The following is a 115,110-nucleotide window of genomic DNA, read 5'->3' as shown; positions in this document are numbered from 1 at the left end:
CTGGCCCTGGGTCAAAGGCGCAGCAGTGATCGGCATGACATGGTTTCACCATTGGCTTATGGCTCGGCGCAAGGACTTTGCTGAGGGGCGAAATAAGCTGACTGGGCGGCAGTACCGCATGATGAATGAGGTTCCGACCGTTTTAATGGTTGTTATCGTTCTAGCGGTCGTTGTGAAGTTCTGAGGGCCTGTTTGACTCTTCTTAGGTAAGCGCTTATCTAACGCGTAACGCGCCCGTCCGGGCGAGGTATCTTCCGTTCTGAAATTCCACTCTGGTGCCGCGATCCAAGCGGCCGAGGTTCGTATCATCATGACAACTGAATCCCTGAATCTGGCCGATCTGAAGGCCAAAAGCCCCAAAGACCTTCTGGCCATGGCCGAGGAGCTTGAGGTCGAAAACGCCTCAACCATGCGCAAGGGCGAGATGATGTTTCAGATTCTGCGCGAACGTGCGGATGAGGGCTGGACCATCGGCGGCGACGGCGTGTTAGAGGTTCTACAAGACGGCTTCGGTTTCCTGCGCTCGCCCGAGGCGAACTATCTTCCCGGACCGGATGACATCTATGTTTCGCCTGACATGATCCGCAAGCATTCGCTGCGCACCGGAGATACGGTTGAAGGTGAGATCAAAGCGCCCGATGAAAACGAGCGTTACTTTGCGCTGACCAACGTCACCAAGATCAACTTTGAAAATCCGGACAAGGCCAAACACAAGATTCTGTTCGACAACCTGACGCCTCTGTATCCGGATGAGCGTCTGAAGATGGAAATCGAAGATCCGACCATCAAGGACAAGTCTGCTCGCGTGATCGATTTGGTTTCGCCGATTGGTAAAGGTCAGCGATCGCTGATCGTGGCACCGCCGCGGACTGGTAAGACGGTGATCCTGCAGAACATCGCGCATTCCATCGAACAGAACCACCCGGAATGTTATCTGATCGTCCTGCTGATCGACGAACGCCCGGAAGAGGTGACTGACATGCAACGCTCGGTGAAGGGTGAAGTTGTGTCTTCAACCTTCGATGAGCCCGCGACCCGCCACGTGGCCGTATCCGAGATGGTGATCGAAAAAGCCAAGCGTTTGGTTGAGCATAAACGAGATGTTGTTATTCTTCTCGACTCGATCACAAGACTTGGTAGGGCATTCAACACTGTAGTGCCATCTTCGGGTAAGGTTCTGACCGGTGGTGTAGATGCAAATGCCCTGCAACGGCCCAAGCGCTTCTTTGGTGCTGCGCGGAACATCGAAGAAGGTGGTTCGCTGACCATCATCGCCACCGCCCTGATCGATACCGGCAGCCGCATGGACGAAGTGATCTTCGAAGAATTCAAAGGCACTGGTAACTCGGAAATCGTACTGGATCGTAAGATTGCAGACAAACGCGTGTTCCCGGCAATCGACATCCTCAAATCCGGCACCCGGAAAGAGGATCTGCTGGTCGACAAGGGTGATCTGGCTAAGACATTCGTTCTGCGCCGCATCCTCAATCCGATGGGCACAACAGATGCAATCGAGTTCCTGTTGTCGAAGTTGAAACAAACCAAGACGAACGGCGAGTTCTTCGATTCAATGAACACCTGACAAGGTTCTGGCACTGACGCGGGGGCTATCAATGGATACGATATTCGCCCTGGCCAGCGCCCAGGGCAAAGCAGGCGTGGCTGTGATCAGGCTTTCTGGTCCGCAGGCATATGCCTCCGCCAATGAGTTGTCTGGCGGGGGCCTGCCAAGGCGTGGATTGAGAGTACGAACACTCAGCGCGTCGGATGGATCGCGGTTGGATGAGGGCTTGGTTCTGACGTTTCAGGCCCCGTCCAGCTTTACCGGCGAAGACGTGGTCGAGCTTCAGATTCACGGAAGTATGGCGTCTGTCAACGCTGTGCTGACCTCTCTTTCGGATATGGACGATCTTCGGCTGGCCGAACCTGGTGAGTTCACGCGTCGTGCACTGGAAAACGGCAAGATGGATCTGGCGCAGGTCGAAGGTCTTGCTGATCTGATTGATGCAGAAACCGAAGCACAACGGAAACAAGCACAGACGATTTTGGCTGGTGCTTTGGGCACATTGGCAGAAAGTTGGCGGCGTGATCTGATCCGCGCGGCTTCCCTGTTGGAAGCCGTGATTGATTTTGCTGATGAAGAGGTGCCGATCGACGTAACCCCTGAGGTTCGAACGTTAATCTCTGGTGTTATGGAGGACCTGAGGCAAGAAGCGAAAGGCGTTCGGATCGCAGAACGCATTCGCACCGGCTTTGAGGTCGCCATTGTTGGCCTTCCGAACGCAGGGAAATCGACCTTGCTGAACGCGTTGGCAGGTCGGGAAGCCGCTATTACCTCGGAATATGCCGGGACAACCCGTGATGTGATTGAAGTTCGTATGGACTTGGACGGATTGCCTGTCACGCTGCTGGACACGGCCGGTTTGAGGCAAACCGATGATCACGTTGAAAACCTGGGAATTGAATTGGCGCGCAAACGGGCAGAGGCCGCTGATTTGCGGGTGTTTCTGACGGATGACCCTGATCACTTAGGTGTACCGAGGCAGGCGGAAGACATTCATGTTCTGCCAAAATCTGACCTACGTGGGCCTTCTGCCGGCGGCATATCAGGGAAAACCGGGCAGGGGATTGACCAGCTGATAGACAACATATCGCGTGTATTGATAGCCCAAACTGCTAGTCATGGTATTGCAACGCGGGAACGCCATCGCGTTGCGATGACAAAAGCAGCTGACTCTCTTGCCGCTGCGCAAGCTGTTCTGGAATCAGGCCCAGATATGTATGATATAGCTGCTGAAGAACTAAGGACGGCCATTCGGTCGCTTGAGTCTCTGGTTGGCAGGATTGATGTCGAAACCCTTTTGGATGAAATCTTCGCAAGTTTCTGTCTGGGAAAATAGGGAGTGTTTCACGTGAAACATTCGAGATTTGATGTTGTAGTCATTGGCGCTGGACATGCCGGTACCGAGGCTGCCCATGCGGCAGCACGGATGGGTGCGAACACGGCGCTGGTTACTTTGTCCGAACAGGACATCGGTGTCATGTCCTGCAATCCTGCGATCGGAGGGCTAGGGAAAGGTCATCTGGTCCGTGAAATCGATGCAATGGACGGGGTCATGGGTCGTGTGGCGGATCGTGCCGGCATTCAGTTTCGTCTATTGAACCGACGTAAAGGACCAGCTGTTCAAGGCCCAAGGGCGCAAGCGGACCGTGCGCTTTATCGGACCGCGATGAAGGAAGAAACGAAAAAACAAGACAATTTGTCGGTGATCACTGGGGAAGTGGTCGATTTCCTAATGGATGGTGACTGCGTAATCGGTGTCAAACTAGCCGACGGTTCCGAGGTCCCAGCTCAGACAGTTGTTCTGACGTCGGGTACATTTCTGCGCGGTGTAATTCACATAGGAGACGTTACAAGGCCAGGTGGACGCATGGGGGATCGTCCATCGGTTAGGTTGGCTGAGCGCCTTGACGCTTTTGAATTACCGACGGCACGGCTGAAAACAGGTACGCCACCGAGGTTGGACGGACGAACCATAAATTGGGATATACTTGAACGACAGGATGGCGATGCAGAGCCAACACTGTTTTCATTCATGTCCCAAGCGGTGACGGCGCCGCAAATCGCCTGTGGAATAACTCATACCAATGCTCAGACGCACGGAATAATCGAGAAAAATCTATCGCGATCAGCAATGTATGGAGGTCATATTGATGGTGTTGGTCCCAGATATTGCCCTTCAATCGAAGACAAAATCGTCAGATTTGCGGAAAAGGAGTCACACCAGATATTTCTGGAACCAGAAGGCGTGCGGGATCATACGGTGTACCCAAACGGGATTTCAACTTCTTTGCCCGAAGATGTACAAGTCGAATATGTCCAATCCATCGTAGGATTGGAAAGCGCGGTAATCCTACAACCCGGATACGCGATTGAATACGACTACGTTGACCCGCGCGTTCTATCTGCGTCTTTGTCTGTGCCCGATGTTCCTGGTCTATATCTTGCAGGACAGATCAATGGGACCACAGGATATGAGGAAGCGGCCGCGCAAGGCCTCGTTGCAGGTTTGAATGCAGCTCTGGAAACACAGGGGCGTGCGCCAATACATTTTACACGCTCAGACAGCTATATTGGCGTAATGATTGACGATTTGACAACACGAGGCGTTGCCGAGCCTTATCGGATGTTCACATCCCGTGCAGAGTTTCGCCTATCACTTCGCGCTGACAACGCAGATCAAAGACTGACCCCGATTGGCGAGCAGTTGGGCTGTGTGGGTGAACTCCGCCGCAAGGTTTTTGCTGAGAAATCAGAAAAACTTGTAAAGGCAAAGAACAAACTGACAGAGACCACATATACGCCAAAGCAAATTCGCGAAGCTGGTATCAGCATAAATCAGGACGGAAACCGGCGCGATGGAATGGCGGTTCTTGCTTTTCCAGAAGTATCGTTTGAAGACATGGTTTTACTCGAACCTGATCTACAGAATACAGACGATGAAATTCGCCGTCAGGTCGAGCGCGATGCGTTGTATGCAAACTATATTGCGCGCCAACAACGGGATGTCGAAGCAATGAAGCGCGATGAGGCGCATGAAATTCCTCGGGATTTCAATTATTTTGCGCTTGATGGTCTGTCGAATGAAATGAAGCAAAAGCTATCGCAGGCGAAGCCTGCGAATATTGCGCAGGCGAGTCGGGTTGAAGGTGTCACGCCTGCGGCTTTAACCCTCGTCCTGGCGAAGCTCAGGCGCGATGTGAAAGCCAGAAAAGCATGAGTTATCAGAACGCCGTTTCTGCGGAGGCTCTGGATGTTTCACGTGAAACATTCGAACGCCTGGTGATCTATGTATCTCTGCTTGAAAAATGGAACCCAAAAATCAATCTGGTTTCAAGAAATAGTCTTGAAGAGATTTGGATTCGCCATATCAAAGATTCCATTCAAGTTTTTCAGAACGCAGATCGCGTAGATCATTGGGTGGATTTAGGCAGCGGAGGCGGCTTTCCTGGCATGGTCTGCGCCATCATGGCAATTGAATTTGCGCCTGAAACGCGTTTCACATTAGTCGAAAGCGACCAACGTAAATCCGCATTTCTTCGAAGTGTGACCAGAGAGAGTGGCGCCAATTGTTCCGTGATCTCCCGTCGAATTGAAGCCATTGATCCCTTGCATGCGGACGTGCTTTCAGCTCGGGCTCTGGCTGATCTGACCTCTCTAATGTCATTTTGTGACAGGCATTTAAGTAAAAACGGTACAGCGTTGTTGCCAAAAGGCGCAACCTGGAAAAAAGAGCTGGAAGATGCGCGCAAAGAATGGAAATTCGAGGCTGAACCCATTAAGAGTTCAACAGAACCCCAAGCCGTTATCCTGAAAATCAAAGGAGTTGCACGTGGTTGATCTGTCTCGTCCTGCTGGGCCTCGGATTATCGCGGTTGCCAATCAAAAGGGCGGGGTCGGGAAAACCACTACAGCGATCAATCTGGCAGCCGGATTGGCCGAGGCCGGATGCAAGGTTCTTGTGGTCGATCTCGATCCTCAGGGAAATGCCTCTACGGGTCTAGGGGTCGAAGATCGCGACTGGACGACATATGATCTTCTTCTCGACGATGCACCATTGGAAGCTGTGGTGCAGGAGACCGAGATCGGTAATCTTTTTGTGGTTCCAGCGACCGTAGATCTCAGCTCGGCAGATATTGAGCTGATCTCGAATGAAAAGCGCAGTTATTTGCTGCATGACGCGCTTCGACAGACTGCAATTGATGCCTTCAATCTGGACTTTGTGCTGATTGATTGTCCGCCGTCCTTGAACCTGCTCACCGTAAACGCAATGGTAGCAGCGCATTCCGTCCTTGTTCCATTGCAAAGTGAGTTCTTTGCGCTGGAAGGGCTGTCACAATTGATGTTGACCATTCGCGAGGTTCGTCAGACCGCTAATCCTGACCTCAGAATCGAAGGTGTTGTGTTAACAATGTATGACAACCGCAACAACTTGTCCCGTCAGGTCGAAAAGGATGCGCGTGACAATCTGGGTGAGATGGTATTTAAAACCAAGATACCCAGAAATGTGCGGGTCAGCGAGGCACCATCTTACGCGCTTCCTGTGCTGCAATATGATTCGGGTTCGCTCGGGGCGATGGCGTACCGGTATCTCGCCCGAGAGGTTATGCACAAGAACAACAAGGTAGCCAATTAAGTGGCCGTGAGGAGGGCAACATGAATGCCAGGAAAGGAAAACCCCGAGGATTAGGTCGCGGGCTATCTGCGTTGATGGCTGATGTCGCACCAGAAGCTGACGGTCGGATCGTATCTGAACCCCGCCGTCCGGATCTCACGGTACCGATCGAAAAACTGCAGGCGAACCCAGATCAGCCGCGCCGCCGTTTCGCGCAAGAGCAATTGGATGAGCTTGCGGCCTCGGTCAAGGAAAAGGGTATTATCCAGCCGCTGATTGTCCGCAGCATCGATGGTGGCCAATACGAAATCGTTGCGGGTGAACGGCGCTGGCGTGCTGCGCAGATGGCGCAACTGCATGATATTCCAGTTATTGTTCGCGAATTTGATGACACCGAAGTGCTTGAGGTCGCGATTATCGAGAACATTCAGCGCGCAGATCTGAACGCGGTGGAAGAGGCGGCAGGCTTTAAGCAATTGATGGATCGCTTTGGTCACACGCAAGAAAAGCTGGCCGAAGCGCTTGGTAAAAGCAGAAGCCATATCGCTAATCTGCTGCGTCTTTTGTCACTCCCATTGGACGTGCAATCCCTTGTAATAGAAGGAAAATTATCCGCCGGTCATGCAAGGGCGTTAATCACGGCAGAAAACCCATCGGAGCTGGCGAAACAGGTGGTTCGTGAGGGCCTTTCGGTGCGTGCGACCGAGGCATTAGTGAAAAAGCAGCAAGGTGGGACGGATAAGCCGGCTCCGAAATCCAGAAATCTGAATGCTGGGAAGGACGCAGACACCCGAGCACTTGAAAAGGATTTGTCTGCGATTCTGGCGATGAAGGTGACGATCAACCATAAGGCCGGATCTGAATCCGGGCAGGTTGTGTTGGCTTATGAGAACCTGGATCAGTTGGATGATCTGTGCGCGAAGCTCAGCCGTTAGGTCGGGTCCAGATAAAGAGCATCACAGCGCTGAGCACAATGGCCTGAATGATCAGGACGTGAGAAGGAACCGACAGTAGAACCGATAAGCCAAATACGGCGGCAACCGAAAGGGTGGCCGCCTTTTTTGCGCCGGGTCTGATTGCGCCAGAGCTTTGCCAATCGACGATCATGGGGCCAAAGGTTCGATGGCTCAGCAACCAGTTATGCAGCCGTGACGATGAGCGGGCAAAAAAGAACGCGGCCAACAGAAGAAATGGCACCGTCGGCAGCAGCGGCAGAGCGACACCGATCATGGCAAGCGCAACGCATAATAACCCCAATCCGGCCCAGAGAAATTGCATCTGTTACTCCAACAGCTCTCGGATTACCGCGTTGAGCACGGCGCGCCCGTTTGAAGTGGCGCGCAATTGATTGCGATCAAGGGTTAGCATGCCCAGATCGATCAGCGAATCAAGTTTGTCATGCGAAAGCTCTTCACCTGCAAGCAGAGTGTATCTGTCTATATTTAGGCCCTCGACCAAACGTAGACACATCATAAGGTATTCTGAGGCTTGTTCACGTTGGCTAAGCTCGAACCGATTGCTTTCGCCGTGCCCCTTGGAGGCAGCCGTCAGCCATTTGTTTGGTGAAAGATGAGTTTCCGTCGCGAATTTCCGGCGATCCAGGGTGATCCGACCGTGTGCGCCGGGTCCAATACCGATGTAGTCACCATAGCGCCAATAGATGAGGTTATGCCGTGATTCCGCTCCGGGCCGGGCGTGGTTTGAGATCTCATAGGCAGGCAGCCCATGCGCTTCGCAGATTTCCTGCGTCGCCAGATACATATCCGCAGCGTTGTCGTCCTCGGGCAGACCGCGCAGCTTGCCCAGGGCATAGCGATCACCAAACGCTGTGCCTTCCTCAATGGTCAGTTGGTATAGGGACAGGTGATCAACTGCCATCGATAGGGCTTCGGTCAGCTCAGCACGCCAGGCGTCCAGAGTTTGATGCTGGCGGGCATAGATCAGATCAAAGCTCACACGGTCAAAGCAAGAGCGCGCGATATCGAAGGCAGCGCGAGCCTCGGCAACCGTGTGAATGCGCCCCAGACGACGCAGGTCATCGTCGTTCAAGGCCTGAACACCCATCGAGATGCGGTTCACGCCCGCATCATGATAGGCCGCGAACCGCCCGGCCTCGACCGAGCCTGGATTGGCCTCAAGCGTGATTTCCATATCGTTGGCCGATCGCCAAAGGGCGCGGGCCTTGTCGATGATGGTGGCGACGGTCTCGGGGGCCATCAGTGATGGAGTTCCGCCGCCAAAGAAGATTGTGTTCAAAACCCGGTCAGGAGTTTCGATGGCCGAGCGGCTCAGTTCACTAAGATAACACTCAAGCCATTGTTTTTGATTAATAATCTTGGAAACGTGGCTGTTGAAATCGCAATAGGGGCACTTGGCCTCGCAAAAGGGCCAATGCACATAAAGGCCAAAGCCCCCGTTTCGCCAATCATCCGCCAAAGCAGCCTTTCACGAACATCTCCACCGCGCGCCCGCGATGGCTGATCTTGTTCTTTTCCCAGCGATCCATTTCGGCAAAGGTAATGTCGTGCCCCTCAGGGACAAACATCGGGTCATAGCCGAACCCGTCCTTGCCACGGATCGGCCAAGTCAGGTGACCGGTCGCGATGCCCTCGAACACTTCGTCATGCCCGTCGGGCCAGGCCAGAACCAGAGTGCAGCGAAACTGGGCCATACGCGGGTGGGGGGCGTTTTTCGCCTGTAGCTCATTATGGGCGCGAGTCATCGCCATCAGGAAATCGCGGCCACTGCCGGTTTCGGCCCAATCGGCGGTGTAAACACCGGGTGCGCCATCCAATGCATCGATGGTGATCCCGGAATCGTCCGACAAGGCAGGTAGGCCGGTCGCCTTTGCAGCTGCGTGGGCTTTGATCCGGGCGTTACCGACGAAAGTGTCCTCGGTCTCTTCCGGTTCGGGCAGGTTCATTTCGCCCGCGCCGACAACCGTTACGCCAAAGGGCTCAAGCAGATGCGCCATCTCCTCGAGCTTGCCTTTGTTGTGGGTGGCGACCAGCAGTCGATCACCTTCGAACCTACGAGTCATGCGGTTGCAGCTTTCTGGGCAGCAGCAAGTTCGCTAACGCCTTTCTCGGCAAGGTCCATCAGTTGATCCATTTGCGCGCGGCTGAAAACGGATCCTTCGGCGCTCATCTGCACTTCGATCAGCTTACCCGAGCCGGTCATGATGAAATTGCCGTCAACGCCAGCTTCGCTATCTTCGGGATAGTCCAGATCTAGCACGGGCTGACCGGCATAAATTCCGCATGAAACGGCGGCAACAGGGTCTAATAAAGGGTCAGAGATCACATCGCCTGTTTTCATCAGCTTGTTCACGGCCAGACGCAGCGCCACCCAACCGCCAGTGATCGAGGCACAGCGGGTGCCGCCGTCGGCTTGAATGACATCGCAGTCAACAGTGATCTGCCGTTCTCCCAACGCAACCCGATCCACACCGGCGCGGAGGGCGCGGCCGATCAGGCGTTGAATCTCAACCGTGCGGCCACCTTGCTTGCCGCTGGCAGCCTCGCGCCGCATCCGCGTATTGGTCGCACGGGGCAGCATGCCATATTCAGCGGTGACCCAACCCAGGCCCGAGCCTTTGATGAACGGTGGCACGCGATCCTCGATTGTGGCGGTGCATAGCACATGGGTGTCGCCCATCTTGATCAGGCAAGAGCCTTCGGCATGTTTGGTGAACCCCGTTTCAATTGAAACGGCGCGCATTTCGTTTAGATCACGTCCTGAGGGTCGCATGAGAAATCCTTTATCTGCTGGGTTGGGGATACCGTCCTGCGGCGTTACGATGCAAGCCCGATTGACCTTTCATTTGCCTGCGATTTAATGACGATCCAGCAGAGGGCCGCCGATGAGCGAAGCAAGCAAAATTCTGGACGAGATGAATGACCGGTCGCGTGAGGTGTTCCGGTTGATTGTCGAAAGCTATCTGGAAAGCGGTGAACCCGTGGGCAGCCGGACTCTGACGCGCACATTGTCCGAGAAAGTCAGTGCTGCGACCGTACGCAATGTGATGCAGGATCTTGAATTTCTGGGTTTGCTCGACAGTCCGCATGTCAGCGCTGGTCGAATTCCAACACAGCAGGGGCTGCGCATGTTCGTGGACGGATTGCTGGAAATGGGCGATCTGGGTGCGGATGATCGGCAGAAGCTGGACGAAACACTAGGCTCTAACGCAGGCGATGTGGGTGGTATGCTCGATCGCGTCGGCGCGGCGCTATCACACGTGACACAAGGGGCTTCGCTGGTTCTGACGCCAAAGCATGAGGCCGAGATCAAGCATATCGAGTTCGTCTCGCTTGGTCATGACCGGGCCTTGGTGGTTTTGGTGTTTTCGGACGGGCAGGTAGAAAACCGGCTGTTTACACCTCCGCCTGGGCAGACGCCAAGCTCGATGCGCGAGGCGGCCAATTTCCTGAATGCACTAATCGAAGGTCGAACGCTTGGCGAAGTGCGGCGGCAGATGCTGTCACAGATCGACGCGCGGAAACAGGAAATCGATGTTCTGGCGCGTGAGATGGTCGAGAGCGGCATTGCCGCTTGGGACGGGGACGGCGGCGACTCGGCCCGGCTGATCGTGCGCGGGCGGGCGAATCTGTTAAATGAGCCGGGTCAGGCAGAAGAACTTGATCGAATCCGCACCCTGTTTGACGACCTTGAACGCAAACGCGATATCGCCGAATTCCTTGAATTGACCGAAGAAGGCGAAGGTGTGCGCATTTTTATTGGCTCTGAGAACAAACTTTTCTCACTTTCGGGTTCCTCTTTGGTGGTGTCTCCATATATGAACGCTGATCGTAAGATAATCGGTGCGGTTGGGGTCATTGGACCCACACGTCTGAATTACGGGCGAATCGTACCAATCGTGGATTATACGGCGCAACTGGTCGGCAAGCTGATTTCCGACCGGAGCTAGAGGGTAAGAGATGGCAGAGCCCAAGAACGAAGATTTTCTGGACGACATCATGTCCGCCGAGGCGGAAGAGTTTGCCGAAGATTTTGCTGAGATCAGCGATGAGGCGCTTGAGGTCGATCAACTGCGTGCTGAGCGCGATGATTACAAAGACAAGTTCATGCGTGCGCTGGCCGATGCCGAAAATGCGCGCAAGCGTGGCGACAAGGCGCGTCGGGATGCGGAACAGTATGGCGGGTCAAAACTGGCCCGCGACATGCTTCCGGTTTACGACAATATGAAACGCGCGCTTGAGGCCGCGACGGATGAGCAGAAAGAGGTTGCCGCCGGCTTGCTGGAAGGTGTCGAGTTGACCATGCGCGCGCTGAAGGATGTGTTCCAGAAGCATGGGATTGAGGTGATTACGCCTCAGGTCGGGGACAGGTTCGACCCGAATGTGCATGAGGCGATGTTCGAGGCCCCGGTGCCCGGAACCAAGGCCGGCGACATCATTCAGGTGTCGGCAGAAGGCTTCATGCTGCACGACAGGTTGTTGCGTCCGGCGCAGGTTGGGGTGTCGTCAACGCCCGCAAGCTGAACAGTTCCTGGGTCAACCGGGTTCGAGGCGGTCAGGATCTGGCCGCCTCTTTCAGTTTGTAGATCAAGTCCAAGGCTTCGCGGGGGCTGAGTTCATCTGGAAGGATGGTTTCCAGCATATCAGCAACGGGCGAGGTTTTTGGCGCAGGGGGAGGCGGCGGCGCAGCTGAAAACAGGGGCAGATCGTCGATCAGTGCTTTCTGCTTACCGCCTTCACGTTCGGTTTTTTCTAATTGATCCAACACGATACGGGCGCGGTCCACGACCGATGCGGGCAAGCCAGCCAATTGTGCAACCTGGACACCGTAAGACCGATCGGCAGCGCCTTTATGTACCTCATGCAGAAAGATGACTTCACCCTTCCATTCTTTGACTGCAACGGTCGCGTTTTCTACACCGTTCAGACTTCCAGCGAGTGCAGTTAATTCGTGGTAGTGGGTGGCGAACAATGCGCGGCATTGGTTTGCCGCGTGTAGGTGTTCCAGTGTGGCCCAGGCAATGGAAAGGCCGTCGTAGGTCGCGGTGCCTCGGCCGATCTCATCAAGGATTACGAGCGCGCGGTCGTCGGCCTGATTCAGGATGGCTGCGGTTTCGACCATTTCGACCATAAAGGTCGAACGGCCGCGCGCCAGATCGTCTGACGCTCCGACGCGGCTGAACAATTGACTGACTAATCCGATTTGCGCCCGTTCCGCCGGAACATAGCTGCCCATCTGCGCCAATAGGGCGATCAGCGCATTCTGGCGCAGGAAGGTTGATTTACCGGCCATGTTTGGGCCGGTGAGCAACCAAATTGCAGCGCCTGCATCGGCGCTCAGATCGCAGTCGTTGGCGATGAAAGCATCGCCGCTTTGCTGCCTCAGGGCATGCTCGACCACCGGGTGACGGCCTCCTTTGATGTCGAATGCGCGTGACCCGTCGACCTTTGGACGGCACCAGCTTTCGCCGCGAGCCAGATCGGCGAGTGCAGTGGTCAAATCCAACTCAGCCAGTCCGCGCGCGGCTTGATTCAATCGGGCGGCAAGATCCAGAACAGCCCCAGAAAGCCTTTGATAGAGCCGCTTTTCGATCTCTAGCGCGAGATTTCCAGCATTCAGAATCCTTGTTTCGATCTCGGACAGCTCGACCGTGGTGAAGCGCACCTGATTGGCGGTGGTTTGGCGGTGGATATAAGTCTCGCTAAATGGCGGGTTCAACATTTTCTCGGCATGGGTTGCCGTGGTCTCGATGAAGTAGCCAAGCACATTGTTGTGTTTGATCTTCAGTGACGTGATGCCGGTATGCTCGGCGTATTTCTGTTGGAAACCTGCGATGACCGAACGGCCTTCGTCACGCAAGGTGCGCGCTTCGTCCAATTCGGTATCAAACCCGGGGGCGATAAAGCCGCCATCGCGGGCCAGCAAGGGTGGTTCGGCAACCAATGCTTCGTCCAGCAAAGCCAACAGATCGTCAAATCCGACAAGGTTCTGGACGGCAGTGGCCAGCAGAACAGGCAGATCCTGTGAGGCACAGGTTTCGGCGATTGTTGCGGCTTGTTCCAATCCATTGCGGATAGCGGCCAGATCACGCGGGCCGCCTCGATCCAGCGAAAGACGAGACAGAGCGCGATCCAGATCGGGTGTTTTGCGTAAAGCTTCGCGCAGATCTGAGGCGATCAGGCCATCTTCGACCGCTAAAGATACTGCGTCCAGTCGGGCGTGGATCACATCCAGATTACGCGAGGGGCTGGACAGTCGCTGTTCCAGAAGTCTTGCGCCACCTGGCGTTACTGTTCGGTCGACTACGGACAGCAGCGACCCGGCGCGCCCACCAGACAGCGACCGGGTCAGTTCCAGATTGCGTCGCGTTGCGGCGTCGATCTGAACCACGCGATCCTCGGATTCCTTCAGGGGAGTTTGCAGTAGTGGCAGTTTGCCCTTTTGCGTGATCTCCAGATAATCGATCAGCGCGCCCATGGCCGAAACCTCGGCACGCCCGAAGTTCCCGAATGCATCCAGAGCGCCCACGTGAAACAACCCGCAGATGCGTTTCTCGGCTGCAGCGCTGTCAAAACTGGCGCGTCCAACAGGGGTGAGCGATATGCCAAGGTCCATGACGGTTTCATGCAGCTTTTCCTCCGACCCATCTGCCACGATCAGCTCGGACGGGGCCAGCCGAGCGAGTTCGGGGCTCAACCGGATTGACGTCAGCGGCATCACGTGAAACGCACCGGTTGAGATATCGGCCCAGGCCAGTGCGGCTTCGTCCCGAACCTCGGCATAGGCGGCCAGAAAGTTGTGCCGCCGCGCCTCTAGCAGGGCATCTTCGGTCAGTGTGCCGGGCGTCACCAGACGCACAACACCGCGCTTTACCACCGATTTAGAGCCTCTTTTCTTGGCTTCCGCCGGGCTTTCCATCTGCTCGCAGACCGCGACGCGGAATCCTTTGCGGATCAGGGTCAGTAAGTAGCCCTCGGCAGAATGCACCGGCACGCCGCACATCGGGATATCGTCGCCATTGTGTTTGCCGCGCTTGGTCAGCGCGATATCCAACGCCTCAGCCGCGTTCACCGCATCCTCGAAGAACATCTCGTAGAAGTCGCCCATGCGATAAAACAGCAGGGCATCTGCATGAGCCTCTTTGATCTCAAGGTACTGCGCCATCATCGGCGTGACTGTGGACAAATTCGGCCCCCTTCTGGCGTGTTCCGGGCGCGACCTTACAAATCCCGCATCTTCAGTAAAAGGTGAAAACTCATTCTCGTTGAGGCGCGGCCCCGCCTGCGTTATGAGGCAAAAGCCCCAAAGTCATGGAAACGACCTGTAAGATGCCCAAAGTGAAGATCACCAAAGAAGAGGCGCTGGCCTTTCACCTAGACCCGACCCCCGGCAAGTGGGAGGTGCAGGCCACCGTACCCATGACCACGCAGCGCGATCTTTCGCTAGCTTACAGCCCTGGCGTTGCGGTTCCCTGTGAAGCCATCGCTGAAGCACCAGAGACGGCGTATGACTATACAAACAAAGGCAATCTGGTTGCCGTGATCTCGAACGGTACCGCCGTTCTGGGCCTTGGAAATCTGGGTGCGCTGGGCTCAAAACCGGTGATGGAAGGCAAATCGGTCCTGTTCAAGCGGTTCGCTGATGTGAACTCGATCGATATCGAGCTGGATACCGAAGACCCGGACGAGTTCTGTCGCGCTGTGCGCCTGATGGGCCCGACCTTTGGCGGAATTAACCTTGAGGACATCAAAGCGCCCGAGTGTTTCATCATCGAACAACGCCTGAAGGAAGAGATGGATATCCCGGTCTTCCACGATGACCAGCATGGCACAGCAGTGATTTGTGCGGCGGGCCTGCTTAACGCATTGCACATCTCGGGCAAAAAGATCGAAGATGTAAAAATCGTCCTGAACGGGGCAGGCGCTGCAGGAATTGCCTGTATCGAACTGCTCAAGGCCATGGGTGCACGGCATGAGAATTGCATCGTCTGCGACACCAAAGGCGTGATTTATCAGGGCCGGACCGAGGGTATGAACCAGTGGAAGTCGGCCCATGCCATCACGACTGATCTTCGCACTTTGGAAGAGGCCATGAAGGATGCGGATGTATTTCTGGGCGTGTCGGTCAAAGGGGCGGTGACACAAGACATGGTCGCCAGCATGGCTGACAATCCGGTGATTTTCGCCATGGCGAACCCTGACCCGGAAATCACCCCGGAAGAGGCGCACGAGGTGCGCGTTGATGCGATCGTCGCGACGGGCCGTAGCGATTATCCGAATCAGGTGAATAACGTTCTGGGTTTTCCTTACCTGTTCCGCGGTGCGCTGGATATTCATGCCCGTGCGATCAATGACGAGATGAAAATCGCCTGCGCCCACGCTCTGGCGCGATTGGCGCGTGAAGATGTTCCGGATGAGGTTGCCATGGCGTATGGCAAGTCGCTGACTTTTGGGCGCGACTACATCATCCCAACGCCTTTTGATCCGCGCCTGATCCACCGTATCCCGCCTGCGGTTGCCAAGGCTGGTATGGATACCGGCGCGGCGCGACGTCCGATCATCGATATGGACGCTTATGAGCTGAGCCTGAAATCCCGCATGGACCCGACCGCAAGCATCTTGCGCGGCTTGAACGCGCGGGCGCGTCAGGCGCAAAGCCGGATGATCTTTGCCGAGGGCGACGATCCGCGCGTATTGCGCGCGGCCGTTATGTATCAACGCTCGGGCTTTGGTAAGGCTCTGGTTGTGGGCCGGCCAGACGACGTAAAGGAAAAGCTCGAATCCGCTGGTCTTGGGGACGCGGTGCGTGAAGTTGATGTGGTGAATGCCGCCAATACCGCGCATCTCGAGGCCTATAAGGATTTTCTGTATCAGCGCCTGCAGCGTAAGGGCTTCGATCACAAAGATATTCACCGACTCGCTGCACGGGATCGGCATGTGTTTTCGTCTTTAATGCTGGCGCATGGTCATGCGGATGGTCTGGTGACAGGGGCCACTCGTAAGTCGGCGCATGTGCTGGACCGTATCAACCATGTGTTCGATGCGGATGCCGCCCATGGCGCGGCGGGGGTTACCGCATTGCTGCACAAAGGACGGATCGTTCTGATTGGCGACACGCTGGTGCATGAATGGCCGGACGAGAACGATCTGGCCAATATCGCTGAACGCGCCGCAGCCGTGGCGCGCCACATGGGGCTAGAGCCCCGGGCGGCCTTTGTCAGTTTCTCGACCTTCGGTTACCCGGTGTCTGAACGTGCTGAGAAGATGCACCGTGCCCCGGCAGTGCTGGACGAGCGCGGCGTCGATTTCGAGTACGAGGGCGAGATGACGGTTGATGTCGCCCTGAATGTTGATCAGCAGGAAGCCTATCCGTTCCAACGACTGACCGGACCAGCCAATATCCTGATTGTTCCTGCACGACACTCGGCCTCGATTTCGACCAAACTGATGCAGGAAATGGGCGGCGCCACCGTGATCGGCCCGATCCTGTCCGGCGTCGACAAGCCAATCCAGATCTGTTCGACGGTCTCGACCGCAAATGACATTCTGAACATGGCCATCCTGGCCTCCTGCGATATCGGGTAAATCATGACAATCTGGAACCTTGGCTCAATCAACGCGGATATGGTCTATGCCCTGCCGCATTTGCCCGAAGCGGGTGAGACACTGGCGGCCAGTGGGCTACAGAGGTTTCTGGGTGGCAAGGGCGCCAACATGTCTGTGGCGTCTGCACGAGCCGGATCGCGGGTATCCCATATCGGCGCGGTGGGCTCGGATGGCCTTTGGGCACGGGACCGGCTGACCGAGTATGGCGTGGACACGCGGCATATTGCCGAGGTGGATGTGCCGACCGGTCACGCCATCATCGCAGTAGATGCGCAGGGTGAAAACCTGATCGTTCTGTATCAAGGCGCCAACCATGCCATCTCGAACGACCAACTTGGGCAGGCGTTGTCTTCGGCTGTTTCTGGTGATCTGCTGGTGATGCAGAACGAAACCAATGCGCAGATTGAGGCCGCTAAACTAGGTTGTGAAATGGGGCTGACCGTCTGCTACGCCGCCGCCCCATTTCAGGCAGACGCAGTTCAAGCGGTTCTACCGTATTTGGATTTTCTGATCCTCAACGAAGTCGAGGCCGAGCAATTGCAGGATGCAACGGGTCTCGCCCCTTCAGACCTGCCGGTCGAACATGTGATCGTCACCTTTGGCTCAAAAGGTGCGCGCTACTATCAGCAAGATCATCAACCCCAAGCGTTTCAGGCCCATAAGGTCAACGCTGTGGATACCACCGGGGCAGGTGACACATTCACCGGCTATGTGTTGGCTGGAATGGACCGGGGTATGCCGATGGCGCAGGCGATTGCCCAAGCAAACCGTGCCGCGGCCCTGATGGTCACGCGGCACGGCACTGCAGATGTCATTCCTGATCTGAAAGAGGTGCGTGAAGCGCAGTTTGACTAGGACCCTGCAAAGGGCGCTTCGTTGCCCCACAATTGTTTGACCCGCGCATCGCGACCGCAGGCTTCGCGGTAGGCCTTATAGGCGTTCTTTTGGCGCTTGGGGCCAAAGCGGGTCAGTACCAGCTTGCTACCCTTGTAATAATCCTGGTGATACGCTTCGGCTGGATAAAACGTTCCAGCTTGCAGGATCGGCGTGACCACAGTCTGCCCCAGCGCGTTTTGTGCGCTGGTCTTGGCTTGCTGTGCCTGCGCCTTTTCCCCTTTATTAGAGACGAAAATTGCTGTGCGATAGCTGTCGCCGCGATCGCAGAACTGGCCACCCGCATCCGTGGGATCGACTGAGCGGAAGAACATGTTCAGCAAGGTTGCACGGGAAACGCGGGCGGGATCGAAGGTGATCTGGACCGCCTCGTAATGCCCTGTTCCGCCTTTCGAGACCTGATCATAGGTGGGACTATCCGTCTTGCCACCGGTATAGCCCGAGACCGCGCCGATCACGCCGGGCACGGACTCGAAATCGGATTCCACACACCAGAAACAGCCACCGGCGACTGTTAGCGTTTCAGTGCCAGCGGCCGGAGCAGGTAAGGCGCGCAGCATTGCTGCCAACAAGATCAGCACGAACAGAAGTGAAGGTTTCAGGCAATCAAGGTAAGTGATCCGGGTCATGGCAGGTCTCCTTCCGAAACCAAGCTGCCCGCAGATTTTTGTGCTTGCAATGCGCTGACATGATTTGTCACGCGCTGGTGAGACGAGTTTATCAGCCCAGCAGTTGCCCCAGCTTCATCGCAACACCCATGTTGCCCGAGATTTTCAGCTTGCCCAGCGCAACCCCGGTCATTGGGTTCAGCTTACCGGTCAGCAACTTATAGAGGTTCTCGCGCGAGATGCGGATGGTGCAGTCTGTGTCCCGATCCTGGGTTGAGGCAGTATTCTCCGCCAGAACGATCACGCCCTCGTCGCCACAATCGAACTTAAGCGATCCGTCAAAGTTTTTGCCGTTCAAACCCTTTTGAATTCCGTCGGCGATGTCTTGCAGCATTATCCGTCCTTCCCTGATTGACGTATGCGTAAAGTCAATCGCCTGATCCGGGCAAGCCCGACCCGACGGAAACCCGGTAAAGAAAAACCCCGGTGCCTGATCAGACACCGGGGCCAGATCTAAAATTCTAAACGCTTATTTGCTCAGCCGTTTGTCACGCGCGGCCAGAAGCTTCAGGCGCAGTGCGTTCAACTGGATGAAGCCTGCCGCATCTTTCTGGTCATATGCACCGGCGTCTTCCTCAAAGGTCACGTGCGCCTCGGAGTACAGCGAATGATCCGACCAGCGGCCCACGGTTGAGGCAAGACCTTTGTACAGTTTCACGCGAACGGTACCGGTGACATGCTCTTGCGACTTGTCGATGGCCGCCTGCAGCATCTCACGCTCGGGGCTGTACCAGAAGCCGTTATAGATCAGCTCGGCATATTGCGGCATCAATTGGTCTTTCAGGTGCATCGCGCCCCGGTCCATGGTGATGGATTCGATGCCACGATGTGCTTCCAGCAGGATGGTGCCGCCGGGAGTTTCGTAGATGCCGCGCGATTTCATGCCCACGAACCGGCCTTCAACCAGGTCCAAACGACCGATGCCGTGCTTGCCGCCATATTCGTTCAGCTTGGTCAGGATGGTCGCGGGGCTCATCGCCTCGCCATTGATGCTGACCGCGTCGCCTTTTTCAAAACCGATCTCGATAAACTCCGGCTCGTTCGGCGCCTCCTCGGGGTGGACGGTGCGCTGATAGACATAGTCGGGTGCCATATCGGCGGGGTCTTCCAGAACCTTACCCTCGGACGAGGTGTGCAGCAGGTTGGCATCGACCGAGAACGGGGCCTCACCACGCTTGTCCTTGGCGATCGGGATCTGGTTGGCCTCGGCAAATTCCAACAGCTTGGTACGACTGGTCAGGTCCCACTCACGCCACGGCGCGATCACCTTGATTTCGGGATTCAGTGCGTAAGCAGCCAGTTCAAAACGAACCTGATCGTTGCCCTTGCCAGTCGCGCCGTGGGCCACAGCGTCAGCACCGGTCGCTTCGGCGATCTCGACCAGACGTTTCGAGATCAGAGGGCGCGCAATCGACGTGCCCAGCAAATACAGGCCTTCATACTGCGCATTGGCGCGGAACATCGGGAAGACAAAGTCGCGAACGAATTCTTCTCGGATGTCTTCGATATAGATGTTCTCGGGCTTGATCCCCAGCAGTTCAGCCTTCTTGCGGGCTGGCTCAAGCTCTTCGCCCTGACCCAGATCGGCGGTGAAGGTTACGACCTCACAACCATACTCGGTCTGCAGCCATTTCAGAATGATCGAGGTATCAAGGCCACCGGAATAGGCCAGAACAACTTTCTTGGGCGCGGACATCTGACTTCCCTTTATGCGTAGAACGACTGGCCCCTAACGGGTTTTGGGCGTGGGGGCAAGCTGTGTGGATTGACGCAGCCCGGGAATTGGGGTGAAACGGGCGGATAGAGAACAAGGATTGGTTGAGAGGGCGGTACAGTTTGTTAGGCTACAGGATATTTAGACATGCGGTTCTAATGCTCTTGGACAACATATCGGTTGCGTTAAGGCTGAGCGTTTTTCCGTTTCTTGGTTTGGGCGCGGCTTTCTATTTACTGACTATATTTCCGATGGAAGGTTTGGCACAGGCAGATGATATTTCCAGTGCTACGGGACCCTTCCTATTTGGCATTTTAGCTTTGATAGCTACCTACTTGATCGTACTCGTTTGGGTTGCTGTGGGCTGGCATCGTTATGTACTTCAAAGCGTCGAACCTCATCTGGCATGGCCAGTTTGGAAAAGAGATAGGATTTGGGCCTATGCTGGCGCATTCCTAAGGATTATTCCGTTGAGCATTCTATTCTGTTTTGTCGCACTTTTGATTTTCATTATACCCGCAGCCCTCTTCAATGGAGGCAATGTGTCAACTAATGACGGAACACTTCTTGGTTTTTTGCTTGGGGTTGTCATCTCATACATCACGATGCGGCTATCGCTCGTGCTTCCGGCCGCAGCAATCGGAGAGTTTATGAGGGCTCCAGACTCTTGGAGCATAACCAAGGAATACTCGAAGCCAATCTTCGTCGCGGCACTTTGCGTTGGCGTTTTAACTGCGATTCCGAACCTGCTGCTACTAACACCCCTTGCTCCGATAGTTGGTGGTGTTGTCTATTTCCTAGTTGCTCAGTGGTTCCTGTTCATGCTGGGTATCAGTATCATGACAGCACTCTATGGTTTCGTAGTTGAAAAACGCGAACTGCGCTGACCCTCGTACACATATGTATTCCTTGCCCTTTCGACGATGATGGGGCAGGGAATCCAACATGACTGATTTCACGACCCGCGCCCGCGCTGCCGAAAAGGCAATGCGCTCAGTGTTTCCGGCAACTCCGTTGCAGCGGAACGCCCATCTGTCCGACCGTTACGGCGCGGATATCTGGCTCAAGCGCGAAGACCTCAGCCCGGTGCGGTCGTATAAAATCCGCGGTGCGTTCAATGCGATGCGCAAGCAGCAGGGGCAGGACCTTTTCGTTTGCGCCAGCGCTGGCAACCATGCGCAGGGCGTGGCCTATATGTGTAAGCATCTGGGTGTGCGGGGTGTGATCTTCATGCCGGTGACCACGCCGCAGCAGAAGATCCAGAAGACGCGCATTTTCGGCGGCGACAATATCGAGGTTCATCTAATCGGTGACTATTTCGATGACACGCTGGCTGCGGCGCAAAGCTGGTGCGCAGAACAGGGCGGGTATTTCCTGTCTCCGTTCGATGATGCGGATGTGATTGAGGGGCAGGCCTCTTTGGCGGTTGAGATCGAAGAGCAATTGGGCCAAGTGCCCAATCATGTAATTCTGCCGGTTGGCGGCGGCGGTATGTCTTCGGGGGTGGCGACCTGGTTCGGGGACCGGGCGCATTGCCTGTTCGTGGAACCGGCCGGCGGGGCGTGTTTGCGCGCGGCGCTGGCAGCGGGGCACCCGGTGGCGCTGGATCATGTGGATACATTTGTCGATGGCGCAGCAGTAGGCCGGATTGGTGAGAAACCGTTTGAATTGCTGAAATCGCGGCATCTGTCGGATGTGCTGACTTTGTCCGAAGACCGCATCTGTACCACCATGATCGAGATGCTGAATGTCGAGGGCATCGTTCTGGAACCTGCCGGTGCATTGGCGGTTGAGGCCGTGGGTGACGTGCAAAGCTTTGTGCGTGGCAAGACGGTGGTCTGTGTCACCTCGGGCGGGAACTTCGATTTCGAGCGTTTACCAGAGGTCAAAGAACGTGCGCAGCGCTATTCCGGGGTGAAGAAATACTTCATCCTGCGCCTACCGCAGCGCCCCGGTGCCCTGAAAGAATTCCTCGGCATCCTCGGCCCTGAGGATGATATCGCACGGTTCGAATACATGAAGAAATCGGCGCGCAACTTTGGCTCGGTCCTGATCGGAATCGAAACCCGCAAGCCCGAGAATTTCATGCGCCTGTTTGCGCATCTGGATGAAGCCGGGTTTACTTATACGGATATCACCGAAGACGAGACGCTGGCACAGTTTGTGATCTAGCGCAGGTTTTCGGCCAGACCGGCCTGAAACAGTTTTTTCGACTCGTCGTAGGCCGCGATAATCGCCAGCAAATCAACGGCGGCGCTTTCACCAGCGGCTGCGCGTCGCTCACCGTCCTGGCACAGTTTCGAGAAACTATCAAAGCCAAGACTCAGCGCGCTGCCCTTCAGGAAATGTAGGTTCTGTTCGATCTCGGAGCGGGTAGTGTCATCGCGTAGCTTAGTGATAACTTCCTGAACCTCGTCCAAAAAGATTTCGACAACCTCGGTGAACTCGTCTGCGCCGACTTCATCACGTAACTGTCTGACTCTGGACCACTGAATCATGCCACCCTCTTGCGGTTGCATGTTGTTAGACCGTCGCGGGTAAAGATGGGGTTAAATCGCGGCGATTTGGTTTTTCATAGGATGTTAAGCTGAGAGGCATAGCGTTGCGACAACTGGAGAGTTGAGCAAGTACAGGGACTTCATGGTGCCGGATGCCAGTCAAGTAGAGGCCCGGGTCGAGCTGGATTTTGGCGCGATCCGCAAGGTTCTTATTGTGGACGACAGCCGTCTGCAGCGGCGCATTCTGGTGGCCTCGCTAAAAAAGTGGGGATTCGAGGTTCTTGAAGCCGACAGTGGTGAAGCCGCGATAGAGCTTTGCACCTCGGACCCACCTGATCTTGTTCTAAGCGACTGGGTCATGCCAGGTATGGGCGGGCTTGAGTTTTGTCGCGCCTTCCGAGAGCTGGACAGTGAGCAATATAGCTATTTCATTCTTCTGACCTCAAAAAGCGAAAAGCAGGAGGTCGCGCGCGGTCTGGATGCTGGGGCAGACGATTTTCTGATCAAGCCGCTTGAGGCTGATGAGCTGCGTGCGCGCATATCGGCCGGGGCGCGTATTCTTGACATGCAACGCGAATTGTCCCGAAAAAACCAGTTGATCGAAACAGCGCTGAACGAACTGAAGCTTGCCCATGATGCGATCGATAAAGACCTGATGCAGGCGCGCAAAATTCAGGATTCGCTGGTGCCTGAATTGAAGGGGACCTTTGGCAACTCACAGGTCAGCCTGCTTCTGAAACCCTGTGGTCATATCGGTGGTGACCTGGTGGGGATGTTTTCGCCCGGTGTCAATCGGCTGGGGTTTTACAGCATCGATGTCTCCGGCCACGGGATCACCTCTGCGATGATGACGGCACGGCTGGGCGGGTATCTGTCCAGCACGCATTTCGATCAGAACATTGCGATGGAGCGTCGTTTCAATAAATTCTACGCCCTTCTGCCACCCGAAGAGGTCGCTTCGCTGCTCAACTCGCGTCTGATCGCCGATGCCGGGATCGAAGAGTATTTCACCATGGTCTATGCCATCATCGATCTGCGCAACGGACATCTGAAAATGGTGCAGGCCGGACACCCGCATCCGCTGTTGCTGCGCCGTGATGGCAAAACCGAGTTTCTGGGCGAAGGCGGATTGCCCATTGGTTTGCTGCCTGAGGCGCAGTTTCAGCAGACGGAATCCTATATGCAACCGGGCGACAAGCTGCTCTTGCATTCGGACGGGTTCACCGAATGCCAGCTCGCCGACGGCAGTCTGCTGGATGATGACGGGTTGAAGGCGATGGCTGTTGAATGCGCCGCCGATCACGGTGGACCGGAATTCCTGGATGACATGTTCTGGCGTCTTACACAGGTGATGTCACCGGACAGCGGAATTGCGGATGATGTCTCTGCAGTGTTTTTTGAATATAACGGACCTTAAAGCCCATGCAGGTGGCGCTGGGCGAAATGGGCGTCGCCCTCGTTGCCCAACAGATGAACGGCATCTGCGGTCTCCATCCAAATGGCCTCGTGAAGGTCTTCGGTCGGAGGGCCTAGGCGTCTGACCGGGTGGGCGCGGTAAATCAGGCAGACCTTCTCGGCCCACAGATCGTATTCCGGCATGTAGGTATATCGACGAAACGCACCCACTCTCCGGGGCGCGGCGATCAGCCAGCCGGTTTCTTCGTAAACCTCACGGTGAAGCGCTGTAATGGGTGATTCCCCCGGATCGATGCCGCCGCCCGGCAGCTGCAGATCGGGTCCGGGTTCCAGCTGACAGGTCAGCAGCAATCGGTTGCCTTGTGGCAATAGGGCATAAACGCCGACCCGCCGGGTGTATTTTCGCTCTGCCTCGGGGCTTTCACCGAACCGTCTGATCATGTAAGGCCCCTTTCAACCCAAACTGTTCAACCTATATGGTGGCGGTATGCCAACCTGTGGCGCTTAAGGAAACCCCATGTCTATTGGAACCAAAATCGCGTGGGACGATACCGTCCTGCCCTTTCAACTCGATATACCCGACATGCGAGGCCGCGTGGCCCGGCTGGACGGCGTGTTGGGCGGCATCTTGAAACAGCACGACTACCCGGAGGTGGTCGAGGCGCTGGTGGCCGAGATGGCCCTGCTGACTGCATTGATAGGGCAAACGGTATCGCTGCGCTGGAAGCTGTCTCTGCAGGTGCAATCCAAGGGCGCAGTGCGGATGATCGCAACCGATTATTATGCGCCACAGGTCGAGGGTGAACCCGCGCAGATCCGCGCCTATGCGAGCTTTGACCGCGACCGGCTGACCGATGCAGCCCCTTTCGATCAGGTGGGTGACGGGTACTTCGCCATCATGATTGACCAAGGTGAAGGTACACAGCCTTATCAGGGCATCACCCCACTGGCCGGGGGATCACTGAGCGCGTGTGCGGAAGCCTATTTCGCGCAGTCCGAACAGCTGCCGACCCGGTTTTCGCTGAGCTTTGGCAAATCGACCGAACCCGGCGTCGGTGAACACTGGCGCGCTGGCGGGATCATGCTGCAGCACATGCCCAAAGCCTCGCCCTTTGCCGCTTCCGGGGAGGGCAGCGGAGAGATCCTGTCTGCCTCGGATTTGGTGGATGGTGAAGAGGGCGAGAACTGGGATCGCGTCAACATCCTGCTCGACACCGTGGATGATCTGGAGATGATCGGGCCATCCGTCGCGCCAACCGACCTTCTGGTGCGTCTGTTTCACGAGGAACAGCCTCGCGTCTATGATGCACAGCAGGTAAAATTCGGTTGCACTTGTTCCGAAGATCGCGTGCGCCAAAGCCTGTCGATCTATTCGGCGCAGGATATTGCGACAATGACCACGGACGAAGGCACCGTCACAGCAGACTGCCAATTCTGCGGTGCGCACTATGTGCTGGACCCTGCGACCGTCGGGTTCGAGGCCGAAGGCCCGGATGGCGCGTGATCTGATCACAGACCTGACCGAGGCGCTGAGCCGTGACGGGTCCGGGTCCAGTGACTTTGATCTGAACCCGGAAACGGTGCTGCCGGCGGGGCGCAAACTGCGCCCTGCGGGCGTGTTAGTGCCTGTTTCTGTGACCGGAGACGCACCGCGATTGATCCTGACCAAACGCTCTTCGGCGTTGAAACACCATCCGGGCCAGATCGCCTTTCCGGGTGGAAAACAGGATGAGGGCGACATCGACGTTACTGCGACAGCTTTGCGCGAAGCACAGGAAGAAATTGGTCTTCCGCCAGAACTACCCAGTATTCTGGGTCATCTGCCGACTCATGAAACCGTGACGTCCTTTTCGGTCACGCCGGTTGTTGCGATCCTTGAAGCCAGTTTTGAACCAGTCGCCGAACCGGGCGAGGTGGATGAGATCTTCTTCGTTCCGCTTGCGCATGTCCTGAACCCAGAGAATTATGTCGTCGAGTCGCGCCGTTGGCGTGGCCAAAGACGGTATTACTATGCTGTGCCCTATGGCCCCTATTATATCTGGGGTGCGACGGCACGGATGCTGCGGGGATTGGCTGCGCGGATGAGTGAATGAAGCGGATCACAGAAGATTGGTTAACCGACCAAGCCACGCAGGATGTATGCACCGCCCTGACCAATGGCGGGGCGCAGGCGCTATTCGTCGGAGGTTGTGTGCGCAATGCTCTGCTGCAGGCGCCGGTTTCTGACATTGATATCGCCACAGACGCTGGGCCGGAACACGTCGTGGAACTGGCGCAGAAAGCTGGGCTGAAGCCGATACCAACAGGGATAGACCATGGCACCGTGACGATTGTCAGCAAAGGTATCCCGCACGAGGTCACGACGTTTCGCCGTGACGTCGAAACGGATGGTCGGCGTGCTGTCGTCGCTTTTTCCGACAAGGTCGAAGAAGACGCCGCGCGTCGTGATTTCACCATGAACGCGCTTTATGCCAAACCTGACGGCACAATCCTTGACCCGCTGAACGGTCTGCCGGATCTACAGGCGCGTCGCGTACGGTTCATCGGGGAGGCCAGTGATCGCATCCAAGAAGACTACCTAAGGTCGCTCAGATATTTCAGGTTTCATGCTTGGTACGGGGATGTGGATGGTGGCTTTGACCCCGCTGCACTGGATGCAATAGCTGCAAATTTGGACGGGTTAGAGACACTTTCGCGCGAACGGGTCGGGGCAGAGATGCTTAAACTGCTCGCTGCGCCTGACCCCGCGCCGTCGGTTGCCGCCATGCGCGTCACTGGCGTTTTGGCGCAGCTCTTACCCGGGGCTGATGACCGGGCACTGCCGATCCTGATTCAGCTGGAACAAGACGCCCTTGCAGCGCCCGAAGCGATTCGTCGTTTGGCCGCGATTGCGTCGCCCGAAGTGGTCAAAACCCTGCGTCTTAGCCGCGCGCAACTGCAGCGTCTGGCTCGGATGCGCGACGAAGCGATGGCGACGACCAGTGTCGCAGAATTGGGTTATCGCTATGGGTCGGAAGGCGGAATGCACGAGACACTTTTGCGTCATGCATTTCTTGAACAGCCTTGGTCCGAAGACCTGAACCGAGCTTTGCAAAAAGGGTCCACGGCCAGTTTCCCGATCAAGGCGGCGGATTTGATCCCCGCCTTCTCGGGCCCCGCGCTGGGCGCAAAACTGGCCGAGCTTGAGGCGCGTTGGATCGCGTCGGATTTCGCGCTTAGCCGCGAAGAATTGCTTGCCGACTGATTTGAAGTCTCAAAAAGGGATGACAAACCCGATTTGATTTGGCAGGGTGCGCCTGACTCATATGGAGGGAGGAATGCGAATGTATTACGGGATCTGGTTCGGCTAAAGCCCGGAACACTTTGACCCGTAGGGGTGGTGTTCTGGCGCCATCTTTCTTCGCATGACCTATTTTTTGCTCGATCGGAGCACTCTCTATGTTTCGCTACTTCGAAAATCTTATTGACCCTTTTGTTGCCTATGAACAGGTAGACAGGCCGCCGACACGGCTGTGGCCTTTCATGCTGGGCTATTCGGAGCCTTTCAAACGCGTTTTCGTACTGGCCGCCCTGATGTCCGTGATCGTTGCTGCGGTCGAGGTCGGACTGATCTTCTATATGGGCCGCGTTGTGGACCTGCTGGGAAGTTCACCTGCTGAATTCTGGCAGGCGCATGGGACCGAGCTGATCGTGGTCGCCGCGTTGATCCTGTTCATTCGTCCGATTCTGCAGCTGGTTGACGTCTTACTGCTCAACAACACGATCCTGCCGAACTTTGGCACGCTGATCCGTTGGCGGGCCCATAAACATGTGTTGCGTCAATCGGTTGGCTGGTTCGAAAATGACTTTGCCGGCCGCATCGCCAACCGGGTTGTTCAGACCCCACCCGCTGCGGGCGAGGTGGTGTTTCAGGTCTTTGACGCGATTTCATTCTCGATCGCCTACATGATCGGCGCGGCCATATTGCTGATGGCGGCTGATCCACGGCTGTTGCTGCCATTGCTGATCTGGCTGGTGTTTTACGGTGCGTTGGTGCGCTGGACCGTTAAGCGGGTCGGCCCGGCATCTCAGGCGGCATCGGATGCAAGATCTACCGTGACGGGCCGGGTGGTGGACAGCTATACCAACATCCACTCGATCAAGATGTTTGCCCATGACACTCAGGAACAGGACTATGCGCGCGAGGCGATTGCGGAAACCCGCCGCACTTTCCAGATCGAGATGCGGATTTTCACCATTATGGATGCCGCGCTGGTTGCATTGAACGGTGTGCTGATCGTGGGAGTCGTTGGTTGGGCGATCTTGCTTTGGACGCAAGGTAGCGCAACGGTCGGTGTGGTGGCCGCCGCCACAGCCTTGACGCTGCGGCTGAATGCCATGACCGGGTGGATCATGTGGGCGCTGACCAGCTTCTTTCGCGAATTGGGTATCGTTGCCGAGGGTATGCAGACCATCGCGCAGCCCATCGATCTGTTGGACGAACCTGATGCGAAACCTTTGCGGCTGGGTAATGGCCAGATCGAAATACGCGATCTGTCTCATCACTATGGACGGGAAACCGGTGGTTTGGATCACGTCAACTTGACCATCCGGCCAGGCGAAAAGATCGGCCTGATCGGTCGCTCAGGTGCCGGAAAATCGACCCTAGTAAAGCTGCTTTTGCGGTTTTACGACGTCGAGAAGGGTGCGATCCTGATCGATGGCCAGGATATCTCGAAGGTCACGCAGGACAGTTTGCGCAGCCATATTGGCATGGTTCAGCAGGACAGTGCTCTGTTGCACCGCTCGGTTCGGGCCAATATCCTCTATGGTCGGCCTGATGCGACCGAAGAACAGATGATTGCCGCTGCGAAACAGGCCGAAGCGCATGAGTTCATCCTCGATCTGCAAGACCCGGAGGGCCGCACTGGCTATGATGCGCATGTGGGCGAGCGGGGTGTGAAACTGTCCGGTGGTCAGCGGCAGCGTGTAACGCTGGCGCGGGTGATCCTGAAAGACGCGCCGATTTTGCTATTGGACGAGGCGACATCTGCCCTAGATTCCGAAGTCGAAGCCTCGATACAGGAAACACTCTACGGCATGATGCAAGGCAAGACAATGATCGCCATCGCGCACCGGCTCAGCACGATTGCTCAGATGGATCGCATCCTTGTGATGGATGGCGGCCGGATCGTTGAACAAGGTGGTCATTCCGATCTGTTGGCGCAAGGAGGGCTTTACGCTCAGTTCTGGGCGCGGCAATCTGGAGGCTTCCTAAACCCGGAGGCCGCTGAATGAGGATTGCCGACCTCATCCAACCGTTCAAAGACACAGAAACGCCCCCGCCGCAAACGCTGGGGGCGTTCATCCGTTGGAGCTTGTCCGGCGCCTGGCCGATGCTGTTCGTCGCAGCCGCCTTCTCGGCGATCGCGGGTGCGATGGAGGCTGGCACCGCCTGGGTCTTGGGCCGCGTGATTGATCTGACCACCAACAGCAGCCCCGAGGCGTTTCTGACCGGCGGCAATCTCGCGATCATTTTGGGTGCTGTCGCATTCTTCATGCTTCTACGCCCCGCACTGTTCGGACTGTCATCGGTGGCAAACAACTACATCGTCATGCCCAACATCACGCCGTTGGTTTTGGCAAAACTGAACCGCTGGACGCTGGGCCAGTCTGTGACCTATTTCGATGACGATTTCGCCGGACGTATCGCCCAAAAACAGATGCAGACATCGAACGCCATGACGCAAGTGGTGTCCGAAACAATCAGCGCTATTGTCTTCGCTATTGCCTCACTTGCAGGCTCATTGCTTTTATTAGGATCTATTCACCCGCTTGTGATGCTGCCATTTGTTGCCTGGCTTGTTGTCTATTTCCTGCTGGTGCGCTGGTATCTTCCACGCATCCGCGTACGCTCTGCCGCGCGGGCGGGGGCGCGGGCGATGGTGTCGGGGCAGGTGGTCGATACGATCACCAACATCAAGACCGTCAAGCTGTTTGCCCATTCCGAGTTCGAAGATCATACCGCCCGAAATTCCATGGTCGACCTGCGTGAACGGTCGCTGGAATTCGGCAAACTATCGGCCAGTTTCCGGTTCATCCTGATGACTCTGGCGGGGGTTCTGCCGGTCCTATTGATCGGCGCAACGCTATGGCTGTGGCGGGCGGGTGGCGCGACCGCCGGGGATATCGTAGCGGCGGGGGCCGTGGCGATCCGTATCTCACAAATGACAGGCTGGGTCAGTTTCACACTGATGGGTCTTTACGCAAATGTCGGTGAGATTGAAAACGGGATGCATACTCTGACCAAGCGCGACCGGGTCGAGGACGCGATGAACGCCTCTGAACTGATCGTCTCAGAAGGGGAGATTGCGTTTGATCATGTCAGTTTTGCTTATGGCCGCGATATTGGCGGTGTCTCCGATCTGCATTTCACCGCCGCACCGGGCGAAAAGCTGGGCATTGTCGGGGCGTCTGGTGCAGGGAAATCAACGTTGGTTTCACTGCTGCTCAGGCTCTATGACGGCGAAAAAGGCGTCATTCGCATCGACGGGCAGGATGTCAGCCAAGTCACTCAGGACAGCTTGCGCCGCCAGATCGGCATGGTCACGCAGGAAACCGCAATGTTCAATCGTTCGGCGCGCGAGAACATCCTCTATGGTCGTCCTGACGCGACTGAAGATGAGCTGATAGAGGCCGCGACCAAAGCCGAGGCGCATGAATTCATACTCGGTCTCGAGGATGCGCAAGGACGCAAGGGCTATGACGCGCATCTGGGCGAACGCGGCGTGAAGCTGAGCGGCGGGCAAAGACAGCGGATCGCCCTGGCTCGCGCTATCCTGAAAGACGCACCGATATTGGTTCTGGACGAGGCGACGTCGGCATTGGACTCCGAGGTCGAGGCAGCGATTCAGACGGCACTGCACCGGGTGATGCAGGGCAAGACCGTGCTGGCTATTGCCCACCGCCTGTCCACGCTTAGCGAGATGGATCGGATTATTGTTCTGGACCACGGTCACATCGTTGAAAGCGGGACGCACGAGGCTCTGCTGGAGCGTGGCGGGTTGTACGCCCGGTTCTGGCATCGCCAATCGGGCGGCTTCATTCAGGCCGAGGCTGCAGAATAAAGGGTTTTGTTGCGCTCAAACCCCAGTTATCAGGCCTCCATGACGCAGCAATACATAATAAACCGCCTTGGACATCAGGGCGACGGAATCGCCGATGGTCCGATCTATGCGCCACGCACTCTGCCGGGTGAAGTGGTCAGCGGTACGTTGCTGGGTCAGTTTCTGAACGATATTCGGGTCAAAACACCCTCGGATCAGCGGGTCAAGGCACCCTGCCGTCATTACAAGGCCTGCGGCGGCTGCCAGTTGCAACATGCGACCGATAATTTTGTCGCCGAGTGGAAAATTGAGGTGGTGCGCAACGCGTTGGCCGCGCAGGGGCTCAATGCCCTGATGCGGCCCATTCACACTTCGCCTGAACGATCCCGCCGTCGGGCCACCATCGCCGTACGGCGCACCAAGAAGGGTACGTTGGCCGGGTTTCATGGTCGCGCTTCTGACACGATTACCGAAATCCCGGATTGCCATTTGCTGCACCCAACCTTGATTGCGGCCATCCCGGTGGCCGAAGCCTTGGCGTTGTTGGGTGGCAGTCGGAAAGGTGTGTTGGCCGTAACGCTGACCCTGTCCGAAGGCGGTTTGGATGTTGCGGTCAAGGGCGGCAAACCGCTGGATGGACCGTTGGAGCTGGCGCTCGCGCAAGCGACCGAGCATCACGGTCTTGCCCGGCTTAGTTGGGATGATGAGGTTATCGCCATGCGTGAGCCTCCGATCCAACGCTTTGGAACCGCTGGCGTCACCCCACCGCCCGGAGCGTTTTTACAAGCCACAAAAGACGGAGAACAGGCTCTATTACAGGCTGTTTCAGATGCTACGTCGGGGGCAAAGCGGATTGTCGATCTGTTCGCCGGATGCGGGACATTCTCGCTGCCGCTGGCACAGACAGCTGAAGTTCATGCAGTCGAAGGTGAGGCCGAGATGACGAAGGCCTTGGATCAGGGCTGGCGCAAGGCGCAAGGCTTGAAACAGGTCACAGCCGAGGCCCGAGACCTGTTCCGCCGCCCGCTCATGCCCGATGAACTCAAGAAATTCGACGCCGTTGTGCTTGACCCGCCGCGTGCTGGGGCCGAGGCGCAGGTGGCCGAGCTGGCGCAGGCCATGCGCCCGGTGGTTGCTTATGTCTCGTGCAACCCGATCACCTTTGCCCGTGACGCAAAAATGCTGGTTAACGCCGGATATGCCCTTGAATGGGTACAGGTGGTTGACCAATTTCGATGGTCGTCACACACCGAACTTGCCGCTCGGTTCATTTTGAACAAATAACCCTGAGATAAGGACCGCCCGCATGGTGATCGCCCAACGACTGCTGCCCATCATCGAAGCACCGGCTTTCGGGAAATTCATCACCGGTGTGATCCTGTTCAACGCGGTGCTGCTGGGGATGGAGACATCGCCCACGCTGATGGACGCAGCGGGTCCACTGATCGTGACGTTGGACAAGCTGTGCCTTACCATATTCGTCATCGAAATCGTCATGAAACTGATCGCCACAGGGCGCCGGTTCTTCACCAGCGGCTGGAATGTGTTTGATTTCGTGATCGTGGGCGTGGCCCTAGTTCCCAGTGCAGGGGCGCTTTCAGTTCTGCGGGCACTGCGTATCCTCCGGGTCCTGCGCGTCATCTCGGTCGCGCCGCGCCTGCGCCGAGTGGTCGAAGGCTTCATCTCAGCCCTGCCGGGCATGGCCAGCGTGTTCCTGCTGATGGCGATCCTGTTTTACATCGGCGCTGTGATCTCAACCAAACTTTTCTCGGGCACGTTCCCCGATTGGTTCGGCGATCTGGGTCTGTCGGCCTATACGCTGTTCCAAATCATGACGCTGGAAAGCTGGTCCATGGGCATTGTCCGCCCTGTGATGGAGGTGTATCCCTACGCTTGGCTTTTCTTTGTTCCCTTCATCATGGTGACCACCTTTGCGGTGGTGAACTTGCTGGTCGGTCTCATCGTGAACTCGATGCAGGATGCCCACCATGCCGAGGATGAGGTCAAGACCGATGCCTATCGTGATGAGGTTCTTGAAAGGCTGGAATCGATCGAACGCCGCCTGACGGAACAGTCGAACAGCAAAAAGTGATTTAAGTTTCGCGAAAATCTGGCATAATAATTGACAAAAAAGAGCATCAGGCAGTGAAAATAATGGATCGTCGAGCATTCGGAATGGGCGCAATGGCAACGCTGAGCCTTTCAGCGTGTGCCTCAGCCAAACCCAGATTTCTTTCTTATCGCGGGCCCGAGGTGACCTCGATGGTCATCAACAAAGGTGCACGCAAGCTGTATTTGCTCCATAACGAGCAGATTTTGCGGGAGTATGATATCGATCTAGGATTTGCGCCCAACGGCACGAAAAACAAAAAAGGCGATGGTCGTACGCCCGAGGGTACCTATCTGATCGACCGCCGCAATCCGCGCAGCAGGTATCATCTATCGTTGGGTATATCGTATCCCAATTCGGAAGACTTGGCTAAAGCCAAGGCCGCAGGTGTTGATCCGGGCGGCGACATCTTCATTCACGGACAACCCAATCTGCGATCCGAGTTCAAGCGGGCTAAGAAGACCCCGGATTGGACGGCAGGTTGTATTGCGGTCAAGAATGATGAGATCGAAGAGATCTACGCCATGGTGAATGAAGGAACCGTGATTACCCTGCGCCCCTAAGCAAGGTTCAAAGCGGTTTCCAGTCACCAAATCCAAATACAGTATAGTCGCGCTGGTATGCTTCCTTCGCCAGCGCTTCAAGCTGTGCGTCGTAAATCTGATCAAGTGCAAACGGCGCGTCCGGCTTGGCCTTGTTCGGGGTTGGCGCGGCTGTGTGCCCTACTTTGTGGGCAAGATCGGGCAGGGCGGTTGCCATCTCATCCTCGCGCAGGATCAGGTCGGGCATGGTGAAACCGGCCATGCCTTCCAGCGTCTGCGCCTGTCCGCACCATTCCCCATCCACACGGATCGGGGTTTGACCCGCCAGAATACTGCGCAGCATGCCCAAAAAGGCCGCGAACGCCTCGGAATGCTGATCGCGGGTATAATTGCTGAGATCACCCTTGGCAGGCAGCGGGACCTTGTACCGTCGGCTCAGCATATTGCGAATGCTGACATATGCGCCGGGGCCTGTGTGCAGAATACGGTCGCAGAACACAGCGTGCGCGCGCGCCAGCGGATGGCGCAGCACCGTGAATTTGCGGTGACCGGGATGATCCTGCATCCATTGACGGGTCTGTTTTTGATTGCGGCCGGTGATCAGGTCGGCTTGAGACACCCCGTCCAGATCGGCAATCCACTGCACCACTTCAGCCTCGGGGCCGCCGCGCACCGGAAGGTACATCAGCGAAGTTTGCGCAGCACCCACATAGCGCGAAACAGCCGGCCCGCGGTGCGGCTCGTAACTTGGGATATGGTGTAGCTTGAAGCGGTCACGTTGCGACAGGGCCAGCTCCATATCATCCGGATTGGTCACTTTCGACAGGGCAGGCGCCGGGTTTTGGCGTTTGAGATGCTGGTTCAGTTCTTCAAGACGTGCGCTGACGCCAAGCCACGCGGCAAGGCCGTTCAGAACGTCCAAATCTGTTAGATCGTCATAGTCGATATAGAACGGTGTTTGCCCGGTGGTCTGGAGATGTTTGAGCACTGTTTGTTGAAATGCTTGCCGCTGGTCGAGCTGTTCGGCGAATTCTTCGGCATCGAAGGTGATTTGCGCCTCCCGCCGTTGCTTAATGTTCACCAACCGCCACTGCTTTGTTTCCAAAGCGATTTTCCACGATATGTAGCTATCCAGAGGGTTGCGCATCAGAATGATTTTGGCGCAGCGCGGATCATCCAGCGCCGGTGGCAGCGCCCGCGCATCGTGGTCGCTAAAAAAGCGAAAGCCGTTCATCTCGCCCGGCGCGTTTCGGATGGCGTCGATCAGCGCCATCGGGTCGCGTTCACGATCTTCCAGGGTAAAGCCCAGAACGCTGTCCAGTTTTGGCAGGCCGACGAAATAGGGGTTAAACGCTTCTCCGTGACACGTGACGCCATCCAGCGTGTTCAGCTGTAATTCAAGCAGGTTCGAACCTGTGCGCATATCGGCCAGAACGATGAAATAATCGAAGCGGCGGGTCATTTTAGATTACTGCACCAAATAGGGCTTCTTGAACGATTTGGACTGTGCGCCAAACACGTCATTCACAGGGAAATCCCCCATCAGATAGGGATGCATCCCTTGGTTCTTGAGGTTTTGCAGGAACTTTCCGAACCCGGTCAGATCGACCATCGTCGGCGCCTCGGTCAGATGCGTGGGTTTGGGCGCGCCCATGTCCTCCAGAACGGTCTGTAGTTGTTCCATGGGGGATTCCACAAACTCTGCCATTGTCCATATTCGGATGCGCGTCTTTGCCCGAGCGGCATCCAGTAGCTTGAGCTGTTTGCTTTCGATCTGTTGTAGGCGGGCAGCTTCGCACCGGATATCGGCAAAATTCAGGTTCGAACGGAACAATGGAACCGCCCAGGCCCCCGAGATGACCGCAATATGTGCATTCTGATCTTGCGTCAGGAATTCATTGATTTTCTGAATATCCGTTGGCCCGAATTGAAAGCACTGACGCTCGCCTCTTGTATTCCAGATGAGGTTCGACAGAAAGGCCGAGGGGTTATAGTCGCGTAGCGTGGCGCAATCGCTGAGCGCACCGTTGATGATCGTCTCATCTTCGGCAAATTGCGCCCGTTCGGGACCGAACAGATGCCCATGCACCCGCCCGCCGATGGCGTTTGTCAGCCAGGGTTCGAAATCTTCGAACAACTCGGTAAAGCCTTGAAACACCGAATAGGGAAAGGCTGTCAGGCTACGTTCCGTAGCCGCGCGAGGGAAGCGGCTTTGCATATAAAGACCATCACGACCGCGAACGCGCCGCTCGACCGCTTTGGAAAACACCCGATCGATCTTGCCGGGGTTGGGCTCGGCCGGGGTCAGTGCGCCTTCGTGGTCGGTCAGGAAGGTCTGATACAACCGGTTCGCGCTGTGCCAGACTTTGCGCGCCACGAAACAGTCGGACCGGCGCAGCAATTGCAGGTGATCGTCGTAGAACATGTGCGGCCGACCTTGATAGTCGAACTTCGACAGGGTCAGCGATCGGCTTTCGATATGGGTGGAATAGAGTCGTGCCAGTGTCTGAAAATAGCTTTCATCGGGAATCCAGACCTGGCGGAAATAGCGATCATATTCGGCGCGCTTGGGATCCTGAAGGATGGCCGACAAGGTTTGGCGGGTCAGACACCACCATTGACTGCCCATATGCGGTACAAGGCCTTCGGGAATTCTGCGGCGCAGACCGAGGGCGCGTTGCAACCGCACGTAATTGTCAAACAGTTTTCGTTGCCTGCGCCATGAGAAGGGGAACCTCAGGGTGAAACGTTCCAGATCCAACCCGCCAATCGTCCAGCTGACGTCGCGCGTGGTTGCGCTTTCGATGAAATCGACACGGGGCCGGTCGGCCAGATAGTCGATCAGATCAGCGACCGGACGCAGCGGCAGACACGCGCCTGAAGACAGATATACATGCCGGACATCTGGAAACCTCTCCAACATCAGCGATGCGGCAGATTGTGATGCGGCGACAATACCCCAGCCGCCCCATTCACAGACATGGCGTTTTGAAAACAGGATCAGCGGTTCATCCGAACAAGCGGCGACAAAATCGGAATAAGCCGGATCGCCGACTTTCTGATCTACATGAATGACCACAGGACAGCCCGAGGCGGCCCAATGGCGTGCCACCTGCTCAACCCGATCCAGCGCGGTGTGCACCAGCATTACGATGCCCAAGCTGCTCATGCCCAGTTCCCCTTGGACATCAGGCCGAGGATCTCAATCTGTCGCCAGTTGATGTATTTCTCGGACCATTTGTTCCAGAAAACCGGATTATCCTCTAACTGCTTGGCATAAGCCTTGTACTCGCCCGACGCAGCATAGTGCTGTCCGCGCAGCAACTCTTCTTTAGCTTTTTCCCCAAGCGTATTGATCAGCTTTGCATGCAGCAGCGCTCCGCTGGTTTTTTCACCGCCCTGCTCTTCATAGACCTGATTGAGCCCGCGCGGCAGCAAGGCGTGGGTTGAGCTGACATAGGCGTAGCGCCGGTGCCATTTCACAAGAGGTATCTTGTTCAGGGCCGGAGCCTTCAGGGGATTGTTCTGAAAGAAAACCCGTGCGCGTGCACCGCCTTGAATCCACAGATTCCCATAGGTCGGGTTGCGGGTAATCATGAAGTTGCCTGAATCGAACCAAGGCGCGACTTCAAAGGGGTTCTGGCCCTCATGATAGGGCGCATCCATGATTCCGGTTTCGGGATACATGTCGATCAGCATGGTGCCGAAACTGCGCACACCAGTATCGTCCAGCCAGTCGGTCAGGGCGCGGATCGGGCGGGTATCGCAAAAAGGATAGATAAAGAATTCATCCGGATCGACCGTCAGAACCCAGTGCTTATGCGCATAGCGGCGCAGCAGGTAGTTGGACCAATCCAGACCAAAGGTCGCATTCTTGTAACCTACATCCGTCCACCACAGCGAAACGTCCGGCTGGCTGCTCAGGTATTCGTGGGTGCCGTCATCGCTGTTGTTGTCCACGCACAGGAAGTGATTGATGCCAAGCTTTCGATAGTAGTCTAAGAAATAGGGAAGGCGGATCTTTTCGTTCCGCATCACGCTCATCAACAAGATGTCGTTTTCTTTGATCTTGTTGGTGTTATCTTGCACCGCTTTCAGATCCCGACGCCGACGTAGGCAACGCAGCAGGCGGCGCTTGCGCCGCAATCTCATGCGATAGGAATCCAAAAGGCTCACGCGGCTGCCCAACCTTTTTTGATACGCGCGTCTGCCCGGGGCCGCCTGAGGCCTGAGTGGTGCCGGACATTAACGTTTTATGACATCTCTGCACCTTGTGAGGCAACGGGTTTAAATCCGGTTTACTTCCCCCCTGTGGCAGGAAATCCGCCCGCGTTCATGAGCCCAAGGTCTTGTAACTGTTGCCAATCACCTAGTTTGACCGAGTCAGAAGTCCAAAGATCAGGCCCGCTGATGATCCCGTCATAATAGGCGCCGAACCGATCGGGGTCGTGAAAATGTTGCCGCCTCTGTTTTTCGATCCGCGATTTGTCGACAACCTCAGGCAGGAATTTCGTGTGTAACAACACGCCCGAGGCGGTCTGCCCACCCGGACCGTCATATTCAAAATTCAAGAACCGGGGCAGCGCGGAATGGCACGAATTCACATAGGCCATATGTCGTGACCACCGGGTTAGAGGGATCTTGTTAAGGGTCGGTGATTTTTGGGGCTGATCTGCAAAAAACGCCCGCTCGCGTACGCCTCCCTGAACCCAAAGGTTGCCCATCGGCCTTTGGCGCTGGGCACGATAGGGGCCGGGGTCAAACCAGTTCAGGCAATCGGTTGGATCGGAATGCGGATCATAACTCTGCTTGCCCAGCCGACCTTTGGGATAGAGGTCCAGCATCATCGCCCCAAACGTGGTTTGACCGCGCGCGTCCAGCCATGCAGTTAAATCGCGCATCGTATGGGTGTTTTGATGGGCGTAGATCAGCAACTCATCGGCGTCGACCATCAACGTCCAGTGGTCGTGCCCAAATTTCCACTGCAGCCAAGTCAGCCAATCCAATCCGAACCGAGACGCGCGATAGCTTGCCGTAGTCCGCCACAGCGACACATCCGGCTGTTTAAGCAAATACGGGACCGAGCCGTCATCGCTGCCATTATCCACCATCAGAAAATGATCAACGCCCAGCGTGCGATAATGGTGAAAGAACCACGGCAGACGGCCGATCTCATTCCGCAGCGTGGTAAAGGCCAGAATGGCGCCGGGTGTGATCTTTTGCGTGTTGTCAGTCAACGACTTCAGTTGATGGCGGCTGCGAAAGGATCGCCACAACAGCCGCTTGCGTTTCAGGCGCAGCCTGTAGCGCTGCACCCAGGTCAGCGGCTGATCCTCAAGGTTCACTTGGTATAGCCGCCATTCTGATGCCAACGCCAGGCATCCGTGATCATCGTCTCTAACGTTGATCTTTTTGGTGTCCAGCCCAGCTCTTCCTTGGCTCGGACCGAGCCTGAAACTAGACGTGTGCAATCCCCGGCCCGGCGCGGGCCGATGCTGTAGGGTACCGCGCGGTTGGTGACGGCCTTGGAATGCTCGATGACTTCCATCACCGAAAACCCCGACCCGGTGCCCAGATTGAACACGCGGCTTTCTTTGCCTTGCTCAAGCCATTTCAACCCCAGAACATGTGCATCGACCAGGTCACAAACATGTACATAATCGCGGATGCAGGTGCCGTCGGGTGTGTCGTAATCGGTGCCGAATACAGTCAAGCCACCCCGCTTGCCATCGATGGCGTCCAGCATCAGCGGCACCAGATGGGTTTCTGGTTGGTGAAACTCTCCAACTTCGGCATCCGGGTCGGCCCCGGCCACGTTGAAATAGCGGAAGATCACGTGCTTCAGGCCATATGCGGCTTGGAAATCACGTAAGATGTCCTCGATCGCTCGTTTCGAAGCACCATAGGCATTCAATGGCTGCTGCTGAGTGCTCTCGTCCAGCACAACGTTGTCATGTTCGCCATAGGTGGCGCAGGTCGACGAGAACACAAAGTTCAAACATCCCGCATCCACAGCCGCTTGTATCAGTGTCAGCGAACCGGTGACATTGTTCGACCAATACGTTCCGGGCTCAGCCATCGCTTCGCCGACCTGACTGAGGGCGGCGAAATGTATTACGGCGGCGGGTTGGTATTTGGCGAACACTTCGTCCAGCCGGGCGCGGTCCAGCAGGTCGCCCTGCTCGAATGGGCCGAATTTCACCGCGTCCTGCCATCCGGTGACAAGATTGTCATAGGTTACGGGCGTATACCCCGCCCTTGCCAGTGCCTTGCAGGCATGAGAGCCGATATAACCTGCACCACCTGTAACCAGAATATTTGTCATTCAAGCCCCATAGCGGCCATCATTTCTTCGATCTTGGCCACGTCCTGCGGGTTGTTCAGCTCCCAGAACTGACGACCTTTGGCTTCAACTTCGACACACAGAACCTTGCGGCCGTTTTCCATGAAGCGCAGCTGTTCCAACCCTTCCAGTGTCTCCAGCGGACCGCTAGTCCAGCCCGGATAAGCAGTCAGAGCGTCAGGCCGATAGGCATAAACTCCGACGTGGTGGAATACCGGTGTCGGGTCACTGCTGGCATAGGTCTCGGCTGTGAAAGGGATCACTTCTTTCGAGAAGTAAAGCGCGCTGTGGTCATTGCCGAACACCGCTGTAGTGCCCCCGACCCGGCCTTGCTTGCGATCGTTCAGTAATCCGTTCAGTGCGTCCCCGTCACAGCGCAGCACGGGGGTGGCCACACCCGCATCTGGCGCGTTGCGCAGACCCGAGATCAGGTCTTCAACAAACCAATGCGGGGTCAAAGGCGCATCCCCTTGCAGGTTGACGACGATGTCATAACCGCCACCCAGAGCCGAGTGCGCCTCGGCGCAACGTTCGGTACCGTTGCGGCAGGTGTCTGAAGTCATCACCACCTCGGCACCGAACCCCTCTGAGGCTTCGCGGATACGGTCATCGTCGGTTGCCACAACCACGCGATCTACGCCTGACACGGAAATCGCAGCGCGCCAGGATCGTTCGATCAGAGTCATGCTGGTTCCGTTTGCCCCGGTCAGCGGAACCAGAGGTTTGCCTGGATAGCGGGTCGAAGCGTAGCGCGCGGGAATGGCAATCAATACTGACATCAGGCTTCCTTCAGCTCAACGCCCGGAGCATAGGCGATGAAAAATGGATTGGCATAGCCGTCTTTGCCATAGGTCAACGGCGAATGGTCGTCTAAGCGCACCACTTGTCCGCCCGCACCGGCCAAAACCGCGTGGCCCGCAGCGGTGTCCCACTCCATGGTGCGTCCAACACGGGGGTAGAGGTCGGCCTCTCCCGTCGCCACCAGACAGAACTTCAGCGACGACCCGGCGCTTTTGCTGTCGCGCACCTGATATTTGTTGATGTAATCCTCGGTCGCCTGATCCCGATGCGATTTGGATGCAACGATCATCAGCGCCGAATTGTTCGGTTTAGAGACTGATATTGTCGTTAGCGCGCCCGGCTGATCTTTGTCCAGATCCCCGATTTCTTCAACCGATTGCCCGTCAGCTTGCGTATAGAACATCCGGCCCCGTGCAGGGGCGTAGACCACGCCACGCGTCGGTACGCCGTTTTCGACCAAAGCGATATTTACGGTAAAATCGCCGCGCCGATTTATGAATTCCTTGGTGCCGTCCAGTGGATCAACAATCAGAAAGGTCTCGCCCTTTTCGGAATGCGAAGCTGCCTGTTCCTCGGTCACCAGCAGGATATCTGGAAAAGCCTCGCGCAATCCGGCCGAGATCAAAGCATCCGCCGCCTCGTCCGCCTCGGTTACCGGGCTTGAGTCTGACTTGACCTTGACGTCGAAATCATCCGCTTCGTAGATCTGCATGATCTTGTCGCCTGCCTGCAAGGCCAGCCGCCGGATGACGGGAATAAGCGCGTCATAAGTCACAAAAAAGCTCCGTTCCTGTGGTTTGTTGATCAGGGCATCTCACGGACTTATGATGCTATGGATACGGAACAGCAAGAATTTCGTGCCAATTTGCGGCTGACACAGCAGGAAAGAGTAGTCGAGTGTTTCACTTCAAGAGAAATCAGTCATTGCTGGGCGGGGCTTTCACCACCGCCGAGCTGATATTCCATGCAGTAGTTCGCAATATCCGGTCGCAGCACTCCAACGCGGTGATGGCAATCCTGATCAACATTGTTCAGGTCGTCCTTCTGGTGACGGCGTTTTATATACTTATGACGCTAATTGGTCGAATGACTGGCATGGCCAAAATCCGGGGCGAGATGGTTTTGTTCCTGCTCTCCGGTGTTTTTTTGTTCCTGACGCATATCAAGTCTGTCACTGCAATCGCCGGGGCTGGATCCGGCAACAATCCGATGACTCTGCACTCGCCAATGACAATGATGGTGATGTTGTCAGCATCTGCCTTCGGTATACTTTATACGCAGCTTATCTCGATCCTTGTCATCCTGTTCGTCTACAGCGTAGCCGTCTCGCCTCTTGTGATCCAAGAGCCCGGCGGTGCATTTGGGATGCTTTTGCTGGCCTGGTTCACGGGATGCTCGGTCGGTTTAGTGTTGTTGGCGCTGAAACCCTGGTTTCCCAATACGGTAAGCATCCTGAAAAATGTGTACCGTCGATTGAACATGATATTTTCGGGCAAGATGTTCGTTGGCAACGCGCTAGGTGGGTTCATGCTGACCTTGTTTGCCTGGAACCCACTGTTTCACATCATCGATCAATGTCGTGGTTTTGTGTTCCGAAATTATTTTCCCCGGAACACCAGTTGGGAGTACGCGCTTTGGGTCGGAATAGTTTTAACAATGATCGGCCTGCTGGGTGAGTTCTATACCCGCAGGCAGGTCTCGAAAAGCTGGGATGCGCGACGCTGATATTTGCTGTGCGTGCTGTATTCTGAAAACCTGTTCCCGGATATTGGATCGCACTTCACATTGCGACTCTCAAAGTCAGGTTGATGCGTCCGCCCTTTGGCAAAAGTTTGGATGATCCAAACCGGATGCGATCCACCCCGTGATAGGTCAAGCGTGCCGGGCCGCCCATGATCGCCACATCGCCCGAGCTCAGCCAGATCGACTCGGTCTTGCCGCCCCGTGTGGTGTTACCGATACGGAACAGCGCGTCATCGCCCAATGAGATCGACAGCACGGGCCACGAGAAATCGGCCTCATCCTTGTCCTGATGCAGGCCCATCTTGGTGCCTTCACCGTAATAGTTGATCAGACAGCAATCGGGCCTCCGATCCGCGCCGGTCAAATCCTGCCAGATGGTCAAAATCTCATCTGGAATCGCGGGCCATGTCATGCCCTTTGGGTGCGTGTCCTGATACCGATAGCCCGCCCGGTCAGTGACCCATCCCAGCACCCCGGCCGAGGTCATGCGCACTGACATTTCCTTGCCCGAAGGTGTCACGGGCCGATAAAGCGGTGCCACTTTCAGAATCGGCCTAAGCAGGTCAACTAGATGCGACTGCGCCGCCGCATCCAAATAGCCTTTCCGAATATCAAATCCGCGCAATAACAGCCGCGCCATTCCAGAATCCCCAAACCTTGCCAAAACCTTGCCAAAAAGGCCACAGATTCCCGAAAACCTGCGTTTCTGAACGCTTGCAGGCCCCTGTTCTCGCCCTTATATACGCCTCGACGCGCGATGGTGTAGTGCTGTCGCGCACATCAATCGGGGGCAGGATGCCGCAACGGGTCCAACCCTCGGGACATCGCCTTGAATGGAAAGGGATTGAAAATATGGGAAAAGTAATCGGGATTGACCTCGGTACCACCAACTCGTGTGTGGCCATCATGGACGGCTCTCAGCCGAAGGTCATCGAAAACGCAGAAGGGGCGCGGACCACGCCCTCGATCGTCGCCTTCACCGAAGATGAGCGACTGGTCGGTCAGCCTGCAAAACGTCAGGCGGTCACCAACCCCGACAACACCATCTTTGGCGTCAAGCGTCTGATCGGTCGTCGTGTGGATGATGCAGAAGTCGAAAAAGATAAGAAAATGGTGCCGTACGCCATCGTCGATGGCGGCAATGGCGACGCGTGGGTTGAAGCCCGCGGTGAGAAATACTCCCCAAGCCAGATCTCGGCCTTCACTCTGGGTAAGATGAAGGAAACCGCCGAGAGCTATCTGGGTGAGGAAGTCACGCAAGCGGTTATCACCGTTCCGGCATACTTCAACGACGCACAGCGTCAGGCTACCAAAGACGCTGGTAAAATCGCCGGTCTGGAAGTGCTGCGGATCATCAACGAGCCGACAGCTGCTGCGCTGGCCTATGGTCTGGACAAGGAAGAAACCCAAACCATCGCGGTTTATGACCTTGGTGGTGGTACCTTCGACGTGACCATTTTGGAAATCGACGACGGCCTGTTCGAGGTTAAGTCGACCAACGGCGACACCTTCCTGGGTGGTGAAGACTTTGACATGCGCATCGTCAATTACCTGGCGGACGAGTTCAAAAAAGAACACGGTGTCGACCTGTCGCAAGACAAGATGGCCCTGCAACGTCTGAAAGAAGCCGCTGAAAAAGCCAAGATCGAGCTGTCCTCGACCTCGCAGACCGAAATCAACCAGCCGTTCATCTCGATGGGTGCAAACGGTCAGCCGCTGCACATGGTCATGAAACTGACCCGTGCCAAATTGGAATCGCTGGTTGGCGACCTGATCAAGAAGTCGATGAAGCCTTGCCAGGCTGCTCTGAAAGACGCAGGCCTGTCGGCTGGCGACGTGGACGAGGTTGTTCTGGTCGGTGGTATGACTCGCATGCCGAAAGTGATCGAAGAGGTCACCAAGTTCTTCGGTAAAGAGCCGCACAAGGGTGTGAACCCGGACGAAGTTGTTGCCATGGGCGCCGCCATTCAGGCTGGTGTTCTGCAGGGCGACGTCAAAGACGTGGTTCTGCTGGACGTGACCCCGCTGTCGCTGGGCATCGAGACGCTGGGCGGCGTGTTCACCCGCCTAATCGACCGCAACACGACGATCCCGACCAAGAAGTCTCAGGTCTTCTCGACCGCCGAGGATAACCAAAACGCCGTGACCATCCGCTGTTTCCAGGGTGAGCGCGAAATGGCTGCGGACAACAAGATCCTGGGTCAGTTCAATCTAGAAGAGATCCCGCCCGCACCGCGCGGCATGCCTCAGATCGAGGTGACTTTTGACATCGACGCCAACGGCATTGTCTCGGTTTCGGCCAAGGACAAAGGCACCGGCAAAGAGCAGAAGATCACCATTCAGGCCTCGGGCGGTCTGTCGGACGAAGATATCGACAAGATGGTCAAGGATGCCGAGGAAAACGCCGAGGCAGACAAGGCGCGCAAAGAGCTTGTCGAAGCCAAGAACCAGGCCGAAAGCCTTGTTCACGCGACCGAGAAATCGATCGAGGAACATGGCGACAAGGTCGACCCGTCGACCGTCGAAGCGATCGAGCTGGCCGTTGCCGCGCTCAAGGATGAGCTGGAAACGGACAATGCCGACAAGATCAAGTCGGGCATCCAGAACGTGACCGAAGCGGCCATGAAACTGGGTGAGGCGATCTATAAGGCACAGGCGGAAGAGGGCGAAGATGAGCCCGCAGCCGCAGATGCCGCGCCGGGTGACGATGACATTGTCGACGCCGAGTTCGAAGATCTGGACGACGACAAGCGTAACTAACGGGTAACCGGGCCAATTTGGGCCGGTCCGGTTGCCGGGCCGGCCCGATTACGTTGAGGCAGAAGGAAATACTGATGTCCAAACGCGACTATTACGAAGTGCTCGGCGTGTCCAAGGGCGCTTCTGCGGATGAGATCAAAAAAGGCTTTCGCTCGAAAGCCAAACAGCTGCATCCCGATCGCAACAAGGACAACCCCGATGCCGAAGCGCAGTTCAAAGAGGCCAACGAGGCTTACGATGTTCTGCGCGATGCTGACAAGAAAGCCGCTTATGACCGCTTTGGTCACGCCGCGTTTGAAAACGGCATGGGCGGTGGCGGCGGCCGTCCCGGTGGCGGCTTCGGTCAGGGCGATTTCTCCAGCGCGTTCTCTGACGTGTTCGACGACCTGTTCGGCGACTTCATGGGTGGCCAGCGTGGGGCAGGCGGGGGCCGTCGCGCTGCACGTGGTTCAGACCTGCGCTATAACCTGCGGGTCACGCTGGAAGAGGCTTATGCAGGCCTACAGAAAACCATAAACGTTCCTACGGCTGTGGCCTGTTCCTCTTGCGAGGGAACTGGTGCCGAAGGTGGTGTTGAACCTACTGCATGTCCGACTTGTTCCGGCATGGGCAAGGTTCGCGCGCAACAGGGCTTTTTCACGGTTGAGCGCACCTGCCCGACCTGCTCTGGTTTGGGTCAGATCATTAAGAACCCTTGTAAGTCGTGCCAAGGTGCGGGGCGCGTTGAAAAAGATCGCGCATTGTCCGTGAACATCCCTGCCGGTGTCGAGACCGGCACCCGGATTCGTCTGGCCGGTGAGGGTGAGGCCGGAATGCGTGGTGGTCCTCCGGGTGACCTCTATATTTTTGTCGAAGTTTCCGAGCACAAGCTGTTCGAACGTGACAGCGTGAACCTCTATTGCCGTGTGCCAGTCAGCATGGCCAAGGCAGCACTTGGCGGTTCGATCGAGGTGCCGACCATCGACGGTGGTCGCGGTCGTGTTCAGATTCCTGCTGGCAGCCAGTCGGGACGCCAGATGCGTCTGCGTAGCAAAGGCATGCCCGCCCTGCGCGGCGGAGGCATCGGGGATATGTTCATCGAACTTGCCGTGGAAACTCCGGTCAATCTGACCAGTCGTCAGAAAGAACTTCTGCGTGAGTTTGACGATTTGGGCGAAGATAACCACCCGGAATCTAAAAGCTTTTTCTCTTCTGTAAAGTCCTTCTGGGATGGCATGAAGGGTTAAACGGTTGAGCAGGGGGCTCTGCCCCCATCGCCCTTTGGGCGACCCCCCCCGAGATATTTATGGCCAGATGAAACAGGGGATCCGTGTGTTGCCGATCCGGCAGGCAGGGATAGGGCGCGTTAACTTTTCGGAAACCGATTCTGCGTCAGAGTGGTGTTATGACCCAAGACGCCTTTGCCGAAGCACCCATGCTGTTCGATACGGATGAAGCACCGGCGCAGCCGCTGCCCGTTGGTCGGTTACCCTCCTACATCAAAGACCATCGCAAGCGGCTGCGCGAAAGGTTCATGTCTGGCGGATCAGCAGCGATGCCGGATTATGAACTGCTGGAACTTGCTCTGTTCCGATCCATCCCGCGTCAGGATGTGAAACCGCTGGCGCGCGCGCTGATGGATGCGTTTGGTGATTTCAATCGTGTGTTGACGGCACCCGAGGAACGGCTGCGTCAGATCAAAGGCGTTGGGGACACGGTGATTACCGATCTGAAAATCCTTGAGGCCTGTGCCCACCGCATGGCGCGTGCCCGGGTGATGCAACGGCATGTGATCTCGGGATGGGATGCGCTTCTGGACTATTGTCACACCACGATGGCGCACCGCGAGATCGAGCAGTTTCGTGTGTTTTATCTAGATCGCAAGAATGTGCTGATTGCGGATGAAGAGCAGGCCAAAGGCACGGTGGATCATGTGCCGGTCTATCCGCGAGAGGTCGCGAAGCGGGCGTTGGAACTCAATGCCTCGGCTCTGATCCTGGTCCACAATCATCCATCCGGTGATCCGACGCCGTCGCAGTCGGATATCGATATGACCAACCGGATTCAGGATGCGTGTTCCGCCCTTGGGCTGACTTTGCATGATCACCTGATCATCGGGAAATCGGCTGAACTGAGTTTCCGCTCGCAAGGCTATTTGTAAGGGTTATCGGATCCAAACTTCGACCCGACGATTCACCTTGCGGCCCCATTCGGTGTCGTCGCAGGCCATCGGCATGGCCTCGCCAAAGCCCTCGACACTGATTTCGATGCTGTCGGGGAGGCTGGTTTCGACCGATGCCAGCACTGCGTTTCGGACGGTTTTGGCTCGCTGCAGGGCAATACGTGAATTGGCGACCGCCGCGCCCTCGCCGTCACTAAACCCAACAAAGATCAATTGACGCGCCTCCAACGTTCCGCTTTCCAAAGCTTGCGCAAGGTTCAAGATGTTTGACCGGGACTGAGCATCGGGTCGCGACGACCCCGGTTCGAACCGAAAGGACAAAGATAGCCGCGAAAGTGGACGGAGGGTTTCGATCATGCGCTGCAACTCTTGCAACCCGACCTCAGCTCCACCGGTGCTGATCGCATTGGCCAGCCGATCGCCTTGCAGCCCAACCTGGATTGTTTCAAGGGATTGATCGACAAATCCGGCTTGCCGGATGACCATCTGTGCGGCGCTGCTTTGGGTATAGGCCAAAAACTGTCGCGCGACTTTGGGCAATCGTCTTTGTGGCAAATAGAAAAACATGGGTGAGGTCAGCGGATAATCTTCGGTCTTGACCGATTGCCGTGTTGCCGACAGGGCATGTCCGCACCCACCGGTCAGAGGCAGGGCGCGCACAGTCCCGGCCTCGGCAAGACTGGCGACGCCGAGCGCGAACGGGTCGTTCGAGACCGTGCGCACCAGATCTCTGTTTCGATCGTGGCGCGTGATCTGAGCGGTCATATGTGCGTTGGCAGGTGCTAACAGCAAATCCTCGACCGCCTGATCCAGCCCGGAACCGACCTGTGGCAGATGCAGAGAGATCGGCGCATCAGGCCCACCGAGATCGCCCCAATTTGCGACCTCGGCGGTGAAAACCTTCACCAGATCAGCAAGCGATATCTGGCGCACGGGATTGTCGGCCGACACGATTGGCACGATTGCATCCAGAGCCAAGACGCGCGACCGGCGGGTTTGCGTCAGATCTCCGAGCCCAGCGGCTTTGGTCAACTCCAGTTCGTCTGATCGAATTTCCCGCTGCGCCAACACGACATCTGCGGTGTTCTCAACCAGATCGATAAAGCCGTCAGCCGTATCCTTTGCACGAAATATGAACCTCGCCAAAGGCGCCTGCCGATCAGGCTGATTCAGGGCGTAGATCCGCAGGTCTCCGGTGCCCTCGGGCTGTGACAGGGTTAACCCTTCCTCGATGGCAAAGCCCTGTGCAAGCGCGGGCAGCAGTGTCTCGGCGATCACTGATGAGCCAGAGAAACGAACTTCGGCCACAAAATCCGTCAGGTTGGGGCAGGCTGGGCCGTCGCAGGTGACCCCTGATCCATCGACCGTCAGCTCTCCGAACTGCGTATCGACACGGTAGAATTCACCGTCGTAACCAAGAAGGGTGCCGACCACTTCTACCTTGCCGTCATGCGAGGTCAAAGTGATGTCCTGCGCGAATACGCTTTGTGCCAAGGATAAGGCAAAAAGCGCGGCGAACGCCGCACGAAGAATGCTCATTGGAAACCGTAGATCTGCCTGCTGCTTATTTGGCAGCGATTGTCAGGTCTGAGAACAGATTATTCAACACCAGAAAATCGCCAGCTGCCTCACAACCGGGCATATCCAGCGACAGGTCACGTGAGCGTAGCCGTTCCGCGCGCCATTCCAATGATTGCACGCTTAGGGGCTTGCCGCAATTTGCTTCAGTGACCTCAGTTTCAACCGACAGAGTGATACTTCCGGCCTCGGTTGCGGTCTCAATGGGATATGAATAAACCTCGATGTTGCGCGCGACGTCCGAACCGCCCTGACCCAGATGGATCACCGAGCCCGCGCCGCCGGTCTGGGACCCGGACCAAACGTGGCCTTCTTCCCCGTAACCTGCGCCGAATTCCAGCGCATGAAGCTGCAGATCGGTTTCGCCCTGCCACTGCAAGGCAACCCGGTTGAAGCTGTTGATCTCGGGCACATGCGTCGTCGCAACGGTGCCTTTCTCATCCGGCAGCGAGATCAGGAAAATAGCGTATTCCGACAGCGCCGGGATGGTCAGGTTCAAGCCGCCAAGCGCATCGGTCTCGGTGCTGAAAACCAGCCCGTTGTGATGAACCTCAATGGTCTCATTGGCGTGGCAGGGGGCCTTGACCCGCAGCCGTACGTTGGCGCCGGGCACAGCCATGGCGCGCGCGCTCATATCGCAATTCGAAGGCAAACGGCTGGTTTCTGGCGCTGAGCGTATGGATTGAGATAGATCCTTGGGACGCGCTTCTGTCGGGGAAGAAGAGGTCAGGACAACGCTTTCCAGTCCGGTCAGGTCCGAGTCCTGTTCCGAGATCGAAGCGACGCGTTCACCGCTCGGCTCAGCATTGGGTTGCTGCGCCGATCCGCTTTGCATCAAATATCCAATGGCCAGAGCGCAGGCAACGGTTCCGCCCGTGGTCACGTAGTTCTTAATGACAAACAAGACACCCTCCCCAGTTGAAGGAGCGAGTCGCAATTTGCTTCCCAATCAAGGCCAATATGTGGCCGTGAGGCGGACTCATTGTGGTGGAAAGCAGGTGACGTTAAGTCAACCTGCCGTGGCAATGTTTGAATTTTTTCCCCGAGCCACAGGGGCAAGGATCATTGCGTGACGGGTTACCCCAAGTCGAAGGATCATCCTCAACAAAACCCGGACGACTGTCACCAGACGCTTCAGCTTCGGCGATCGCCTCAGCATTCCCGGCAGCTTGATCCACAGCTTTCTGCGCCTGTGCCTGTTGCGCCGCCATCTGTGCGAGCATTTCCTTCTGTTCTTCTTCGCTCAGCGGGCGCACGCGCGACAATTGCTGAGTGACGGTTTCGCGCAAGGAATCTAGCATCCCTTCGAAAAGCTGGAAGCTTTCGTTCTTGTACTCGTTCAGCGGATCGCGCTGTGCATAGCCACGGAAACCCACGACCGAGCGCAGATGTTCCAGTGTCAAAAGATGTTCGCGCCATTTGCCATCGATAGTCTGCAGCAGAACCTGCTTTTCGATGTTGCGCATGTTTTCCGGGCCAAAGGCCACGGCCTTCTGCGCCATCATTTCATCGGCGGCCTTGATCAGACGTTCGCGGATTTGCTCGTCATCTACGCCTTCCTCGGCGGCCCAGTCCTGAACCGGCGCATCGATGGTCAGCTTGTCTTTGACCGCTTCGTGCAGACCTTCTGTATCCCATTGATCTGCATATGATTTTGGCGGCATGAATTCGTCGATCATATCGTCGATCACCTGCTCACGCATATCGGACACAACATCCGACAGATCATCCGCTGACATGATTTCACGCCGCTGGCTGAACACGACTTTCCGCTGATCGTTCATCACGTCGTCGAATTTCAGAACGTTTTTGCGCATGTCAAAGTTGCGACCTTCGACCTTGGATTGCGCCCGTTCCAGCGATTTGTTCACCCAGGGGTGAATGATTGCCTCGCCCTCTTTCATACCCAGCGTGGTCAGGACCTTGTCCAGACGTTCCGAACCGAAGATGCGCATCAGGTCATCTTCCAGGCTCAGGTAGAACACGGTGCGGCCCGGGTCACCTTGGCGTCCCGAACGCCCGCGCAGCTGGTTGTCGATCCGGCGGCTTTCATGACGTTCGGACGCCATTACGTAAAGACCACCCGCCTGCAGCACCTTTTCCTTTTCTTCCGCGTGCTTGGCTTCTTCTGCCGCACGCAACTCGGCCGGGTCAGCCTCGGGGTTTTCCGCCAGCGCCTGCAGCACCTTCATCTCAACGTTACCGCCCAGCTGGATGTCAGTACCGCGGCCCGCCATGTTGGTGGCGATGGTCACCGCGCCAAGACGGCCTGCATCGGCCACTATCTGCGCTTCCTTTTCATGCTGGCGGGCGTTCAGAACGTTGTGCTCGATTCCCTCTTTGTCCAGCATCTGGCTGATCACTTCGGACTTTTCGATCGACGTGGTACCGACAAGAACCGGCTGACCTTTTTCACCGGCCTTTTTGACCTGTTCAATAATGGCACCGTATTTTTCGGCTGTCGTGCGATAGACTTGGTCGTCTTTGTCCTCACGCGCGATTGGTTTGTTGGTCGGAACCTCGACCACACCCAGACCATAGATTTCCTGAAATTCTTCCGCCTCGGTCAGCGCAGTGCCGGTCATGCCGGACAGCTTGTCATAGAGGCGGAAATAGTTCTGGAATGTCACGCTGGCCAGCGTCACATTCTCGGGCTGAATCTGTACGCCTTCCTTGGCTTCGATGGCTTGGTGCAGACCCTCCGACAAGCGACGGCCCGGCATCATCCGACCGGTGAATTCGTCGATCAGCACCACATTGCCATCCCGAACGATATAGTCCTTGTCACGTTGGAACAGTTTATGCGCGCGCAGGCCCTGATTGACGTGATGCACCACAGTGGTGCTTTCGGGGTCGTACAGCGAATGCCCCTCGGGCAGCAGACCCGCTGAAAGCAGTTGCTGCTCCAAAAACTCGTTGCCTTCATCGGTGAACGTCACGCTGCGGCTTTTTTCATCGAGCGAGTAATGATCGTCCTGCAGAGTCGGGATCACGGTATCGATGGCAGTATAAAGGTCCGATCGGTCTTGTGCCGGCCCCGAGATGATCAGCGGCGTCCGCGCCTCATCAATCAGGATCGAGTCGACTTCGTCGACGATCGCGAAATTGTGGTGCTTCTGATAGACCTGTTCCAGATCGGCCTTCATGTTGTCGCGCAGATAGTCAAAACCCAACTCATTATTTGTGGCATAGGTGATGTCACACTTGTACGCCGCCATCTTCTCGGCATCCGGTTGGCCCGACCAGATCACACCGGTCGTCATGCCAACGGACGCAAACACCTTGCCCATCCATTCCGAGTCGCGCTTGGCCAGGTATTCGTTCACCGTGACCACATGCACGCCCTTGCCGGTCAGAGCATTCAGATAGGCGGGGAAGGTGGCGACCAGGGTTTTGCCTTCACCCGTTTTCATTTCCGAGATATTGCCCTGGTGCAGGAACAAACCACCCATCAACTGCACATCAAAGGCCCGAAGACCCAGGGCGCGCTTGGCCCCTTCGCGGACATTGGCAAATGCTTCCGGCAGCAAGTCATCCAGCTTTTCACCGTCCAGCGCTCGTTTGCGCAGCTCAGCGGTTTTCTCGATCAGGCCATCGTCGGTCAGGATCTCGAACTCCGGCTCCAGCGCATTGATCTTTTCGACCAGCGGGCGGGCCGCCTTGATCTTGCGGTCGTTCGGTGTTCCGAACACCTTTTTGGCGAGCGTTCCGAGTCCCAGCATGTTCACTCCAGCGGATCTGTTTTTTTCTTGGTTGCGACAGGCTTGCCCACCTTGCGCGCAGCCCCTAGATACGGGGGGTGAAAGGCGGCCCTGTCCAAGGCTTCAAAGCGATGTAAGGGGCAGGTTCCACAGTGTCAACGCTGCGCCCTGTCGCGGCAAAGAAATAGGATAATTCCATGCCCAAAGGCCTCACTTTTCTGCCATCGCTTGCGCTTGCTGCCGTGATGGCGTTGCCGCTGGCCGCCCAGGACGCACCGGATGCCAACACCGTGGTTGCCCGCGTGAACGGCGACGAGATCACATTGGGTCACGTCATCGCCACCGCCTCGGCGCTGCCGGCGCAGTATCAGCAGCTTGAAGATGAGGTGCTATATGATTTCATCCTCGAGCAACTGGTCCAGCAGCACCTGCTGAGCCTTGAACAGGAAGAGCTGAATACACTCAACGCCCTTCGACTGGAAAACGAAACCCGGTCCCTGCGCGCCGTGCAAACCGTCGAAGCGCTGACAGCCGCCAGTGTCACTGATGAGGCCATACAGGCCGCCTATGACACGCAATTCGCCGAGTTTCAGGGCGAAGACGAGTTCAATGCCAGCCACATTCTGGTCGAATCCGAAGACGAAGCCAAAGCTGTCAAAGCCCAACTGGAAGAAGGTGCAGATTTCGCTGAGCTAGCGAAAGAAAAATCCACAGGACCCTCTGGCCCCAATGGCGGTGCGCTGGGCTGGTTCGGCAAAGGCCAGATGGTGCCCGAGTTTGAAGGTGCCGTGCTTGGCCTTGAAAAGGGTCAGGTCTCGGACCCGGTGCAAACCCAGTTCGGTTGGCACGTGGTCACGCTGAACGACAAGCGCAAGACCGAGGCCCCCGAATTGGCGGTCGTGCGCGATGAATTGGCTCAGACCATTCGGCAAGAAGCAATTCAGGCCAAGATTGACGAGTTGACGCAGCAAGCGCAGATCGAGCGTCCCGCGCTCGAGGGCGCCGGCCCCGAGGTCATGCGCCAGCTGGAGCTGCTGCAGGAGTAACCCCGTGGCCACGATAACCAAGGTTTCACCGCTGGCCCCGGCGGCCTTCCCCGAATTGCCCGCGATCGACGGTGTGCGCTTCGCCACTGTCGAGGCTGGTGTCCGATATCAAGGCCGCACCGATGTGATGCTGGCCGTTCTTGATCCGGGCACCTCGGTGGCCGGGGTATTCACCCGCTCGGCCACCCGTGCGGCCCCCGTTCTGGATTGTCAGGACAAGATCGGCGGGCCCGGCGACGGGCCTGCAGCGATCCTTGTGAATTCGGGCAACGCCAATGCGTTTACCGGCCATTACGGGCAGACCTCAGTGGCCGAGGTGACGCAAGCCGTCTCCAAAGCTACCGGAGTTGCGGTAGATCGGGTTTTTACCTCGTCGACCGGTGTCATCGGCGAGCCGCTGCCCCATGACCGCATCGTTGCACAGCTTGAGGCGTTGAAGGCGGGCCTCAGCCGTCACGCGATTGAGGACGCGGCGCGCGCGATCATGACCACCGACACCTTCCCGAAGGGGTCGTCGGCGCAGGTCGATATTGGCGGCCAAACAGTCTCTATTGCGGGGATTGCGAAGGGTTCCGGCATGATCGCGCCCGATATGGCGACGATGCTGGTCTATATCTTCACCGATGCTCAGATCGAGCAATCAGCGCTGCAGGCGATGCTGAGCGCGCAGACTGACCGGACCTTCAACTGCATCACCGTGGATAGCGATACCTCGACATCCGACAGCCTCTTGCTTTGCGCCACCGGGGCATCGGGCGTCGATGCCGCCGGCAATGCCGCTTTCGCGCAAGCGCTGGAAACAGTGATGTTGGACCTTGCGCAGCAAGTGGTCCGCGACGGCGAAGGGGCCACGAAATTCGTCGAAATTCGTGTGACCGGCGCCGCCACGGATGCTGATGCCAAAACTCACGGGCTGGCTATCGCCAACTCCCCGCTGGTCAAAACCGCCATCGCGGGCGAGGACCCGAATTGGGGCCGCATCGTCATGGCCATCGGCAAATCCGGTGCTGCTGCAGACCGCGACCTTTTGAGCATATCGTTCGGAGACATCCTTGTGGCTGAAAAAGGCTGGGTCAGCCCCGACTACCGCGAGGAAGACGCTGCGGCCTATATGAAAGGTCAGGATTTGGTGATCGCAGTCGATCTGGGACTGGGTCAGGGCGCTTCCACCGTCTGGACCTGCGATCTGACCCACGGATATATCGAGATCAACGCGGATTATCGCTCGTGAAGACAGTATTGGTGTCTGCTGTCGCTCTGATCGACATCGAGGGCCGCGTCCTGCTGGCCCAACGTCCCGAGGGCAAATCCATGGCCGGTCTCTGGGAATTCCCTGGCGGCAAAATCGAACCCGGCGAAACCCCCGAGGCCGCCCTGATCCGCGAGTTGCACGAGGAACTGGGCATCGACACCTGGGCCTCGTGCCTCGCCCCGCTGACCTTTGCTAGCCACAGCTATGACGATTTCCATCTGCTTATGCCGCTATTTGCCTGCCGGAAGTGGGAAGGCATCCCACAGTCCAAGGAAGGCCAGGCGTTGAAATGGGTGCGGGCAAATGACCTGCGGAACTATCCGATGCCCGCGGCGGATGTCCCGTTGATTCCGATTTTGCGGGATTGGTTGTAGTTTTTTCCATATATATCGAGAAAAAGTTGTGAAGAATATTTCTGCAGTTTTGATTTTTGTTTCTACGACTGCGTACGCGGGCGAAAAGGAAGAACTCGTCGCGGCTCTGATGCAAGGGGGAAGCCATCAATTCGAAGATGAACGCCGTGAAGTTCAGGTTGATGGGTGTCAAATGACCACCTTTAGGTGGCGCGAAATACCCAACCATGGCTGGGTTCTCTGGACTTCATTCCAATTCGATATGATTGACGCTCAACTCAATGAGGACAATCGTTTTCCTGGAACGAAGTACGCCTATGGCAAGCTTTACGACGGTACACCTGAGGTAGGTTTGGCGCTGTACGGATTCACAATGCGAGATGGCACGCTTACGAGACAAGAACGATCGGTGTTAAGAGAGCCCTCGTCGGATACGTCTCCCTCTCCTAGAGGTGACGGAAATAGCCACTACTACGAGTGGCGAGATAGCATGGTGATTTCGATGACAGGGCCCGGTGTAGAAACAAAAGCTATTACGTTTACAGAGGCTTATGACGCATACGTCAGCAAGTACTGCTCCTTCTCAAGTTAACATTCCTGTATTTCTTAGCTCGTTGGAATTATCAATTGATGTAACTGGAACCAAAGTCACTCATGCCGTTAAACGGCCACTCTTCGCCAACGCATGACAGCTGGTAAGCCTTCTTACGCGTTTCGTACAACTCGAAAGATCACCCCTCCACCCCTGTTACAATTCGTAAGAATTGAGAAAACATCAGGCAAAACTTGACGCTGATCGTTACGACGTCCCTTATCGGGGCATTGGCGTTCGGGCACCATCCCGAACCCGCCATTTTCGGCCCGGGGAGGGGTCGGATGGGGAGGAGAGAAAGATTGGCTCAGACGCAGTCGGGCGCTGAAGGGATGGACTCTCTTCCGGCGCTATTACACCGCAATGTGACCCAGTTCGGGGATGCCCCGGCCTATCGGGAAAAGGAATTCGGGATCTGGCAATGCTGGACCTGGGCGGAAGCCGCCAAAGAAATCCGTGCCATCGCGCTTGGGTTTCTAGAACTTGGCGTTGAAAAGGGTGACCATATTGCTGTGATTGGTCGGAACCGTCCCGCCCATTACTGGTCGATGGTTGCCGCTCAGATGGTAGGCGCGGTGCCGGTGCCTCTGTATCAGGACTCGGTCGCCGAAGAGATGGCCTATGTGCTGGAACATTGCGGCGCGAAATATGTGGTCTGCGGTGATCAGGAGCAGGTCGACAAAGTCATCGAGATTCAGGAAAATCTCCATCAGGTCAAACACATACTTTATACCGACAAGCGCGGGATGCGGAAGTATGACCACTCGCAGATGAACGCGCTTGAGGACATCATGGCCGAGGGCAGCGCCGGTCATGCACGGTTTGACGCCGAACTGGACAAGCGTATCGCTGCGATCACCTATGACGATACCTGCGTGATGCTCTATACCTCGGGCACCACGGGCAAGCCCAAAGGCGTGGTGCTGTCGAACCGGAATGTTATCGAAAGCGCTAAGAACTCGGCGGAATTCGATCATCTTACCCGGAACGAAGACATCCTGTCTTACTTGCCGATGGCTTGGGTTGGCGATTTCATATTCTCGATTGGTCAGGCTTATTGGTGCGGCTTCTGCGTGAACTGCCCCGAAAGCGCCGACACGATGATGACAGACCTGCGTGAAATCGGACCGACCTATTTCTTTGCTCCACCGCGGGTGTTCGAAACCCAGCTGACCAATGTGATGATCCGGATGGAGGATGCGGGCAAGCTGAAGCAGCGCATGTTCCATTATTTCATGGCCCATGCCAAGAAGGTGGGTGGCCTGTTGCTGGACGGCAAGCCGGTGGGCTTTGGCGACAAGCTGAAATACACGCTGGGCAATTTGCTGGTCTATGGCCCGCTGAAAGATACGCTTGGCTATGGCCGGTTCCGTGTGGGCTATACGGCGGGTGAAGCGATCGGGCCGGAAATCTTTGATTTCTATCGCTCTTTGGGCATCAACCTGAAGCAGCTTTACGGTCAGACCGAAGCGACCGTGTTCATCACCGTGCAGCCGGATGGCGAGGTACGGGCGGATACGGTTGGTGTTCCGGCGCCGGATGTCGAGCTGAAGATCGATGATAAGGGCGAGATTCATTACCGCTCACCTGGCGTGTTCGTCGAGTATTACAACAACCCGGATTCGACGGCTTCGACCAAGGATGCCGAAGGTTGGGTGGCGACGGGGGATGCCGGGTTCATCGAGGAGAATTCAGGCCATCTGCGGATCATTGATCGTGCCAAAGACGTGGGCAAGATGGCTGATGGTTCGATGTTTGCGCCGAAATATGTCGAGAACAAGCTAAAATTCTATCCCGATATTCTTGAAGTCGTGCTGTTCGGGAATGGCAAGGATCGATGCGTGGCTTTCATCAATATCGATTTGACAGCGGTTGGAAACTGGGCGGAACGCAACAACGTGGCCTACGCGTCCTATCAGGAACTTGCGGGACATCCTCGTGTGTTAGAGACGATTCGGAGCCACGTTGAAGAGGTAAACAAGTCGGTCGCGGCGGATGAAATGCTATCGGGCTGTCAGGTGCATCGCTTTGTGGTTCTGCACAAGGAACTGGATGCCGATGATGGCGAGATGACTCGGACCCGCAAGGTGCGGCGTGGGTTTGTCGAGGACAAATTCAGCGACATTATTGCGGCGTTGTACGACGGGTCGTCGAGCGTTTCAACCACGACTGAAGTGACCTATGAAGATGGTCGTAAGGGATCGATTTCTGCGACGTTGGAAATTGTCGATGCGCCAGTGGTTCCGGTCGCGCAGCACAAGGTGGCGGCGGAATGAGTGGGCTGAAGCGCGCCGCTCGACCTGCGGTCATCGCCCCGCCCGCCGTCCCGTTTTTGTGTCAGGGAGGTTCTGATGCTGGATAACTCCGAAGGATATGTCACCGAAGACGGCCGCAAGATCGGCGGTGTGGTGATGGAGATGAAGAACATCACCCTGCGCTTTGGCGGCGTGGTGGCGATCAAGGATATCTCGTTCGACATCCGTGAGGGTGAGATCCGTGCGATCATCGGGCCAAACGGGGCGGGTAAGTCCTCGATGCTGAATGTGATCTCGGGCTTTTATGTTCCGCAAGAGGGTGAGGTTTGGTTTCACGGTGCCAAACGCCCGCCGATGCGGCCCTTTGAAGTAGCCCAGCAAGGGATCGCGCGGACGTTCCAGAACATTGCCTTGTTTGAAGGGATGAGCGTTCTGGACAACGTCATGACCGGGCGTTTGGGTTTTATGAAGACCAATATTCTTCAGCAGGCGCTGTGGAAGGGTAAGGCCGAGGCAGAAGAGACCGAGAATCGCGAGGCGGTCGAGAAGATCATTGATTTCCTTGAGATTCAGCACATCCGCAAAACGCCGGTGTCCCGGCTGCCTTACGGGTTGAAGAAACGGGTCGAACTGGCGCGCGCGCTGGCAGCGGAACCGAAATTGCTGCTGCTGGATGAGCCGATGGCCGGGATGAACGTCGAAGAGAAAGAGGACATGAGCCGCTTTATCCTCGACGTGAATGACGAGTTTGGCACCACGATTGCGCTGATCGAGCACGATATGGGCGTGGTAATGGATCTGAGCGACCGTGTGGTTGTGATGGATTACGGCAAAAAGATTGGTGACGGCACCCCGGATGAGGTGCGCAACAACCAAGAAGTCATTGATGCCTATTTGGGGGTCAGCCATGACTGAGGTCCGGGCAGAATTGGGGAGGGGCTGGCATGCCTGAACAATTAATCTTCGCGATGGAGGTCATCCTCAACGGTCTGATGGCTGGGGTGCTGTATGCGCTGGTCGCGCTGGGCTTTGTGTTGATCTACAAGGCGTCGGGGATTTTCAATTATGCCCAAGGGGTTATGGCCCTGTTTGCGGCGATGACGCTGGTCGGAATCATGAACGGGCAGGTGCCTTTTGCGCACCTGATCAACGCGACTTTCGGCACGCACGTCTATAATTTTGGTTGGAATGTGCCCGCGTTGCTTGCGATTATTCTAACCATGGCCGTGATGGTGTTGCTGGCCTGGTGCGTGCAGCGGTTCGTGATGCGCCATCTGGTCGGACAGGAACCGATCATCCTGTTCATGGCGACCATCGGTCTGGCCTATTTCCTTGAGGGCGTCGCCGACCTGATGTGGGGGTCCGAGATCAAGACGCTGGATGTGGGTCTGCCGCAGGGTATCAACCTGTGGATTGACGAGACGACTTTTAACATCTTCGACTACGGTTTCTTCATCGACAATCTGGACATCGTGGCCACGATCATCGCAGCACTTCTGGTGGCGGCTCTGGTCGCGTTCAGCCAGTACACCAAGCAGGGTCGGGCGATGCGTGCGGTGGCGGATGACCATCAGGCGGCGCTATCGGTCGGGATTTCGCTGAACTTCATCTGGATCATGGTCTGGTCGGTCGCCGGGTTTGTGGCGCTGGTCGCGGGCATCATGTGGGGCACCAAATCGGGCGTTCAGTTCTCGCTGTCGCTGATCGCGCTGAAGGCGCTGCCGGTGCTGATGCTAGGCGGGTTCACCTCGATCCCCGGAGCCATCGTCGGTGGCCTGATCATCGGTGTGGGTGAGAAACTGTTCGAGTTCGCCATCGGCCCAATGGTTGGCGGTGCGACTGAGAACTGGTTTGCCTATGTATTGGCGCTGATATTCCTCGTGTTCCGACCTCAGGGCCTGTTCGGCGAGAAGATCATCGAGAGGGTGTAGGGCGTGACCAAGCTGATTGCCATCATCAACGTGATCGCATGGGCGGGGTTTTGGGCCTTCGGCTACATCGCCCTGACATCGAGCGATCTGACCGAGGGCCAACTTGTGATCGCTGTAATTCTGGCCTTTGCCGGGCTGGTCATGGGCATCCTGGCTTACATGAAACTGGTGCGCGCTTCCGAGGCCACCGGATATGCCAAAGGGTCCAATCAACTGGACGCCGCTGCCCGCAATCGGGCGCAGGAAGAATGGGGAAAGTAAGACATGTTCTATCGTGAGGCCGGGGATTTCAAAACCTCATATATCGCCGACAGCCAGACTTTCCCGATCAAGTTTGACCGGTATCGGTACTATGTCGTTCTGGCGGTGGCGTTTGGAATAATTCCGTTCATCATCAACGATTATTGGGCCAATGCGCTGCTTCTGCCATTCCTGATCTATGCCATCGCTGCGATCGGGCTGAACATTTTGGTGGGCTATTGCGGGCAGGTCTCGCTGGGCACCGGCGGGTTCATGGCAGTGGGGGCCTATGCCTGCTACAAGCTGATGACGGCCTTTCCCGATGTTAGCATGTTCATCCATGTGATCCTAGCCGGCGGCATCACCGCCATTGTGGGTGTCCTATTCGGCTTACCATCACTGCGGATCAAAGGCTTTTATCTGGCGGTTGCCACGCTGGCGGCGCAGTTCTTTCTTGTGTGGCTGTTTAACCGGGTGCCGTGGTTCTACAACTACTCGGCCTCGGGCCAGATCAATGCGCCGGAACGCGACGTATTTGGGATCATCATCACCGGCCCGAATGCTCCGGCATGGGCGACTTATCTGTTCTGCCTGATCTTCCTGACCGTCTGCGCGATCATCGCGCGTAACCTGACCCGCGGCACCACTGGTCGTACCTGGATGGCAATCCGCGACATGGACATCGCGGCCGAGATCATCGGGGTGAACCCGCTCAAGGCCAAGCTGACCGCCTTTGCTGTCAGTTCGTTCTTCGTGGGCGTGGCCGGCGCGCTGTTCTTTGCGGTCTATCTGGGCGCGGTCGAGGTTGGAGAAGTGTTCGGCATTCAAAAATCGTTCCTGGTGCTGTTCATGGTGATTATCGGCGGATTAGGGTCTATTTTTGGGTCCTTTGCCGGTGCCGCCTTCCTCGTGCTGCTGCCAGTCGTTTTGAAACTGCTTGGCGTCGATCTGCTGGGCTGGCCCACAGATATCGTGGCGCACCTGAACCTCGTAATCGTCGGTGCTCTGATCATCATGTTCCTGATCCTCGAACCGCACGGTCTGGCGCAGCTCTGGCGTGTGGCGAAAGAGAAACTCAGACTCTGGCCGTTCCCGCACTAAGGACCGGCCCAACGAAAAGACGGGTGTGAAACCCGAAACCCAACATCGGATCAACCAAGGGAGGAGACACCCGATGAAAAAGAAACTGGCAACCCTGGCGCTGGGCGCCGTGATGGCCGCAGGTCCGGTCATGGCCGACCTCGTATTCCCGTCGCTCAGTTACCGGACCGGGCCTTATGCGGCCGGCGGTATCCCATTTGCAGACGGATATGCCGACTACTTCACACTGCTGAACGAACGCGATGGCGGTATCGGCGGTGTTGCGGCCAACGTGATCGAATGCGAGACCGGATATAACACGGAAAAAGGCGTAGAATGTTATGAATCGACCAAGGGCGAAGGTGCTTTGGTCTATCAGCCCCTATCCACCGGCATCACCTATCAGTTGATCCCTAAAGTGACCGCAGACGGCATTCCGCTGCACACGATGGGTTATGGCCGCACCTCGGCGGCGAACGGTAAGGTGTTCAGCAACGTGTTCAACTATCCTGCCAACTACTGGAACGGGGCGTCGGGCGCGATCAACTATCTGCTGGACGAAAACGGTGGCGACTTGAGCGGCAAGAAGATCGCGCTGGTCTATCACAACTCGGCCTATGGCAAGGAACCGATCCGTACGCTGGAAACACTGGCTGAAAAACATGGCTATGACCTGACCCTGCTGCCGGTCGACCACCCCGGTCAGGAGCAGAAGTCGCAGTGGCTGCAAATCCGCCGGGAAAAGCCCGACTATGTGATCATGTGGGGCTGGGGCGTGATGAACCAGGTCGCCGTGCAAGAAGCCGCCAATATCCGCTTCCCGATGGAGAACTTCATCGGCGTCTGGTGGTCCGGGGCCGAGTTTGATGTTGAGCCTGCGGGTGATAAGGCCACCGGCTACAAAGCGCTGACCTTCACCGGTCTGGGCGACGACTATCCTGTCTATGACGACCTGAAGAAATATGTCGTCGATGCGGGCAAAGCTGCAGGCGCCGGTGATCAACTGGGTACGGTGCAGTACAACCGCGGCCTCTATGCTGCGATGCTGGCCGCAGAAGCAGTGAAAACCGCGCAAGAGATGCACGGCACTGCCGAAATCGACGCATCGATGATGCGCGATGGCATGGAGGCGCTGGAGATCACCAACGCCAAGATGGAAGCGTTGGGTATGGCCGGTTTCGGACCTGAATTCGCGGTCTCGTGCGAAAACCACGGCGGCCCAGGCCTTGTCGGCGTTGTTCAGTGGGATGCAGCGGCGGGTACCTGGAACTCGATTCAGGGCTTCGAACCGACTGACGCTGAGGTCATCAACGCACTGATCGACGAAGACTCGGGCGCATATGCTGCTGAGAACAATATTTCTCAGCGCTGCGAATAAGGTGCTCTGAACCAAACGGGGCGGCGGATCGCTGCCGCCCCGAACCCCACACTCGCACAAGGACACGCGCTGATGTTGGATGCGGCACAAACCACTGACGTGCAGGCGGAAACCCTGCTTGAGGTCAACAATATCGAGGTGATCTACAACCATGTGATCCTTGTACTGAAAGGCGTTAGCCTGACTGTGCCCAAGGGCGGCATCACAGCCCTACTGGGTGGCAATGGTGCGGGAAAGACAACCACATTGAAGGCCGTGTCGAACTTGCTGCATTCGGAACGGGGCGAGGTCACCAAAGGCTCAATTAAATATCGCGGCGAGGGCGTGCATGAAAGCGACCCGGCTGCCTTGGTTGAGAAGGGCGTCATTCAAGTCATGGAAGGCCGCCACTGTTTCGAACACCTCACAGTCGAGGAAAATCTGCTGACCGGTGCCTATACCCGGAAGGACGGGTCTGCCGCGATCCAGCAGGACCTTGAATTGGTTTACAATTACTTCCCACGCTTGAAGGAACGCCGTCGTAGTCAGGCCGGTTATACATCGGGCGGTGAGCAGCAGATGGTGGCGATGGGCAGGGCTCTGATGTCGCGCCCCGAGACCATCCTTCTTGATGAACCCTCAATGGGTCTGGCTCCGCAACTTGTCGAAGAGATTTTTGGCATCGTAAGAGACCTGAACGAGAAGGAAGGCGTGTCCTTCCTGTTGGCCGAGCAGAACACAAATGTGGCTCTAAGGTTTGCTCATTACGGTTATATTCTGGAATCTGGCCGCGTGGTGATGGACGGCCCCGCCGCGGAATTGCGCGAAAACCCGGACGTAAAGGAATTTTATCTCGGCATGTCTGACGAAGGCCGCAAGAGCTTTCGAGACGTGCGCTCATACCGCCGCCGCAAGAGATGGCTGTAAGTGGGTGGAGGATATTTCAATGACCTATTTTGATAAGCTTGAAACCCGATCCGCTGACGAGCGCACCGCTGATCACGCGCGCGCCTTGCCAGAACAGATTGCCCGCGCGCAAAAAGCGCCCGGATATGCCGGCATCCTGTCCAACGTGGACGCCGGCACAGTGACAGACATGCAGGCGCTGGCACAACTGCCGGTTCTACGAAAATCCGATCTGACAAAGGCGCAGGGCACCCGACCTCCGTTTGGAGGGTTCACCGTCAAACCAGCGCGGAATTTCCAGCATGTCTTTCAATCTCCGGGTCCGATTTACGAGCCCGGCAGCACTGATCACGACTGGTGGCGCATGGGCCGGTTCCTGAATGCAGCCGGGGTTGGTCCGGGCGATATCGTTCAGAACTGTTTTGGCTATCACCTCACCCCCGCGGGCATGATCTTTGAAAGCGGCGCGCAGGCCGTTGGCGCGTCGGTCCTGCCTGCAGGTACAGGTCAGACCGAGTTGCAGGTGACCGCTGCGCGCGATGTGGGTTGCACCGCATATGCAGGTACGCCCGACTATCTGAAAGTCATTCTTGATAAAGCCGAAGCCATGGGCGTCGCGCTGAAATTTTCCAAGGCCGTTGTGGGTGGCGGGGCGCTGTTTCCAAGCCTACGACAGGATTACGCCGATCGGGGCATCGTCTGCCTGCAATGCTACGCGACCGCTGATCTGGGCAACATAGCTTATGAAAGCCCTGCGATGGAGGGTATGATCATCGACGAACACGTGATCGTTGAGATCGTCACCCCCGGCACAGGAACCCCGGTTGCACCTGGTGAAGTAGGTGAGGTGGTTGTGACCACGCTGAACCCCGATTACCCGTTGATCCGATTTGCCACCGGTGATCTGTCGGCGATCATGCCCGGAGAGTCTCCGTGCGGGCGCACAAATATGCGTATCAAAGGCTGGATGGGTCGCGCCGATCAGACCACCAAGATCAAGGGCATGTTCGTCCGCCCCGAACAGGTGGCCGCGCTGGTCGACAAGCATGATGAAATCGTCAAGGCGCGTGTCATTGCGGCGCGACAGGGCGAGATGGATACCATGACCGTTCAGATCGAAAGCCCCTGCGAGAACGATGGTGCCTATGCAAAATCGGTGGTCGAAGTCCTGAAACTGAAAGGCGCGATTGAAGTTGTGGCGCCGGGCTCATTACCAAAAGATGGCTTGGTGATCGAGGATCAGCGCGTTTATGAATAGGCATCTGCGGCGAACATTGCCGCAGTTTTTGTTAGTCCGCCCACTGGTGTTTCTTAGAGTTTTAGTCGATTAAAGGCAGACCCTACGGGATTCTCAGTCAGACGCCATGGCCGAAGTCGAATATTCAGAACACGGAACGCATAATCGCGGCGCACTAGGCACACGCTTTGTGGGCGGCATTGCCTATGTCGTGGCAGCCGCCTGTCTGTTGCCAATGGTGGCGGTTGTTCTGGCGGCGGTGACCGGTGGCACCGACACAATTTCCCATTTGTTAGAGACTGTTTTGCCTGGCTATGCGCTGACCACGGTGATCCTGGTGGTGCTGGTCGCAGCAGGGACGTTTTCGATTGGCGTCGGCGCTGCGTGGCTGGTCACGATGACCCGCTTTCCCGGAGTGCGGTGGCTGGAAATCGCTCTGGTCCTGCCGCTGGCCTTTCCGGCTTATGTGCTGGCCTATGCCTATACCTTCATTCTGGATCACCCCGGAATCGTTCAGACCACGCTGCGGGATGTGACCGGCTGGGGCCCGCGCGACTATTGGTTCCCCGAGATTCGCTCGACCGAGGGTGCGGCGGTGATGTTGATCCTGGTGTTGTATCCCTATGTCTATTTGCTGGCGCGCGCGGCGTTTCTGCAGCAAAGCGCCACGGCCTTTCTGGCGGCCCGGGCGCTGGGCAACGGCCCTTGGCATGCCTTTTGGCGCGTATCCCTGCCGATGGCACGCCCGGCGATTGCGGGGGGCGTCTTGCTGGCGGTTATGGAAACCATCGCCGATTTCGGCACAGTCGCCTATTTCGGAGTGCAGACTTTTGCCACTGGCATCTACACAAGCTGGTTTTCCATGGCTGATCGCGCTGCTGCGGCGCAACTCGCCCTTTGTCTGTTGGGTTTTGCGCTTGTCATGGCCGTGGCCGAGCGGACACAGCGCGGCAAAGCCAAATACTATCAGGCAGGCAAGCGCCACGCAGGTCTGCCAGCGGCGCAACTCAAGGGATGGCAATCACTTGCGGCATTTCTGCTATGCGCAATTCCCGTCCTGTTCGGATTCCTTCTGCCTGTGGTTATCCTGGTGCAGATGGGGTTGGAATCCGAGCAGAACCTGCTGTCGCGCCGATATATCGGGTTCATACAGAACTCGCTGACACTGGCGGGGACTGCGGCGGTTATCACCGTCAGCGCGGCGATTTCGATAGGATTCTTCCAACGCCTGCGCCCCGGACGCGGGGCCGCAATGGCGGCTTATGTGGCGCGGTTGGGTTATGCGGTGCCGGGTGGCGTGATAGCCGTGGGGCTGATCGTCCCCTTTGCGGGATTCGACAACGCACTGGATGCGTGGATGCGCCAGACCTTTGATATCTCGACCGGATTGCTGGTCACGGGATCCATCTGGTTGCTGATCGCGGCCTATATGGTGCGCTTTCTGGCCGCCGCGCTCAGCGCCTATGAGGGTGGGCAGAGTACGGTTCACGCCAATATGGATGCCGCCGCGCGGTCGCTGGGTCAAACCCCGTTAGGAACGCTGCGCCGGGTGCATCTGCCGATCCTTACGCCTTCGCTGCTAACGGCACTGTTGATTGTCTTTGTGGATGTGATGAAAGAGCTGCCCGCGACCCTGATCATGCGGCCTTTTAACTTCGACACTCTAGCAGTGCAGGCCTATCGTCTGGCCTCGGATGAGAGGCTTGAAGGTGCAGCGGTTCCGTCGCTGGTTATTCTGGCTGTCGGGTTGCTGCCGGTGATCCTGATTTGCCGTCAGGTTGGGCGCAGATAGCGGGCGGGCGATCCAAAAATACAACACCTTGATGCCAGTGGGCTTGATTCGACGGCGATTTCCGGCAAGGCTTGTCATATGAACATGCAGCCTCCCAGCCGGTTCGGGTCCGGCTCTGCCCAGATGCCGGTCGCGTTTGACCGGCGCGAGATGTCTCAAATCCTGTCTGTTTATGGCCGAATGGTTGCTGCCGGTGAATGGCGCGACTACGGAATCTCGAACCTGCGGGATATGGCGGTGTTTTCGATCTTTCGGCGCACGGCGGAACATCCCATTTACAGGGTCGAGAAGCACCCGCGCCTGCGGCTACGTCAGGGCATGTATTCCGTGGTCGGCATGGATGGGCGTATATTGAAGCGCGGGCACGATCTGCGCGCGGTTCTGAGGGTTCTGGAACGCAAGCTTATCCGGGCCGTTGACCTAGATTAGAGCCTTTTATGCGCTGTAACCGGCCCGTCACCCTGGGCGGCGATCCGGGCAATCGCCTGATCCATCGGTTCGAGCGCAACGGCCATGTGATAGGCGTTGGCGTGAAGTAGAAGGTTTTCGGCGGCAACCCAGGCAACATGGCCTTTCCAGAACAGCAAGTCTCCGCGCCGTGCGGGATCGCCCTCGGGCACCGATCCACCAACTTCGCGTTCCTGATCGCCGCTGTCTCCGGGACAAGGAACGCCGCAGGCGAGCAGTGCGAGCTGTACGAGGCCCGAGCAATCCAGCCCGAATCGACTGTTACCACCCCAAAGATAAGGGGTGCCGAGAAAAAGTTCGGCCGCGGAAACGGGATCGGTCAGCAGGGAATAGGCGGGCACGGCATGCACCCCCGGAATGAACCCGATTGGCGTTTCCAGAAATCCGCCCTCCTCAGACAGAGCCCTGATTTTACTGCCAAAGCTAAGAGAGGTCAGATCGCGGCTTTTTATATCGGGCTTCTCATAGGCATGGGTCGAAGCGGCGACGATCCAGTGAGTCTGTGGCTCAATTGGTCCCAGATGGTCCGTCGCCACCCATCCGGTATAGCCGTCCTTGCTGGCTGAGGTCTTGCTCCAGCCGTTTTGGTCGTCCAAAACAGTGACCGTGTCGCCGAACAACAATTGCCGGTCGCGCGGACCGTCAGGGTGGCGTAGCAGGTCTATGACCGGTTGAATGATGCGCGCCTGAGTCATAGGCCAAGGATCTCTGGCAAAGCCCCCAGGAGGGCACGCGGGCCTTGGCCCAAACCACCCTTGCTGCGACCGGGTTCCTTACTGCGTTGCCACGAATAGATGTCAAAATGCATATAGCGACTTTCGGCAGCGAACCGGCGCAGGAACAGTGCCGCGGTGATAGAGCCTGCAAATCCACCAGAAGGCGCATTGTCGAGGTTAGCGATGCCGGGTTCGATCATCGCTTCATAGGGGTCATGAAAAGGCATACGCCAGACCGGATCAGCGGCAGCCCGGCCAGCACGCGCCAGCACGTCCGCGGCTTTGTCGTCATCGGTATAAAACGGGGCCAGATCAGCGCCCAATGCAACCCGGGCCGCGCCAGTCAAAGTGGCCATCGAGATGAGCAGGTTTGGTGCCCCTTCATGCGCCAGAGCAAGGGCATCGGCCAGCACCAACCGACCCTCGGCATCAGTGTTGTTGATCTCAACCGTTAGCCCATTACGCGCCGTCAGGATGTCGCCGGGGCGGAAAGCATTGCCCGCTACTGCGTTTTCGACCGCCGGGATCAGGACCCGTAATTGCACCTTCAGATCCAGCGCCATGATCATACGGGCCAGACCCAGCACATTGGCCGCTCCGCCCATATCTTTTTTCATCAACCCCATCGAAGCACCGGGTTTCAGATTCAGGCCGCCGGTATCGAAACAGACCCCTTTCCCAACTAATGTTAGTTTTGGCCCTTGATCGCCCCAGTTCATCTCGATCAGACGCGGGGCCTGTTCGGCAGCACGCCCCACCGCGTGGATCATCGGAAAATTCTGTTCCAGCAACGCATCGCCTGTGATGACCGAGATGTCTGCGCCGTGTTCCCGTGCCAGTGCCTCAACCGCGTGTTGTAATTGCACCGGGCCCATGTCCGAAGCGGGTGTGTTGACCAGATCCCGTGTCAATGCCTCGGCATTGGCCATGATTTCGATCCGCCGGGCATCTACGCCCTCGGGCGCGATCAGCGTGGCGTTAGCCGGGCTTTGCGCTGCATAGCGATCAAAGGCATATCCCGTCATCAGCCAGCCCAGGCATTCAGCCTCAAGCACATCTGCGGGAACGCCCGAGGCGATATGATAGGTGCCCTTGGGCAGCGATTCTGCGGCAGCGGCTAGCGGAAATCGCTTGCGTACCCGTTTTGCCGCGCTGCCATATCCCGCCATGGCAAACTGCGGATTACCATCTGTGCCGGGCACCAGAAGTGTTTGACCCAGAGCTCCGGAAAACCCATCGGCCGCAACCCAAGCTCGGATATGATCCGGCTGATCGGTCAGCCAGCTTTCAAAATCTGATTGCTCTAACACATGTAGTGGCAGCGATGGGTCGGAGGCAGGGGCGAAGGACAGGGTCATGCGTGTCTCGGCTGGTTGGATTTTCGCCCAGACTATCTGTCTGCGGCGCACTCGCAACCCCCTCTCAGACAGATAGATCTTGTTGGTCCCAGACGGCAGTCAGCGATCGCTCGCCCACCCGGATCAGGCGGCTCAGAGTCGCCCCTGTCGCGACCGCATCGCCAGCGTCGACAGTACAGGCTACATCGCCTGCCACACGTGCCAGTGCTGTCATGCCGATTTGCTCGGATATGGCTACGAGAGATTTTGCGCATTTGCGCAGCCCGGCCCAATCGCGTTGCCGCCAAAACCGTTCACAATTCGACAGCCGCAACGCCAGTTCTTCAACCGTGCGGCACAGCACGTCCATCGCGTTGGTGTCGCCAAGCTGATTGTACAGGCTGCTCAGGCGGTCCGGGTCCAGACGCACGGGTTCTTTCTGTTCCAGTGTGATAATCTTGTCCACCACATTCACCCCAATTGAAATGCCCCCACGGCACTGTCAGAGATTGGCGGCAAATACTTTGCAAAACCTTGCACCGGTTCAAAAGAATGGGTCGAATTTTCTGAGAATTCAGGCTTCCACGCGGTTCTGTGGGCAAAACCGGGCGAGAGTCCGGTCACACCTCTTGCGTTGACGCTCACTTGCTGCCAGTACCATAGAAACCGGACAGAGAAGGACAGGATCATGCCGATTACCACTGACGAGCTGGCCGCTGCCCGTACCGCCTGGGGCGATGGGTTGATTGCGATCTCCAAAGCTTTTGAAGACGGTGGGATCGATGCGGCCCGTTCCGTTGCCGAGGGTGTTCTGGATGCGGCATACGGCTATAATCTGGGTCCGGTCCTGTTCAAACCAACTATGGCGTCCGGAGATCAAACCTTTCGCCCGACTCGCCACGGTGCACTGGCCTATTTTGTCGGTCACGATGCCGAATTTCCGCTTGATGGCGGTTTCGGAATCAAGGGTTGGCGCGAAATGGCAAGTGAGACATCGGCCAGCTTCGTCGAAGGCGATGTCGCCATGTGGATGGGCAAGGTCATTCTGACGGATAGCCAAGGTAACATCACGCAAGTCGACAAAAGCTTCGGCTACAAAAAAGACGCTGACGGAGTGCTTCGCATCGTGCTGCACCATTCGTCGCTGCCTTACCAGCCACCGGCCTGATCCTGCGGGTCATACGATCGGGCCTCTGAAATTACGTCGATTTTTTGATATGTTTCCGATGATGTTTTCAGAATCGGATCGAGCTCATGAAGTTGATTAAACGTATTCTCGTCACCCTACTGGTGATCATTCTGGCGCTTGTCGGAGTATCATATCTTTTGCCTGGTCAGGCCGAGGTGTCCCGCAGCATCACAATCGATGCACCAGCCTCGGCGATCTTTCCCTATGTGAATTCGATGCAGGAGACCGAGAAATGGTCCCCCTGGCTGTCCCGAGACCCCGAAACCAAGCTGAGCTATAGTGGCCCGGAAGCGGGTGTCGGAAACACGCTGAACTGGGCCTCGGACAACCCGCAGGTGGGAACCGGTTCGCAGGAAATCACCGAGAGCACCCCGGATCAGTCCGTGCAAACCGCACTGGATTTTGGCCCGATGGGGACAGCCACCGCCTCGTTCCAGTTGCGGCCAGAAGGATCAGGCACACAGGTTACCTGGGGATTCGTATCCGACCTTGGTATGAACCCCATGTCCCGCTGGATGGGCCTAATGATGGACAATTGGGTCGGCGGAGATTACGAGCGCGGGTTGGAGAATTTGAAGACGCTGGTTGAGGGACAGGGGTGAAGGATCAGGCAGGAGGCATCTCTCTGATGACTGCTTTGAGGCCATACCAGAAACGATTGTTGAAATGTACGTGCGCCCATAGCAGTCCCTTTGCCGCGCAGGAGGCTGGGATCAAGCCATCGTGCAGCGCAAATAACCTCCGCTGACGCGGTGTTCAACTCGGTTCAAGCCCATACAGAACGGGGCGTGGATCGTTTGGTCCTTCGCTTCAATGCCATTTGTAGTGCCTACCATTTTGACGACAGCTTAATCGGGGCGACCACCGACAACCCGTCTGTTATTGAATATCAAATCGTGAAGACCGTAGGTTCGAATGTGCAAGTTGGTTTCTCGAAAGCCACAGATTCGATTTTGATGCTCTGAACATTTGGAAAGGTGTGTTTATGAGGCGAACGGTATTGATGTTAGCTGTTTTGGCATTAGCGGGATGCGCTTCAACCACCACTCCTCCATCAGCACCTATTCCAAACCCCGGTCGCGCGAGCGCGCCCGTCAGTTCACAACAGGCACAAATAAGGTTCCGTCAGGTCGCCTCACGAATAGAACCTGTGGCAGAACGCGAATGCCGCCGCCGCACTACGAATGTGAATTGTGATTTTTTGATCCGCATTGATCCAGACAAAAAAGCACCCTCAAACGCGTATCAGAGTTTAAGTAAGTCGGGGCGCCCCGTTATCACAATGACTCAAGCGCTGATACGGAATGTAAACAACACTGACGAACTTGCATTTGTTATGGCGCATGAGGCCGCTCACCACATTCAAGGGCATTTGGCGCGACAGGCCCAAAATGCGGCGGCTGGTGCGGTGCTTTTGGCCGGTCTAGCAACAATTGCGGGGTCAGGGCCGAATGACATTGCCGCAGCACAAGACATTGGAGCCTTTGTTGGTGGGCGCAGCTATTCAAAAAACTTTGAATTGGAAGCTGATCGACTAGGCACGGTAATAGCCTACAAAGCGGGTTATGATCCACTCAAAGGTGCGCTGTACTTCGCACGAGTTCCTGATCCTGGTGATCGCTTTCTGGGGACGCATCCCCCAAACTCTCAAAGATACTATGCGGTAAAAGCGACAATGTCCCAGATCGGTGGCTGACCAACTGGTGCTGGATAGGCAATGGCAACGCATGCACAAGGCGGCTTTGCCCCGCAATATTGCCATCTCTGCCCGTCCACAAAATAATAAACCCCACTGGCGGTGCAGCGGGGTTTAATAGAGTCACAACCAACTGGCGAAGGTTACCCCTTCTTCAGAACTTCACGGCCCAGCAATTCTGCAATTTGAACAGCGTTCAACGCCGCGCCTTTGCGCAGGTTGTCGGACACGCACCACAGGTTCAGGCCGTTCTCGATAGTCGAGTCCTGACGGATACGGCTGATGAAGGTGGCGAAGTCGCCCGCGCATTCGATGGGCGAGACGTAACCACCGGCTTCACGCTTGTCGATTACCATGATGCCCGGTGCTTCGCGCAGGATGTCGCGGGCTTCGTCTTCGTCGAGGAACTCTTCGAACTCGATATTCACCGCCTCGGAGTGGCCGACGAATACCGGAACGCGAACGCAGGTTGCGGTGACCTTGATCGACGGATCGACGATCTTTTTGGTCTCGACAACCATCTTCCACTCTTCCTTGGTCGAGCCGTCTTCCATGAAGACGTCGATTTGAGGGATGACGTTGAAGGCGATCTGTTTCTGGAACTTCTTCGGCTCAACCTCGGTCGTCGGGTTGTAGATGGCCTTGGTCTGATCCCAAAGCTCGTCCATGCCTTCCTTGCCGGCTCCCGACACCGATTGATAGGTCGAGACGACCACGCGCTTAATGCGTGCACGGTCATGCAGCGGCTTCAGCGCGACCACCATCTGCGCGGTCGAGCAGTTTGGGTTGGCAATGATGTTTTTGTTTTTATAGTCGTGGATCGCCTCGGGGTTACATTCCGGCACGATCAGCGGAATGTCCGGGTCATAGCGATAGAGCGAGCTGTTATCGATCACCACGCAGCCAGCCGCCGCCGCCTTGGGGGCGTAAACCTTTGTGGCCTCGGAACCCACGGCAAACAGCGCCATGTCCCAACCAGTGAAATCGAATGTGTCCAGATCTTTGGTAGTGAGCGTCTTGTCGCCAAAGGTCACCTCAGTACCCAGCGAACGACGGCTTGCCAGAGCAGCAAGTTCATCGACAGGGAACTGGCGTTCCGCCAGGATGTTCAGCATTTCGCGGCCCACGTTGCCCGTGGCGCCGACGACTACGACGCGATAGCCCATTTCATGTCTCCAAAGTTAAGGACGCGCGTTCATAGCCGCGTTGCGGCAAAGAAAAAAGAGGGGTTTCGGCTTATTTCACCCCGTCACACCGATTTGACACAGTTCAGTACCGTTCAGGGTTGTTTCAGCAAGGATCGATAAACCTCGACAATCGCCCTCGCTTCGCCTTCGATTCGAAAATTCTGCTCGACATGGGCGCGCGCGGCTAGTCCCGCAGCGGCCAGCGCAGCGCGGTCCTGCAGCATATCCTCCAGCGCGTCGGCCAGTGCAGGGGCATTGTCTTTCTCGACCAGTCTTCCGGTCTCACCATCCTTGATTTGCGCACTGAACGCTCCGACCCCGTGACTGGCTATGGCGGGCACGCCCGAGGCCATCGCTTCAAGCGGTGTAAGGCCGAACCCTTCGTGTCGTGCGGGCGCAACGAACAGATCGAGCGCGCGATAGGTCTCGACGATCTCATCCCAAGGGCGCTCACCCAGAAAATGAACGCGGTTGCCCAGCCCGGCTTCCTGCAGCTTTTGCTCCTGCTCAGCCTGAAACGCCTCAAATTCGTTGGTGGTACGCCCGGTGAAGATCACATGCGCATCGGGGTGATTAGGCAGCACCTTCAGGGCGGCATCGACCAACAAGTCGACCCCTTTCTGAGGGCGGATACGGCCAAAACACCCGATCAGCAGCCCGTCTGGCAGGCCAAGTTTTTGGCGCAGGGCGCTTTTGTCCTCGGCTGGGTGAAACAGCTCGGTGTTGACGCCATGCATGATGACAGTAGCGGGATGCTCCAGAAAGGAAGCGGCCTGAGGCGTCGTCGCGATCAACGCGTCCATTTTCGAAATCAGCCGCTTGGTGAACCCGGAATGATCACGTTGCGCGGCTGAGGTAAATAGCAGTTTGTAGTTGCGCCGAAGCACCGAACGCAAGACCAGACCCATCAACATCTCGGTATTCCGGCGTGCATGCCAGACGCGTTTTCGATTGGACAGAAACAAAAGTTTCCAGAGTCTGATATGGGGCAAATCTGGCGGCAGGCCGGGACCGGTGGCACGGATGCCGATCATTTTCTGCTGGATTGGCAGCAGTCGGATCACCGTCGTTGTCACGCCCGACAGAGAATGCTTCAGATTGGGTGCAATCACCTCAATGTCCTGCACGGGCGGTCTCCGGTTTCAGTCCACGCTGTCCCGACTGAATAGATAGATCACACAGCCAATGGCAAGGGTGACTGCGAAAAATCCGAAGATCGCCGTATAAGGTGCGGAAGGGCTGATCCCGGCGCTGGCCGCATGGATGCGCCCGGTGGCAAATTGCGCCAGACCGACGCCGCCGACGCCAAAAAGGTTCAGCAGGGTCACGCCCCGCCCGACCAGATGCGGCGGCACGAAGGCCCGGCCATGGGCCATGATCACCGGAAAACTGGCGCCCAGAAAGCCGATCACTGCCAACAGCAGCACCGAGACCCAAACGCCGCTGTCGACCCACAGGCACAACAGGCCGAGCGTCGTGGCCCCTAACACGTTACCGCCCAGGATCACCCATTTCCGGGTGCCCAGCATACGGTCCAGCGGCCCATAGGCGAAGGTTCCCGCGATCATCGCGGCCCCCATGATCAACGTAGCCGTCCCGATCTGAGCGGTGCTGAGCGCGAACACGTCATTCAAATACGGCCCGGCCCAAAGACCTCGGATCGCACCCGATGGCGCATAAGACACAAGCATGAGAGGCAGAATGGCCCAAAGTGCAGGTTCTTTCAGCAGGTCCAGAAGTGATCCTTTTTGCTCGGTTTTTACCTTTTCAGGGTCATGCACCGTCAGCCAGATCCCCGCAGCCACCGCAGCAGAGATAATCGCCAGACCGGCCAGCGTAGCGCGCCAGCCCATCAGCTCGACCGCCAGCGCCGTGGGGTATGAGGCGACCAGATTGCCGACAGATCCCACGCCCAGCATCACGGCGGCGAGCGTGGCGAATTTGGCAGGTGGAAACTCTCGTGCAAAGATATAGTAGGATGCCATCAGAACCGGCGAGCATCCTACCCCGATCAACGCCATGGCGAGCGCCACATGGAACGGGGTCGTTGCGACCGCGAACAAGCCAGCCCCGCCAGCCCCGCCGATCAGCAGCAGCACCGCAGAACTGCGCCGAGGACCGACGCGGTCCAGTGCCCAGCCCACCGGGATCTGCATCGCCGCAAAGATTAGAAACCAAAGACCTGAAGCAAAGGCGAGGTCTTCGGGTGTTGCGCCGATATCGCGTCCCAGATCGGTGCTCAAAACTGCCAGAAAAGCGCGGAAAAACTGGCTGAGTACATAGGCCAGACACAAGATCACCAAACCTGCCTGCATTTCTTGACCTATTGTCTAGCTGCCTCGCCCCGATGCTTGGCACGCCGCGTTGATCGGCACAAGTGCCATGATTGAATCGATTGGGGCGGACATTCTTCACAATTGAGCTATCATCACGGAAGATTTTGGATTTCCCGAGTGTGTTATGACCCCCTCAGACTCTGTATTTTATGACTCCGTCCCCATTTCGGACAATTTCCTCAGCCTCAGTGACCCCGCGCAGTTCACACCTTTGCCAGAGACATGGGTTCTGGGCGTCGCCGATATCGTAGATTCGACCGGTGAAATCGCGCGGGGCCGGTACAAGACCGTCAACATGGTGGGGGCGGCCGTGATTTCAGGCATGATCAATGCGCTGGGTGGGCGCATATTTCCGTATGTCTTCGGTGGTGATGGTGCTGGATTCGCCGTATCGGGTGAGGATGCCGAGATCGCGCGGGATACGCTGGCAACACTGCAAAGCTGGGCCGAAACGGAATTCGCCATCACTTTGCGCGCGGCGCTGGTTTCGGTGGCCGACATCCGCGCCGCTGGACGTGATCTGCGTGTTGCTCGCTTTGCGCCGTCCACCGGCGTTGACTATGCGATGTTTACCGGCGGGGGACTGGCCTGGGCCGAGGCTCAGATGAAATCCGGGCAACTTGTTGTGCAACCAGCCGGACCTGACGCGCAGCCCGATCTGACCGGCCTATCTTGTCGTTGGTCCAACAGTCCAGCGAGGGTTGGTCAGATCGTTTCACTGGTTATTCAGCCTACATCAGAGTCTAATGAGGCTGAATTCGCCGCCCTGACTCAATCCATCCTGTCCGTCGCCGAAGGGCTAGAACGCGCTGGTCACCCGGTTCCGGCCAAAGGACCTCCGATGAGTTTCCCTCCGCCCGGCGTCGATATCGATGCCCATGTCTCACGCGCGGGTCGGAATCTTCTGATGCAGAAAACACGCTTGATGATCGGGAATATGTTGATCGGCTTGTTGTTCAAAACCGGGATGCGCCTGGGTCAATTCGAACCCAAGCATTACAAAGAGATGGTCAGTCGCAACGCTGATTTCCGAAAGTTTGATGACGGTCTGAAAATGACGCTGGATTGTGACTCGAGCACGTTGGAAAAGCTCACTCAGATGCTGGAAGACGCGCAAACAAAAGGCAAAATCAGATATGGCATGCACGCCCAGCAAGAGGCGATGATGACCTGCTTTGTTCCCTCGGCCATGCGCGACGACCATGTGCACTTTGTTGACGGGGCCTCGGGGGGATACGCTCAGGCTGCAGCGTCAATGAGGGCCTAAAGCCCTCGAGCGATTTCAGTGATCACGTCATAGGCCATCATCACGTCCTGTTCTGTGGTTTCAAACTGACCGGCCTGAAAGCGGATGACCAGATCGCCATCCACGCGGGTCTGTGTCAGGTAGATCCGCCCATCATCATTGATTGCATTCACCAGCCGCAGGTTCAGATCATCCAGATCGTCGGCCCCATCCGGCTCGTATCGGAAGGTCCAAAGAGACCACATTGGAGGCGTCACGATCCGAAAATCCGGTTCTGCTGCTAGACGGTCATGCAGCGCGCGCGACCAATTGACGTGATTCCGCAGCCGTTCGCGCAGCCCCTCCAGCCCATAAGTGCGGATGACGAACCACAGTTTCAGCGCGCGGAACCGACGTCCCAATGGCACCGACCATTCCGAGTAATTGATGATCCCGTCCTTGCCGTGGGTTTTCAGATATTCCGGGCTGATCGCAAGCGTGCGGACCAGATCATCGGGGTTTTTCAGGAAATGCGCACAGCAATCGAATTGCACGCCCAGCCACTTATGGGGATTGAATACAATGCTGTCGGCCTGATCGATCCCCGGCCAGTAGTGACGATATTCGGGGCAGATCATCGCCGACCCCGCCCAGGCTGCATCGACATGGCTATAAAGGCCGTATTTCTGTGCGATCGCAAGGCAGCGATCCACTGGATCAGTTGCCCCGGTTCCGGTCCCTCCAACACAAAGGATCACGCCCGCCGAGTGGAAACCAGACTCTAAATCTGATTGTATCGCTGCTTCAAGCGCCTCGGGGTTCATTCCACGCCAATCACCTTGCACGGGGATGCGCACCAGATTGTCCTGTCCGATCCCCGCAACCCAGATTGCGCGGTCGATTGAGGTATGAACCTCGGAAGAGCAATAAATGCGCAGTGGCTTTTGACCGAACAGCCCCTGCGTGTTGCCCTGCCAGTTCATAGCCTTCTCGCGCATGGTCAGCACAGCCGCCAATGTTGCAGATGACGCCGAATCCTGAATAACCCCGGCAAACCCTTTGGGCAGGTCCAACGCTTCGCGCAGCCAGTCCATCATTCGTGTTTCCATCTCGGTTGCGGCGGGCGAGGTCTGCCACAGCATACATTGCGGCGCGATGGCGCTGGCCAGGAACTCGGCCAGAACAGACGGGGCCGAGGCGTTTGAATTGAAGTAGGCGAAGAACCGAGGGTGTTGCCAATGGGTAATGCCGGGCATCACGATTTGTTCGAAATCATGAAAGATGTCCTCGATCGGCTCGCCCTGCTCAGGGGGATGCGCGGGCAGAGCGTTCAGGATATCGCCCGGCTCGGTCCGGGCGCGCACGGGCTTGTCGCCCACCGTCAGGTGATAGTCTTGCGTCCACTCGGCAACCTTCTTGCCCCAATCGGAGAATTCATTCCATTTCATCTTATCCGCCTCGGTAGCCTTTTTGTCAGTATCATATGCTAAACAAGTTAAGTAAAGTCCAGTCAACGAAACTCAACCACAACCAACGTTCTATTGCGAAATATTTGGAATTGCGCGAAAATTCCATATGTCAAAGAACTTACCACAGACGTCCCGATCATTGCCGATAGCGCTGTTGCGCGCTCGGGAAAGGGTGATGGGGCCTATTCGTGGTGTGCTAACGGATGCTGGCGTCACCGAGCAACAATGGCGCGTTCTGCGCGTTTTACAGGAAGAAGGACCTCAGGAGCCTACTCAGATCGCCGAGCGCGCCTGCCTCTTGTTGCCCAGCCTGACGCGCATTCTGAAAAAGCTGGAAGACAGCAAGCTGATCATGAGGCGGCCGGATACCAAAGACCGCCGCCGACAGATTGTCGAAATCAGCGAGAACGGGTTGCAAATTATCGACGCAAATCTGGCGGAAATGTTGGAGCTGGCGGAACACACCCGCTCTTTGCTCGGGGCAGAGCAGCACGAGAAGTTGCTGGACCTTCTGGTAGAGCTTCACCAGCTAGAAGGCTGAGCGCAATGCTCAGAACAGGCTCTAACCAAGCTGTTTGCCGTCGTTCAGACCTCGTATAAGGCCCCAAACGATAAGCATTGTGGGCGGAGAAGGTAATATTCGTTGCCCGTAGATGGTTCGCGTCGTAGCCTCATCCTTACCTTTAACAAACGGTTCAATGCAGATGGATGGGCCCAAACCGCCAGAACCGGCACCGCCTGCACATATTGCAAAGCAGGATTTGAGCGAACGAGTGGGCGCGCGTGTACGCCGGGCGCGTCAAATGCGAGGCATCCCGCGCCGGATCCTGTCTGAGTACTCGGGCGTTTCCCCACGCTATTTGGCGCAGCTTGAGGCGGGTGAGGGCAACATCTCGATCGGCGTGTTGCACCGTGTCGCACAGGCACTGGATTACAAAGCCGAATGGTTGATTGGTGAAGATGATCCGTGGGATTCGGATGCTTTGCACATAGTTGAGCTTTTCCGACAAGCCAGCGACGACGTCAAAGAAAGCGTCAGGCGTGCATTGCAACCTCACCCAGATGAGGATGCACGTGCGCATCGGGTTTGTCTGATTGGATTACGCGGAGCGGGTAAGTCAACTCTTGGCGCTATGCTGGCCGCTGCACAAAGACTGCCGTTTGTTGAGCTCACAGCCATGATTGAAGAGATGGCCGGCATGCCCATGTCTGAAGTGATGGCGTTCTACGGGCAAGACGGATATCGCAATCTGGAAGCGCAGGCGCTGGATCGGGTGATTGCAGAGCATGATCGGGTCGTGCTGGCAGTCGCGGGCGGGATCGTATCAGAGCCTTCGACCTATGCTACCCTGCTTGGCCGGTTTCACACCATCTGGCTGCGCGCGTCACCGACCGAGCATATGGACCGCGTGCGCGCCCAAGGCGACGAACGCCCGATGGCCGGAAATCCCAAGGCGATGGAACAGCTCAAGAACATATTGGCCAGTCGCGAGGCTTTGTATGGGCGGGCAAATGCGCAGCTAGATACATCGGGCAGGGCGCCCCATGTTTCGCTGAACGAGCTGCGCCTACTGATTGAGGAACAAGGTTTCCTGATCGAAAAATTGGGTTCTATTTAGGATCTTTCAGCCAATCCTTTTCAAATTCCACCCCGTCCAGTTCCGCAAATCGCCGTACCCGGTCCAATTCGGCCTGCAGGCGGCGGGTTCTTGCGTCAGACCAACGCACCGACCGTTCTGGCCATACGGATCGGACTTGCAACAGTCCACGGTCTCGCTGGGCCTTCATGTCGATGCGTCCGATCAACCGGTGCCCTTCAAGCAACGGAAAGACATAATAGCCGTAGGTACGCTTGGGTTCGGGTACGAACACCTCGATCCGATAGTGGAATCCGAACAACCGCTCGGCCCGGTTCCGGTCACGCAACATAGGGTCAAAAGGGCTGAGAACTCTGATCCGGCCCGGCGCATCGGGCAGCTCTGTAGCGTGTTCACATAGACCGGGGCGGGCGAACACTTTTCGTTCCCGCCCGTCTGCGCATTCGACGCAGATCTCTTCGATTTCACCCTGTGTTAGAGCCTGTTGGCACCAGGATTTTGCCTCGGCAGCACTTACCGTATCCCAGAATGCGGCAAGCTCTCCCGATGTGGCGAACCCCAGCCGGTCGAGTGCGGCGTTACACAACCAATCCACAGTTTCATTTGCGTCGCAGTGCAAATTGCCGGGGCAAAGTTGAGTTTCTATAACCCGCTCTGTCAGGTCATAGCGTTTCTGAAACCCATCGCGTCCAACCACGGTCAGCGCGCCGGATCGCCAGAGATATTCCAGCGCGGTCTTGGATGGATGCCAGTCCCACCAACCGCCAGATCCCTTTTTCTCGTCTTTTCCCACATCGGACGAGCCAACCGGACCATGGTCGCGGATATGTTGTAGGACGGTTTCGAACTTTTGCTCAAACCCGTCACGCCGCCAGTTCTTCCAGCGGGCTTTCAACATGTCGGCATCGCGCAGGAACCGCAGATGCCAATGGCGATAGAATTCCATTGGGATCACCGCCGCATCGTGCGTCCAATGCTCAAACAGCGCGCGGTCGCGTTCGTAGAGCTGCTTGAGGTAGCGCGAACGATAGCTGGGCTTACGCGCATATAGGATCATGTCATGCGCGCGGGCGACGGTGTTGATACTGTCGAGCTGGACAAACCCTAAACGATGGATCAGCTGTAACAAGTCATCGCCTTTGGAACTTCCAGTAGGCTGTTCCAAAAGCGCGTGCCGATCCATGAACAGCGCCCGCGCCGCGCGGTTGTCCAGACGTTGCTGCGCCATCGGGAGTTATCGCCGTTTCAGCGTGTCGCCGTAGCTGATCTTTGGGGTTAGGGTAACGCGGGTTTCAACCTCGGAATCCGGATCGGCCAGCTTCGCCGCAATGATCTCGGCCGCGGTGCGCCCAATCTCGGTCCGGCAGGCATCCATCGTGGCCAGCTTGCGTGGTAGCCCCTGCAGCAGCTCCACATTGTTGAATCCGGCCAATCCGATCTGACCGGGCACATCAATCCCTTGATCCAGCAAATACAGCAGCCCACCTGCGCCGATCATATCGTTGGAATAATACAGAAAATCCAACTCGGGCGAGCGTTCAAGCATCGCTTGTGTCATCTCGCGCCCCTTGGCCAGCGCTGAGCCACCCGAATAAAATTCACGGTCCTCAATCTCGATCCCGTGCTTGCCCAATACTTCGGTGAAGCCTTCGAACCGTTTACGGGCACGGTGGTCCAACGGCATCTTGGTGCCCATAAACCCGATATGCTCATAGCCCGCCTTCAGGATTGCCTGCGCCATTTCGCGCCCGGCGCGGCGGTGAGAGATTCCCACCATCGCATCCACCGGTTTGCCATCGGTATCCATGATCTCGACCACTGGTATGCCAGCCGAATCCAGCATAGCGCGCGCGGCTTCGGTATGCTCAAGCCCGGCAATGATCACGCCTGAGGGCCGCCACGAGAGCATCTCGTACAGCACTTTTTCTTCTTTTTCTGGCAGATAGTCCGTGACGCCAACCACCGGCTGCAGTTCAGTATCTTCCAGCACCTGATTGATACCGGTTAGAACTTCGGGGAAGACCATATTTGACAATGACGGGATGATCACAGCGACCAGATTCACCCGGCTTGACGCCAATGCTCCCGCGATCTTGTTGGGCACATATCCCAGCTCTTTTGCGGCGGCCAAAACACGGGTACGGGTGGCATCCGACACATCCCCGCGATTACGTAGCACCCGGCTAACGGTCATTTCGGATACTCCGGACGCTTCCGAGACATCACGAAGGGTAAGCGGGCGTTTTGTTTCTGTGGTCACCGAGATACCTGCATTGTTTGTTTGGCCGATGGTAGCGTGAACAGGGCGAATTGTTCAACTGTTGTGCAAAGCCCATGACAATCTGAAAAAACCCCGCTAGAGAAAACGACGCGCGGCCCCGTGGCTCAACTGGATAGAGCAGCCCCCTCCTAAGGGGCAGGTTGCAGGTTCGAATCCTGCCGGGGTCGCCAAGCTTTTCTGAACGTACCCGATTAAATGCGTTACAGATCAAGCGTTCTAAATCTCTGCCCTTTGGGAGACGAAGGAATTATACCCTCGTCACTTCTTGCCGGGTGTGCCGTCGAATTTCTTTTCGATGTCGCTCCAACAGTCGATGTAATCGTCCTGCAGTGGTGCCTCATTGGCGGCGAACGCTGTGAGATGCTGCGGAAAGCGGGTTTCGAACATGAAGGACATGGTGTTTTCCAGCTTGTCTGGCCCTAGGTTTGAATTCGATGCTTTTTCAAAGGCTTCGCGATCTGGGCCGTGGGGCAGCATCATGTTGTGCAGGCTCATACCGCCGGGAATAAAGCCCTGCGGTTTCGCATCATATTGGCCGTAAATATTGCCCATCAGTTCGGACATGATGTTCTTGTGGTACCAGGGCGGGCGGAAGGTATCTTCCATGACCATCCAGCGCTCGCGGAACAGAACAAAGTCGATATTGGCGGTGCCGGGCTGGCCTGAAGGTGCGGTTAGAACGGTGAAAATCGACGGATCCGGATGATCGAACAGGATGGCTCCGACCGGGCAATATGTACGCAGGTCGTATTTGACGGGTGCATAGTTGCCGTGCCACGCCACCACGTCCAGCGGGCTGTGACCGATTTTGGTCTGGTGAAACTGACCGCACCATTTGACGGTCACGTTTGAGGGCACTTCGCGGTCCTCAAACGCCGCGACCGGTGCTTTGAAATCACGCGGGTTGGCCATGCAGTTGGCGCCGATCGGGCCGCGGCCAGGCAGTTCGAATTTCTGGCCGTAGTTTTCGCACACGAACCCGCGCGCAGGGCCTTCCACAACTTCGACCCGGTAGACAAGGCCGCGTGGAATGATAGCGATTTCCTTGGGTTCAAGGTCGATGATCCCTAATTCGGTGTAGAATCTCAGAACGCCCTCTTGCGGCACCACCAGCAGCTCGGAGTCAGCCGAGAAGAAGTAATCATCCTGCATCGAAGTGTTCACCATATAGATATGGCTGGCCATCCCGACCTGAGTGTTCACATCCCCGGCAGTGGTCATGGTGCGCATGCCCGTGACCCAGGTTGTCTGTTCACCGGTATGGGGCACCGGATCCCAGCGGTATTGTCCCAAGCTGACAACGTCAGGATCTACATTGGGCGCTGATTTCCAATAGGGAACATCGATTTTTTCATAGCGATGTGAATGCTTTACCGACGGGCGGATACGATAGCACCAGGTACGCTCGTTCTGGTGCGAAGGTGCCGTGAACGCAGTGCCTGAAAGCTGCTCACCATAGAGGCCGTAATTGCATTTCTGCGGGCTGTTCATACCCTGGGGCAGAGCATCAGGAAGCGCTTCGGTTTCGTAATCGTTGCCAAAGCCCGGCATGTACCCTTCGTGCGGCCCTTTCAAGGATGGGGCAACTGTCATGCGTTCATTCTTGGTCAGCTCATTCATTTTGCACGTTCCTTCCGGACAGATACGATCGAATTTAATGGGTGTGGTAATAGTTGACTTTGTAACTAACAAGCGCGACGGGAAGGTATCTTCAAAAAAGATGAGTTTGATTTGCAGGAAATTGCCATAGCCTTGCACCATGTCCTTCTTCGACTGGCAAAAGGTAGTGCAACAGAGATTGTTAATTCCGGTACCTGCGGGTCAATTTTCGGGGTCAAACAGAGAAATTGACTCAGACAGGCCAAACCAGTCTGATTGTACATCAGTCAAGTGACCGGAAATGCCAGGGGTTCAAATTTTATGGAGATTTTGGTGCCCAGGAGAGGACTCGAACCTCCACGTCCATACGGACACTAGCACCTGAAGCTAGCGCGTCTACCAATTCCGCCACCTGGGCAGGTGTCGTGGAGGGGCGTTTAAGCTGACTGGCAGTGGGCGTCAACCAGATTCGGGGGTGTTTTTGAAAGTTTTTTGATGCGTGCCCCAACTTCTGGTTAACGCGACGGATTTTCAGAGAAGCGCGGCGTTATTGCGCCTTGTTCGACGGGCTCGTGGGCGCTAGATCAATTCAGACCAAGACAGCAGGAGCGCCATCATGTCGAAACTCGTCACGATTTACGGTGGATCGGGCTTTGTCGGCCGATATATCGCGCGGCGTATGGCTGCCGAAGGCTGGCGTGTCCGCGTCGCTGTGCGGCGGCCCAATGAAGCGATGTTCGTCAGACCCTATGGCGCGGTTGGTCAGGTCGAGCCTATCTTGTGCAATATCCGTGATGACGCCTCGGTCGCTGCAGCGATGCATGGTGTGGACGCCGTGGTGAATTGCGTCGGCGTATTGAATGAGCTGGGCAAGAATGCGTTCGACGCAGTGCAGGCCGAAGGTGCCGAACGGATCGCCCGGCTGGCGGCCGCTCAGGGTATTGACCGCATGGTCCATATCTCGGCCATTGGTGCGGATCCCGAATCCGACAGCGAATATGCGCGCACCAAAGCGCAGGGCGAGGCGGGCGTTTTGCAACACATGCCGGGTGCCGTCATTCTGCGCCCATCAGTCATTTTCGGCACCGAAGACCAGTTTTTCAATCGCTTCGCAGGAATGACACGGATGAGCCCGTTCCTGCCGCTTGTTGGGGCGGAAACGAAATTTCAACCTGTCTATGTCGATGATGTTGCGCAAGCGGCAGTTCAAGGCGTTCTGGGCAAAGCGTCTGCCGGTGTTTATGAACTGGGCGGGCCAGAGGTAAAGAGTTTCCGCGCCTTGATGCAGCAGATGCTCGACGTAATTCATCGCCGCCGGATCATCATCGGGATGCCTTTCTGGGCGGCGAAAATCATGGCGGGTGTGTTGGATATCGCGAAGTTCGTCAGTTTTCAGTTGTTTCCGAACAATATCCTGACCCGTGACCAGCTTAAAAATTTGCGGCGCGATAATGTGGCGGCGGATGACGCTAAAGGTTTTTCGGACCTCGGGATCGAGCCCGCGACGTTGGAATCGGTTCTGCCAGAATATCTGTGGAAATTCCGCCCCGCGGGTCAGTATGACGATATTCAGAACTCGGCCAAGAACCTGCGCATCTGATCAGCTATAGGCAATCACCAGCAGGATTGCTCCGAGGATGACCCGGTAGATCACATAGGGTGTGAAACTGACGCTGCGCAGAAGCCGCATCATCAGGTTAAGCGCGAGCAGAGCCGAAACAAAGGCGAAGGCTGCGGCAATCGCGCCGTCCTTGGCCAGCTGTGTGTCCGCCTCACGGACGACGTCGACCGAAAGCAGGACGCCCGAAGCGACAATCGTTGGGATCGACATCAGCATGGCAATCCGCGCACCATCTTCGCGTGTATAGCCAAGCTGACGAGCGCCTGTGATCGTAATCCCCGAGCGTGAAGTCCCCGGGATTAAGGCCAACATCTGCCACAGCCCCATGATCATTGCGTCCTTTAAGCCCCAGTCCGAACTACGTTTGGTTTGTACCCCCTTTTGATCCATCCAATACAGCACTAACCCGAAGCCAAGCATCGCCCATCCGATGACGGCGACTGAACGCAGAGCCTGCTCAAGCCCCGTCAGGTACACGATCCCGCCCGCAATGACTGTCGGAATCGTGGCGATGACCAAGCCCAGTGCCAACCGCGCCTGAGGCGTCTCAATTCGTCCTCGGATAATTTGGGGTATCCCGGCTAGGGCTTGTTTCACATCTGACCAGAAATAAAGAATAACCGCGCCAAGTGTTCCTACATGGACGGCGACATCGATTGCCAGGCCTTGATCATCCGCGCCGGTCAGGCGGGGCAGCAGGATCAGGTGCCCGGATGAAGATATAGGCAAGAATTCGGTGACGCCCTGAATGATCGCCACAAGAATCAAGTGAAAAAGGCTCATCTGCTCTGCCGGTACCGTGCTCGTTTTGTTGAGAACAATGGGTATAAGCGGGCAACGGGAAAGTGAAGTGTCCAGATAGGTCCGAATCGGAACTAAAAACACGACAAATTTCTCTGAAAAAACATCGAGCGATGCAGTTTTCTCAATATAGGTCAGTACAGTTGACTTTTCATCCAGAATGACTTCACTTAAAGAACCCTGACCAAGCCAATTCATGGAGTCTGACCCGTGGCCAAGCAACCGATGCTGAAATTTGTGCAGATCGATCGTGTCATGCCTGAAAAGCGTGCCGCCAGTGACCGCAAAGAGGACTTCGATGAAATCTATGCCGAGTACGCCGCGGAGAAGGCGGCCGAACAGGCCAGCCGATGCAGCCAGTGCGGAGTGCCCTATTGCCAGTCCCATTGTCCGCTGCACAACAATATCCCTGATTGGCTGAACCTGACGGCAACCGGGCGGTTGGAAGAGGCGTATCAAACAAGCCAGGCTACCAACACTTTCCCTGAAATCTGCGGCCGCATCTGCCCGCAGGACCGTCTGTGCGAAGGCAATTGCGTGATCGAGCAATCGGGCCACGGTACGGTCACCATCGGCTCGATCGAGAAATACATTACCGATACAGCCTGGGATAAAGGCTGGGTTAAACCCGTTCAGCCCCGTGCCGAGCGCGACGAAAGCGTGGGTATCATTGGCGGTGGACCCGGTGGATTGGCAGCGGCGGATATGCTGCGCCGGGCGGGTATTCAGGTCACGGTCTATGATCGTTATGACCGTGCGGGGGGGCTGCTGATGTACGGCATTCCCGGTTTCAAGCTGGAAAAGGATATCGTCCAACGCCGAAATGACCTGCTGGCAGACGGTGGTGTTGCATTTGAGCTGAACTGCGATGTGGACGCCGCGAAATTCGCGGAAATCCACGCGAAACATGATGCGGTAATTATTGCAACGGGCGTCTACAAATCCCGTGATCTGTCCATGCCCGGCAGCGGTCTGGGTGGGATTGAAAAGGCGATCGATTTTCTGACAGCCTCGAATCGCAAAAGTTTTGGCGATGCGGTTGATGACTTCGACAATGGCCGCTTGAACGCGGAAGGTAAGAAAGTGGTCGTCATCGGCGGGGGTGATACCGCGATGGATTGCGTGCGCACGTCGATTCGTCAGGGTGCGACGTCGGTCAAATGCCTCTATCGCCGCGACCGCGCCAATATGCCGGGCTCGCAGCGCGAGACCCAGAATGCCGAGGAAGAAGGCGTGATCTTCGAATGGCTTAGCGCACCCAAAGGCTTTACCGGCGATGAGCAAGTAAACGGTGTCATGGTGCAGAAGATGCGTCTGGGCCAGCCCGATGCCTCGGGCCGTCAGGCTCCCGAAGTGATTGAGGGCGCAGACTATGTCGAAGAGGCCGATCTGGTGATCAAGGCGCTTGGATTCGAACCCGAAGACCTGCCCACGCTGTTTGGTCAACCCGATCTACCCGTGACCCGCTGGGGTACAATCAAAGCTGCGTTCCAGACCGGTGCAACCGAGATGGAGGGCGTTTATGCCATCGGCGACATCGTGCGCGGTGCTTCGCTGGTGGTCTGGGCGATCCGTGACGGGCGCGATTGCGCAGATGCCATAATTGAGCGTTTTAACGCCAAATCCGCCATCGCAGCCGAGTGAAACAAAACGCAAAAGCAATTCGAAAAATCCCAGCGGGTATGCGTTCGAAAGCGAACGCCGACAGATGAACCAAAGCCTGTGTGCCCCCTTGGGAAAAAGGAGACAGCCAATGACCAAATATGATGCCGATTGGGTGCGGGCCGAGGAAGCCAAGCGCAAATGGATGGCAGAAAACGGTCTCTATTCAGAGGAAGAAGAGCATTCCTCGTGCGGTGTGGGCCTTGTTGTGTCCGTCGATGGTAAGCCGTCACGCAAGGTGGTGGATGCCGGGATCGATGCGCTAAAGGCAATCTGGCATCGCGGCGCGGTGGATGCGGACGGTAAAACCGGGGATGGCGCAGGTATCCATGTGCAGATCCCGGTCCCATTCTTCTATGATCAGATTCGTCGCACGGGTCATGAACCAAACTTGGATGAACTGGTTGCTGTCGGTCAGGTTTTCCTGCCCCGCACGGATTTTGGCGCGCAGGAACAATGCCGGACTATAGTGGAAACCGAAGTTCTGCGCATGGGTTACTATATTTATGGCTGGCGACATGTGCCGGTTGATGTGACCTGTCTGGGCGAAAAGGCCAACGCGACCCGGCCCGAGATTGAGCAAATCCTGATCTCGAACTCCAAAGGCGTGGATGAAGAGACATTCGAGCGTGAGCTCTATGTCATTCGTCGCCGTATTGAAAAAGCGGCGCTGGCCGCAGGAATCTCGGGGCTGTATCTGGCGTCGCTGTCTTGCCGGTCGATCATCTATAAAGGCATGATGCTGGCCGAGCAGGTCGCTGTTTTCTACCCCGACCTGATGGATGAGCGGTTCGAGTCCGCTTTTGCGATTTACCACCAGCGCTATTCGACCAACACGTTCCCGCAATGGTGGCTGGCCCAGCCCTTCCGTATGTTGGCCCACAACGGTGAGATCAACACGCTGAAAGGCAACATCAACTGGATGAAAAGCCACGAGATCCGCATGACCTCGGATAGCTTTGGCGTCTATGCCGAGGATATCAAACCGATCATAGCGGGCGGATCGTCGGATTCCGCCGCATTAGACTCGGTATTCGAGGTCTTGGTGCGTGCGGGGCGCTCGGCGCCGATGGCGAAAACCATGCTGGTTCCGGAAAGCTGGTCCAAGCAAGCTATCGAGCTGCCGCAAAGCTGGCGCGACATGTATTCCTACTGCAATTCAGTGATGGAACCTTGGGATGGCCCTGCTGCGCTGGCAATGACGGATGGCCGCTGGGTATGTGCCGGTTTGGATCGGAATGGTCTGCGCCCGATGCGCTATGTGGTAACCGGCGATGGTCTGGTCATCGCGGGGTCCGAGGCGGGTATGGTGCCGATTGATGAGGCCACCGTGACCGAAAAAGGCGCGCTGGGACCGGGCCAGATGCTGGCTGTCGATATGAAAAAGGGCAAGCTGTTCCGCGACAAGCAGATCAAGGACAAACTGGCCCGAGCACTGCCGTTTGGCGACTGGGTCGGCAAGATCAACGATCTGGACGAGTCACTTGCAGGCGTTACGGAACACCCGAAATTCACCGGAGAAGAACTGCGCAAGCGTCAGATCGCGGCCGGGTATTCTGTAGAAGACCTAGAACAGATTCTTGCCCCGATGGCAGAGGACGGCAAAGAGGCGCTGGCTTCGATGGGGGATGATACGCCCTCGGCTGTTCTGTCCAAGCAATACCGCCCGCTTAGCCACTTTTTCCGGCAGAACTTCAGCCAGGTGACGAACCCTCCGATCGACAGTTTGCGTGAATACCGTGTGATGTCGCTGAAGACGCGGTTCGGCAACCTTAAGAACGTGCTGGACGAAGACAGCAGCCAGACCGAGATCATCGTTCTGGAAAGCCCCTTTGTAGGCAATGCACAATGGGACACCCTGGTCAATCAACTGGGTTCACCCCTTGCGGAGATCGATTGTAGCTTTGAACCCGGCCGAGGCGCTCTGAGCGCTGCCTTGGCACGTGTTAGAGCCGAAGCAGAAGAAGCCGTGCGCTCGGGCGCGGGTCATTTGGTTCTGTCTGACATGAATTCAGGGCAAGGTCGTGTGGCGATGCCGATGATCCTGGCCACCAGTGCTGTGCATTCGCATTTGACCCGTCAGGGTTTGCGGACCTTTTGTTCGCTGAACGTGCGGTCTGCTGAATGTGTTGATCCTCATTACTTTGCGGTTCTGATCGGCTGTGGCGCGACTGTTGTGAACGCCTATCTGGCCGAAGACTCACTGGCTGATCGCATTGACCGTGGTCTGCTGGACGGCACCCTGACCGAAAACGTTGCGCGCTATCGCGAAGCCATCGACCAGGGTCTGCTGAAGATCATGGCCAAGATGGGTATTTCGGTGATCTCGTCCTATCGCGGTGGTCTGAATTTCGAAGCCGTGGGTCTCAGCCGCGCGATGGTGGCCGAGTATTTCCCGGGTATGACCAGTCGTATCTCCGGCATCGGTGTCACCGGCATTCAGACCAAAGTCGAAGAAATTCATGCCAAGGCGTGGGACAGCGGTCTGGATGTTCTGCCCATCGGAGGTTTCTACAAAGCGCGTAAATCGGGTGAGACCCACGCGTGGGAAGCAACCTCAATGCACATGATGCAAATGGCCTGTAACCGCGCCTCATATGAGCTGTGGAAACAGTATTCGGCCAAGATGCAGTCCAATCCTCCGATTCACTTGCGCGATCTGATGGATTTCAAGCCGCTGGGCAAGCCGGTGCCGATCGAAGAGGTCGAATCGATCACTTCAATCCGCAAACGCTTTGTCACTCCAGGCATGTCGCTGGGTGCCCTCAGCCCCGAGGCGCACAAGACACTGAACGTGGCGATGAACCGGATTGGCGCGAAGTCGGATTCCGGCGAAGGTGGTGAAGACCCTGCGCATTTTGTGCCCGAGCCCAACGGTGACAACCCGTCGGCCAAGATCAAACAGGTGGCCTCGGGCCGGTTCGGCGTGACCGCCGAATACCTGAACCAGTGCGAAGAGCTTGAGATCAAGGTCGCCCAAGGCGCGAAACCGGGTGAGGGCGGTCAGCTGCCGGGTATGAAAGTCACAGACCTGATCGCGCGTCTGCGGCATTCTACCAAGGGCGTGACCTTGATCTCACCGCCGCCGCACCACGACATCTACTCGATCGAGGATTTGGCGCAGTTGATCTACGACCTGAAACAGATCAACCCGCGCTGTAAGGTGACGGTAAAGCTGGTGGCGTCTTCGGGCGTTGGAACGATTGCCGCCGGTGTGGCCAAGGCGAAAGCGGATATTATCCTGATTTCGGGTCACAATGGCGGAACGGGCGCGTCGCCCGCAACCAGTATCAAATACGCTGGACTGCCGTGGGAGATGGGCCTGACCGAGGCGCATCAGGTTCTGGCGATGAACAACCTTCGCGACCGCGTTACTCTACGGACCGATGGTGGCCTGCGCACTGGTCGCGACATCGTCATGGCCGCGATGATGGGCGCTGAGGAATACGGCATCGGTACCGCCGCCCTGATCGCAATGGGCTGTATCATGGTGCGTCAGTGCCAGTCGAACACCTGTCCGGTGGGCGTGTGTACGCAGGACGAATCGTTGCGTGCCAAGTTTACTGGTAACGCGGACAAGGTGGTGAACCTGATCACCTTCTACGCACAGGAAGTGCGAGAACTGCTGGCTAGCCTCGGCGCACGCTCGATTGACGAAATCATCGGTCGTGCTGATCTGCTAGCACAGGTCAGCCGCGGATCGGCGCATCTGGATGATCTGGACCTCAACCCGCTGTTGATCACCGTCGATGGCGCACATGATATCGTCTACAACCGCGACAAGGATCGTAATGCAGTGCCGGATACGCTGGATGCCGAGATTGTGCGCGATGCGGCGCGCTTCCTGAAAGACGGTGAGAAGATGCAACTATCTTACGCGGTGCAGAACACGCATCGGACCGTGGGTACACGTGTCTCAAGCCACATCGTCCAGAATTTCGGCATGCGGAACACGTTCCAGGACGATCACTTGCATGTGAAGCTGCAGGGTTCGGCGGGCCAGTCACTGGGGGCTTTTGCCGCTCCGGGTCTCAAGCTGGAGGTCTCGGGTGATGCCAACGACTATGTCGGCAAGGGGCTTTCGGGCGGCATGATCGTCGTACGTCCGCCGCAGGTGAGCCCGCTCAAGGCGGAATATAACACCATCATTGGCAACACCGTCCTATACGGTGCCACCGATGGCCACCTATTTGCGGCAGGCCGCGCAGGTGAGCGGTTCGCGGTGCGAAATTCAGGTGCCAGAGTGGTGATCGAAGGCTGCGGCTCGAACGGATGTGAATACATGACCGGCGGCGTTGCGGTTATTCTCGGCGATATCGGTGCCAACTTTGGTGCGGGGATGACGGGTGGTATGGCTTATCTGTACGACCCCGAAGGCAAAGCTGAGGCGCTGATGAATATGGAGACGCTTGTCACCTGTCCGGTGACAGTGGACCAATGGGAAGATCAGCTGAAAGCAATGATCGAGCGCCATGTCGCGGAGACCAACAGCCGCAAAGCCATTGATATCTTACAGCATTGGGATGTGGAAAAGACCAACTTCCTGCAGGTTTGCCCAAAAGAGATGTTGAACAAGCTCAGTCATCCTCTGACCACCGAAGTGGCGGCGGTTCCTGCAGAATAAGTCTTGAGAGATCTAAATCTTTGGCCCGGCGTGTCGTTCCCAACACGCCGGGTATTCTTTTGTCTGGCCATATTGTTTCCAATTCTTGTGTAATGCCGTGCATAACGCCTAGCTTTAGTCATAGTTTATTCGGGAAATGCAGGCATGCTGCTATCCCAATGATGTGAGTGAAGTGGAATATCGGTGTGCCCACGACGTATACAGACCAGTTTTTTGTGCTCGACCCGGCCAATCCGGGTGCGAACGGAACCGTTGTTGGATCCACGCTGAACGTCGAGTTCTTTGATATCATCGATCAGAATGACGATGATCTGATCAACCGGCTGAATGGAGACTCGGTTGACGGATCTGATATCACTGCGTCTTACTTCAATGATATGGTGACGATCGAGTTGCCGGGTGGTGCGCAGGTTACATATACCGGCGTTACCTTCTACCTTGCTGACGGGCGCGAGGTTTTTACCCCAACAGACGGATCGGTTCTGCAGCAAGGCACGTTTGTTTCTTCTTCAGTCACCGATTTTAGCGATGATGGGGCTTCGTTTGGTTCGGTCGATATCGCAAACGGTGATCTCGGTCCGCCCTGCTTTACGCCCGGCACATTGATTGAAACCCCCGATGGGCCCCGGCCGGTCGAGGACCTGAAACTTGGAGATCTGGTTACGACCGCGGATAGCGGCGCTAAACCTGTGCTCTGGATTGGTCGTACCAAGGTGGCAGCCGAGGGTAAACTGGCCCCAATTCGCTTCGAGACAGGGATGTTCGGGCTCACGCGCCCTCTGCTTGTTTCGCCGCAGCACAGGATGCTGATCGATGATTGGCGTGCACCCTACCTGTTTGGCCATGAAGAAGTTCTGATCGCTGCCCATTGTCTTGTGAACGGAACAACAGTCACGCGTGTCGAAGGGGGCGAGGTGGATTATATCCACATTCTGTTCCGGCGACATGAGATCGTGTTCGCCAATGGCGCCAAAAGTGAAAGCTACTACCCGGGACATGCACTGACCCAGGCCGAGCGTCGGACGCAAGCAGAAGTATTGGCCTTGTTCCCGGAGTTGGCGGCGCGCGGAGCAGCCTCAGTCAGAACTGCACGCCCGGTTGTGCGACCGCGCGACGGACAGATGTTGTCGAAATAATCCGTTTCAAATACGCCCTTCGCGGCGTATAGCAAGGCATGGCAAAAAAAGCAGTCCGCAAACCGCGCGGTAAGAAAAAGAGGGCGTCCAGATCAAACAAAACAACAGGCCCCATCGCTCGGATACGGCGCTGGGCCCTTGTTGTTGTTCTGGCGATGGTCGTGGCTTTTGTGTCTTTGGTTCTGATCTATTCAGTCGTGAACCCGCCGGTCACGCATACGATCTGGTCCGAGTGGCGTCGGCTTGGGAAGGTTGATCGCGAGTGGGTGCCGATCGAAGAGATTGCCCCGATCATGGCGCGGTCGGTCGTAGCAGCCGAGGATGCCAACTTCTGCCTGCATTGGGGCTTTGATGTCGAAGCGATCCGCGATGCGCTGGAAGATGGCGGCAGCCGGGGTGCATCGACCATCACGCAGCAGGTGGTCAAGAATGTATTTCTTTGGCAGGGGCGCAGCTGGGTCCGCAAGGCGCTTGAAACCTCGATGACTCCGGTTGTTGAAATCGTCTGGAGCAAGCAGCGCATTCTCGAAGTGTATCTGAACGTCGCGGAAACCGGACAAGGGATCTTTGGCGTCGAGGCCGCGGCGCAGAAGTATTATGGGGTGAGTGCGGCAAAAATGTCTCCGACACAAGCGGCGCGTGTGGCGGCGATTCTGCCATCCCCGCGCAACCGGTCGGTTACGGATCCATCGGTGCGGACCCGCAGGCGTGCCGCGTCAATTCTGGATGGAGCGGCCACCATCCGCGCAGATGGACGCGCCGCGTGTTTCGAGGATTGAAACCCAGACCCCTCAGCGGCTAAAGCTTGAAGGGTACTCTACTGGTTCGAATGGAAGTTCATGGCGCGTCTGTTTCACGTTCCCCTCTCGCCCTATTGCCGCAAGGTTCGCCTGTCTTTGGCCGAAAAGAAGATCGAGGTTGAGCTGGTCGAAGAACGATACTGGGAACAGGACCCGGATTTTTTGCGCCGCAACCCGGCGGGTAAGGTTCCTGTGCTGCGACTGGATGGTCAGATCATGGCCGAGAGCGCCGCGATCTGCGAATATATCGAAGAGACCCGACCCGAGCCACCCTTGATGCCTAAAAAAGCCGAAGCACGTTATGAGGTGCGGCGTTTGGTAGGCTGGTTTGATGACAAGTTTCACCACGAGGTGACCTCAAAGCTACTCTATGAGCGGGTGAACAAGAAAGTAACGGGGCAAGGCTATCCGGACAGCAAGAACGTCAAGGAAGGCGCGCGCGCGATCAAGTATCATCTGGATTATATGGCCTGGCTGCTGGATCACCGTCGCTGGCTGGCCGGAGATCAGATGACATTGGCCGATTTCGCCGCGGCGGCGCATCTGTCGGCGCTGGATTACATTTCGGACGTAGATTGGAACCGAAGCTCTGCCGTGAAGGACTGGTACGCCAAGATCAAATCCCGCCCGGCGTTCCGCTCGATTCTGGCGGATCAGGTTCCGGGATTCCGGCCACCGCCACATTACGCGGATCTGGATTTCTGATAGATTGAGGGGTAGGGGGCTGTCCGTCCCCTCTTGGCCATTGGGCCAATTCACCCCCGAAGGTATTTTTGGCCAGATGAAGAGCGGATCGGAGTTGAAACAGCGGTTGGTGGAGCAAGCCTTGTCTGAGGGGTTTGTCGCCTGTCGGGTTTGTCACCCTTGGGATGTGCCCCTTGTTCCCGAACGGTTGGATGCCTTTCTACAAGCCGGATATCATGGCCAGATGGGCTGGATGGCTGAGCGGGCTCATTGGCGCGGTGATCCGTCTGTGCTGTGGCCTGACGCGCGGTCGGTGATCATGCTTGCGGAGAGCTATACGCCCGAGCATGACCCGACTGCGGTGCTGGCGCATTCCAACTTGGGCGCCATTTCGGTTTATGCGCAGAACAAGGATTATCACGATCTGGTTAAGAAGCGCCTCAAACGATTGGCGCGCTGGCTGATTGCCGAGGGTGGGGGTGAAGTGAAGGTGTTTGTCGATACTGCTCCGGTGCCAGAGAAGGCGCTGGGGCAGGCCGCTGGGCTGGGGTGGCAGGGCAAGCATACCAATCTTGTCAGTCAAGATTGGGGAAATTGGGCCTTTTTAGGGTCTGTTTTCACAACTTTGGATTTGCCTGTGGATGGCGCTGAGGTCGACCATTGTGGCTCATGCCGCGCGTGTTTGACGGCCTGTCCGACCGACGCGTTTCCGGCACCGTATCAGTTGGATGCGCGGCGCTGTATTTCGTATCTGACCATCGAGCATAAGGGGCCGGTGGAGGAAGAGTTGCGCGCGCTGTTGGGCAACCGAATCTATGGCTGCGATGATTGTCTTGCGGCCTGCCCGTGGAACAAGTTTGCGGTCGCGGCCAGTGACCTTCGCTATGCGGCGCGGGAGGAGCTAAAGGCGCCTCCGTTGGCGGAACTGGCGCAGCTGGATGATACAGCATTCCGCGCGATGTTCTCGGGCTCGCCGATAAAGCGGATCGGCCGGAATCGGTTCGTGCGGAACGTGCTTTATGCGATTGGGAACTCAGCGGTGCCGGCGTTACTGCAGGTTGCACAGACGCTGACCGATGATCCGGATCCGACCGTGGCTGATGCCGCGCGCTGGGCGGCATCCCGGTTGTCGTAAACAGGCTGGACGCGCCGCAGGAAAACGCTACACCCGGTTCTGGCGAACAGATGGAGGACCCGATGGCGTTGGCTTTGGGGGTGGATACGGGCGGAACCTATACGGATGCGGTGCTGATCCGGGATGAGCGCGAGGTGATCGCGTCGGCCAAATCGCTGACCACACGAGCGGATCTAGCGATTGGTGTGGGCCGCGCGGTTTCTGCTGTGCTAGAGACGGCTGATGTGTCTCCGGATCAGATTGGGATGGCATCGTTATCGACAACGCTGGCCACCAATGCGTTGGTCGAAGGCCAGGGCGGGCGCGTGGCGTTGATCTATGTCGGGTTTCGGGAAAGCGACCTTGAGAAACACGGTCTAAGAGAGGCGTTGAAGGGCGATCCGGCTTTGGTTCTGGCCGGGGGGCACAACCATGCCGGGGGTCAGGTCGCCGAATTGGATGTTGCAGGGCTAGAGGCCTTTTTAGACTCACATTCAGGCATTTCCGGCTATGCGGTTGCGGCACAGTTCGCGACCAGGAATCCGGCGCATGAACTGGAAGTGGCGCGCGTGATTTCCGAGCGTACGGGAGCGCCGGTCACGTGCTCTCATCACCTGTCGGCCAAGCTGAATGGGCCAAAGCGTGCGGTGACCGCCGTGCTGAATGCACGATTGATCGGGATGATCGACCGCTTGATCGGGCGCGCGCAGGATCAGTTGCGCGCGCAGGGCATCACCGCCCCAATGATGGTTGTGCGCGGGGATGGCGCTTTGATGAGCGCCGAGCAGGCGCGGGAGCGTCCGATTGAAACGATCCTAAGTGGCCCTGCGGCCTCTATCGTTGGCGCGCGCTGGCTGACCGATGTTGAGAACGCGCTGGTGTCCGATATCGGCGGGACCACGACCGACGTCGCGCTGATCAGAGATGGCAAACCTGCCATCGACCCCGCAGGCGCGCAGGTTGGCGGTTTCAGGACCATGGTTGAAGCGGTTGCGATGCGGACTCATGGTTTGGGCGGTGACAGTCAGGTGCATGTGGTGACCGAAGGCCTAGGCGGCGGTGTCTTCCTTGGGCCGCGTCGGGTGCTGCCGGTGTCGCTGATCGCAGCTGAGGCCCCGGATGTGGTACATGCGGCATTGGATGAGCAATTGCGGGCGACGACTGTAGGTGAACATGACACGAGGTTTGCCCGTCGTGTGCCGGGTATCCCCGCCGATGGGGTCGGGCCGCGTGAATCAGTGTTACTGGACCGGTTGGAGGATCGTGTTGTGCCGCTCAGCAGTCTGTTGCAAACCCGGATGGAGCATGGGGCACTGGGTCGTTTGGTGGATCGCGGGATCGTACAGGTCTCGGGTGTCACCCCTTCGGATGCCAGCCATGCTCTGGGGCGGCTTGCGGATTGGGACTGCTCGGCAGCGCTCAAGGCGCTGGAACTGATGGCGCGTAAGCGGGTTGGATCAGGGGACAGGCTGGCAGTATCGCCTGAAGCGCTGGCTCAGCTCATTGTCGATCAGTTGACGGAACAAACCTCATTGACCTTATTAGAGACTGCTTTTGCCGAGGAAAGCCATGGGTTTGACCAGCCTGCAAGAGATCTGGCCCGGCATGTTCTAACGCAGCGCGGGCTGGCGAAACACCGTGGGTTGTTGGCATTGGATGCCGCGCTGAATGTGGATGTAGTGGGCCTTGGGGCTTCGGCCCCCAGCTATTACCCGGCAGTCGGAGAGCAGTTGCATTGCAAGATGGTCCTGCCTGAGCATGCCGGTGTTGCAAATGCCATCGGTGCGGTTGTCGGGCGGCTGACCCTTCGGCGGGCCGGTTCAGTTACGTCCCCGGCCGAAGGCCGCTATCGGGTACATCTGGAAGAGGGGCCGCAGGATTTCTCGGACTCGAATTCCGCTCTGCAGCTGCTTGAAGAGGTGCTGCGCAACGAGGCTGAGGGCGTGGTGCGCCAAGCAGGTGCCGAGGATATACGCGTGACAGTCGACCGCGATATCCGCACCGCCAAGATTGAGGCGCAAGAGGTATTCGTCGAAGCGTTGATCACGGTTGAAGCGAGCGGACGACCTCGGGTGGCGGTCGGATAGCCCCGCAAGGGGCTACCGCGCATATCATTCTGCCGCACTGGAGCGTTTTGGCAGCACCCAGTCCGGGCGCGGGAAATGGCAGGTGTATCCGTTGGGGATGCGCTCTAGGTAATCTTGATGCTCGGGCTCGGCTTCCCAGAAATCGCCGACGGGTTCGACTTCGGTCACCACATTGCCGGGCCAAATGCCGCTGGCGTTGACATCGGCAATTGTATCTTCGGCCACCTGTTTCTGGGCATCGTCCACATAGTAGATCGCCGAGCGATAACTCATTCCGCGGTCATTGCCCTGACGATTCAGGGTGGTCGGGTCGTGGATCTGGAAAAAGAACTCTAGCAGATCGCGATAGGTGATCTGGGTCGGGTCGAACCAGATTTCGATCCCTTCAGCATGGGTGCCGTGGTTGCGATAAGTTGCGTTTGGCACATCGCCGCCGGTGTACCCGACGCGGGTGCGTGAGACGCCGGGCAGTTTGCGGATCAGGTCCTGCATGCCCCAAAAGCAGCCTCCGGCCAGAACGGCGCGTTCATCGGTCATCAGATATCCTCCACATGGATCAGAAATTCGCCATACCCTTCGGCCTCCATCTCGTCGCGATGGATGAACCGCAGCGAGGCGGAATTGATGCAATAGCGTAGCCCGCCATGTTCGCGGGGGCCATCGGGAAACACGTGGCCCAGGTGGCTGTCGCCGTGTTTCGAGCGGACCTCGGTCCGGATCATGCCATGAGTGGTGTCGCGAAACTCTTCGACATGTTCATGTATGATTGGCTTGGTGAAACTGGGCCAGCCGCAGCCGGATTCGTATTTGTGGGTCGAGGCGAACAACGGCTCGCCCGAGACGATATCCACGTAGATGCCCGGTTCCTTGTTGTTCAACAGCTTGCCAGTGCCCGGGCGTTCGGTGCCGCTGCGCTGGGTGACGTGAAATTCTTCAGGTGAGAGGGCCGCAATGACCTCGGGGTCTTTGGTATAACGGGACATGGATCCTCCGGTGTTTGAATGATGATGTCCTATTTGGGCATAGATGCGCTGGAATCAAAACCATATTACAGCGCGCTCGCGGGTCTGTGCAGTTGATCCAAACGAATGCACAGCGCGTATGATTTATAACAGGAGGTGAAGTGATGTTCCGTATGGCTCTGTTGACTGCTCTGATCTTGTTGGGCAAAGCCCTTCAGGCGGCACCACTGACGGGCGAATTTTCATCAATCGATGGTGGGACAATATCACTGGAAGACTGGCGCGGACAGCCCGTGCTTGTGGTCAACACGGCGTCGCTTTGCGGCTTTACCGGACAATACGCAGCGTTGCAGGAGCTGCACGAAACATATGAAGAACGCGGGCTGGTGGTACTGGCGGTCCCGTCGAATTCGTTCAAACAAGAGCTGGCGTCGTCGAAAGAGGTCAAGAATTTTTGCGAACTAAATTACGACCTTACGCTTCCGATGACGGATATCACTCCAGTGAAAGGTTCGAATGCCCATCCGTTTTATCAAGCTGTTGCTGCGCAGACTGGCTTTGTCCCGAAATGGAACTTTAACAAAGTGCTTATTGGCCCCGAGGGTGAGGTCGTTGCCACCTATGGGTCAAGCACCAAGCCAAATGCGCCTAATTTGATAGATCAGGTCGAGGCGCTGCTGCGCTGACCGGGCTCGCGCGACAGCTGTACGGCAAGAATACCCAGTGTTGTGATCAGAACCCCCACCGCATCCAATGGGCCCAGCTTCTCACCCAGTAAAATGGCGGCGATGGTCACGCCGAATACCGGGTTGAGGAAATGGAACGTTGCTGCACGGATCGGGCCGATGCGATCCAGTAGCAGGAACCAGATGAAAGTTGCCAGAAGGCCCGGGAATAACGTGGTGTAGGTGAAAGCCAGCATAAAAGGCAGTGTGGCGTGGATATGAATAGACTCGAACACCGGGGCGGCGAGAAACAGCACCGCCGATCCGATAAGCATCTGCAGCCCAACCACCATCATGAAGTTACCGCCCGAAGTCGCCCCCCGAACAGCCAAGGTGGCAAAGGTCAGCGCCAGCGCCCCGATTCCGCAGAGCAGAACCCCGAACAGATCGACACCAGCGTTAATCCGGCTACCCATGATTAGCGCGACACCGACAAAACCTGCCAGCAAGCCGACGATGCCCAGCGGGCGCATCCGCTCACCCAATAGCAGCCAGCCGGCTAGGGCTACCAGCAGGGGCATAGTCGAGGCGATAATCGCCGCGACCGAAGCCTCGACTGTCTGCATCGCATAGAAGTTTAGACCCAAATAAAGGGCATTTTGGCAGATTCCGAACAGAATAGTGGCGCGCCATTGGTTGCGAGTCAGGCGCCAGCTTTGCCCCATGGCGCGTGCGATCGCCACGCCCATTAGTCCCGAAATCAGAAATCGCAGCGCCAACGAGAACAAAGGCGAGGCATCGGCAACGATGATTCGCGCCGAGCTGAAGGCCGAAGACCAGATGAGGGCGAAAACAAGCCCCATGGCGATGGCGCGCAGGTCCATTTCGGCCTCCTGATGAAATTCGGGCGACTGTTCCTGATTTTAACATGAGCTGCAAGGACCCATTGCGTCGAATAGCGGGGTCGCCCGATAGTTGGCATCAATGAGCTTGCGCGCAATGAGAATGAGCAGAGCTTTTGTAGAAAAGCGCTGCTCATCATTATGATTCAGCTTGTCGCTTGATTCAGGCGAAAAAGCTAAGATCGTCCATCGAGAACCAACCCGCGTTCTCGACATGGTCATTGGTAATTTCACCTCCCGATGCAACGAACTCGACGTGATCAATATCGCGCCAGTCAAACTCGTGTGTGACGTGATCGAATGTCAGATCGACCTCTGCAGAGTGCACCAGCTCATCGCCATTATAGGCATTGATAGTGACTTGGTTTGCCCAGTTCGATTCAGGTATATACGTGGTGTCCGATCTGGAAGCATTGGCCAAGGAAACGCTGTTGAAGTTGAATTCTTCGCCATCGCTTTTCGAGAAGCCGACAGTTGCCCCCCAGGAATTGAACGCCTCCAGGTCGGGGTCGGGGTTTGAGCCACCGTATTCGTATGGGGTTAGAATACCATCAGTGTTGCTCTGCCCTTTGCTAACACTTGCAATAAATGCACCATTCAGCACCTGATCACTGTCATTGATGCGGGTTCCGTCATTGAAATCCAGCACGAACTCTTCAAGCGGGTCAGGCGCGGTCAGTTCCGGGAAGTATTGGAGCAAGGATTCAGGGATGTCCTCGACCTTTTCATACAAAGAAATCTCTTTCCCGCCTGCGTCTGGATAGCTGGTGACCTTCAATGCCCAAGAAGCACTGTCGTCCCCGTCCAGTTGCAGCACGTCAGAACGTTTTCCATCCGCATAAAGTGTAACGGTTACGTCCCCATTATCTTTCTCCAGCCGACGTTCCGAGATTTGTCCGTCCTGATAGGTGGTCGTGATCGAATCCCAGGATTTCGCTTCCAGCTCATCGGTCTGGCTGATGCTGACGCGCTGGCCATCTGACCAGACCTCGTGTTTCACGACTCCATTGTCATATGTCGTTGTCTTTCAGATTTCTTTCCACTGCCATCAAATGAGGTGCTGATGGTTTCCCACGACTTTATGTCGCTTCCGTCTGTCTGCGTTACGTTGCTATGCTGTCCGTCTGCCCACGTTTCCTGTTTGACAATTCCATTGTCATAGGTGGTCGTCCGTCCGGTTGTCTCTCCGTTGACATCGAAGAACGTGTCGATCCGATCCCAGGATTTGGTTTGTAGAAAGTCCTGAACAGTACTGAAATGACCGGGCGCGAAGGCTTCAACCGTCCGGGCACCATTATCGTTTGTTATCGTGCGGCCTACGATATTGCCCGACGCATCATAGCGTAGAACGATCTGGTCCCAGGGTTTTGCACCGTCTCCGAAAAACCCATCTTGGATGAGAATCTCATTCGGAACACCATTTTGAAAGGTCTCGGTCACGCGGATACTGTCTGGATAAACCGTTCCGCGTTCGGTCATTATGCCATTGGCGTCATAGTCAATGAACCGATTATCAAAGCCCAGTGCCTCTTCTGTTCCGACATAAAATTCCTGACGCAAAACGCCGTCTTCGTAAGTCCCGAAGACCTCGTATCCGGCATCAAAAGTCGTCCGCGTTGCAACGACAACATCGTCTTCAATCGTGTATTGAATGCTCGCCTAGTCGAATTGATTTTCTGTATCAAATTCAGTGGTTTGATATCGTGCCATAAATCGTGATTCCTCAATAATACTTCCCATTAAGCGAGTGGATGAGGAATATGACACAACTATGGCGATAGCGGCAAAAACTCGATATTAATCAGATGCTTACATAACTTATTCAGACAAAAAAAGGGCCGCCCGGTGGCGACCCCTTCGATCTTGCGATCTGTCTTCGGCGAATTAGCCGTTGACGCTGTCTTTCAGAGCTTTCGCGATGGTCATTTTGACCACTTTGTCGGCTTCTTTCTTGAACTGCTCGCCGGTGGCGGGGTTGCGCACCATGCGCTCGGGGCGCTCGCGGCAGTAGATTTTGCCAACGCCGGGCAGGGTGACTGCACCACCGGACGAAACTTCGCGAGTGATCAGGCCGGTCATGGCCTCCAGCGCGGCATTTGCGGATTTCTTGTCAGTTCCCATTTCCTCAGCGAGAGCAGCCACCAGCTGAGTCTTTGTCATAGGCTTTGCCATTTCTTGGTCTCCTTAACGTGCCCGATCTATAGGGCCTCACCGCGTAACTGTAACGGGATATTGTGGCTGAACACAACGAATAGTAGCACTAAAAACCCCAAAAATAGGGGAAATTCGTTGCTTTTTTGCTTCAGAGAAAGGCCGTTTCGTCAAACGAACGCAATTTCCGGCTGTGTAACCGTTCCAGCGGCATTCCGCGCAAGTGCTCCATCGCCCGGATTCCGATCGCCAAATGACGACTGACCTGAGTGGTATAGAACGCCGAAGCCATGCCGGGAAGCTTTAATTCACCATGCAAGGGCTTATCCGAGACGCACAGCAAGGTGCCGTAAGGAACCCGGAACCGATAACCGTTGGCTGCGATTGTTGCACTTTCCATATCCAGCGCAATCGCACGGGACTGGCTGAGCCGTTGCACCGGGCCGGACTGATCGCGAAGCTCCCAATTGCGGTTATCGACCGAGGCGACTGTACCTGTTCGCATGATACGTTTCAGCTCGTAGCCTTCCAACTCGGTTACCTCGGCCACAGCCTGTTCCAGCGCGACCTGGACTTCGGCCAGCGGGGGGATCGGCACCCAGACGGGCAGGTCGTCGTCCAGCACTTTGTCCTCGCGCAGGTAGGCATGTGCCAGTACGAAATCCCCAAGCGCCTGCGTGTTGCGCAGACCGGCGCAGTGGCCGACCATCAACCAGGCGTGCGGGCGCAGAACCGCAATGTGGTCGGTGGCCGTTTTGGCATTCGATGGCCCGACGCCGATATTGACCAGCGTAATCCCAGACCCATCCGCGCGTTTCAGGTGGTAGGTTGGCATTTGCGGCAGTTTAAGGGGCTGTTCCAGTACGGCTTCGGCGTCCGTGATCTCAACATTCCCGGTCGAGACAAAGCTGGTATAGCCGCTGTCGGGATCAGCGAGTTGCGCCCGTGCGTAGCTCTCAAATTCCGAGACATAGAACTGATAGTTGGTGAACAGCACGTGGTTTTGGAAATGGCCGGGGTCAGTCGCCGTATAATGCGACAGTCGTGCAAGCGAATAGTCCACCCGCTGGGCTGTGAAGAGCGCAAGGGGTCCCGCTTCGTTTTCCAGCTCGTGCACGCCATTCACGATATCGTCGTTTGTTGTATTCAGGTCCGGTACATCGAACGCATCGCGCAGAGTGAACCCAGCTGCACCCTGATGCGGCACAACCAGATCCGGGTTATTGGCGACAGCGAAATGGACCGGGATCGGCGTTTCCGAAGCTCCGATTGTGACCGGCTGATCGTGGTTCTTGATCAATAGCGCGATTTGCTGGGTAAGGTAGGACCGGAACAGATCGGGGCGCGTCACTGTCGTGGCGTGCGTGCCCGGCTCGGACACGTGACCGAAGCTCAGCCGGCTGTCGACCTGCGCGTAAGACGAGGTCCTGATCCGGATTTCGGGGTAGAACGCCCGAAACCTCTCGGTAGGAGCGCCGTTCTTAAGTGCATTTGCAAACCTATCGCACAGGAATTTTGTCGCCTGTTCATAGAGCTCTTCCAAACGTGCGACAGCTGCAAGCGGATCGCTAAATTTCTCGGGGTTGGGAACGTCAGGTGTTCGGATAGTAGTCATGCAAGGGGTTCCAGAAGGTCGATCTTTTCGAATATACGTACATCCACCAGCCCAAGGTCCGAGATCCGCAGTTCAGGAATCACAACCAGGGCCAGCAGAGAATGCTGCATATATGCGTTGTTAAGCTGACAGCCGCAGGTCTTCATCGCCTCGACCATTTGTTCCGCTTTGGCGGCAACCTCAGTCGCTGGGTTGTCGGACATCAAGCCTGCGATGGGCAGTTCCACCAAGGCCAGTTCCTCGCCATCGCGAAAGATTGTGATGCCTCCGCCCACTTCGGCCAGCCTGTTCGTGGCCAGCGCCATCTGTTCACGGTCGGTGCCGACAACAATCATATGGTGGCTGTCATGCGCAACGGTCGAGGCCATGGCCATTTTGCCTTGATACCCAAAGCCAGAGACAAAGGCGTTAGTCACACCCCCCGTGGCGCGATGCCGTTCGACCAATGCGATCTGGCACACGTCGCCTTCGCCTTCAACAAGCCCTTCGATAATCGGCAGCTCGGATTTCAACGCTTGCGTTGGGGCCTGATTTTCAACCACCCCGATCACGTTGGCCGTGACACGGTTCGCTCCGGCAGGGGCTGCGATTTCAAAGTCTGTCGAGGTCAACGCATGCCCTAGGTGTACGGTATTTCGCGCCTTAGCGGGCCAGTTCAGATGCGGGCATTCGACCGTTACCGTCTCGTTTTCAGCCACAATCTGACCGCGCGCGACTACGGTTTCGATCGGAAGCTCTACCAGATCAGAACTCAGGATAATGTCAGCGCGCCGCCCGGGTGTGATCGAGCCGATCTCGCGTTCCAACCCAAAATGGGTCGCCGTGTTGATCGTCGCCATTTGCAGCGCAACCAGAGGATCGCAACCACAGGCAATCGCATGTCGCACTACGCGGTTCATGTGTCCGTCATTTACCAGCGTTCCCGAATGGCAGTCGTCGGTGCACAAGATGAAGTTGCGCGGGTCCAGCCCTTTTTCAGTCACCGCAGTAATCTGGCTTTCGACATCATACCAAGCCGACCCCAACCGCATCATTGACCGCATTCCCTGACGGACACGTGCGATGGCGTCTGCCTCGCAGGTGCCCTCATGGTCATCAGCAGGGCCGCCAGCGACATATGCGGCGAAATCAGACCCTAAATCAGGCGAAGCATAGTGCCCGCCAACTGTTTTACCGGCGCGCTGTGTGGCCGCGATCTCTGCCAACATCTTCGGATCGCCATGAATGACTCCGGGAAAGTTCATCATCTCGCCCAGTCCGATGATACCGGGCCAAGACATCGCCTCAACCACATCCTCGGCGGTGATCTCATACCCTGTGGTCTCAAGCCCCGGTGCTGAGGGTGCACAGGACGGCATCTGGGTGAAGATGTTCACCGGCTGCATCAGCGCTTCGTCATGCATCAGGCGTACGCCTTCCAACCCCATCACATTGGCGATTTCATGCGGGTCGGTGAACATCGAAGTTGTGCCATGCGGAATGACCGCGCGGGCAAATTCTGCCGGGGTCAACATACCTGATTCGATATGCATATGTGCGTCGCATAACCCCGGCACCAAATAGCGACCGTGCGCCTCGATGATCTGAGTCTCAGGACCGATACAATGCGCGGCGTCCGGCCCCACAAAAGCAACGCGCCCCGCAGCGATCGCCACGTCATGGTCAGGCAGGGTTTCGCGGCTATGCACATTGACCCAGACGCCGCCACGGATCACCAAATCGGCAGCCTCGCGGCCAGAAGCAACAGCGATGAGACGAGGGGCGGTATCGGGCCAACTTGGGAAGGGAGTGTATTCCATGGCCCAACTTTCCCGAATGCGGCGCAAGGTGCAACCCCCACTATTAAGGTATCATGGAATCATCACAAAACCTGCCATCCGCAGCGCGCCAGCGCTGCCACGCCCAACCAGAGGAGATGCCCAAAGGGCATCAAAGATGGGCGGGAGCGACCCGCGATTAGTTGTGGCGATCGGCTTCAATCTCCGCGCGCAGCCAGTCGACAAACGCCAACGCTCCCGGCGTTTCCTCGGCTTGGGGCGATAGCAATAGATAATAGGCCTCGGGCATAGCAGCGCGATGGTTGAACGGCGCGATCAGGCGGCCTTCTTCAATCAACCGTTTTGCGATCGTGTCGTGGGCTAAACACAAGCCTCCTCCGGCCATCGCAACCGACAGGCTGACCAGATAGGTCGTCGAATAGGTTACCTTGGGTTTTTGCCAAGTTAGACTCTGATCTGTGATCCAACTCTCCCAATTCGACAACAAATTTGAACAGTCGAATAGGGGCTGTTCCTGCAGGGTTTCCAGCGTCACTGGGAAGTCGGGGGCACAGACAGGATAGTAGTGATCTGTTCGCAGCAATTCCGTTCGCACCGTATCGGCCGGGCGCAGCGAATAGCGGATTTCCACCACCGCGCCTTCGGCCATTTCGCGCGGCTCCCAGAGCTCAGTGAAGATATTCAGATGTACATCCGGATGCAGTTCCCGAAACCGGGGTAGGCGCGGAGCCAGCCAGTTGACGGCAAATGTGATGTTGCTCTGGACCTGAACCGCGTTTTGTTGTGCGCCCGTGACGGCTTGTGTCCCCCTTACCAGAGTTCGAAAGGCTTCGCGAACGACCGGCAGATAGGTGATACCAGCTTCGGTCAGCTCCAATGCACGCGGGCGACGTAGGAATAATGGCTGACCCAGATAGCCCTCTAGTGATTTGATTTGCTGGCTGACTGCGCTTTGCGTCATGTTCAAATCCCGCGCCGCCCCGGTGAATGATAAATGACGGGCTGCAGCTTCAAATGTGCGCAGCCAGCCGAGCGGAGGAAGTGATTTCTGCATGCTTATAACTCTGCCAGTAGTTTTACTAATGAACTAGGCTTGTTTTTTTCGTTGGTCAAACGTTTGCGGCGAAGGCACGATTTCCAGAAATCGAATACCCCGTGAAGGAGCCCGGCATGAGCGTTACAAACCTGCGTCCCAACATCGATCATTGGTCCGAACGCGTGGACATGGCCGCCGCATTCCGCTGGACCGAACGGTTGAACATGCATGAAGGGGTGGCGAACCATTTCAGCCTCGCGGTGAATGAAGACGGCACGCAGTTCCTGATGAATGCCAACCAGATGCATTTTGCGCGTATCAAGGCGTCAAATCTGCTGCTGCTTGATGCCAATGACAAAGATGTCATGGATCAGCCCGGTGCACCGGACCCAACGGCTTGGGGGCTGCACGGATCGATCCACCGCCATTGCCCACATGCGCGCTGCGTGATGCACGTGCATTCGATTTTTGCGACGGTTCTTGCCTCGCTGGCAGACAGCACCTTACCGCCGATCGATCAGAACACCGCAACTTTCTTCAATCGCTACGTAATCGATGAAGAATTCGGAGGTCTGGCTTTTGAAAACGAAGGTGAGCGCTGTGCCGCGATGCTATCGGACCCGAAAAAGAAAGTCATGATCATGGGCAACCACGGGGTTTTGGTGATCGGCGACAGTCCGGCAGATGCCTTTAACAGGCTCTATTATTTTGAACGCGCCGCAGAAACGTACATTCGCGCTCTTCAAACCGGGCAACCTTTGCGCGTTCTGTCCAATGAGATTGCTGAGAAAACCGCGCAAGAGCTTTATGAATATCCCGGTCAGGCCGAAGCACATCTACGCGAAATCAAATCTGTTCTGGATGCCGAAGGCTCGGATTACGCAACCTGAAGCGCACTGTTAGGAGTTTCAGCCATGACCGATATGCATGATGCAGAAGCCGCCCGATGGAATTACCGCCCCGAAGGGCCCGTCGGTTTGAACCCTTTGTTCAACTGGCCGCCGCGTCCTGCGGCTATCCTGAACTGGTACAAAGGGGCTTGGCTTCCCCTTACGTCGCTGACGCTTTGCATGGTGATGGCTTTTGCCGCCTATTTCGTGTTTTTACCTCCATTAGAGACCATGCAGAGTTTCGCGCCCGGCTGGATGTTCCGTATCTGGCTGCTGAACATGGTGCCTCAGATCATGATAGCAGGAGGTCTGCATTGGTGGCTTTACATGCGCAAAGGGCAGGGCATGTACAAGAAATTCGACCGGCGTGATCTGACACGTGACAATGGGTCGTTTACCTTTCGAAATCAGGTTTTGGATAACATCTGGTGGACGCTGGGAAGTGCGATGACTGTGGCGACGGTCTATCAGTGGCTGATCTACTGGGCGATGGCGAATGGCTATGCGCCAGTGATAACCTGGGCCGCGGCCCCCGTTTGGTTCGTGATCTGGATGCTTTTCATCCCGATGTGGTCAGGGCTTCATTTCTACTGGGTGCACCGATTGGAACATCACCCGAAACTCTACAAGCACGTTCATGCTGTGCACCATCGTAACGTCAATATCGGACCATGGTCGGGAATATCGAACCACTGGTATGAAAACCTTCTCTATTTCACCACCTACTTCATCCATCTGATTGTACCCTCGCATCCGCTGCATCTGCTGTTTCACGCCTACTTCCAGCAGATCAGCCCGGTACTGTCTCACTCGGGTTTCGAAAAGCTGAAGGCTGGTGAAACGGATGCCGCGCGGGCAGGGGACTTCTTCCACCAGCTTCATCACCGGTATTTCGAGTGTAACTACGGCACATCCGAGATTCCGTTCGACAAGTGGTTCGGCACTTATCACGATGGTTCAGCCGAGGCGACAACACGGACACGGGCTTTCAAGAAGCAGATGTATACTTAGATCACGACGGCGTTCTGCCCCGCCGAGTTCTGCATAGGTCCGTATATGACCTACGCAGAGCTTTGGTCAGGTTTTCTCAAACAATGCGATCAAAGCGACGTCATCTTTGTTGGGGCCGGCGGCAAGATCGCCATAAATCCGAACCTGCGTTAACGATAAGTCTCTGATCTGATCCACCTCGAGGCGGCGGAAGGTATCGGCGAATCCGAGCGCCTCAAAGTGTTTTGCGTTGATCGACAGGGCGAACTGCGCACCATGGCGTGCGACACGCAAGAGCGCTGGCAAAACTTCTGGCCCAAGATGGCCATGGGTGAACGTTCCGGACGAGACGACACCGGCATAGCTGCCGCGTGGAACCGGCAGGCCCTGATTGAGATCGGCTTCGATCGCGTCGCGATAGATATCCTTGCGCATCGCCTCGTCCAGCATTTCGGCGCTGATATCGGTGGCGTCGATCGGACCCACGCCCAACCCGGCCAGAATAGTTCCGCATAACCCCGTGCCCGCGCCTACATCCAATACCGGGCCTTGTCCGCCTGCGCCCACAAAGGCGCGTGCCGTGTGGTTGTGGAGTTGATAATCCTCAAGCGCTGCGAAACTGTCGTCATATTCCCCTGCCCATTCCGCATAAAGGCGCTTGTTCTCCTCGGGCGATTTCAGGGAGTAGGCTGCATGCAAGTCAGGTGTCTTTTTGGTCATTTCTCAATGAATGCGCATCAGAGGATTCGAATCAAGTGCGTCCATCCGGCGCTTGCATCCACGTGCCGGGCAGATCATCAAAGGGACCATGACACAGACACTATTCTCCTTCGGCCACGGCTATTCTGCCCGAGCGATATCGAGGCAACTGGATCCAACCACATGGCGGGTCATCGGAACCACGCGTGATTCCCAGCAACTTGAGACAATCCGCGACTCGGGCGCCGAGCCTTGGGTCTGGCCGGGGGATCGGCCTGATCTGGATGGGGTGACGCATCTGCTTGTCTCTACAGCACCCACAGCCGATGGTGATCCGGTGCTGGCGGAATTGAAGGATGAGATCGCCGCGCGGATCGGACAGTTCAAATGGGTCGGCTACCTGTCGACCACAGCCGTTTACGGGGATCACCAGGGAGGCTGGGTGGATGAGACGACGCCCGCCACACCGACGGCTGAACGTGGCCGTTGGCGCGTGCGTGCCGAGGAGCAATGGGGCGGCATTCCGGGCCTGCCCTTGCATATCTTCCGACTGGCAGGGATTTACGGGCCGGGTCGCGGGCCGTTTTCAAAGCTGAAACGCGGTGGGTTGCGGCGGATCATCAAGCCGGGCCAGGTGTTTTCGCGCATTCATGTTGACGACATTGCACAGGTTTTGATCGCGTCGATGGCCAAACCCAATCCGGGTGCGATCTACAATGTCTGTGATGATGAACCGGTGCCGCCGCAAGACGTGATCGGCTTTGCAGCCGAGCTGCAAGGTCTACCGATGCCGCCTGCCGTTCCGTTTGATGAGGCTGATCTGACTCCGATGGCGCGCAGTTTCTATAATGAGAACAAGCGCGTTCGGAATGATCGGATCAAGGATGAACTGGGCGTCTCATTGCTCTATCCGAACTACCGTGTAGGGTTGGAAGCACTGATGCAGCATCAGAAGGATGCCACTTGATCACCGCGCCTTGCCAAGAAACCGGCACGGATTGTATGGGATTTCGATGAAAGACCGCTCTGTCCCGCTGAACATTACCGTTTCGACCCTGACCCGGCAGCGGCCCGAGATGCTGGCCGCTTTGATTCGAAGCTGGGGAGAGATGAAGCTGCCGCCCGACTGCTCGGTGCGATGTTTGGTGGTGGAAAACGACAGCGCAGCGCTCAGCGAAGGTACCGTGCAGGCAGTAGGGGAGAAGCTGCCTAATGGAGCAAGTCTGAACTATGTCCTTGAGTCCGAACTCGGCATCCCGTTCGGACGCAACCGAGCCGCGCGCGAAGCGTTGGAGAATGGCTCGGATCTGCTCTGTTTTGTCGATGATGACGAGGTGGTGGCGGTCGATTGGCTTGAACGGTTGGTCGCCGGGTATCGCAACAGCTCTGCCGTGCTAATGGGCGCTCCGCTTCGTGCGGCGGGGCCATCGGGGCAGGAGACCGCGATTCAGCGGCTGATGTTGCGCAATATCAGCAATCGTTACCTCGACAAGGAAAACGCGGCTGCAAAGAAAGCCACGTTGAACGGTACCGGTGGCGTGACCATCGTGACAAATAACTGGCTGGGCGAGACACGTCTGTTCAGCGAAACCGGCCTTTGGTTCGATGAAACCATGCGGATGACCGGCGGGACGGATGCAAAGTTTTATGCCGAGACCGTTGCTGCAGGCTTACCGGTCGGCTGGGTGCCCGACGCTTTTGTGTACGAGACCATTCCTCCCGAAAGGTTGTCATTCTGGTATCAGACCGCCCGGGGAAGGGACCAGTCCAACACCCATATGCGCCGTAAGCTTGATCAGAAGCCAACAAAGGCGATCTTGGGGTTTTTGAGCACCCCCTTTCGCTTGTTGGCACTGTTAGGGGCAATCCTTCTGTTTCCGTTCCAACCAGATCGGCGATTGATCCAGATCGCCCGAACGGTTGGGTGGCTTGTCGGGGTATTGGGAATTCCCTTCGGCTATAAATCGGCCCTTTATAAGAAGGTCAGTGGCCACTGAATCTGGGCCGGTCAATCCGTTTTGCGCTAACTCAGTTCAGTCGTTTCATGCGCGGCCATCATCGTAAGCTTATTTGCGTCCACTCTCTCTCGTGCCCGACTTGCGAGGCACGGTGAAGCTTGGTGGTGCAATCGCAATCACGCGCTTCAGGGCCAGGCTGCGCGCAGATGTTCAAGTGATAGCTCTGGATTATCAATATCATCAAAAAACAAAACTTATATGAATGACTTGGATTTGCTAAATCTACACCCAAACAGAAAGAACGAGTCGTTAATGCTATTTCCTACAATGAAGGCAGGGCCGATCTGCGCGATCCCGCGTAACGCCCTTGCCAAGGACGAGCGCAAAAACACTCAAGACCCCTGTTTCTCGTTTCAAAGTTAACCGCGCGACGCACACATCTAGCCAGGACTGGAGATCGATATGGACGGAAGTGATACCCCCAACATGGGCAAATGCCCGGTAATGCATGGCGCCGAGGCCCGGTCCAACCGGGATTGGTGGCCGAACCAACTGAACCTGTCGATTCTGCATCAGCATAGCCCTGCATCGAACCCGATGGGCGAGACATTCGACTATGCCGAAGAGTTCAAGAAGCTCGACCTGAAGGCACTGAAGGAAGACCTCTATGCGCTGATGACGGATTCGCAAGATTGGTGGCCCGCAGATTATGGGCACTATGGCGGTTTGTTCATTCGTATGGCCTGGCACGCAGCGGGCACCTACCGCACGGCAGATGGCCGCGGTGGCGCATCGACCGGCAATCAGCGGTTCGCTCCGCTGAACAGCTGGCCGGACAATGGCAACCTGGACAAGGCGCGCCGTCTGCTTTGGCCGATCAAGCAGAAGTACGGCAACCAGATCTCGTGGGCTGACCTTTACATATTGGCGGGCAACTGCGCGATCGAATCCATGGGCGGTACAACATTTGGATTCTCCGGTGGTCGTGAAGACATCTGGGCACCCGAAGAAGACATTTATTGGGGTGCCGAGACCGAGTGGCTGGCCCCAACCGAGAACCCGCACAGCCGCTATTCGGGCGAACGTGATCTGGAAAACCCGTTGGCCGCTGTGCAAATGGGTCTGATCTATGTGAATCCCGAAGGTCCAGATGGTCAGCCAGATGCCTTGGCTTCAGGTCGCGATATTCGCGACACCTTTGGCCGAATGGCGATGAATGACGAAGAAACCGTTGCTTTGGTTGCGGGTGGTCACACCTTTGGTAAGGCCCACGGCGCGGGTGATCCCGGTCTTGTCGGTCCCGAACCCGAGGCCGCCCCGATGGAGGCGATGGGCTTTGGCTGGATCAACGACTTTGGCAGCGGCAAGGGTGATGATACCACCACCAGCGGCATCGAGGGTGCCTGGACCGCAAACCCGACCAAGTGGGACAACGGTTACTTCGACCTGCTGTTTGGCTACGACTGGAACCTGACCAAGAGCCCAGCGGGCGCATGGATCTGGGAACCTGTTGGGGTCAAGGAAGAGGACATGGCCCCGGCAGCGGGTGATCCATCGAAAAAGGTCAAGACTATGATGACCACCGCCGACATGGCGATGCGCATGGATCCGATCTATGGCCCGATCTCGAAGCGCTTCCACGAAAACCCGGACGAATTTGCCGATGCCTTTGCTCGCGCGTGGTTCAAACTGACCCACCGCGACATGGGTCCGCGTGCGCGTTATCTTGGAGCCGAGGCTCCCAGCGAAGAGCTTATTTGGCAAGACAACGTCCCGGCCGTCGATCACGCGCTTATTGACGACGCTGATGTAGCCGATCTGAAAGCCAAGATACTCGCGACGGGATTGTCTATCTCAGATCTGGTGTCGACCGCATGGGCTTCGGCCTCGACCTTCCGGGGATCGGATATGCGTGGCGGTGCCAACGGTGCGCGCGTTCGTCTGGCCCCGCAGAAGGATTGGGAGGTCAACGAACCGTTGAAACTGTCCAAGGCGCTGGATGCGCTGGAAGGCGTTCAGAAAGCGTTCAATGACGCACAGTCTGGTGGCAAGAAGGTCTCATTGGCAGATGTCATTGTCTTGGGTGGTGGTGCTGCCATCGAACAGGCAGCCAAGGCTGCAGGTCATGACGTTGATGTTCCCTTTAGCCCCGGCCGCACCGATGCTTCGCAAGAGCAGACGGATGTCGAGTCTTTCACGGTGATGGAACCGATGGCGGACGGTTTCCGCAACTACCTGCACAAGGAATACTCGGTTCCGGCCGAGGCCCTGCTGGTGGACAAAGCGCAACTGCTGACGCTGTCGGCACCGGAGATGACCGCGCTTGTAGGTGGGATGCGTGTGCTGGGCACAAACTTTGACGGAACTTCTCATGGTGTGCTGACCGAACGGGTCGGCACGCTCAGCACCGATTTCTTCGTGAACCTGCTGGATATGGGCACCGAATGGAAACCATCCGGTGACGGCGTCTATGAAGGCCGCGACCGCGCAAGTGGTGACGTGAAGTGGACAGGTACCCGCGTGGATTTGGTCTTTGGGTCGAACTCGCAGTTGCGGGCACTGGCCGAGGTCTATGGTCAGGACGACGCAGGCGGCAAATTTGTCTGCGATTTCGTCTCGGCCTGGAACAAGGTGATGAACGCGGATCGTTTTGATCTGAAGTAACCCTATAACCATCGCAGTAAATTGCGCCGCCCGAGGAGAGTCGGGCGGCGTTTTCATGCGCCTGACTCAGGGCGCGTACCAAGCATTGGGTACGATTCTGCCGAGAGACTGTTCTTTCTCTTTCTATAAATCTCTTTTTTGTGAGTTTTCGGGAGGATTTGTTAAGCTAACCTGTTGTTTTTATTAAGGTGAAGAGGAAGGTGGTCGGAAATGTGAAGTTTTTTCAAATTGGGGGTTGCAGGTCCCAGACCTAATCCGTAAATACCCCTTCACCGGCGCTGCTGAGGTGCTGGGACGCGGTGGAAGCTGCGGAGACGCTCGGGAGAGACTGGGGGCATCTGAGGTTTTTGATTGGG

102 protein-coding genes and 2 tRNA genes (1 of these 104 only partly in view) are annotated in these 115,110 nt (G+C 56.8%); 61 read left to right on the top strand and 43 right to left on the bottom strand.

Translation table 11 applies throughout. The annotated features are described in order from the left end of the window. The 7 genes from hemJ to ACR0A1_RS19240 all read left to right on the top strand — a co-directional run. Nucleotides 1-184 carry the end of a protoporphyrinogen oxidase HemJ gene (hemJ, locus tag ACR0A1_RS19270; RefSeq protein WP_480571626.1) on the top strand. It extends 266 nt beyond the left edge of the window, so only the last 184 of its 450 coding nucleotides appear in the window; its start codon lies off the left edge, out of view; it ends in the stop codon at nt 182-184. A gap of 126 nt (nt 185-310) precedes the next feature. Further along, the gene (rho, locus tag ACR0A1_RS19265) at nt 311-1,582 is read left to right on the top strand and encodes a transcription termination factor Rho (protein WP_170399438.1); all 1,272 of its coding nucleotides are present in this window, start codon (nt 311-313) and stop codon (nt 1,580-1,582) included. Nucleotides 1,583-1,613: 31 nt separating this feature from the next. Next, entirely contained in the window at nt 1,614-2,900 is a 1,287-nt protein-coding gene (gene mnmE / locus ACR0A1_RS19260; protein ID WP_170567297.1) for a tRNA uridine-5-carboxymethylaminomethyl(34) synthesis GTPase MnmE, read from the top strand. 12 nt (nt 2,901-2,912) lie between these two features. Continuing rightward, nucleotides 2,913-4,781 (top strand): tRNA uridine-5-carboxymethylaminomethyl(34) synthesis enzyme MnmG, encoded by a 1,869-nt coding sequence (mnmG, locus tag ACR0A1_RS19255; RefSeq protein ID WP_480868848.1) that lies wholly within the window; start codon nt 2,913-2,915, stop codon nt 4,779-4,781. Continuing rightward, a complete protein-coding gene (gene rsmG, locus ACR0A1_RS19250; protein ID WP_480868847.1) occupies nt 4,778-5,401 on the top strand; it encodes a 16S rRNA (guanine(527)-N(7))-methyltransferase RsmG in 624 nt (207 codons plus the stop codon). The genes mnmG and rsmG overlap by 4 nt, the downstream gene beginning before the upstream one ends. Beyond that, nucleotides 5,394-6,197, top strand: a complete 804-nt coding sequence (locus ACR0A1_RS19245; RefSeq protein ID WP_480868845.1) for a ParA family protein — start codon at nt 5,394-5,396, stop codon at nt 6,195-6,197. The genes rsmG and ACR0A1_RS19245 overlap by 8 nt, the downstream gene beginning before the upstream one ends. A 20-nt stretch (nt 6,198-6,217) precedes the next feature. Then, nucleotides 6,218-7,111, top strand: a complete 894-nt coding sequence (locus tag ACR0A1_RS19240; RefSeq protein ID WP_170399423.1) for a ParB/RepB/Spo0J family partition protein — start codon at nt 6,218-6,220, stop codon at nt 7,109-7,111. On the opposite strand, the gene ACR0A1_RS19235 is transcribed toward ACR0A1_RS19240, so the two are convergent. The 4 genes from ACR0A1_RS19235 to rph are packed head-to-tail and all read right to left on the bottom strand — an operon-like array spanning nt 7,101 to nt 9,926. Continuing rightward, a complete protein-coding gene (locus ACR0A1_RS19235) occupies nt 7,101-7,454 on the bottom strand; it encodes a YbaN family protein (RefSeq protein WP_170408799.1) in 354 nt (117 codons plus the stop codon). The two genes, ACR0A1_RS19240 and ACR0A1_RS19235, sit on opposite strands and share 11 nt — an antisense overlap. A 3-nt stretch (nt 7,455-7,457) precedes the next feature. After that, entirely contained in the window at nt 7,458-8,612 is a 1,155-nt protein-coding gene (gene hemW, locus ACR0A1_RS19230) for a radical SAM family heme chaperone HemW (RefSeq protein ID WP_480868843.1), read from the bottom strand. After that, a complete protein-coding gene (rdgB, locus tag ACR0A1_RS19225; RefSeq protein WP_480868841.1) occupies nt 8,602-9,216 on the bottom strand; it encodes an RdgB/HAM1 family non-canonical purine NTP pyrophosphatase in 615 nt (204 codons plus the stop codon). The genes hemW and rdgB overlap by 11 nt, the downstream gene beginning before the upstream one ends. Next, nucleotides 9,213-9,926: a ribonuclease PH gene (gene rph, locus ACR0A1_RS19220; protein ID WP_170609211.1), complete on the bottom strand. Its 714-nt coding sequence runs from the start codon at nt 9,924-9,926 to the stop codon at nt 9,213-9,215. The genes rdgB and rph overlap by 4 nt, the downstream gene beginning before the upstream one ends. A gap of 112 nt (nt 9,927-10,038) precedes the next feature. Between rph and hrcA the strand changes: the two genes are divergently transcribed. Both hrcA and ACR0A1_RS19210 read left to right on the top strand, forming a co-directional pair. After that, on the top strand, nt 10,039-11,103 hold the full coding sequence (gene hrcA, locus ACR0A1_RS19215) for a heat-inducible transcriptional repressor HrcA (protein ID WP_170399408.1): 1,065 nt from the start codon (nt 10,039-10,041) through the stop codon (nt 11,101-11,103). A gap of 10 nt (nt 11,104-11,113) precedes the next feature. Continuing rightward, nucleotides 11,114-11,677, top strand: coding sequence for a nucleotide exchange factor GrpE (locus ACR0A1_RS19210; protein ID WP_170399405.1), 564 nt, complete (start codon nt 11,114-11,116; stop codon nt 11,675-11,677). Between the two features lie 31 nt (nt 11,678-11,708). Here ACR0A1_RS19210 and mutS read toward each other — a convergent pair whose 3' ends face one another. Continuing rightward, nucleotides 11,709-14,321 carry a DNA mismatch repair protein MutS gene (mutS, locus tag ACR0A1_RS19205; protein WP_480868867.1) on the bottom strand — a complete coding sequence of 871 codons (2,613 nt, stop codon included), beginning with the start codon at nt 14,319-14,321 and terminating at the stop codon, nt 11,709-11,711. 161 nt (nt 14,322-14,482) lie between these two features. Between mutS and ACR0A1_RS19200 the strand changes: the two genes are divergently transcribed. Both ACR0A1_RS19200 and ACR0A1_RS19195 read left to right on the top strand, forming a co-directional pair. After that, nucleotides 14,483-16,738 carry an NADP-dependent malic enzyme gene (locus ACR0A1_RS19200; protein WP_480868838.1) on the top strand — a complete coding sequence of 752 codons (2,256 nt, stop codon included), beginning with the start codon at nt 14,483-14,485 and terminating at the stop codon, nt 16,736-16,738. A gap of 3 nt (nt 16,739-16,741) precedes the next feature. Then, nucleotides 16,742-17,614 (top strand): ribokinase, encoded by an 873-nt coding sequence (locus ACR0A1_RS19195; protein ID WP_170598499.1) that lies wholly within the window; start codon nt 16,742-16,744, stop codon nt 17,612-17,614. On the opposite strand, the gene msrA (ACR0A1_RS19190) is transcribed toward ACR0A1_RS19195, so the two are convergent. The 3 genes from msrA (ACR0A1_RS19190) to ACR0A1_RS19180 form a co-directional block, all read right to left on the bottom strand. After that, on the bottom strand, nt 17,611-18,282 hold the full coding sequence (gene msrA / locus ACR0A1_RS19190; protein WP_170399396.1) for a peptide-methionine (S)-S-oxide reductase MsrA: 672 nt from the start codon (nt 18,280-18,282) through the stop codon (nt 17,611-17,613). The genes ACR0A1_RS19195 and msrA (ACR0A1_RS19190) overlap by 4 nt on opposite strands. A gap of 91 nt (nt 18,283-18,373) precedes the next feature. Further along, nucleotides 18,374-18,655 (bottom strand): SCP2 sterol-binding domain-containing protein, encoded by a 282-nt coding sequence (locus tag ACR0A1_RS19185; protein ID WP_480868836.1) that lies wholly within the window; start codon nt 18,653-18,655, stop codon nt 18,374-18,376. A 135-nt stretch (nt 18,656-18,790) separates the two neighbouring features. After that, a complete protein-coding gene (locus tag ACR0A1_RS19180) occupies nt 18,791-20,017 on the bottom strand; it encodes an argininosuccinate synthase (RefSeq protein ID WP_170802774.1) in 1,227 nt (408 codons plus the stop codon). Nucleotides 20,018-20,193: 176 nt separating this feature from the next. On the opposite strand from ACR0A1_RS19180, the gene ACR0A1_RS19175 reads away from it, so the two are divergent. Together ACR0A1_RS19175 and ilvA are read left to right on the top strand one after the other, a co-directional pair. Continuing rightward, nucleotides 20,194-20,922 (top strand): hypothetical protein, encoded by a 729-nt coding sequence (locus ACR0A1_RS19175; RefSeq protein ID WP_480868834.1) that lies wholly within the window; start codon nt 20,194-20,196, stop codon nt 20,920-20,922. A 58-nt stretch (nt 20,923-20,980) separates the two neighbouring features. Next, nucleotides 20,981-22,207 carry a threonine ammonia-lyase IlvA gene (gene ilvA, locus ACR0A1_RS19170; RefSeq protein ID WP_223117303.1) on the top strand — a complete coding sequence of 409 codons (1,227 nt, stop codon included), beginning with the start codon at nt 20,981-20,983 and terminating at the stop codon, nt 22,205-22,207. On the opposite strand, the gene ACR0A1_RS19165 is transcribed toward ilvA, so the two are convergent. Further along, the gene (locus tag ACR0A1_RS19165; protein WP_223118324.1) at nt 22,204-22,533 is read right to left on the bottom strand and encodes an Hpt domain-containing protein; all 330 of its coding nucleotides are present in this window, start codon (nt 22,531-22,533) and stop codon (nt 22,204-22,206) included. The genes ilvA and ACR0A1_RS19165 overlap by 4 nt on opposite strands. Nucleotides 22,534-22,675: 142 nt before the next feature. On the opposite strand from ACR0A1_RS19165, the gene ACR0A1_RS19160 reads away from it, so the two are divergent. Then, nucleotides 22,676-23,950, top strand: coding sequence for a PP2C family protein-serine/threonine phosphatase (locus ACR0A1_RS19160; RefSeq protein WP_480868865.1), 1,275 nt, complete (start codon nt 22,676-22,678; stop codon nt 23,948-23,950). On the opposite strand, the gene ACR0A1_RS19155 is transcribed toward ACR0A1_RS19160, so the two are convergent. Continuing rightward, entirely contained in the window at nt 23,947-24,390 is a 444-nt protein-coding gene (locus ACR0A1_RS19155; protein ID WP_170399359.1) for an NUDIX hydrolase, read from the bottom strand. The genes ACR0A1_RS19160 and ACR0A1_RS19155 overlap by 4 nt on opposite strands. Nucleotides 24,391-24,466: 76 nt before the next feature. Between ACR0A1_RS19155 and hslO the strand changes: the two genes are divergently transcribed. The 8 genes from hslO to ACR0A1_RS19115 all read left to right on the top strand — a co-directional run bounded on the left by hslO (nt 24,467) and on the right by ACR0A1_RS19115 (nt 33,707). Continuing rightward, nucleotides 24,467-25,453 carry an Hsp33 family molecular chaperone HslO gene (gene hslO / locus ACR0A1_RS19150; RefSeq protein ID WP_170399357.1) on the top strand — a complete coding sequence of 329 codons (987 nt, stop codon included), beginning with the start codon at nt 24,467-24,469 and terminating at the stop codon, nt 25,451-25,453. Further along, nucleotides 25,443-26,042, top strand: a complete 600-nt coding sequence (locus ACR0A1_RS19145) for a CoA pyrophosphatase (protein ID WP_170399354.1) — start codon at nt 25,443-25,445, stop codon at nt 26,040-26,042. The genes hslO and ACR0A1_RS19145 overlap by 11 nt, the downstream gene beginning before the upstream one ends. After that, a complete protein-coding gene (locus ACR0A1_RS19140; protein ID WP_480868830.1) occupies nt 26,039-27,193 on the top strand; it encodes a CCA tRNA nucleotidyltransferase in 1,155 nt (384 codons plus the stop codon). The genes ACR0A1_RS19145 and ACR0A1_RS19140 overlap by 4 nt, the downstream gene beginning before the upstream one ends. A 194-nt stretch (nt 27,194-27,387) precedes the next feature. Next, nucleotides 27,388-29,226: an ABC transporter ATP-binding protein gene (locus ACR0A1_RS19135; RefSeq protein WP_480868829.1), complete on the top strand. Its 1,839-nt coding sequence runs from the start codon at nt 27,388-27,390 to the stop codon at nt 29,224-29,226. Further along, on the top strand, nt 29,223-31,055 hold the full coding sequence (locus ACR0A1_RS19130; RefSeq protein ID WP_170399345.1) for an ABC transporter ATP-binding protein: 1,833 nt from the start codon (nt 29,223-29,225) through the stop codon (nt 31,053-31,055). The genes ACR0A1_RS19135 and ACR0A1_RS19130 overlap by 4 nt, the downstream gene beginning before the upstream one ends. 39 nt (nt 31,056-31,094) lie before the next feature. Continuing rightward, on the top strand, nt 31,095-32,318 hold the full coding sequence (locus ACR0A1_RS19125) for a class I SAM-dependent RNA methyltransferase (protein ID WP_480868826.1): 1,224 nt from the start codon (nt 31,095-31,097) through the stop codon (nt 32,316-32,318). A 22-nt stretch (nt 32,319-32,340) separates the two neighbouring features. Next, nucleotides 32,341-33,126 (top strand): ion transporter, encoded by a 786-nt coding sequence (locus ACR0A1_RS19120; protein ID WP_170515151.1) that lies wholly within the window; start codon nt 32,341-32,343, stop codon nt 33,124-33,126. Between the two features lie 62 nt (nt 33,127-33,188). After that, a complete protein-coding gene (locus ACR0A1_RS19115) occupies nt 33,189-33,707 on the top strand; it encodes a L,D-transpeptidase family protein (protein WP_170408782.1) in 519 nt (172 codons plus the stop codon). 7 nt (nt 33,708-33,714) lie between these two features. Here the strand turns inward: ACR0A1_RS19115 and ACR0A1_RS19110 are convergent, their stop codons facing one another. From ACR0A1_RS19110 to cysQ, 7 genes are all read right to left on the bottom strand, one after another. Further along, nucleotides 33,715-35,148 carry a nodulation protein NodH gene (locus ACR0A1_RS19110; RefSeq protein ID WP_480868824.1) on the bottom strand — a complete coding sequence of 478 codons (1,434 nt, stop codon included), beginning with the start codon at nt 35,146-35,148 and terminating at the stop codon, nt 33,715-33,717. 6 nt (nt 35,149-35,154) lie between these two features. Beyond that, nucleotides 35,155-36,855, bottom strand: a complete 1,701-nt coding sequence (locus ACR0A1_RS19105) for a DUF5927 domain-containing protein (RefSeq protein WP_170515455.1) — start codon at nt 36,853-36,855, stop codon at nt 35,155-35,157. Next, nucleotides 36,852-37,838: a glycosyltransferase family 2 protein gene (locus ACR0A1_RS19100; protein WP_170408823.1), complete on the bottom strand. Its 987-nt coding sequence runs from the start codon at nt 37,836-37,838 to the stop codon at nt 36,852-36,854. Before ACR0A1_RS19100 ends, ACR0A1_RS19105 begins: the two co-directional genes overlap by 4 nt. A 146-nt stretch (nt 37,839-37,984) precedes the next feature. Next, a complete protein-coding gene (locus ACR0A1_RS19095) occupies nt 37,985-39,031 on the bottom strand; it encodes a glycosyltransferase family 2 protein (RefSeq protein WP_480868822.1) in 1,047 nt (348 codons plus the stop codon). Continuing rightward, a complete protein-coding gene (galE, locus tag ACR0A1_RS19090; protein ID WP_170613528.1) occupies nt 39,028-40,011 on the bottom strand; it encodes a UDP-glucose 4-epimerase GalE in 984 nt (327 codons plus the stop codon). The genes ACR0A1_RS19095 and galE overlap by 4 nt, the downstream gene beginning before the upstream one ends. Next, nucleotides 40,008-40,808 carry a 3-deoxy-manno-octulosonate cytidylyltransferase family protein gene (locus tag ACR0A1_RS19085; protein WP_480571673.1) on the bottom strand — a complete coding sequence of 267 codons (801 nt, stop codon included), beginning with the start codon at nt 40,806-40,808 and terminating at the stop codon, nt 40,008-40,010. Before ACR0A1_RS19085 ends, galE begins: the two co-directional genes overlap by 4 nt. Continuing rightward, entirely contained in the window at nt 40,808-41,605 is a 798-nt protein-coding gene (gene cysQ / locus ACR0A1_RS19080) for a 3'(2'),5'-bisphosphate nucleotidase CysQ (protein ID WP_480754953.1), read from the bottom strand. The genes ACR0A1_RS19085 and cysQ overlap by 1 nt, the downstream gene beginning before the upstream one ends. Before the next feature lie 122 nt (nt 41,606-41,727). Here cysQ and ACR0A1_RS19075 point away from each other — a divergent pair, with 122 nt between their 5' ends. Further along, complete coding sequence (locus ACR0A1_RS19075; RefSeq protein ID WP_170567266.1) at nt 41,728-42,555, top strand: ABC transporter permease; 828 nt, start codon at nt 41,728-41,730, stop codon at nt 42,553-42,555. 55 nt (nt 42,556-42,610) lie between these two features. Here the strand turns inward: ACR0A1_RS19075 and ACR0A1_RS19070 are convergent, their stop codons facing one another. Beyond that, nucleotides 42,611-43,213: an alpha-ketoglutarate-dependent dioxygenase AlkB family protein gene (locus ACR0A1_RS19070; protein WP_480754950.1), complete on the bottom strand. Its 603-nt coding sequence runs from the start codon at nt 43,211-43,213 to the stop codon at nt 42,611-42,613. Nucleotides 43,214-43,425: 212 nt separating this feature from the next. On the opposite strand from ACR0A1_RS19070, the gene dnaK reads away from it, so the two are divergent. The 3 genes from dnaK to radC all read left to right on the top strand — a co-directional run bounded on the left by dnaK (nt 43,426) and on the right by radC (nt 47,473). After that, a complete protein-coding gene (gene dnaK, locus ACR0A1_RS19065) occupies nt 43,426-45,333 on the top strand; it encodes a molecular chaperone DnaK (protein ID WP_155144211.1) in 1,908 nt (635 codons plus the stop codon). Nucleotides 45,334-45,407: 74 nt separating this feature from the next. Continuing rightward, nucleotides 45,408-46,559 carry a molecular chaperone DnaJ gene (gene dnaJ, locus ACR0A1_RS19060; RefSeq protein WP_170399308.1) on the top strand — a complete coding sequence of 384 codons (1,152 nt, stop codon included), beginning with the start codon at nt 45,408-45,410 and terminating at the stop codon, nt 46,557-46,559. Between the two features lie 158 nt (nt 46,560-46,717). After that, nucleotides 46,718-47,473: a RadC family protein gene (gene radC, locus ACR0A1_RS19055; RefSeq protein ID WP_170515434.1), complete on the top strand. Its 756-nt coding sequence runs from the start codon at nt 46,718-46,720 to the stop codon at nt 47,471-47,473. A 3-nt stretch (nt 47,474-47,476) separates the two neighbouring features. On the opposite strand, the gene ACR0A1_RS19050 is transcribed toward radC, so the two are convergent. The 3 genes from ACR0A1_RS19050 to secA all read right to left on the bottom strand — a co-directional run bounded on the left by ACR0A1_RS19050 (nt 47,477) and on the right by secA (nt 52,794). After that, a complete protein-coding gene (locus ACR0A1_RS19050; protein ID WP_480754948.1) occupies nt 47,477-49,033 on the bottom strand; it encodes a phosphate ABC transporter substrate-binding/OmpA family protein in 1,557 nt (518 codons plus the stop codon). Nucleotides 49,034-49,058: 25 nt separating this feature from the next. Then, complete coding sequence (locus ACR0A1_RS19045; RefSeq protein ID WP_480763843.1) at nt 49,059-49,976, bottom strand: hypothetical protein; 918 nt, start codon at nt 49,974-49,976, stop codon at nt 49,059-49,061. A gap of 100 nt (nt 49,977-50,076) precedes the next feature. After that, nucleotides 50,077-52,794: a preprotein translocase subunit SecA gene (secA, locus tag ACR0A1_RS19040; RefSeq protein ID WP_480868818.1), complete on the bottom strand. Its 2,718-nt coding sequence runs from the start codon at nt 52,792-52,794 to the stop codon at nt 50,077-50,079. Nucleotides 52,795-52,970: 176 nt separating this feature from the next. Between secA and ACR0A1_RS19035 the strand changes: the two genes are divergently transcribed. From ACR0A1_RS19035 to ACR0A1_RS18970, 14 genes are all read left to right on the top strand, one after another. Then, nucleotides 52,971-53,819 (top strand): peptidylprolyl isomerase, encoded by an 849-nt coding sequence (locus ACR0A1_RS19035; protein WP_170399297.1) that lies wholly within the window; start codon nt 52,971-52,973, stop codon nt 53,817-53,819. A 4-nt stretch (nt 53,820-53,823) separates the two neighbouring features. After that, nucleotides 53,824-55,050, top strand: a complete 1,227-nt coding sequence (argJ, locus tag ACR0A1_RS19030) for a bifunctional glutamate N-acetyltransferase/amino-acid acetyltransferase ArgJ (protein WP_480762132.1) — start codon at nt 53,824-53,826, stop codon at nt 55,048-55,050. Further along, nucleotides 55,047-55,445: an 8-oxo-dGTP diphosphatase MutT gene (gene mutT / locus ACR0A1_RS19025; protein WP_170334201.1), complete on the top strand. Its 399-nt coding sequence runs from the start codon at nt 55,047-55,049 to the stop codon at nt 55,443-55,445. Before argJ ends, mutT begins: the two co-directional genes overlap by 4 nt. 28 nt (nt 55,446-55,473) lie before the next feature. Then, on the top strand, nt 55,474-56,016 hold the full coding sequence (locus ACR0A1_RS19020) for a hypothetical protein (protein WP_480868816.1): 543 nt from the start codon (nt 55,474-55,476) through the stop codon (nt 56,014-56,016). Between the two features lie 332 nt (nt 56,017-56,348). Beyond that, complete coding sequence (locus tag ACR0A1_RS19015) at nt 56,349-58,292, top strand: AMP-binding protein (protein ID WP_170515296.1); 1,944 nt, start codon at nt 56,349-56,351, stop codon at nt 58,290-58,292. 75 nt (nt 58,293-58,367) lie between these two features. Further along, nucleotides 58,368-59,186 carry an ABC transporter ATP-binding protein gene (locus tag ACR0A1_RS19010; RefSeq protein ID WP_170426283.1) on the top strand — a complete coding sequence of 273 codons (819 nt, stop codon included), beginning with the start codon at nt 58,368-58,370 and terminating at the stop codon, nt 59,184-59,186. Between the two features lie 29 nt (nt 59,187-59,215). Continuing rightward, complete coding sequence (locus ACR0A1_RS19005) at nt 59,216-60,202, top strand: branched-chain amino acid ABC transporter permease (protein WP_170408767.1); 987 nt, start codon at nt 59,216-59,218, stop codon at nt 60,200-60,202. 3 nt (nt 60,203-60,205) lie between these two features. Beyond that, entirely contained in the window at nt 60,206-60,463 is a 258-nt protein-coding gene (locus tag ACR0A1_RS19000; protein ID WP_170408766.1) for a hypothetical protein, read from the top strand. 3 nt (nt 60,464-60,466) lie between these two features. Then, a complete protein-coding gene (locus ACR0A1_RS18995; RefSeq protein ID WP_170408765.1) occupies nt 60,467-61,543 on the top strand; it encodes a branched-chain amino acid ABC transporter permease in 1,077 nt (358 codons plus the stop codon). Between the two features lie 73 nt (nt 61,544-61,616). Further along, complete coding sequence (locus ACR0A1_RS18990; protein WP_170408764.1) at nt 61,617-62,900, top strand: ABC transporter substrate-binding protein; 1,284 nt, start codon at nt 61,617-61,619, stop codon at nt 62,898-62,900. A gap of 72 nt (nt 62,901-62,972) precedes the next feature. Then, entirely contained in the window at nt 62,973-63,806 is an 834-nt protein-coding gene (locus ACR0A1_RS18985; protein ID WP_170399269.1) for an ABC transporter ATP-binding protein, read from the top strand. 19 nt (nt 63,807-63,825) lie between these two features. Next, the gene (locus ACR0A1_RS18980; protein ID WP_170426281.1) at nt 63,826-65,043 is read left to right on the top strand and encodes an acyl-CoA synthetase family protein; all 1,218 of its coding nucleotides are present in this window, start codon (nt 63,826-63,828) and stop codon (nt 65,041-65,043) included. A 106-nt stretch (nt 65,044-65,149) separates the two neighbouring features. Next, entirely contained in the window at nt 65,150-66,814 is a 1,665-nt protein-coding gene (locus ACR0A1_RS18975; protein ID WP_170627006.1) for an ABC transporter permease, read from the top strand. Between the two features lie 78 nt (nt 66,815-66,892). Beyond that, nucleotides 66,893-67,243, top strand: coding sequence for a DUF2794 domain-containing protein (locus ACR0A1_RS18970; RefSeq protein ID WP_170399260.1), 351 nt, complete (start codon nt 66,893-66,895; stop codon nt 67,241-67,243). Here the strand turns inward: ACR0A1_RS18970 and ACR0A1_RS18965 are convergent. The 3 genes from ACR0A1_RS18965 to ACR0A1_RS18955 all read right to left on the bottom strand — a co-directional run bounded on the left by ACR0A1_RS18965 (nt 67,240) and on the right by ACR0A1_RS18955 (nt 69,810). After that, entirely contained in the window at nt 67,240-67,977 is a 738-nt protein-coding gene (locus ACR0A1_RS18965) for a C40 family peptidase (RefSeq protein WP_480763841.1), read from the bottom strand. The two genes, ACR0A1_RS18970 and ACR0A1_RS18965, sit on opposite strands and share 4 nt — an antisense overlap. After that, nucleotides 67,974-69,356 carry a M17 family metallopeptidase gene (locus ACR0A1_RS18960; RefSeq protein WP_170567321.1) on the bottom strand — a complete coding sequence of 461 codons (1,383 nt, stop codon included), beginning with the start codon at nt 69,354-69,356 and terminating at the stop codon, nt 67,974-67,976. Before ACR0A1_RS18960 ends, ACR0A1_RS18965 begins: the two co-directional genes overlap by 4 nt. 64 nt (nt 69,357-69,420) lie before the next feature. Continuing rightward, nucleotides 69,421-69,810: a hypothetical protein gene (locus ACR0A1_RS18955; protein WP_170399254.1), complete on the bottom strand. Its 390-nt coding sequence runs from the start codon at nt 69,808-69,810 to the stop codon at nt 69,421-69,423. Between the two features lie 213 nt (nt 69,811-70,023). Between ACR0A1_RS18955 and ACR0A1_RS18950 the strand changes: the two genes are divergently transcribed. The 3 genes from ACR0A1_RS18950 to ACR0A1_RS18940 all read left to right on the top strand — a co-directional run bounded on the left by ACR0A1_RS18950 (nt 70,024) and on the right by ACR0A1_RS18940 (nt 72,220). Then, entirely contained in the window at nt 70,024-70,503 is a 480-nt protein-coding gene (locus ACR0A1_RS18950) for a phosphoribosyl-AMP cyclohydrolase (RefSeq protein WP_170399250.1), read from the top strand. An 86-nt stretch (nt 70,504-70,589) separates the two neighbouring features. Further along, nucleotides 70,590-71,126, top strand: coding sequence for an SRPBCC family protein (locus tag ACR0A1_RS18945; RefSeq protein ID WP_170408759.1), 537 nt, complete (start codon nt 70,590-70,592; stop codon nt 71,124-71,126). A 401-nt stretch (nt 71,127-71,527) separates the two neighbouring features. Next, nucleotides 71,528-72,220 (top strand): M48 family metalloprotease, encoded by a 693-nt coding sequence (locus ACR0A1_RS18940; protein WP_480868811.1) that lies wholly within the window; start codon nt 71,528-71,530, stop codon nt 72,218-72,220. 143 nt (nt 72,221-72,363) lie between these two features. On the opposite strand, the gene ACR0A1_RS18935 is transcribed toward ACR0A1_RS18940, so the two are convergent. The 3 genes from ACR0A1_RS18935 to ACR0A1_RS18925 form a co-directional block, all read right to left on the bottom strand. Further along, complete coding sequence (locus ACR0A1_RS18935; protein WP_170515209.1) at nt 72,364-73,386, bottom strand: aspartate-semialdehyde dehydrogenase; 1,023 nt, start codon at nt 73,384-73,386, stop codon at nt 72,364-72,366. Between the two features lie 113 nt (nt 73,387-73,499). Next, complete coding sequence (locus tag ACR0A1_RS18930; RefSeq protein ID WP_480868808.1) at nt 73,500-74,534, bottom strand: glycosyltransferase family 4 protein; 1,035 nt, start codon at nt 74,532-74,534, stop codon at nt 73,500-73,502. Nucleotides 74,535-74,549: 15 nt separating this feature from the next. Then, nucleotides 74,550-75,722, bottom strand: a complete 1,173-nt coding sequence (locus ACR0A1_RS18925) for an MFS transporter (RefSeq protein ID WP_480868806.1) — start codon at nt 75,720-75,722, stop codon at nt 74,550-74,552. Between the two features lie 145 nt (nt 75,723-75,867). Here ACR0A1_RS18925 and ACR0A1_RS18920 point away from each other — a divergent pair, with 145 nt between their 5' ends. Then, nucleotides 75,868-77,010 carry a DUF3095 domain-containing protein gene (locus ACR0A1_RS18920; protein ID WP_170515219.1) on the top strand — a complete coding sequence of 381 codons (1,143 nt, stop codon included), beginning with the start codon at nt 75,868-75,870 and terminating at the stop codon, nt 77,008-77,010. Here ACR0A1_RS18920 and ACR0A1_RS18915 read toward each other — a convergent pair. After that, nucleotides 77,007-78,416, bottom strand: coding sequence for a pyridoxal phosphate-dependent decarboxylase family protein (locus ACR0A1_RS18915; protein WP_480868804.1), 1,410 nt, complete (start codon nt 78,414-78,416; stop codon nt 77,007-77,009). The two genes, ACR0A1_RS18920 and ACR0A1_RS18915, sit on opposite strands and share 4 nt — an antisense overlap. Nucleotides 78,417-78,543: 127 nt before the next feature. Between ACR0A1_RS18915 and hpaR the strand changes: the two genes are divergently transcribed. Next, nucleotides 78,544-78,978 carry a homoprotocatechuate degradation operon regulator HpaR gene (hpaR, locus tag ACR0A1_RS18910; RefSeq protein ID WP_170408752.1) on the top strand — a complete coding sequence of 145 codons (435 nt, stop codon included), beginning with the start codon at nt 78,544-78,546 and terminating at the stop codon, nt 78,976-78,978. A gap of 112 nt (nt 78,979-79,090) precedes the next feature. Further along, the gene (locus ACR0A1_RS18905) at nt 79,091-80,056 is read left to right on the top strand and encodes a helix-turn-helix transcriptional regulator (RefSeq protein ID WP_480868803.1); all 966 of its coding nucleotides are present in this window, start codon (nt 79,091-79,093) and stop codon (nt 80,054-80,056) included. On the opposite strand, the gene ACR0A1_RS18900 is transcribed toward ACR0A1_RS18905, so the two are convergent. Next, on the bottom strand, nt 80,049-81,263 hold the full coding sequence (locus ACR0A1_RS18900; RefSeq protein ID WP_480868801.1) for a winged helix-turn-helix domain-containing protein: 1,215 nt from the start codon (nt 81,261-81,263) through the stop codon (nt 80,049-80,051). The two genes, ACR0A1_RS18905 and ACR0A1_RS18900, sit on opposite strands and share 8 nt — an antisense overlap. 6 nt (nt 81,264-81,269) lie before the next feature. After that, nucleotides 81,270-82,295, bottom strand: a complete 1,026-nt coding sequence (locus ACR0A1_RS18895; protein WP_170399205.1) for a LacI family DNA-binding transcriptional regulator — start codon at nt 82,293-82,295, stop codon at nt 81,270-81,272. Nucleotides 82,296-82,409: 114 nt separating this feature from the next. Here ACR0A1_RS18895 and ACR0A1_RS18890 point away from each other — a divergent pair. Next, a tRNA-Arg gene (locus tag ACR0A1_RS18890) sits at nt 82,410-82,486 on the top strand. An 88-nt stretch (nt 82,487-82,574) separates the two neighbouring features. Here ACR0A1_RS18890 and hmgA read toward each other — a convergent pair. Together hmgA and ACR0A1_RS18880 are read right to left on the bottom strand one after the other, a co-directional pair. Further along, on the bottom strand, nt 82,575-83,936 hold the full coding sequence (gene hmgA, locus ACR0A1_RS18885; protein ID WP_480439467.1) for a homogentisate 1,2-dioxygenase: 1,362 nt from the start codon (nt 83,934-83,936) through the stop codon (nt 82,575-82,577). A 310-nt stretch (nt 83,937-84,246) separates the two neighbouring features. Next, nucleotides 84,247-84,333 (bottom strand) — tRNA-Leu (locus tag ACR0A1_RS18880). A 198-nt stretch (nt 84,334-84,531) separates the two neighbouring features. Here ACR0A1_RS18880 and ACR0A1_RS18875 point away from each other — a divergent pair. Then, a complete protein-coding gene (locus ACR0A1_RS18875; protein ID WP_170598587.1) occupies nt 84,532-85,515 on the top strand; it encodes a complex I NDUFA9 subunit family protein in 984 nt (327 codons plus the stop codon). On the opposite strand, the gene ACR0A1_RS18870 is transcribed toward ACR0A1_RS18875, so the two are convergent. Then, entirely contained in the window at nt 85,516-86,319 is an 804-nt protein-coding gene (locus ACR0A1_RS18870; protein WP_480868798.1) for an undecaprenyl-diphosphate phosphatase, read from the bottom strand. A gap of 228 nt (nt 86,320-86,547) precedes the next feature. On the opposite strand from ACR0A1_RS18870, the gene ACR0A1_RS18865 reads away from it, so the two are divergent. The 7 genes from ACR0A1_RS18865 to ACR0A1_RS18835 all read left to right on the top strand — a co-directional run bounded on the left by ACR0A1_RS18865 (nt 86,548) and on the right by ACR0A1_RS18835 (nt 98,444). Continuing rightward, the gene (locus ACR0A1_RS18865) at nt 86,548-87,981 is read left to right on the top strand and encodes an NAD(P)-dependent oxidoreductase (RefSeq protein WP_170466699.1); all 1,434 of its coding nucleotides are present in this window, start codon (nt 86,548-86,550) and stop codon (nt 87,979-87,981) included. A gap of 109 nt (nt 87,982-88,090) precedes the next feature. After that, nucleotides 88,091-92,623: a glutamate synthase large subunit gene (gene gltB / locus ACR0A1_RS18860; RefSeq protein ID WP_480868796.1), complete on the top strand. Its 4,533-nt coding sequence runs from the start codon at nt 88,091-88,093 to the stop codon at nt 92,621-92,623. Nucleotides 92,624-92,808: 185 nt separating this feature from the next. Further along, on the top strand, nt 92,809-93,759 hold the full coding sequence (locus tag ACR0A1_RS18855; protein ID WP_170627072.1) for a Hint domain-containing protein: 951 nt from the start codon (nt 92,809-92,811) through the stop codon (nt 93,757-93,759). 38 nt (nt 93,760-93,797) lie between these two features. After that, nucleotides 93,798-94,538: a monofunctional biosynthetic peptidoglycan transglycosylase gene (gene mtgA, locus ACR0A1_RS18850; RefSeq protein ID WP_480868794.1), complete on the top strand. Its 741-nt coding sequence runs from the start codon at nt 93,798-93,800 to the stop codon at nt 94,536-94,538. 60 nt (nt 94,539-94,598) lie between these two features. Next, complete coding sequence (gene fzlA / locus ACR0A1_RS18845) at nt 94,599-95,264, top strand: FtsZ-binding protein FzlA (protein WP_170399162.1); 666 nt, start codon at nt 94,599-94,601, stop codon at nt 95,262-95,264. 76 nt (nt 95,265-95,340) lie between these two features. After that, a complete protein-coding gene (gene queG, locus ACR0A1_RS18840; protein WP_480868792.1) occupies nt 95,341-96,378 on the top strand; it encodes a tRNA epoxyqueuosine(34) reductase QueG in 1,038 nt (345 codons plus the stop codon). Between the two features lie 62 nt (nt 96,379-96,440). Then, on the top strand, nt 96,441-98,444 hold the full coding sequence (locus ACR0A1_RS18835; RefSeq protein ID WP_480868790.1) for a hydantoinase/oxoprolinase family protein: 2,004 nt from the start codon (nt 96,441-96,443) through the stop codon (nt 98,442-98,444). A 24-nt stretch (nt 98,445-98,468) separates the two neighbouring features. On the opposite strand, the gene msrA (ACR0A1_RS18830) is transcribed toward ACR0A1_RS18835, so the two are convergent. Both msrA (ACR0A1_RS18830) and msrB read right to left on the bottom strand, forming a co-directional pair. Beyond that, nucleotides 98,469-98,981 (bottom strand): peptide-methionine (S)-S-oxide reductase MsrA, encoded by a 513-nt coding sequence (gene msrA / locus ACR0A1_RS18830; protein ID WP_170408742.1) that lies wholly within the window; start codon nt 98,979-98,981, stop codon nt 98,469-98,471. Next, the gene (gene msrB, locus ACR0A1_RS18825) at nt 98,981-99,427 is read right to left on the bottom strand and encodes a peptide-methionine (R)-S-oxide reductase MsrB (RefSeq protein ID WP_170399151.1); all 447 of its coding nucleotides are present in this window, start codon (nt 99,425-99,427) and stop codon (nt 98,981-98,983) included. The genes msrA (ACR0A1_RS18830) and msrB overlap by 1 nt, the downstream gene beginning before the upstream one ends. A gap of 143 nt (nt 99,428-99,570) precedes the next feature. Here msrB and ACR0A1_RS18820 point away from each other — a divergent pair, with 143 nt between their 5' ends. Then, complete coding sequence (locus ACR0A1_RS18820; protein WP_480868788.1) at nt 99,571-100,092, top strand: glutathione peroxidase; 522 nt, start codon at nt 99,571-99,573, stop codon at nt 100,090-100,092. Here ACR0A1_RS18820 and ACR0A1_RS18815 read toward each other — a convergent pair. The 7 genes from ACR0A1_RS18815 to ACR0A1_RS18785 form a co-directional block, all read right to left on the bottom strand. Next, the gene (locus tag ACR0A1_RS18815) at nt 100,068-100,955 is read right to left on the bottom strand and encodes a DMT family transporter (protein ID WP_480868786.1); all 888 of its coding nucleotides are present in this window, start codon (nt 100,953-100,955) and stop codon (nt 100,068-100,070) included. The genes ACR0A1_RS18820 and ACR0A1_RS18815 overlap by 25 nt on opposite strands. A gap of 181 nt (nt 100,956-101,136) precedes the next feature. Beyond that, on the bottom strand, nt 101,137-101,973 hold the full coding sequence (locus ACR0A1_RS18810) for a hypothetical protein (protein WP_170408741.1): 837 nt from the start codon (nt 101,971-101,973) through the stop codon (nt 101,137-101,139). Continuing rightward, nucleotides 101,970-102,533, bottom strand: coding sequence for a hypothetical protein (locus ACR0A1_RS18805; RefSeq protein WP_480868784.1), 564 nt, complete (start codon nt 102,531-102,533; stop codon nt 101,970-101,972). The genes ACR0A1_RS18810 and ACR0A1_RS18805 overlap by 4 nt, the downstream gene beginning before the upstream one ends. A gap of 324 nt (nt 102,534-102,857) precedes the next feature. Further along, complete coding sequence (locus ACR0A1_RS18800; protein WP_480868782.1) at nt 102,858-103,145, bottom strand: HU family DNA-binding protein; 288 nt, start codon at nt 103,143-103,145, stop codon at nt 102,858-102,860. 130 nt (nt 103,146-103,275) lie between these two features. Continuing rightward, nucleotides 103,276-104,739, bottom strand: a complete 1,464-nt coding sequence (locus ACR0A1_RS18795) for an AMP nucleosidase (protein ID WP_170399140.1) — start codon at nt 104,737-104,739, stop codon at nt 103,276-103,278. Then, nucleotides 104,736-106,538, bottom strand: coding sequence for an adenine deaminase (gene ade / locus ACR0A1_RS18790; RefSeq protein ID WP_480868781.1), 1,803 nt, complete (start codon nt 106,536-106,538; stop codon nt 104,736-104,738). Before ade ends, ACR0A1_RS18795 begins: the two co-directional genes overlap by 4 nt. A gap of 157 nt (nt 106,539-106,695) precedes the next feature. After that, nucleotides 106,696-107,571 carry a LysR family transcriptional regulator gene (locus tag ACR0A1_RS18785; RefSeq protein ID WP_480602844.1) on the bottom strand — a complete coding sequence of 292 codons (876 nt, stop codon included), beginning with the start codon at nt 107,569-107,571 and terminating at the stop codon, nt 106,696-106,698. Between the two features lie 116 nt (nt 107,572-107,687). Between ACR0A1_RS18785 and ACR0A1_RS18780 the strand changes: the two genes are divergently transcribed. Both ACR0A1_RS18780 and ACR0A1_RS18775 read left to right on the top strand, forming a co-directional pair. Further along, nucleotides 107,688-108,443: a class II aldolase and adducin N-terminal domain-containing protein gene (locus ACR0A1_RS18780; RefSeq protein WP_480868779.1), complete on the top strand. Its 756-nt coding sequence runs from the start codon at nt 107,688-107,690 to the stop codon at nt 108,441-108,443. Between the two features lie 24 nt (nt 108,444-108,467). Then, complete coding sequence (locus ACR0A1_RS18775; protein ID WP_170399131.1) at nt 108,468-109,454, top strand: sterol desaturase family protein; 987 nt, start codon at nt 108,468-108,470, stop codon at nt 109,452-109,454. 66 nt (nt 109,455-109,520) lie between these two features. Here the strand turns inward: ACR0A1_RS18775 and ACR0A1_RS18770 are convergent, their stop codons facing one another. After that, on the bottom strand, nt 109,521-110,153 hold the full coding sequence (locus tag ACR0A1_RS18770; protein ID WP_480868776.1) for a class I SAM-dependent DNA methyltransferase: 633 nt from the start codon (nt 110,151-110,153) through the stop codon (nt 109,521-109,523). A gap of 88 nt (nt 110,154-110,241) precedes the next feature. On the opposite strand from ACR0A1_RS18770, the gene ACR0A1_RS18765 reads away from it, so the two are divergent. The 3 genes from ACR0A1_RS18765 (at nt 110,242) to katG (ending at nt 114,754) form a co-directional block, all read left to right on the top strand. Further along, nucleotides 110,242-111,099: an SDR family oxidoreductase gene (locus ACR0A1_RS18765; protein WP_480754891.1), complete on the top strand. Its 858-nt coding sequence runs from the start codon at nt 110,242-110,244 to the stop codon at nt 111,097-111,099. 46 nt (nt 111,100-111,145) lie between these two features. Continuing rightward, a complete protein-coding gene (locus ACR0A1_RS18760) occupies nt 111,146-112,129 on the top strand; it encodes a glycosyltransferase family 2 protein (protein ID WP_480868774.1) in 984 nt (327 codons plus the stop codon). A gap of 423 nt (nt 112,130-112,552) precedes the next feature. Continuing rightward, the gene (gene katG / locus ACR0A1_RS18755) at nt 112,553-114,754 is read left to right on the top strand and encodes a catalase/peroxidase HPI (protein ID WP_480868772.1); all 2,202 of its coding nucleotides are present in this window, start codon (nt 112,553-112,555) and stop codon (nt 114,752-114,754) included. Nucleotides 114,755-115,110 lie beyond the last annotated feature (356 nt).

It is taken from the genome of Ruegeria sp. D6, assembly GCF_056534365.1.
Note: the sequence above shows the minus strand (reverse complement) of the source record. Positions and strands in the feature narration are given on the sequence as shown.

What these genes read in the sequence shown, in the direction of transcription:
- ACR0A1_RS18970 (WP_170399260.1), top strand. Translation starts at nt 66,893, where the DNA reads ATGAACATGCAGCCTCCCAGCCGGTTCGGGTCCGGCTCTGCCCAGATG.
- ACR0A1_RS18965 (WP_480763841.1), bottom strand. Translation starts at nt 67,977, where the DNA reads ATGACTCAGGCGCGCATCATTCAACCGGTCATAGACCTGCTACGCCAC.
- ACR0A1_RS18780 (WP_480868779.1), top strand. Translation starts at nt 107,688, where the DNA reads ATGAGCGTTACAAACCTGCGTCCCAACATCGATCATTGGTCCGAACGC.
- ACR0A1_RS19180 (WP_170802774.1), bottom strand. Translation starts at nt 20,017, where the DNA reads ATGTCCGCGCCCAAGAAAGTTGTTCTGGCCTATTCCGGTGGCCTTGAT.
- ACR0A1_RS18775 (WP_170399131.1), top strand. Translation starts at nt 108,468, where the DNA reads ATGACCGATATGCATGATGCAGAAGCCGCCCGATGGAATTACCGCCCC.
- dnaJ (WP_170399308.1), top strand. Translation starts at nt 45,408, where the DNA reads ATGTCCAAACGCGACTATTACGAAGTGCTCGGCGTGTCCAAGGGCGCT.
- galE (WP_170613528.1), bottom strand. Translation starts at nt 40,011, where the DNA reads ATGACAAATATTCTGGTTACAGGTGGTGCAGGTTATATCGGCTCTCAT.
- ACR0A1_RS19105 (WP_170515455.1), bottom strand. Translation starts at nt 36,855, where the DNA reads ATGAGCAGCTTGGGCATCGTAATGCTGGTGCACACCGCGCTGGATCGG.
- ACR0A1_RS18995 (WP_170408765.1), top strand. Translation starts at nt 60,467, where the DNA reads ATGTTCTATCGTGAGGCCGGGGATTTCAAAACCTCATATATCGCCGAC.
- ACR0A1_RS18820 (WP_480868788.1), top strand. Translation starts at nt 99,571, where the DNA reads ATGTTCCGTATGGCTCTGTTGACTGCTCTGATCTTGTTGGGCAAAGCC.
- ACR0A1_RS18900 (WP_480868801.1), bottom strand. Translation starts at nt 81,263, where the DNA reads ATGGCGCAGCAACGTCTGGACAACCGCGCGGCGCGGGCGCTGTTCATG.
- ACR0A1_RS18815 (WP_480868786.1), bottom strand. Translation starts at nt 100,955, where the DNA reads ATGGACCTGCGCGCCATCGCCATGGGGCTTGTTTTCGCCCTCATCTGG.
- ACR0A1_RS18960 (WP_170567321.1), bottom strand. Translation starts at nt 69,356, where the DNA reads ATGACCCTGTCCTTCGCCCCTGCCTCCGACCCATCGCTGCCACTACAT.
- ACR0A1_RS18945 (WP_170408759.1), top strand. Translation starts at nt 70,590, where the DNA reads ATGAAGTTGATTAAACGTATTCTCGTCACCCTACTGGTGATCATTCTG.
- ACR0A1_RS19200 (WP_480868838.1), top strand. Translation starts at nt 14,483, where the DNA reads ATGCCCAAAGTGAAGATCACCAAAGAAGAGGCGCTGGCCTTTCACCTA.
- ACR0A1_RS19120 (WP_170515151.1), top strand. Translation starts at nt 32,341, where the DNA reads ATGGTGATCGCCCAACGACTGCTGCCCATCATCGAAGCACCGGCTTTC.
- ACR0A1_RS18975 (WP_170627006.1), top strand. Translation starts at nt 65,150, where the DNA reads ATGGCCGAAGTCGAATATTCAGAACACGGAACGCATAATCGCGGCGCA.
- ade (WP_480868781.1), bottom strand. Translation starts at nt 106,538, where the DNA reads ATGGAATACACTCCCTTCCCAAGTTGGCCCGATACCGCCCCTCGTCTC.
- ACR0A1_RS18990 (WP_170408764.1), top strand. Translation starts at nt 61,617, where the DNA reads ATGAAAAAGAAACTGGCAACCCTGGCGCTGGGCGCCGTGATGGCCGCA.
- ACR0A1_RS19100 (WP_170408823.1), bottom strand. Translation starts at nt 37,838, where the DNA reads ATGAGATTGCGGCGCAAGCGCCGCCTGCTGCGTTGCCTACGTCGGCGT.
- radC (WP_170515434.1), top strand. Translation starts at nt 46,718, where the DNA reads ATGACCCAAGACGCCTTTGCCGAAGCACCCATGCTGTTCGATACGGAT.
- ACR0A1_RS19175 (WP_480868834.1), top strand. Translation starts at nt 20,194, where the DNA reads ATGCTCTTGGACAACATATCGGTTGCGTTAAGGCTGAGCGTTTTTCCG.
- ACR0A1_RS18920 (WP_170515219.1), top strand. Translation starts at nt 75,868, where the DNA reads ATGACCCCCTCAGACTCTGTATTTTATGACTCCGTCCCCATTTCGGAC.
- msrB (WP_170399151.1), bottom strand. Translation starts at nt 99,427, where the DNA reads ATGTCCCGTTATACCAAAGACCCCGAGGTCATTGCGGCCCTCTCACCT.
- ACR0A1_RS19125 (WP_480868826.1), top strand. Translation starts at nt 31,095, where the DNA reads ATGACGCAGCAATACATAATAAACCGCCTTGGACATCAGGGCGACGGA.
- ACR0A1_RS19115 (WP_170408782.1), top strand. Translation starts at nt 33,189, where the DNA reads ATGGATCGTCGAGCATTCGGAATGGGCGCAATGGCAACGCTGAGCCTT.
- hslO (WP_170399357.1), top strand. Translation starts at nt 24,467, where the DNA reads ATGTCTATTGGAACCAAAATCGCGTGGGACGATACCGTCCTGCCCTTT.
- secA (WP_480868818.1), bottom strand. Translation starts at nt 52,794, where the DNA reads ATGCTGGGACTCGGAACGCTCGCCAAAAAGGTGTTCGGAACACCGAAC.
- ACR0A1_RS18980 (WP_170426281.1), top strand. Translation starts at nt 63,826, where the DNA reads ATGACCTATTTTGATAAGCTTGAAACCCGATCCGCTGACGAGCGCACC.
- ACR0A1_RS19110 (WP_480868824.1), bottom strand. Translation starts at nt 35,148, where the DNA reads ATGACCCGCCGCTTCGATTATTTCATCGTTCTGGCCGATATGCGCACA.
- msrA (WP_170399396.1), bottom strand. Translation starts at nt 18,282, where the DNA reads ATGACCCGGATCACTTACCTTGATTGCCTGAAACCTTCACTTCTGTTC.
- ACR0A1_RS19015 (WP_170515296.1), top strand. Translation starts at nt 56,349, where the DNA reads ATGGACTCTCTTCCGGCGCTATTACACCGCAATGTGACCCAGTTCGGG.
- mtgA (WP_480868794.1), top strand. Translation starts at nt 93,798, where the DNA reads ATGGCAAAAAAAGCAGTCCGCAAACCGCGCGGTAAGAAAAAGAGGGCG.
- rph (WP_170609211.1), bottom strand. Translation starts at nt 9,926, where the DNA reads ATGCGACCCTCAGGACGTGATCTAAACGAAATGCGCGCCGTTTCAATT.
- gltB (WP_480868796.1), top strand. Translation starts at nt 88,091, where the DNA reads ATGACCAAATATGATGCCGATTGGGTGCGGGCCGAGGAAGCCAAGCGC.
- hrcA (WP_170399408.1), top strand. Translation starts at nt 10,039, where the DNA reads ATGAGCGAAGCAAGCAAAATTCTGGACGAGATGAATGACCGGTCGCGT.
- ACR0A1_RS19005 (WP_170408767.1), top strand. Translation starts at nt 59,216, where the DNA reads ATGCCTGAACAATTAATCTTCGCGATGGAGGTCATCCTCAACGGTCTG.
- fzlA (WP_170399162.1), top strand. Translation starts at nt 94,599, where the DNA reads ATGGCGCGTCTGTTTCACGTTCCCCTCTCGCCCTATTGCCGCAAGGTT.
- ACR0A1_RS18985 (WP_170399269.1), top strand. Translation starts at nt 62,973, where the DNA reads ATGTTGGATGCGGCACAAACCACTGACGTGCAGGCGGAAACCCTGCTT.
- hmgA (WP_480439467.1), bottom strand. Translation starts at nt 83,936, where the DNA reads ATGAATGAGCTGACCAAGAATGAACGCATGACAGTTGCCCCATCCTTG.
- ACR0A1_RS19130 (WP_170399345.1), top strand. Translation starts at nt 29,223, where the DNA reads ATGAGGATTGCCGACCTCATCCAACCGTTCAAAGACACAGAAACGCCC.
- ACR0A1_RS18795 (WP_170399140.1), bottom strand. Translation starts at nt 104,739, where the DNA reads ATGACTACTATCCGAACACCTGACGTTCCCAACCCCGAGAAATTTAGC.
- ACR0A1_RS19240 (WP_170399423.1), top strand. Translation starts at nt 6,218, where the DNA reads ATGAATGCCAGGAAAGGAAAACCCCGAGGATTAGGTCGCGGGCTATCT.
- rdgB (WP_480868841.1), bottom strand. Translation starts at nt 9,216, where the DNA reads ATGACTCGTAGGTTCGAAGGTGATCGACTGCTGGTCGCCACCCACAAC.
- ACR0A1_RS19085 (WP_480571673.1), bottom strand. Translation starts at nt 40,808, where the DNA reads ATGTCAGTATTGATTGCCATTCCCGCGCGCTACGCTTCGACCCGCTAT.
- katG (WP_480868772.1), top strand. Translation starts at nt 112,553, where the DNA reads ATGGACGGAAGTGATACCCCCAACATGGGCAAATGCCCGGTAATGCAT.
- ACR0A1_RS18785 (WP_480602844.1), bottom strand. Translation starts at nt 107,571, where the DNA reads ATGCAGAAATCACTTCCTCCGCTCGGCTGGCTGCGCACATTTGAAGCT.
- mnmE (WP_170567297.1), top strand. Translation starts at nt 1,614, where the DNA reads ATGGATACGATATTCGCCCTGGCCAGCGCCCAGGGCAAAGCAGGCGTG.
- ACR0A1_RS18770 (WP_480868776.1), bottom strand. Translation starts at nt 110,153, where the DNA reads ATGACCAAAAAGACACCTGACTTGCATGCAGCCTACTCCCTGAAATCG.
- ACR0A1_RS19140 (WP_480868830.1), top strand. Translation starts at nt 26,039, where the DNA reads ATGAAGCGGATCACAGAAGATTGGTTAACCGACCAAGCCACGCAGGAT.
- ilvA (WP_223117303.1), top strand. Translation starts at nt 20,981, where the DNA reads ATGACTGATTTCACGACCCGCGCCCGCGCTGCCGAAAAGGCAATGCGC.
- ACR0A1_RS18940 (WP_480868811.1), top strand. Translation starts at nt 71,528, where the DNA reads ATGTTAGCTGTTTTGGCATTAGCGGGATGCGCTTCAACCACCACTCCT.
- ACR0A1_RS19010 (WP_170426283.1), top strand. Translation starts at nt 58,368, where the DNA reads ATGCTGGATAACTCCGAAGGATATGTCACCGAAGACGGCCGCAAGATC.
- ACR0A1_RS18950 (WP_170399250.1), top strand. Translation starts at nt 70,024, where the DNA reads ATGCCGATTACCACTGACGAGCTGGCCGCTGCCCGTACCGCCTGGGGC.
- ACR0A1_RS19135 (WP_480868829.1), top strand. Translation starts at nt 27,388, where the DNA reads ATGTTTCGCTACTTCGAAAATCTTATTGACCCTTTTGTTGCCTATGAA.
- ACR0A1_RS18800 (WP_480868782.1), bottom strand. Translation starts at nt 103,145, where the DNA reads ATGGCAAAGCCTATGACAAAGACTCAGCTGGTGGCTGCTCTCGCTGAG.
- ACR0A1_RS18875 (WP_170598587.1), top strand. Translation starts at nt 84,532, where the DNA reads ATGTCGAAACTCGTCACGATTTACGGTGGATCGGGCTTTGTCGGCCGA.
- ACR0A1_RS18905 (WP_480868803.1), top strand. Translation starts at nt 79,091, where the DNA reads ATGGTTCGCGTCGTAGCCTCATCCTTACCTTTAACAAACGGTTCAATG.
- ACR0A1_RS19035 (WP_170399297.1), top strand. Translation starts at nt 52,971, where the DNA reads ATGCCCAAAGGCCTCACTTTTCTGCCATCGCTTGCGCTTGCTGCCGTG.
- rsmG (WP_480868847.1), top strand. Translation starts at nt 4,778, where the DNA reads ATGAGTTATCAGAACGCCGTTTCTGCGGAGGCTCTGGATGTTTCACGT.
- ACR0A1_RS19050 (WP_480754948.1), bottom strand. Translation starts at nt 49,033, where the DNA reads ATGAGCATTCTTCGTGCGGCGTTCGCCGCGCTTTTTGCCTTATCCTTG.
- ACR0A1_RS19195 (WP_170598499.1), top strand. Translation starts at nt 16,742, where the DNA reads ATGACAATCTGGAACCTTGGCTCAATCAACGCGGATATGGTCTATGCC.
- ACR0A1_RS19165 (WP_223118324.1), bottom strand. Translation starts at nt 22,533, where the DNA reads ATGATTCAGTGGTCCAGAGTCAGACAGTTACGTGATGAAGTCGGCGCA.
- ACR0A1_RS18765 (WP_480754891.1), top strand. Translation starts at nt 110,242, where the DNA reads ATGACACAGACACTATTCTCCTTCGGCCACGGCTATTCTGCCCGAGCG.
- ACR0A1_RS19155 (WP_170399359.1), bottom strand. Translation starts at nt 24,390, where the DNA reads ATGATCAGACGGTTCGGTGAAAGCCCCGAGGCAGAGCGAAAATACACC.
- ACR0A1_RS19160 (WP_480868865.1), top strand. Translation starts at nt 22,676, where the DNA reads ATGGTGCCGGATGCCAGTCAAGTAGAGGCCCGGGTCGAGCTGGATTTT.
- rho (WP_170399438.1), top strand. Translation starts at nt 311, where the DNA reads ATGACAACTGAATCCCTGAATCTGGCCGATCTGAAGGCCAAAAGCCCC.
- ACR0A1_RS19185 (WP_480868836.1), bottom strand. Translation starts at nt 18,655, where the DNA reads ATGCTGCAAGACATCGCCGACGGAATTCAAAAGGGTTTGAACGGCAAA.
- ACR0A1_RS19210 (WP_170399405.1), top strand. Translation starts at nt 11,114, where the DNA reads ATGGCAGAGCCCAAGAACGAAGATTTTCTGGACGACATCATGTCCGCC.
- ACR0A1_RS18935 (WP_170515209.1), bottom strand. Translation starts at nt 73,386, where the DNA reads ATGGGCTATCGCGTCGTAGTCGTCGGCGCCACGGGCAACGTGGGCCGC.
- msrA (WP_170408742.1), bottom strand. Translation starts at nt 98,981, where the DNA reads ATGACCGATGAACGCGCCGTTCTGGCCGGAGGCTGCTTTTGGGGCATG.
- hpaR (WP_170408752.1), top strand. Translation starts at nt 78,544, where the DNA reads ATGTCAAAGAACTTACCACAGACGTCCCGATCATTGCCGATAGCGCTG.
- ACR0A1_RS18925 (WP_480868806.1), bottom strand. Translation starts at nt 75,722, where the DNA reads ATGCAGGCAGGTTTGGTGATCTTGTGTCTGGCCTATGTACTCAGCCAG.
- queG (WP_480868792.1), top strand. Translation starts at nt 95,341, where the DNA reads ATGAAGAGCGGATCGGAGTTGAAACAGCGGTTGGTGGAGCAAGCCTTG.
- dnaK (WP_155144211.1), top strand. Translation starts at nt 43,426, where the DNA reads ATGGGAAAAGTAATCGGGATTGACCTCGGTACCACCAACTCGTGTGTG.
- ACR0A1_RS18915 (WP_480868804.1), bottom strand. Translation starts at nt 78,416, where the DNA reads ATGAAATGGAATGAATTCTCCGATTGGGGCAAGAAGGTTGCCGAGTGG.
- ACR0A1_RS18835 (WP_480868790.1), top strand. Translation starts at nt 96,441, where the DNA reads ATGGCGTTGGCTTTGGGGGTGGATACGGGCGGAACCTATACGGATGCG.
- mutS (WP_480868867.1), bottom strand. Translation starts at nt 14,321, where the DNA reads ATGATGGCGCAGTACCTTGAGATCAAAGAGGCTCATGCAGATGCCCTG.
- ACR0A1_RS18760 (WP_480868774.1), top strand. Translation starts at nt 111,146, where the DNA reads ATGAAAGACCGCTCTGTCCCGCTGAACATTACCGTTTCGACCCTGACC.
- ACR0A1_RS18870 (WP_480868798.1), bottom strand. Translation starts at nt 86,319, where the DNA reads ATGAGCCTTTTTCACTTGATTCTTGTGGCGATCATTCAGGGCGTCACC.
- ACR0A1_RS19145 (WP_170399354.1), top strand. Translation starts at nt 25,443, where the DNA reads ATGGCGCGTGATCTGATCACAGACCTGACCGAGGCGCTGAGCCGTGAC.
- ACR0A1_RS19235 (WP_170408799.1), bottom strand. Translation starts at nt 7,454, where the DNA reads ATGCAATTTCTCTGGGCCGGATTGGGGTTATTATGCGTTGCGCTTGCC.
- ACR0A1_RS19070 (WP_480754950.1), bottom strand. Translation starts at nt 43,213, where the DNA reads ATGGCGCGGCTGTTATTGCGCGGATTTGATATTCGGAAAGGCTATTTG.